The following is a 103,747-nucleotide window of genomic DNA, read 5'->3' on the forward strand; positions in this document are numbered from 1 at the left end:
TAATTTTCCCATGCTTGTGGAGGCAGGAAAAAGAAGGCACACATTATAATATTTCACGCGGGCGCATCGCGCGCGCATGACAATTACAATTACAGTTTCGGATAAGAAAACGGCGACTTCCCGTCCGGAAAGCAATGATTTGAAGAGGGGAAAACAACGTGCAAGAACTACAGAGAGAATGTGCACAAGAAAAAAGCAGGACACATACAAGGAAGAAAGAGAATATGCACACTCAATAACAAGGAAGAAGTTACAAACAAAATTGCTTTTCCAACAAGCCGCAACCACCTATTACAATTACAATTACAGTTGAATGAAAAAATCCGGCTTTTCTTGTTTCTGAACAAAAGAAGAATTAATTTTGCGCCCGTTTTCTAAGACCTTATACTAAATTGAAGAAGAAAATGAACGCAAAACTTAAACTTCCATCCAAACAAGCGGCTATCCATGAAGCCAAAGATTACCTCATGATAGCCTTGGGCATGATTATGTACGGCATCGGATGGACCGTATTCCTGCTGCCCAACGACATCACCACGGGAGGCGTCCCCGGCATTGCATCCATTGTTTATTTCGCCATCGGGCTTCCTGTACAGTACGTCTATTTCTCCATCAACTTCATCCTGCTGCTCCTGGCCATCCGCATTTTGGGATGGAAGTTCAGCATCAAGACTATCTTTGCCGTATTTACCCTGACCTTCTTTCTGTCGGTCATCCAACGAGTAACCCAAGGCATCACGCTGCTTCACGACCAGCCGTTCATGGCCTGCGTCATTGGCGCCTCATTCTGCGGAAGCGGCATTGGCATCGCCTTCTCGTCGAACGGCAGCACAGGTGGCACGGATATCATTGCAGCCATCATCAACAAATATCGGGACATCACGCTGGGCAAGGTTATGCTGATCTGCGACCTCATCATTATTTCGTCCAGTTATTTCGTTCTGAAAGATTGGGAAAAAGTTGTATACGGATACGTTACCTTGTACATCTGCAGCTTTGTCCTCGACCAGGTGGTGAACAGTGCGCGCCAGTCGGTACAGTTCTTCATCATCAGCGACAAATACGAAGAGATAGGCAAGCACATCAACGTCTATCCGCATCGCGGCGTGACGGTCATCAATGCCTCGGGTTTCTATACAGGCAAGGAAATCAAGATGTTGTTCATCCTGGCCAAGAAACGCGAGTCGGGCATCATCTTCCACCTGATCAAAGAGATTGACCCGCACGCGTTCGTGTCACAAAGCGCCGTCATCGGTGTCTACGGCGAAGGCTTCGACCGCATCAAAGGGAAGTGACGGGCACGAAACGTCCTTCCCTCCACACATATTTCAGCACGGGGCGAATGAAAGGTTTCAACACTTCATTCGCCTCTTTGTCTATATAGCGGGGTGTCGTGAAGGTGAACGTCAGCGTATCGTCCTTGGCAGAGAGATCGGCCATGACCAGCGTCATGTCCACCTGGCTCAAGGCCTGCCGTACGCCATTGTCGGCCACCGAATCGGAGACAGAAAGGAAGTCCTCCAGCACAGGCTGCCGGAGGAAAGAAGAGGCAGGAAGCTCCTTCCAACCCGTAGTATAGAAACGGATGTCGCTATCGGGTACAGGACCGTTGACGGTAGAAACCGTACACACGACACGCGTCGAGTCGTTCACGTCCAGCACCTTCATCTGCCAAAAGCTGCGGCTGGTCATCTGCATGCGGATATAGTCGGGGGTCAGTTCTGTCATTTCGGACTTCTGCCCCAAGCGGTTGGTCACTTCCGCCCGCATCTTGCTTTCCAGAAAATCGATGAAATCAGCTTTGTTGACAGCCGTCAGCAAGGGGGTCAGGCTATCGGGCATAGCCTTGAAACAGTCCTTGGCAGTCTGCCCGAACAAGGGAGCTACCCCCAAAAGGACCGCATATATAAAAGTATACAGCTTTTTCATTTCCATCAGTCTTTATTTGTCAGCATTGTGGCGGAGCAGACGGCACACCTCCTGCAAGAAGCGGACATCCACCTCGTCGAACGTATTGAGTTCACTACTGTCTATATCGAGCACACCCCATACCTCGCCCGCACCGCCGGTCAACGGTACGACGATTTCCGAACGCGAAAGCGAGCTGCAGGCTATATGGCCGGGGAAAGCATCAACATCGGGCACCACCAGCGTACGGGCTTCCTGCCAGGCCGTACCACAGACGCCCCGCCCCTTGCGGATGCGCGTACAGGCCACAGGCCCTTGAAAGGGTCCCAGCACCAGTTCCTCGCCCGACACCCGATAGAAACCTACCCAAAAGAAACCGAACGTTTCCTTCAAGGCAGCCGCCACATTGGCCAGATTGGCCACTTCATCGGTTTCACCCGACAGAAGTCCCTGAAGCTGCGGAAGCAGGGCCTCGTAGCGTTCTTCCTTCGTGCCGCCACTGATATACAAATCTTCTGCCATAACATGAATTGAGTTTAAATCCGGTTGCAAATATGAGAATTAACGCCGAAAGATACAAGACCGGCCGACGTTAATTCTCCTTTATCGCCCCGTCAACGGCTGCCCAGATAGAGGAAGAACATGCCGATGAGCACCAGGATGAGGTCGACCGCCTTGCTCTTGAGGTTCTTCTCGTGGAAGAACAGGGCACCGAAGAGGAAGGAAACCACCACACTGCCACGACGCACCATCGAAACGATGGAAATCATGGAGTCTTCGTAGCTGAGGGCGTAGAAGTAGGCGAAATCGGCCGCACAAAGAAACAGGGAAATACCGACAATGGTCCACTTCCAATGGAAAGGAGTACTGGTCTTGCGCTGGGGGTACCACAACAGCAGAATGATGGGACACATGATGAACACCTGATAGACATTGTACCACGACTGTACCAGCATGGGATGGAGGCGCGTCATCAGATACTTGTCGTACAGGCCACTGACGGCCCCTGTCACTGCCGCCAGTACGATGAACAGAATCCACTTGTTGTGCTGGAAGTCGATGCCTTCCTTCTTGCCCGAACGGCTCAGCATAAAGAAGGATAGCACGGCCAGCAACACGCCGGCCCACTGATACAGATTCAGCCGTTCGCCAAAGAAGAGCAAGGCTCCTACCAGCACCATGACAGGGCGGGTGGCATTAATCGGCCCCACGATGGTGAGCGGCAGGTGCTTCATGCCGAAATAACCGAAAATCCATGATGAAAGCACGATGAACGACTTGAGCAGGATGTACTTGTGTTCCTCCCATCCCGCCACCGGCATGTCGAACATTGTCCCACGGAGTACGTCGGGAGCCCAGAAGGACAAGAGGATGAAAGGCAGAAACACCAGACTGGAAAAAATTGTGTTCAGAAAGAGGACAGGCAGCACGGCATTGTCGCGCAACGACTCCTTCTTGAAGGCATCATAAAATCCCAGCAACGCGGCCGAGAGAAAAGCAAGCAATAACCACATGGGAGAGAAATATCAAATATAAAATATCAAATATCAAACAAGGAATCGGGATAGGTGACGTCTACCAGAAAAAGGGCATTGCCCGGCACGGACGTACCCGCCCTGCAACGGTCCTTCTGCTCGATGACGCGACGGAACCCAGCCACGTCCATCTTGCCACGCCCCACCTCGAGCAGCGTACCTACCACCGCCCGCACCATGTTGCGCAAGAAGCGGTCGGCACGGATAGTGAACACCCACGTCACCTCGTCCACCTGCGTCCAGGCAGCTTCCATGATGCGGCAGTTGTTGGTCTTCACATCCGTGTGCAGCTTGCTGAAGCTGGTAAAGTCGGTATAGTCAAACAAAGCCCGGGCGGCCTCGTTCATACGGTCAAAGTCAGGCCGCTGGAAGAGGCGGCAACGATACTGACGGTCGAAGGGACGCTTGGCCGTCGTGACGTAATACCGGTACATGCGCGACGTGGCGTCGAAACGGGCGTGTGCTTCGGGCTTCACGGCCCGCAGGCGGTAGACCGAGATATCGGGCGGCAACAGACGGTTCAGCTTGTCTGTCATGAAAGCCTCATCGAGCAGACCGTCGGCATCAAAATGGGCCACCATGAGCGACGCATGCACACCCGCATCCGTCCGCCCGGCCCCCACCACACCGACCTCACGGCGCAGCAATGTGGACAAGGCTTTCTCCAGACACTCCTGCACACTCGCCCCGTTGGGTTGTACCTGCCAGCCGTGATAGGCCGTACCGTCGTAAGCTAAATCAATGAAATATCGTTGCATCAGATATCTTTTTAGGACGCAAAGGTACGGATAATTTTATATCTTTGCACGCGGTTTCCCAAAAACCACAAAGTAAAACGACTTAAAACAAGTAATGAAAATGAAACTGACCCAACGGGCCTCGCGCCTCCTCCCCTGCCTGCTGCTGGCAGCAGGCCTTGCCTCCGCCTTTACGGGATGTAAAAAGAAAGACATGTCGATGAAGATGAACGAGCCACGCAACATCCACGGCGTAGCCAACTTCGGCCGGACCTTCGGCGACCTGAACCAGAAACAGCTCAACGTGGCCCAAGCCATCGGCATCACCCCCATTGCCTCGCGTGAAGATGCGGAAGAGATGACCGACCAGCTGACCTTCATCGAGTCCAACGACCGCTATGCCGTCGACTCACTCACCCACTCCATCCCCTACCTGATACCAGGCGCCGCTGCCCTGCTGGATACCATCGGACAGAATTTCCTCGACTCGCTCGCTTCCAAGGGGCTCAACCCCAACCGTATCATCGTCACTTCCGTCCTACGCACGGAGAAAGACGTGAAGCGCCTGCGACGCCGCAACTCCAATGCCTCCAGCAACTCCACCCATGCCTACGGCACAACATTCGACGTCAGCTGGAAGCGCTTCCAAAAAGTGGAGGACGAGGACGGACGCCCCATGCAGGATGTCGGTGCCGACACACTGAAGCTGGTGCTCGCCGAAGTATTGCGCGACTTGAAACAGGCCGACCGCTGCTATGTGAAGTATGAAATCAAGCAGGCCTGCTTCCACATCACTTCACGGAAATAACGTTTGCAATGCAATATTCATCAGACATGGATGAAGCGGATCGCGTCTCAAAGGTGAAGCAGCGCCAATCCGCTCCATCCATGCCTGTATCCATTCCATGCCTTAAGTTCACTCGTCCTTATCTTCCAGCAGCTTCCATGCCAGGGGCAGGCAGGTAGCAATGTCGCCCGCCGTCATTCCCGTACGCCCCTGCTTGCGGGCAGCAATGTCGCCGGCCAGGCCGTGTACATAGACACCCAGCCGGGCAGCCGTCCCTGCATCATAGCCCTGTGCCAGCAAAGCCAGCAACACGCCCGTCAGCACATCGCCGCTTCCCCCTGTCGCCATGCCGGGATTGCCTGTGGTATTGAACCAGCAATGCCCTGAAGGCGCTATGACAGCCGTATAGGCACCCTTCAGCACGATGTACACACCCACGTTTTGTGCCAGCTCGCGCGCCTTCATCAGCCGTTCGTAGGAGTTCTGGCACTTGCCTACCAACCGCTCCAGTTCCTTGGGATGGGGCGTCAGAATGCTGCCGGCCGGCAGATGGTTCAGTCCTGAACGGTGTTCGCCCAGCGCATAGAGGGCATCGGCATCAATGACCATCGGCGTCTGGCAGGCACGAATCTGCTCCACAACCGCCTCCACCGTCTGAGGTTCCCGTCCCAGCCCCGGACCGATGCCCACAGCCTGATAATCGTCCGTATCGGTCGGCTCGGAGAAACGTGTCTCGTTGTAGTCCAGCTCGGTCATGGCTTCGGGTACGGATGATTGTACCATAAAGTTGTTGCAGAAGGGAACATGCACGGTCAGCAACCCCACGCCCGAACGCAGACAGCCCCGTGCCGACAGGATGGAAGCCCCCGCCATGCCCTGCGAACCGGCAATGAGCAGCGCGCGGCCGAAGTTGCCTTTGTGAGCGAAACGTCCGCGCGGACGGAGCAGGGAGGGCAGCTCGTCGTCATCGGCCAGTTCGAAATCGGTTTCCGTTTCTTCGATGGCTTCCTCGCTCAGGCCGATGTCCAGCAGACGCCATTCACCGACATAAGTTTCGTTCTCGGCAAAAAGGAAAGCCAGCTTGGGCAGTTGCAGGCTCAGGGTCAGGTCGGCCCGTACAATATGGGCTGCTATATTATAGGTATTGTCCTCGCCCATCAGACCCGAAGGTACGTCGATGGCCACCACATGGGCGGGCGAGGCGTTGATATACTTCACCACAGCGGCAAACCCTCCGCCCAACGGTTTATTCAGCCCGCTGCCGAAGAGGCCGTCCACCACCACGTGGTCTGCCGTCAGTGTGGGAGGGGCAAACTGGGTGGAGATTTCATGGAAAGTGATGCCTTCCACCTGCAGAAGGCGTTCACGGTTCACGGCACAGTCTTCGGAGAGTTTCCCCTGCGGGTTGAAGAGGAAGACTTCCAGCCGATAGCCCTGTTCGGCCATCAGTCGTGCCACGGCCAAAGCGTCGCCCCCATTGTTGCCGGGACCTGCAAATACAGTGAAAGGAGTGTCGGTATCGGGCCACTGCTCCATGATGGCGTCAGCCAACGCCCGTGCGGCCCGCTCCATCAGGTCGATGGAGGCAATGGGCTCGTGCTCGATGGTATAGGCATCCAGCTGACGGATGCCTGAAGTCGGAAATATTTTCATAATGCCTTGCTTACAGTTTTCCACAAAAGTAGGCATTCCGATTCTATTTCGCAAATGAAAACACGTTTCATGCCACCTTTCTGAAAAATGTAAAAGGCAAAAAGGAATGCATTCGCCCAATAATTCGTAACTTCGCGCCGCAAAAACAAATACCACTCATGAATACGACCAACAAACATCCCAAAGGCCTCTACCTGATTTTCGCCACCAGTACGGCCGAGCGCTTCAGCTATTACGGTATGCGCGCCATCTTCATTCTGTTTCTCACCCAAGCCCTGTTGCTCGACACCGAGACGGCTGCCTCCATCTACGGCAGCTACACGGGCCTCGTCTATCTGACTCCACTTATCGGCGGCTACGTGGCCGACAAGTATTGGGGTATCCGTCGCTCCGTCTTTTGGGGAGCCGTGCTGATGGCCGTCGGACAGTTTCTGATGTTCTTCAGTGCCTCCATGCTCGATGCACAGGAATTGTCGAGGGGACTGATGTACGGCGGACTGACCTTCCTTATATTGGGCAACGGCTTCTTCAAGCCCACGGTATCGTCGCTCGTCGGGCAGCTGTACGAACCCGGTGACCGTCGGCTCGACTCGGCCTATACCATCTTCTATATGGGCGTCAACGTGGGGTCGTTCCTCGCTCCACTTGTCTGCGGCTACTTCGGCGAGACGGGCAATCCGCAGGACTTCAAATGGGGCTTCCTGATTGCCGCCATCGTCACGGTATTTACAGTCGTAATCTTCGAAACGCAGAAGAACCGCTACCTCATCGGCCCCGACGGCCAACAGCTGGGCATCGTGCCCGATGCACGCAAAGAAACAGAAAGCACCTCCGTAAAGGTCCAGACGCCCGAGGAGGCCAGGCGCAAACGCCGCAACCTGTGGATATGCTGTGCGATGGCCGTCGTCCTGGCCCTGTTCTTCTACGGATGCTTCGGCAACGACTGGATCAGCATCGGCATCTTTACGGCCTGCATCGTCTTCCCGGCCAGCATCCTGATGGACGGCTCGCTCACCAAGATTGAACGCGACCGCATCCTGGTTATCTATATCATCGCCTTCTTCGTCATCTTCTTCTGGGCGGCCTACGAGCAGGCAGGCGCTTCGCTCACGCTGTTTGCCTCGGAGCAGACCGACCGCGTCATCTTCGGCTGGGAAATGCCTGCCTCGTGGATCCAGTCGTTCAACCCCTTATTCGTCGTCATCCTGGCTGCTGTCATGCCGGGCGTATGGGGAGCGTTGGCACGCCGGCACATGGAGCCTTCTTCGCCCACCAAGCAGGCCATCGGCCTGTTGCTCCTGTCGCTGGGCTATCTGGTCATCTGCATCGGTGTGAAAGACGTGCAGCCCGGCGTCAAGGTAAGCCTCATCTGGCTGACCGGCCTGTACTTCATCCACACGATGGGCGAGATTGCCCTTTCGCCCATCGGCCTGTCCATGGTGAACAAGCTGACACCCGTCCGCTTCGCCTCGCTGATGATGGGCATCTGGTACCTGTCCACGGCCACGGCCAACAAGTTTGCCGGCATGCTGTCGGGGCTCTATCCCGAGGCAGGAAAGGTGAAGACGCTGCTGGGTTACCGCATCGAGACGATGTTCGACTTCTTCCTGGTGTTCGTCGTCATGTCGGCTGCCGCGTCGCTCATCCTCTTCCTGCTGTCGAAGAAATTGCAGAAGATGATGCATGGAGTGGAATAAATTCGCTACCTTTGCAGCAATTTAATATTCACAAGTTCCATGGATTGCATACAGATTAAAGACAAGAAGTTCACCGTCTCCATCAAGGAGGAGGACATATTGAAAGAAGTGAGCCGCGTGGCCGACGAAATCAACCGTGACCTGGCCGGCAAGAACCCGCTCTTCCTGAGCGTGCTGAACGGTTCGTTCATGTTCACCGCCGACCTGATGAAACGCATCACCATCCCCTGCGAGATATCGTTCGTCAAACTGGCCTCCTACCAGGGCGTGTCGTCAACGGGGGCCGTCAAGGAAGTCATCGGCATCAACGAAGACCTGAGCGGACGCACCATAGTCATCGTGGAAGACATCGTGGATACGGGCCTCACCATGCAACGCCTGCTCGAAACGCTGGGTACCCGCGGACCGAAGGAGATACACATCGCCACCCTGCTCGTCAAGCCCGAGAAACTGAAGGTGGACCTCAACATCGAGTATGCCGCCATGCACATCCCCAACGACTTCATCGTGGGTTACGGACTGGACTACGACGGCTTCGGACGGAACTATAAGGACATTTATACCGTTGTAAACGAATAAAGCAGCGGTAAGCGGTGAACGGTTAGTGATGAGCCTTCATCCCTGACCGCTAATCGCTTACCACTAACCACTAACCACTAAATAAAGATATGTTGAACATTGTAATTTTCGGTGCCCCCGGTTCCGGCAAGGGCACACAAAGCGAGAGAATTGTAGCAAAGTATGGCATCAACCACATCTCCACAGGTGACGTGCTGCGTGCCGAAATAAAGAACGGAACCGAGCTGGGCAAGACAGCCAAAGGTTACATCGACCAGGGCCAGCTCCTCCCCGACAACCTGATTATTGACATCCTGGCTTCCACACTGGACAGCTTCAAGGACTCGAAAGGCGTCATCTTCGACGGCTTCCCCCGCACCATCGCACAGGCCGAGGCTCTGAAGAAGATGCTGGCCGAACGCGGACAGCAGGTGAGCGTGATGCTCGACCTCGACGTGCCCGAAGACGAACTGATGAAGCGCCTCATCCTGCGCGGACAGCAGTCGGGCCGTGCCGACGACAACGAGGAGACCATCAAGAAGCGTCTCACCGTTTATCACAGCCAAACCGCTCCGCTCATCGACTGGTACAAGCAGGAAGGCCTCTACGCGCATATCAACGGACTGGGCGAGCTGGAGACCATCACTGCCGACATCTGCAAGGCGATTGACGCAGTGAAGTAAACCGCTTCGCGCTACAAGCAAACACTCACCACAGATTACACGGATTCGCACAGATTGTTTTCAATCGTCTGTAACGGTCTGCGTAATCTGTGTTTTTTATATCCGCACGGAGCCTTCCGCTCACTTTGCCAGCTCCAGTTCCACCCACTCCACCTTGTCGGGCACCAGCGTACGGCTCGTCACCTTGCCGTTCTGTGCCCGTCGGTATTCGGGGATGAAACGCACGCGTACCTCGGTAAACTGCTGGGCCGACACCTCCTCGGGCGTATCCACGCCCTGCCCGTTGGCCTTTCCCGCCAGGTAAAATGTGCCCAATCCGTCCAACTTGACCGAATAACCGGCCTCCATGATGCCGCCCAGCACCTCGCCCAGTCCCAAGAGCACGGCATACGTGTCGCCCTTGCTCACCGTTGAAATCTGTGATAACCGCTCGGCCACTTCCATCGTATCCACCGCCCGCAATGTCAGCGAACGCGGATACCATTTTCCTTTCTGCTTCTGTTTCTTGAAATAAGCCATATCTTCTCTTCTGTTAAAGTGTTACTTCATACCTGATCCCTCAGGGAGTAAGGGGGGCATCCTATATAGGTTTCCCTACAATCATGTTACTTGATTCCATAAATCAACCTACTTGATTCATACAATCCAGTTACTTGATTCCCCCCTCAGCTACAAAGATAACATACCCGAAGCATATATGCAAGCCTGACAAGGCAGTATCTTCACATCATAAAATTACAGACTTGCAGCACGAAAAAATTTTATTTACATTTGTCGCTGTTAAACAATGATTTTTTACTGAACTTATGTTTTACTTAATCACTCATTTACACATGAAACACTGTATCATCACCATCTGCCTTCTGGCATCCTTCGTTGGGGGCATCCAGGCACAGACCACTCCAAGATATTCCATCGAATCGGCCGTCCGATTCATCGAACTGGCACGGGCTGCCGAACAGGGGAAGCAACCTTCCGAAGCCGATTGGGAAGCATTGTTTGCGACCAAAGGCTATCAGTCGTTCTTCAGTATCCGCACCGATTGGAAAGAATGGCAGCAGAATATCCGCAAGGCATTCACCACAGTCTTCGACCCTGCCTGCCGGGCCATGGCCGACAGCATCGCCCTGCAACCGATGGCAACGGACGCGCCTTTTGAAAATTACTTTATCGTAAACTTCTATCAGATCCGCCAGCGGATGGATTCGCTGGAACATTTCTTGCACCATTCTGATTTTGAACAACTCATGAAACAGGCATACAGCCGGGTGAAAGAGTTCCTGCCGGCTGATGCGAAAGATTTGCCCCTGGCCGACCTGCCGATGTTCTATCTGGCTTTCGACCCGGAGTCGCGCGCCATGGGCGGAGCCGTATTCTTCGACATCAACCAGGTGTATGAGGACGGCAAGGAAGGGTTCATCAACACAGCTGCCCACGAACTGCACCATCACTACATGGATGCGCTCTGGGACTTGCGCTATCCGAAGGACTCGGACGACCCGGCACTGACGGCTCTCGTATACAACCAAATGGAAGGCACGGCCGACCTCATCAGCAAACCTGAAATGCCCGTCACCAAACTGGGACTATACGGGCCGGAGATTGTCAAGATGTACAACGACGACTATGCCGCAACCCCCGAAGTACTGAAACAACTTGACAACCTGACGTGCGACTATGCAGCCGGAAAAATTACAGCCGAGCAATTTGAAGAGGCCGCCGGCTGCGCCCACTTTGGAGGACATACCACCGGCGACTACATGGTATTTCTCATCCGTGACCAATTGGGGCTTCAGACTGCCATCGACTGTTTTTGCGACATACCGGCCTTCGTCCGCCGCTACAACGAAGCAGCCGCCAAAGCCGACACTTATGTCTTTTCCGATGCATTTGTGCAATATATAGACAAGGTGTGCCAAGAAATGAAAGGCGAATAGCTTCCTATATCCTAATGTATGCGAAATTATTCGTATCTTTGCCAACGCATCTATAATATTATAGCATTATGGCAGAATCGAACTTTGTAGACTATGTAAAGATATACTGCCGCTCGGGCAAGGGCGGCCGAGGTTCCACACACATGCGCCGCGCCAAATACGTGCCCAACGGAGGGCCTGACGGTGGCGACGGCGGACGCGGGGGGCACGTCATCCTGCGCGGCAACCGCAACTATTGGACCCTGCTCCACCTGCGCTACGACCGCCACATCATGGCCGGTCACGGCGAATCGGGTTCCAAGAACCGCAGCTTCGGCAAAGACGGCGAGGACAAGGTCATCGAGGTGCCCTGCGGCACGGTGGTCTACAACGCCGAGACGGGCGAGTACATCTGCGACGTCACCGAACACGGACAGGAAGTGATCCTGCTGAAGGGAGGACGCGGCGGACTGGGCAACTGGCACTTCAAGACGGCTACCCGTCAGGCTCCGCGCTTCGCACAACCCGGCGAACCGATGCAGGAGATGACCGTCATCATGGAGCTGAAGCTGCTGGCCGACGTCGGACTGGTGGGCTTCCCCAATGCCGGCAAGTCAACTCTGCTATCGGCCGTATCGTCAGCCAAGCCGAAGATAGCCAACTATCCGTTCACCACGATGGAGCCCAACCTGGGCATCGTGTCCTACCGTGAAGGCAAGTCGTTCGTCATGGCCGACATCCCCGGCATCATCGAAGGAGCCAGTGAAGGCCGCGGACTGGGTCTGCGCTTCCTGCGCCACATCGAACGCAACTCGCTGTTGCTCTTCATGGTACCCGCCGACAGCGACGACATCACCAAGGAATACAACATCCTGCTGAACGAGTTGAAGAACTTCAACCCCGAAATGCTGGACAAGCAGCGCGTACTGGCCATCACCAAGTGCGACATGCTGGACCAGGAACTGATGGACGAGATAGAGCCTACCCTGCCCCAGGACGTGCCCCACGTGTTCATCTCCGCCATCTCGGGCCTCGGCATCAACGTACTGAAGGATATCCTGTGGGAGGAACTAAACAAGGAGAGCAACAAGATTGAGGGCAAGATAGAAAGCATCGCCCACCGCCCCAAGGACATGAGCCACCTGAAGGAGGAGCTGGCCGACGAAGGCGAAGACGAGGACCTCAGCATCGAGTATGTGGACGAGGACGACATCGAAGACCTCGAGGACTTCGAATACGAGGAAGAGGACTGGGAGGACGACAAGCAATGAGCCGCCTCAGCCCCGACAAACGAATGTTGGAGTATGCATTAAACGATGCATGCTCCGACATTTTTGCTTTCAGCACCACCCGCCACGGCGGCGTCAGCACAAGCACCTACGCCTCGCTGAACTGCACACCCTACACAGACGACTCGGCCGAGAACGTCCTCCGCAACCAGGAACTACTCCTGCAAGCCCTGCCGCAACGCCCCCAGGAGCTCGTCATCCCCTGGCAGACACACGGCACGGCCTCCCTCGTCATCGACACCGACTACCTGCAGGCCGACCCGCAGACACGCCACGAACGCCTGCAAAGCATCGACGCCCTTATCACCTGCGAGCCGGGCATCTGCCTCTGCATCTCGACGGCCGACTGCATTCCTATTCTATTGTATGACCAAAGGCACCGCGCCATCGCCGCCGTCCATGCCGGCTGGCGGGGAACGGTGAACCGCATCGTTCGGCACACGCTGGAGCGGATGCAAACGCTCTACGGCACGGAGGGCAAAGACGTGCAGGCTGTTATCGGCCCCGGCATCTCGCTTGCCGCCTTCGAGGTGGGCGAAGAGGTGTACGAAGCCTTCCGCACCGCCGACTTCCCCATGCCCTACATCGCCGAATGGCACAACGACACCCACAAGCACCACATCGACCTGTGGGCCGCCAACCAGCTGCAACTGCTGGACTTCGGCTTGCCCGACACGCAGATAGAAACCGCCGGCATCTGTACCTACACCCGCCACGAAGACTTCTTCTCCGCCCGCCGGCTGGGAATCAAGTCGGGCAGGATGCTGTCGGGAATCATGATGAAGAGCTATGAGTGACGAGCTACGAGCTACAAGTGACAAGTAATTGCGCAGCCCACTCGTCACTCGTAGCTTGTAGCTCGTAGCTAATTACAAACTAAAAACTTAAGTACTATGTACAACCTCACCGTATCCGAAGAACTGAAATCGCGCTGCCCCGAATACCGCGGAGCAGCCGTCTATGCCGAAGTGACCAATACGCTCCACAGCGAAGGCCTTTGGCAGGAAATAAACGCCTTTACCGACGAACTGCGTGCCGCCGACACGACCGAAGGCATCAAGCACCAACCCGCCATTGCCGCCACCCGCGAAGCCTACAAACGTTGCGGCAAGGACCCCAGCCGCTACCGTCCCTCCGCCGAAGCCCTGCGTCGGCGTCTGCTCCGCGGGCTGGAGCTGTACCAAATTGATACGCTGGTAGATCTCATCAACCTCGTCTCGCTGCGTACGGGATACAGCATCGGCGGCTTCGATGCCGACAAGATTCAAGGCACCAACCTCTGCCTGGGCATCGGACGGGCCGAAGAACCGTTCGAGGGCATCGGCCGCGGCGTGCTCAACATTGAAGGCCTGCCCGTCTTCCGCGATGCCGCAGGAGGTATCGGCACCCCTACCAGCGACAACGAACGCACCAAGATGGACGTCGGTACCCGCCACATACTGGCCGTCATCAACGGTTACGACGGCGACACGACCCGCCTACAACAGGCAGCCGAAATGACACAGGAACTTTTAAGAAAATACGCTTCGTCCGACGGTGGAAGCATCCATTACTTCGAATGAAAACATCGCTCATCATCCTCATCGGCTTTCTGCTGACCCTACCAGTGCATGCCCAGCAGAAGGCAGGCGCCTTCTCCAACATGGAGGTGAACCACATCCGCGTGGCTACGCCGGGACTATTCGACAAGACCAAAACCATCCTGCTGCACCTCGACAGCCTGGAGCAGAAGGACTATTGCTTCCCCCTGCCCGGCGGCAAGGTCATCTCGCCCTACGGACGGGGAGGCGGACGGCACACGGGCGTAGACATCAAGACCCGGGCCAACGACACCATCCGCAGTGCCTTCGGCGGCGTGGTACGCATGTCGAAGCCCTACAGCGCCTATGGCAACGTCATCGTGGTGCGCCACCCCTCCGGCCTGGAGACCGTCTACAGCCACAACTCCAGGAACCTGGTACACAGCGGCGACACCGTCAAGGCCGGCCAGGCCATTGCCCTGACAGGACGCACGGGGCGCGCCACTACCGAGCACCTGCACTTCGAGACACGCATAAACGGCCAGCACTTCAACCCCAACATTCTCTTCAACATGAAAGAAGAAAGCCTGCGGCACGAATGCATCCGCTGTACCAAGAACGCGAACGGCATCGTCGTCAGGCCGGTGTTGAAAAATAACGGTGCGAAGTGATAGGGTTTTCGAAACGATTCACTAACTTTGCAAGGCATTTCAATGAACATTAAACCATATCAATGATAGAAAAACTGATTGTCCTCGAAGATATCGACCCCGTCATCTTTTACGGCGTAAACAACGCCAACATGCAGCTGATAAAAGCCCTTTACCCCAAACTGCGCATTGTGGCGCGCGGCAATGTCATCAAGGTGCTGGGCGACGAGGAGGAAATGTGTGCCTTCGAAGAGAATATCGTCAAGCTGGAGAAGCATTGCGCCGAATACAACTCGCTGAAAGAGGAAGCCATTATCGACATCATCAAGGGCAATGCGCCTCAGGCGGAGAAGAGCGGCAACGTCATCGTGTTCAGCGTGACGGGCAAACCCATCATCCCCCGGAGCGAGAACCAGCAGAAACTGGTGGATGCCTTCCACAAGAATGATATGGTGTTTGCCATCGGCCCGGCCGGATCGGGCAAGACCTACACCGCCATCGCCCTGGCCGTGCGTGCCCTGAAGAACAAGGAAATTAAGAAAATCATCCTCAGCCGCCCCGCCGTGGAGGCAGGCGAGAAGCTCGGCTTCCTGCCCGGCGACATGAAGGACAAGATAGACCCGTACCTGCAACCGCTCTACGACGCCCTGCAGGACATGATACCCGCCGCCAAACTGAAGGAATACATGGAGCTGAACATCATCCAGATAGCTCCGCTGGCCTTCATGCGCGGACGTACGCTGAACGACGCCGTCGTTATCCTCGACGAGGCACAGAACACCACTACCGCCCAAATCAAGATGTTCCTCACCCGCATGGGCATGAACACCAAGATGATCGTGACGGGCGACATGACACAGATTGACCTTCCCTCCTCGCAAACCTCCGGCCTCGTACAGGCTCTGAAGATATTGAAAGGAGTAAAGGGCATCAGCTTCATCGAGCTGAACAAAAAGGATATCGTCCGTCACAAACTGGTGACACAGATTGTGGAGGCGTACGAGAAGTTTGAAAAAGAGCAGAAAGCGGAACGCGAACGTCAAAAAGAAGAAAAGAAAAGCCAAGCAACCAATACTAATCAAAATACATAATAGTTATGAAACAAGCATTAACTAAAACGGACTATCATTTTCCTGGCCAGAAGAGTGTGTATCACGGAAAAGTACGTGACGTGTACAACATCAACGACGAAAAGCTCGTCATGGTAGCAACCGACCGTATCTCGGCCTTCGACGTCATCCTGCCGAAAGGCATCCCCTTCAAGGGCCAAATGCTGAATCAGATTGCCGCCAAGTTCCTGGATGCCACAACAGACATCTGCCCCAACTGGAAGCTGGCTACACCCGATCCGATGGTAACCGTCGGCGTGCTGTGCCAAGGTTTCCCTGTGGAAATGATTGTACGCGGCTACCTCTGTGGTTCGGCCTGGCGTGCCTACAAGAGCGGTGTACGCGAAATCTGCGGTGTACGTCTGCCCGAAGGCATGAAGGAAAACCAGAAGTTCCCCGAACCCATCATCACTCCGACAACCAAAGCTGAAATCGGCGAACACGATGCCGACATCTCCAAGGAAGAAATCCTGGCACGCGGCCTGGCCACTCCTGAAGAATATGCCCTGCTGGAGAAGTACACACTGGCCCTCTTCCAGCGCGGTACGGAAATCGCAGCCGCACGCGGCCTCATCCTGGTAGACACCAAATACGAGTTCGGCAAGCACAACGGTCAGATTTATCTGATGGACGAAATCCATACGCCCGACTCCAGCCGCTACTTCTACAGCGAAGGCTACGAAGAGCGCTTTGCCAAAGGCGAACCGCAGAAACAGCTCTCCAAGGAGTTTGTACGCGAATGGCTGATGGACAACGGTTTCCAGGGAAAGGCCGGACAACAGGTGCCCGAGATGACCGACGAGATCGTCACTTCGATCAGCGAACGCTACATCGAGCTGTACGAGCACATCACCGGCGAGAAGTTCGTCCGTGAGACAAGCGAAGACATCGCTGCCCGCATCGAAAAGAACGTAACGGAATATCTGAGCAAGTAACGCAAGCTAAGAAGAAGCGCACCAGCTTCGGACATACATACAATGACGCGGATTACGCGGAATCAGAGGGATTTCTTCATCCCAAGTTCCACGCAATCCGCGTCTGTTTTTACCAAGTCCGTCCACCAGCCTGTCAGCGCAGCATCACCACACGGCGTAAGATAAGTCTCTTGTACTGCCGCTTCAAGTCGTCGGGCAGGAAAGAGCTGTCTATCAGTTCGAACCACTTGGGCAAGGCCCGACTGAAACGACGGGAAAGGTTTTCGATGACCTTCTCGTCCACCCCCGAAGCGGTGATGGCTTTATGGAAATCGGCCTTGCGCAGCCGGTTCTTCTTCCCGTTGAGCGTCAAGGCCAGCTCCTCGGTATCTTCAGGCATCACCAACGTCGTGGACAGCATGTCGTAAGCCGGAGTCAGCGTATATCCTCCCATCAGATTGTAAAGAGAAAAATTCTTGAGGTGCATATCCGCATTGCCCGTTATCCAACAGAACACCACCACCTCCCAGAAGTTGATGACATCCAGCTGGGGCGTAGAGGAGTAACGCCGGATCAGCTTGGCTATCTGTTCATAAGAACCTTTGTACTTGTATTCGGTAAGTCGCTCGGACAGCTGGCACATATCCTCCATGGCTACCTTGCGCCCGTCGGGCAGACGGTCGATGCGGCGGGTAATGTAACACAATTCACCGTCGCTGAAACGTATCAGGCTGTGAGGCACCACACTGATTTTAACAGCTTCGGCCAGATGCATGGTGACATCTTCCAATTCGGGCAAGGCGCGGTAGGACTGCGTCTGCGGCTTCAGAATAAAACGTCCCCACAGACCTACGATGGTGAAACGGTCGGGCTCATTGCGCCCACCCCGGTTGATGTCGAGTGAAAGCTTGGCCTGCACACCGGTTAGGGTCGTCTGGCTGCGCACCACCTTGCGTGCCAGGTCGCCCAACTGGCCCCGCACATAAGGCAGTTCGGGTGCCGTGCGGACACCGAAAAACTTGCGGGCACAGGCCGGATGAAAATCCGTCATCCCCTCACCCAATTCCTTGTAGCAATACAGACATCGGCTCATGGCTTCTCCTCCTCTCTTGTTTCGTCATCGGGTATCACACTGACGGCTCCTATACAGTCTTTGCAGCAGGCCAACAAGAGTGACATGCGGTCGCGCTGATTGATCTTCCAGCTCCGTTCGGCAATGTCCAGCAGCCAGCCTTCGGGTATCAGTCCGTCGAAGAACGGGAAAAGCACCGTATCATGGTAGGGCTTCTCGCCCAGCGGCAGCGTCAGACTGACCGCAGCCGCATCGGGCAAGGCCAGATAATCAGTGTCATACGTAAACGTAAACCCGTTCTCATCTTCTACCAGCCGGCCTGCCAACCGGTCGTGCAGATATACTTTGGCACGCTTCATGACCTATCCTCCCTTTTCTTTACGTTCATCTCCACCGGTCCCACCTGACGGCCGAACAGGCTGAGCACCTGGTTCACCTTATCCATCCGCAAGGTCTGCTTGCCCTGCTCTAGGTCGCGTACAAAGCGCAAACCCACTCCCGACTTGTCGGCCAAATCCACTTGCGTCAACCCAAACTGCTTGCGCATCTCCTTTACAAAGTCTGCTATTACCGTATATTCCATACTTTATACCCTTTCGGGTACAAATATAATAATATATTCCACTGATTATACCTTTTAGGGTATAATTCATTTATACAAACAGACTTTTATACCCAGTCGGGTATAGTAGCAACCGAAATCATCCCGACGGTTATCCATCCATTCAAAGACTGAGAATAACAGACGAAAGGGAAAATCGGCCACAAACTATCAATTCAATCACTTTTTTTTTAACTTTGCGCACAAATAGACTACAATATCATGGACTACCCGCAAGAAAAAGTCATGCCCTACGGCAAGGAAGGGAAAAAGAGCGAGCAGGTAGAACAAATGTTCGACCACATCGCCCCCACCTACGACCAGCTCAACCATACCCTCTCACTGGGGATTGACCGCAGCTGGCGCAGGAAAGCCATCCACACGCTCCGTCCCTTCCGTCCGCAACGGATGCTGGACGTGGCTACCGGTACCGGCGATTTTGCCATCCTGGCCTGCCGCGAACTGCACCCCCAGTCGCTCATCGGCATAGACATTTCGGAGGGGATGATGAACGTAGGCCGTGAAAAGGTACGTCAGGCCGGACTGGCAGACCGCATCGCCTTCGCGCGCGAAGATTGCACCGCCCTCACCTTTGCCGACGCCACTTTCGACGCGGTGACGGTTGCCTTCGGCATCCGCAACTTCGAGAAACTCGATCTCGGACTGAGTGAAATGTGCCGTGTGCTCCGTCCGGGAGGCCACCTGGTCATCCTCGAACTTTCCACACCCGACCGCTTCCCCATGAAGCAGTTGTTTTTCCTCTATTCCAAGGTAGTGATGCCCCTTATCGGCAAGCTGGTGTCGAAAGACAACAGCGCCTACACCTACCTGCCCGAAAGCATCCGGGCTTTCCCTCAAGGTGAAGTCATGCAACAGGCCCTCCGCCATGCCGGTTTCAGCCAAGTCCGTTTCCGGCGGTTGACGTTCGGCACCTGCACGCTATATTTTGCAACGAAATAATTAAATCAGACGATTATGGACAAATACGGTTTAATAGGCTATCCGCTGAAGCATTCATTCTCCATCAGCTATTTCAATGAGAAATTTCAATCGGAAAACATTGACGCCGAATACGTGAACTTCGAGATACCACGTATTGAGGACTTTATGGAAGTGGTCGAAGAGAATCCCAATCTCCGTGGCCTCAACGTCACCATCCCTTACAAGGAACAGGTTATCCCCTATCTGGACGAGCTGGACAAAGATACGGCCAAGATCGGCGCGGTCAACGTCATCAAGATTATCCCGCAGGGCAAGGGAGACGTCAAGCTTGTGGGTTACAATTCAGACATCATCGGCTTTACACGTTCCATCGAACCGCTGCTGCAATCCCATCATGTAAAAGCGCTCATTCTCGGCACAGGCGGTGCCTCCAAGGCTGTCTTCCACGGACTGGCCAATCTGGGTATCGAAGCCACTTTCGTATCGCGCACCAAGAAAAGCAACGACATACTGACCTATCAGGAACTGACCCCTGAAATCATGCAGGAGCATACGGTCATCGTCAACACCACCCCGCTCGGCATGTATCCCAATGTAGACGCCTGCCCCGACATCCCCTATGACCAGCTGACCCCCAACCATCTGCTGTACGACCTGCTGTACAATCCGCACGAAACCCTCTTCATGAAGAAAGGCATGGAACGGGGAGCCACCGTGAAGAACGGACTCGAGATGCTGTTGCTACAGGCATTCGTATCCTGGGAGATCTGGAACAAATAACGCCATCCGAATGAAGAAAGCACTCCGATACACACTGGTCGTCCTCGTCGTACTGGCCGCTGTACTGACAGGAGCCGGCTACTACATGGTGGACTATGCCCTGAAGCCCGAAGGCCTAGTGACCCGCAGCCGCGACATCCCGAGTTCTCTGGAATACATGCACCAGACGTATCCCGAAGTGGGAAACTGGATAGATAGTTTACAGAGCGTCCAGGCCCTCCGCGACCTTTACATCGAAAACGAAGAAGGTACGAAGCTCCACGCGCTCTATGTTCCTGCCGCCGACTCCACCGGCCGAACGGCTGTCATCGTACACGGCTATACAGACAATGCCGTCCGCATGCTGATGATAGGCTACCTCTACAGCCGCCGGCTGGGCTACAACATCCTGCTGCCCGACCTGTACGGACACGGGATGAGCGAAGGCACCGAAGTACAGATGGGCTGGAAAGACCGCCTCGACGTGCTGCGCTGGACGGAAGAAGCCAACCGGCTCTTCGGGAACCACACACAGATGGTGGTACACGGCATCTCGATGGGAGCCGCCACCACCATGTGCGTCGCAGGCGAAGTGCAGCACGGCCTGCACCGGCAGCCTTTCGTGAAGTGCTTCGTCGAAGACTGCGGATACACCAGTGCCTGGGACGAATTCAAGGGAGAACTGAAGAACCAGTTCGGCCTCCCCGCCTTCCCGCTGCTCCACGTGGCCAGTGCCCTCTGCGACATGAAGTATGGCTGGAGCTTTCAGGAAGCGTCACCGCTGGAACAGGTCGGGAAATGCACCCTGCCCATGCTCTTCATCCACGGCGACGCCGACACCTTCGTACCGACCTGGATGGTCTATCCGCTGTACGAAGCCAAGCCTGCCCCGAAGGAGCTCTGGATTGTACCCGGCGCCGAACATGCCGTGGCCTACAAGGAAAATGCCGAAGCCTATACCCGCAAGGTCGGCGACTTTGTCAGCAAATACATCCATTAACATAAGTAACAGATATCCATGAAACGAACGATAACATTCATCCTGCTTTTCTGCCTGTGGGGAATAACGGCCTGGGCACAGACCGTCTATACCCCCGACAACCTGCCCAAGGTGCATCTGCAGGACAAAACCCGCTATGCCGTCGACCCTGACGGCATCCTCACTCCCGCCGCACGCGACAGCATCGACCGCATGCTCTACCGGCTGGAACAGCAGACAGGCATCCAGACCGTTGTGGCCGTAGTGCCCAGCATCGGGGATGCAGACTGCTTCGACTTCTGCCACCAGCTGCTCAACTCGTGGGGCGTGGGACAGAAGGGGAGAGACAACGGCTTCGTCATCCTGCTCGTCACCGACCAGCGCTGCATCCAGTTCTACACCGGCTACGGCCTCGAAGGCCCCCTGCCCGACGCTATCTGCAAGCGCATCCAGACCCGCGACATGATTCCCTATCTGAAGGACGGACGCTGGAGTGAAGGCATGGTGGCCGGCGTACGTGCCACCTGTGCCCGCCTGGACGGCTCGATGGACAACGATGCGGCCGACGACGGAGCAGACGACGGCGTGGGCAGCGTATTCTTGGTGCTGCTCGGCATCGTCGCAGTGGGTGTGTTTCTTGCCGTACTGGCCATGCACGCAGCCTCCAGGTGTCCCAACTGTGGCAAGCACAAGCTGCAGCGCAGTTCGAGCCGTCTGGTATCCCGTCGCAACGGCGTGCGGACTGAAGACGTGACCTACACCTGCCGCAACTGCGGCCATCAGGTGGTGCGCCGCCAGCAGTCCTACGACGAGAACTACCGCGGACGGGGTGGAAGTGGCGGAGGTCCTTTCATCTTCGGAGGCGGAGGCGGCTTCGGTGGAGGCGGAGGCTTCGGCGGAGGCAGCTTCGGCGGAGGAATGGGCGGCGGAGGTGGAGCCGGTTCCCGGTTCTGACCCGTCCAACGTTTTATCACCCTATGATTCATTCATTAAAATACCGAACAATATGAAAAAAGTAACAATCATCATCCTTGTGGCCGTAGTGGCCATCATCGCTTTCTGGGCCATCAGCGGCTACAACAGCCTCGTCAGCATGGACGAGAACGTCAGCAACCAGTGGGCCAACGTCGAGACGCAGTACCAACGTCGTGCCGACCTCATCCCCAACCTGGTGAACACCGTCAAGGGCTATGCAGCCCACGAGAAAGAAACGCTGGAGGGTGTCATCGCCGCCCGCAGCCAAGCCACCCAAATCAAGGTAGACCCCACGGACCTGACACCCGAGAAGCTCGCCGAATACCAGAAGGCACAGGGCCAACTGGCCACCGCCCTGGGCAAATTGCTGGCCATCACCGAAAACTACCCCGACCTGAAGGCCAACCAGAACTTCCTGGAACTGCAGGCCCAGCTCGAAGGCACGGAGAACCGCATCAACGTGGCCCGCAAGAACTTCAACGATGCGGCCAAGGCCTACAACACCGACATCCGCCGCTTCCCCAAGAACATTCTCGCCGGCATGTTCGGCTTCGACAAGCGCGCCTACTTCGAGGCAGCCGAGGGTGCCGAGCAGGCGCCGCAGGTGCAGTTCTAAGAAACAAAAGAGAAGGCTGTCTCAAAATAAAAACAGAAGTTACATATCAGTACTTCCTCATTTTGAGACAGCCTTCTCTTCTTTATTTTTATTCTACCGTTTCAGAAAACAGGACTATCGACCACGACATCCAGTCTGTCAAATCATCCACATCATACAGCACTTCCCTGAAAAGCTTCATCTCCTGCTGTTCTTCCTCGGTCAGGCCAGCCATTCCCTTGCCTTGCATAAACCGGTCGAGCGCATCATACCGGCTGGGATTACTGATGGTCCAAGTAAAGGCATCGCCTCCCCAGAACATAAGTTCCAATTCATAAAAATCTCCATTAGGAGTATTCACCTTACGGAATGGTGAAGCCGGTCCTTCTGAAGACCCGAACCATTGTTCCGAGAACTTTTCATATTGCTCCGGAGTCAAAATCCAGTACATATTTTGATAATCTACCCAATAATAAGCCTTCATCCACTCTTCGTAATCAGACTGTCCGAACCGTTTCAGCCAGGTAGTGAAAGTTCCGTCTGCATGAAATACCAATTTCATGCCACTGAACTCCTGAGCGATACGAAGACGTATCTTGTCCAGAACGGACTGTACAAAATCCCAACTGTCCCACGTCTCGCCCTGCCATTGCACCGTACCTCCTCCAGGACCGGCGGAAACACTCAGGCAATCTTCATTAAAATTATATTCATACGGTTGCTCCACTATCACATCGTGACTGAAAGAGTGGGTACACTCTATTTTCAGGCTCTTGCCCCCTTCCGCATCGGAACTCTGATAAAGGCCACTCACTTCAACATAATGACCTGTAAGAGGAAGGCCTTCATTGGTTCCCTTCAAAACAATCTGCCCGTTATCGGGAGCAATCTGCACCAAAGCCTGTACCGCATGCAAAGGTACAATCTTGTCAATGGTCATCAGCAGGAGGGTGCTATCCCCTTCAACCGGTTCAAAAGTAACCTGACAATCATCTACTTCATATCCATTTATCTTCAACGACAAGGCATCATCTGCAAATGACAATCCTTCCGCATATAGCTCAGCCGGATCGGTCAACTGTACCGGCTCTTCATTGGAACAAGACTGCATGCCCATTATCAGACACATTCCAATAACGCCCATCCAGCTTTTCCTTGCAAAAAAACTTGTTTTCATGGTTTATTTTATTTTTGTGATTTCTGCAAATGTAATCATTTCATGCCATTCAAGCAAGTAAACAAATAGATTTCTTGTATCGAAGAATCTACAGATTGGCAGCAAATACCTGATTGAACAGTAGGCTGCTACAAGAATATTCCCTATCTTTGCACAACCGATTAAGAACCCAAAAACATTTATACATATCATGAGCAGTAACCAACGATACATGATGCGCGGCGTAAGCGCATCGAAGGAGGACGTTCACAACGCCATCAAGAACATCGACAAGGGTATTTTCCCGCAGGCCTTCTGCAAGATTATCCCCGACATACTGGGCGGCGACCCGGAGTATTGCAACATCATGCACGCCGACGGCGCAGGCACCAAGTCCTCGCTCGCCTACCTGTACTGGAAGGAGACGGGCGACCTCTCGGTGTGGAAAGGCATCGCGCAGGACGCGCTCATCATGAACATCGACGACCTGCTCTGCGTGGGCGCCGTGGACAACATCCTCGTCTCCTCCACCATCGGACGCAACAAGCTGCTGGTGCCGGGCGAAGTCATCTCCGCCATCATCAACGGCACGGACGAACTGCTGGCCGAGCTGCGTGAAATGGGCGTAGGCGTCTATGCCACGGGCGGCGAGACGGCCGACGTGGGCGACCTGGTGCGCACCATCATCGTGGACTCTACCGTGACCTGCCGCATGAAGCGCGCCGACGTCATCAACAACGCCAACATCCGTCCGGGCGACGTCATCGTGGGCCTCGCCAGCTACGGACAGGCTACTTACGAGAAGGAATACAACGGCGGCATGGGCAGCAACGGCCTGACCTCGGCCCGCCATGATGTCTTTGCCAAGTATCTGGCAGAGAAATATCCGGAGAGCTACGACAAGGCCGTGCCCGACGAACTGGTGTACAGCGGCCAGCTGAAGCTGACCGACAAGGTAGAAGGCAGTCCGCTGGATGCAGGCAAGCTCGTCCTCTCGCCCACCCGTACCTATGCGCCGGTTGTCAAGAAGCTGCTCGACGCCCTGCGCCCCCAGATTCACGGTATGGTACACTGCTCGGGCGGCGCACAGACCAAGGTGCTGCACTTCGTGGGCGACAACTGCCGCGTCATCAAGGACAACCTCTTCCCCGTACCTCCCCTGTTCCGCACCATCAAGGAGCAGAGCGATACCGACTGGGCCGAGATGTACAAGGTATTCAACATGGGACACCGTCTGGAAGTTTACCTCTCGCCCGAGCATGCCGAGGAAGTCATCGCCATCTCGAAGTCGTTCAACATCGACGCACAGGTCATCGGCCGCATCGAGGAGAGCGACAAGAAGGAGCTGATTATCCGTTCGGAGTTCGGTGAGTTCAGGTATTAATGAAAGATATTGAGCGCTATGGGCTATGTAGTCATTGTTCTGATTGTGGTGTGTGTATTGGCTTGGGGGCAATATTACCGGAGCAATACCCGCCGCAAGAGGAAATAAAGACACGGTAAAAGAGATAAACAATACTCCAAGGTCATGAAGAAAACTCTTGGAAAGCTCATTTTGTATGTCATACTGTGGGTAGTAGCAGGTGCCGTATTGAGCGTTGTAGCCACACGCATCAGTTCAGATTATCTGCACAGCCTGGCTGTCATAGGTCCGCCCATGGTGGTAGGTTACCTGTCCAGTCTCGAAGACGGAGAGAAGAAGGGCTGCCGGTTGCGGTGGTGGCGGTTGGTACTGCTGATAGGCATAGTCACCACAGCGTTTTGGCTACTTGATAAATGTATGTAACAAGAACAACTCTTCAAGATAAGAATTATGGAACGAGAACACCAAGGTTGCCTGATAGGCATTAGCATGGTAGCCGTCTGTGGAGCTATCCTCTTTGTGGCTTACAAGTGGGATATTCCATTCCTGAAGTGCGTCTGCTACCTGTTGCCGGCTCTCATCGGATCCTACATAGGCAGCCAATATTTCAGCAACGAGAAGCAGCGGGTGAAGAACCGCTTCTCGCGCCGGACATGGAGTTGGCTTGTTGTCGGCTTTTTCCTGCTGGCTGCATTACTGGCGTGGCTGTTTGAGGGAAGATTGTGGTAAAACAATAAATAGACAAAGATATGAAACACTTGCTCAAAGTCATTCTCGTGGCCATTGTCATCCTTACCTTCTGCTTCGGACTTTACGTCCTCAGCGACCAGTGGGATGCGCCTGTTCTCCGATTCCTGAACTACACCATCATCGGTGTAGCCACTGGAATCTACTCAGGTCCCCGTCTTGCTCCCGAAGCCGATAAGGCGAAGTATCGCATGACTCCCAGGAAATGGATACTGAGCATCGCAGGCGTAGTCGTGTTTGCGGCAGTGCTGGCGTGGCTGGTTGAGGGGAGGTTGTGGTAATAATAGAATAATACGAAATAAATGGCAGAAAACAACACCATACTGGAAAAGCTCGACGGCCTCGTGGCCCGCTTCGAGGAAGTATCGACACTGATTACCGACCCGGCAGTCATTGCCGACCAGAAGCGGTACGTCAAGCTGACGAAAGAATACAAGGAACTGGGCGACCTGATGGACGCCCGCAAGGAATACATGCAGGTATTGAACGGCATCGACGAGGCCAAGGACATCATCGCCAACGAAACCGATGCCGAGATGCGCGACATGGCCCGCGAGGAACTTGATGCCTGCCAGACGCGCCTGCCCGAACTGGAAGAGCACATCAAGCTGCTACTCGTTCCGGCCGACCCGCAGGACAGCCGTAACGCCATCCTCGAAATACGTGGCGGTACGGGTGGCGACGAAGCGGCCATCTTTGCAGGCGACCTCTTCCGCATGTACTCCAAGTACTGCGACATCAAGGGCTGGAAGCTCGAAGTGTCCAGCGCCAACGAAGGGGCTGCCGGCGGCTTCAAAGAAATCATCTGCTCCGTCACGGGCGAGAATGTCTACGGCACACTGAAGTATGAGTCGGGCGTGCACCGCGTACAGCGCGTGCCGGCCACGGAGACACAGGGCCGCGTGCATACCTCGGCCGCCTCGGTAGCCGTGCTGCCCGAAGCGGAGCCCTTCGATGTGGAAATCAACGAAGGCGAAATCAAGTGGGACACCTTCCGAAGCGGCGGTGCAGGCGGTCAGAACGTGAACAAGGTAGAATCGGGCGTGCGTCTGCGCTACAACTGGAAGAACCCCAACACGGGTGTCGTAGAGGAGATTCTCATCGAGTGTACCGAGACGCGCGACCAGCCCAAGAACAAGGAGCGCGCCCTCTCGCGCCTGCGCACCTTCATCTACGACAAGGAGCACCAGAAGTACATCGACGACATCGCCTCCAAGCGCAAGACGATGGTCAGCACAGGCGACCGCTCGGCTAAGATACGCACTTACAACTATCCGCAGGGACGCATCACCGACCACCGCATCAACTACACCATCTACAACCTGGCCGCCTTCATGGACGGTGACATACAGGACTGCATCGACCACCTCATCGTGGCCGAGAATGCGGAACGGCTGAAGGAAAGTGAATTGTAAAAAAAACAACTATTCATATGCAAACAAACCATATACATATCAACGGAGATAGCAGACAAATGAATCTGATACCGGACAAGTCTGTTCATCTCATCATTACTTCTCCCCCTTATTGGCAACTAAAAGACTATGGGACAGAAGATCAAATCGGTTTTCATGATAGTTATGAAACCTATATCAACAATTTAAATCTTGTATGGAAGGAGTGTTATCGTATCTTACATGATGGTTGCCGTATGTGTATTAATATCGGCGATCAGTTTGCACGATCAGTTTACTACGGACGCTATAAAGTCATTCCTATTCGAACAGAAATTATTAAATTCTGTGAAACATTGGGTATGGATTATATGGGGGCTGTCATCTGGCAAAAGCAAACAACTATGAATACGACAGGAGGGGGTGCCATCATGGGTAGTTTCCCATATCCACGCAATGGCATTCTTAAAATGGATTATGAATTTATCCTGATATTTAAAAAATTAGGCAACGCCCCCAAACCAACTTTCGAGCAAAAACAACTATCTGCAATGACTAAAGCAGAATGGAACACATACTTTTCTTCACATTGGACATTTGGAGGAGCCCGGCAAGACGGACACATTGCAGTATTTCCCGAAGAATTGCCAACCAGATTGATTAAGATGTTTTCTTTCGTAGGAGAAACGGTATTCGATCCGTTCATGGGAAGCGGAACAACAGCATTAGCCGCCCGTAATTTGGGAAGGAACTCTATTGGATATGAAATCAATCCTGAATTCATATCATATTATAAAGAGAAACTACAAACAGTACAAAAAGATATCAACCAAACGACATATCTCTTCAAACAGGATAAATTAAAAGGTAATATCAACCAGTTTATCGACCAATTGCCCTACATCTTCCATGACCCGCATAAGATGGACAAGAAAATTGATATAAAAAAAATTTCATTTGGTTCTACAATATCCAAAGATGACAGCCATAAAAGAGAGGAGTATTATTCTGTAAAAGATGTAATAAGTGCAAGTACTCTGATATTGAACAATGGTTTAAAGGTTCATCTGCTAGGCATTAAAGAAAAAGAAGATATAAAAGAACAAGCTGTCGAATTTATCCGAAAAAAAGTAAAAGGGCGAAAAGTCTTTATGAAATACGATACGACCAAGTTTGATGATAATGATTGCCTGCTTTGTTATCTTTATCTTGATAATAAAACATTCATAAATGCTCATATTTTAAAAGCTGGATTAGCCAACGTAGATGAAAGTATCAATTTTAAATACAAAAATAAATTTTTAGACATAATTTATGGAAAAAGTCTGGACTAACGGAGCTGAAGGACATAATTCTAAATATAAAAGAGAAACCTTGCTCAATTATGGAATGAATCGCTGGGGACTTAACAAAGCCAGTAGCGTAGGAGCAACCTCTGAACTTATCCGAGAATGTGCACCTTCTTCTTATGAAGATTGGGTAGAATTTTATTTTAATGAAGCTGTTCAAAAGAAGAAGAGAGGGATTAAGATCACCCAAGAATACCTTCGGACTCTTGGAGAAGAATTGTATATGAGACTTTCTGAAAATGTACAAAGTGAATTGGCCAGCATTACAGAAGAAGAATGCGTTGACTATGTTTACAATCTGGTCATCAATCGTACTTACGAGGGCTACGTTACAGAAATCGAAACCATATACGGACAATTAACCAAGATATTGGGATATCCTATTGAATCTGCTCCAGATCAATGGGACCGCACATTCGGTGTAGATTTCTATATTTCAATCCAAGATTATTATATCGGCATACAAATCAAACCGGTTTCAACCCGAATGTCCATCAACCAATATCAATGGATAGAGCAAAACAGAAACAACCACCATCGTTTTACGGAAAAATACAAAGGAAAAGTATTCTTTGTATTCTCCAAAAAGAACTCAGCTGGCAAAAAACAAATCGACAATATTGAGGTTATAGAAGAAATTAAAGCAGAAATAGAACGTTTAAAGCATTTATAAGACATGAACAAGCAACAACTCTTTGAAAACATCAAGAAGAAACAGTCGTTCCTCTGCGTGGGGCTCGACACGGACATCAAGAAGATTCCCGAACATCTGCTGAAGGAAGAAGACCCCATCTTCGCCTTCAACAAGGCCATCATCGACGCAACGCAGGACCTCTGCATCGCCTACAAGCCCAACCTGGCTTTCTACGAGAGCATGGGCGTGAAGGGATGGATGGCCTTCGAGAAGACCGTGAACTACATCAAGCAGAACTATCCCGACCAGTTCATCATCGCCGACGCCAAGCGCGGCGACATCGGCAACACGTCGGCCATGTATGCCCGCACCTTCTTCGAGGAGCTGGACATCGACTCCGTGACCGTGGCTCCCTACATGGGCGAGGACAGTGTGACGCCGTTCCTGACGTACAAAGGCAAGTGGGTCATCCTGCTGGCACTGACCAGCAACAAGGGTTCGCACGACTTCCAGCTGACGATGGACGTGGACGGTGAACGCCTCTTCGAGAAAGTGCTCCGCAAAAGCCAGCAGTGGGCCAACGACGAGAACATGATGTACGTGGTAGGCGCCACGCAGGGACGCATGTTCGAGGACATCCGCAAGATTGTGCCCCACCACTTCCTACTCGTGCCGGGCGTAGGTGCCCAGGGCGGTTCGCTGGAAGAAGTCTGCAAGTATGGCATGACGAAGGAGTGCGGCCTCATCGTCAACTCCAGCCGCGGCATCATCTATGTGGACAAGACGGAGAACTTCGCCGCCGCCAGCCGCAAGGCCGCACAGGAAGTGCAGGCTCAGATGGCCGAGCAGCTGAAGGCTATTCTCTGATTTTGCAGGAAGCTCCATTATATAACAGGGGTGCTGTTCATACATGAGATGAACGGCACCCCTGTTTCGTTGAAGGAGTACGCCTTACAACCTTACTTTTCAGATACTCCCTGAAGAAGCTCTCAATCCGGTCGAACGGAATCACCTTCAGATTGTCGTACAGGTCGGTGTGGTTGGCGCCGGGGATGAGGAGCAGCTCCTTGTTGTCGCCCGTCAGCTTCTGGAAGGCATCCCGGCTGAAGTAGCACGAATGGGCCTTGTCGCCGTGAATCATCAGGACGGCGCTGCGTATCTCGTTGCTGTAGGTCAGGATGGTCATGTTGAGGAACGACAGGGCAGAGGTCTTGTTCCATCCGTCGTTCGAGTTGAGCGAACGCTTGTGGTAGCCGCGCGGCGTCTTGTAGTAGGCGTAGTAGTCCTTCACGAACTGGGGCGCGTCGGCAGGCAGCGGGTCCACCACACCGCCGGCACGTTCGTAGGAGCCGTTGCGGTAGTCAGCCGTACGCTGGGCGTTGAGCTGGCGGCGGAGTTCGTAACGCTGGTCGGCGTCCATCGAGTCGAAGTAACCGTTGGCCGTGACGCGGCTCATGTCGTACATGGTCGAGGTGACCGTCGCCTTGATGCGTGTATCAATGGCGGCGGCGTTCAAGGCCATGCCTCCCCAACCGCAGATGCCGAGGATGCCAATGCGCTCGGGGTCCACATCGTCGCGGGTAGACAGATAGTCCACCGCCGCGCAGAAGTCTTCCGTATTGATGTCGGGCGAAGCTACATAGCGTGGCTGGCCGCCGCTCTCGCCCGTAAACGAGGGGTCGAAGGCAAGGGTCAGAAAGCCGCGCTCGGCCAGCATCTGTGCATAGAGGCCGGACGACTGCTCCTTGACGGCTCCGAACGGTCCGCTCACAGCAATGGCTGCCAGCTTGCCCACGGCCTGCTTCGGCACGTAGAGGTCGGCCGCAAGCGTAATGCCGTAGCGGTTGTGGAAGGTCACTTTACTATGATTCACTTTGTCGCTCTGCGGGAACACCTTGTCCCACTCGCTGGTCAATTCCAATTTTTCCATATTCTGTTGGTTTGAAGAGTTACACTCGTCCGTAACGTTTGCCGCACCGGCGGCGGTGAGGCCTGTCAGCAGGAGGGCCGCCAGCAGGCAGGGGAGGGATTTCTTTCTGTTCATGTCTTACACCTATTTATATTGCAAAGATACGGCGGAGGACGCCCCGCCGTGTATACGGATTACGGAAGAAATGACGGAGATTACGGATAGATGTACGGATTTCTGCCGAATTCTCTCCGCCTCCCCCTTGTTTATCTCCCTGAAATCTCCTACCTTTGGGCGTAAACAAATAAGGACATCCAATTATGAATCACGAAAACACCACCGTCACCTCTTCAGGAAAGACGAACAACATACCCAAAGACTACATCTACTGCCCTGCCGCCGACGGGGCCTGTCCCCGCACTCCGCAATGCCTGCGTGCCATCGCCTACCGCCAGCTGACGGCAACGGAGACTCCGGCCAAGCCCGGCCCTATCCGCATCGTGCATCCTGCCTGTGTCGCAAACGCGACAGACGGATGCGAATACTACCGCGACAGCACGCCCGTCCGCTTCGCACAGGGCATGACGAAGCTGTTCGACGAAATCCCCCACCGGCTGGAGGCGGACATCAGACGCCGCATCATGGCCTGCTTCTCCTGCCGGAGCTATTACTTCCAAAGCCGGAAGGGCGAACGCCTCATCACGCCCAAGGAGCAACAGAATATAGCCAACGTCTTCCGTCGGGCGGGACTGAAAGCCGAACCAGAGTTTGATAACTACGTCGAGGAAACTTATTGGTAATCAGCCGCCAAGCAGTTTATTTCAGTTTACTAAAAATAAACTGCCAGTTTAACCGTAATAAACTGATAGTTTAAAAGCATTAAACTGACAGTTTAAACGGAGTAAACTGACGGTTTAAAGGCTTTGAACCGGGAGTACACTGACGGTAAACGGAGACCATCTGCTTATCGTCCTATCCTATCCTCACACTAAAAACAGAAAACATGAGCTACGAACGCAAAATCATCAACGACCCCGTCTTCGGGTTCATCAACATACCGAAAGGGCTGCTCTACGACCTCGTGTGCCATCCGCTGCTGCAACGCCTCACGCGCATCCGCCAGCTGGGCCTGTCGTCCGTGGTCTATCCCGGTGCCCAGCATACGCGCTTCCAGCACTCGCTCGGCGCCTTCTACCTGATGACCGAGGCCATCCAGCACCTGACGGCCAAGGGCAACTTCATCTTCGACAGCGAGGCCGAAGCCGTCAAGGCCGCCATCCTGATGCACGACATCGGCCACGGGCCCTTCTCGCACGTGCTGGAAGACACCATCGTGCGCGGCGTCTCCCACGAAGACATCTCCCTGCTGCTGATGGAGCGCATCAACCGCGAGATGAACGGACAGCTCACGCTGGCCATCCAGATATTCAAGGACGAGTATCCCAAGCGCTTCCTCCACCAGCTGGTCAGCGGCCAGCTGGACATGGACCGCCTGGACTACCTGCGCCGCGACAGCTTCTACACAGGCGTCACCGAGGGAAACATCGGCTCGGCGCGCATCATCAAGATGCTCGACGTCAAGGACGACCACCTTGTCGTCGAGGAGAAAGGCATCTACTCCATCGAAAACTTCCTCATGGCCCGCCGCCTGATGTACTGGCAGGTGTATCTGCACAAGGCCTCCGTGGCCTACGAGCGGATGCTCATCGCCGCCCTGCTCCGCGCCAAGGAGCTGGCCGCCAAGGGTGAAGACCTCTTCGCCTCGCCCGCCCTGCGCTTCTTCCTCTACAACGACGTAGACCGCACGCGCTTCTACGACGACCCGGCCTGCCTGGAGAACTTCATCCGCCTGGACGACAACGACATCTGGACCTCGCTCAAGGTGTGGTGCGGACACCCCGACAAAGTACTCTCCACACTGAGCAAGGGCATGGTAGAACGCCGCCTGTTCAAGGTGGAAATCTCCTCCGAACCCGCCACCGAGGAGCGCAAGCAGGAACTGACGGCACAGATAGCCGCCGCGCTGGACCTGACGCCCGCCGAAGCCGCCTGGTTCGTCTCCATCCCCAGCATCGAGAAGAACATGTACAACCCCGCCGACGACAGCATCGACATCCTCTACAAGGACGGCACCACGAAGAACATCGCCGAGGCATCGGACATGCTCAACATCCAGCTGCTCTCGAAGAAGGTAAAAAAATACTACCTTTGCTACCTGCGTCTGCATAGATAAGTATAAAATATTCACCCGAGGACAAGGAAATATAAAAAAAAAGTCCGTTATTTGTGTTTTGAAAACCATTTAGCAAGAAACAGACATGGAATTTTCAGCCAAACAAATAGCTGCCTATATACAGGGAGAAATCGTGGGAGACGAGAACGCCACCGTGCATACCTTCGCCAAAATCGAGGAAGGCATCCCCGGCGCCATCTCTTTTCTGTCCAACCCGAAGTACACTCCCTACATCTACGAGTCGGAGGCCAGCATCATCCTGGTGAACAAGGACTTCGAGCCCGAGCATGAAGTGAAAGCCACCCTCATCAAGGTGGACAACGCCTACGAAAGCCTGGCCAAGCTGCTCACACTCTATGAGCAGAGCAAGCCGCGGCTGACGGGCATCGACCCGCTGGCCTTCGTAGCCCCCACGGCCAAGGTGGGAGCAAACGTCTACATCGGCCCCTTTGCCTACGTGGGCGACCATGTGGAGATAGGCGACAACACCGCCCTGCATCCGCGCGCCACCGTCTGTGCCGGAGCCCGCGTGGGCAGCGACTGCATCCTCTATCCGGGCGTGACGGTCTATCACGACTGCCGGGTGGGCAACCGCTGCATCCTGCATGCCGGATGCGTCATCGGCGCCGACGGCTTCGGATTTGCCCCCACGCCCGAAGGTTACGAAAAAATACCACAAATCGGCATCACCATCCTCGAGGACGACGTGGAGATAGGCGCCAACACGTGCGTGGACCGCGCCACGATGGGAGCCACCATCGTACACCGCGGCGTGAAGCTGGACAATCTTGTCCAGATAGCCCACAACGACGAGATTGGTTCGCACACGGTAATGGCCGCCCAGGTAGGCGTGGCCGGTTCGACCAAGGTGGGCGAATGGTGCATGTTCGGCGGCCAGGTGGGCATCGCGGGACATATCCACATCGGCGACAAGGTCGTGTTCGGCGCCCAGTCGGGCGTACCCAGCAGCACCAAGGGCAACCAGCGCCTGATAGGCACACCGCCCATGGAAGAGAAGCCCTACTTCAAGTCGCAGGCCATCTTCCGCAAGCTGCCCGACATGTACTTCGAGCTGAACGCGCTCCGCAAAGAACTGAATGAACTCAAAGAACAATTAAAGAAATAACCCATGTTGAAACAAAGGACTCTGAAAGAAAGCTTTTCGCTCAGCGGCAAAGGTCTTCACACGGGCCTCAACCTGACCGTAACCTTCAACCCGGCTCTCGAGAACCACGGATACAAAATCCAGCGGACCGACCTGGAAGGACAGCCCGTCATCGACGCCGTAGCCGAGAACGTGGTCGAGACGACACGCGGCACCGTGCTGGCCAAGAACAACGTGAAGGTCAGCACCGTGGAACATGGCATGGCAGCCCTCTATGCCCTGGGCATAGACAACTGCCTGATACAGGTGGACGGCCCCGAATTCCCCATCCTGGACGGAAGCGCCCAATATTACGTCAACGAAATAGAACGCGTAGGCACGGAGGAGCAGAACGCGGTGAAAGACTTCTACATCATCAAGTCGAAGACGGAGTTCCGCGACGAGAAGACCGGTTCGTCCATCATCCTGCTGCCCGACGAGAGCTTCAGCCTGAACGTGCTCATCTCCTACGACTCGAGCATCCTTCCCAACCAGTTTGCCACGCTGGAAGATATGGGCAAGTTCAAGGACGAAGTGGCCGCCAGCCGTACCTTCGTCTTTGTACGCGAAATAGAGCCGCTGCTCCAGGCGGGCCTCATCAAGGGAGGCGACCTGGACAACGCCATCGTCATCTACGAACGCGAGATGACGCAGGAGAACTTCGACAAGCTGGCCGACGTGATGGGCGTGCCCCACATGGACGCCAAGCACCTGGGCTACATCAACCACAAGCCGCTGGTATGGCCCAACGAATGTGCCCGCCACAAGCTGCTCGACGTCATCGGCGACATGGCCCTGATAGGCAAGCCCATCAAGGGACGCATCATCGCCACCCGTCCGGGCCACACCATCAACAACAAGTTCGCCCGCCAGATGCGCAAGGAAATTCGCCTGCACGAGATACAGGCCCCGACCTACGACTGCAACCGTCCACCCCTGATGGACGTGAACCGCATCCGCGAACTCCTGCCCCACCGCTACCCCATGCAACTGGTGGACAAGGTCATCGAAATGGGCGCCAACTACATCGTGGGCGTAAAGAACGTCACCTCCAACGAACCCTTCTTCCAGGGCCACTTCCCGCAGGAACCGGTCATGCCGGGCGTGCTGCAGATAGAGGCCATGGCACAGACGGGCGGCCTGCTGGTACTGAACTCCGTAGACGAACCCGAACGCTACTCCACCTACTTCCTGAAGATAGACGGCGTGAAGTTCCGCCAGAAGGTAGTGCCCGGCGACACGCTGATATTCCGCGTGGAACTGGAAGCCCCCATCCGCCGCGGCATCTCCACCATGAAAGGCTACGTCTTTGTAGGCGAGAAGGTGGTGTGCGAAGCCGAGTTCATGGCACAGATAGTAAAGAACAAATAAAATTAATAATGAAGAATGAAGAATGAAGAATTTCCTTGGAACACGCCTCATCGTGCAGCCTGAATTCTTCATTCTTCATTCTTAATTCTTCATTTAATTATATGATCAGTCCCTTAGCATACATCCATCCCGAAGCGAAGATAGGCGAAAACGTGGAAATCGCGCCTTTCGTCTTCATCGACAAGAATGTGGTCATCGGCGACAACAACAAGATTATGGCCCATGCCAGCATCCTGTACGGCAGCCGCATCGGCAACGGCAACACCATCTTTCCCGGTGCCGTCATCGGTGCCATCCCGCAGGACTTGAAGTTCAGGGGCGAGGATACGACCGCCGAGATTGGCGACAACAACCTCATCCGTGAGAACGTGACCGTGAACCGCGGCACAGCTGCCAAAGGACGCACCATCGTGGGCAACAACAACCTGCTGATGGAAAGCGTACACGTGGCCCACGATGCCCTGATAGGCAACGGCTGCATCATCGGCAACTCCACCAAGATGGCCGGCGAGATTGTCATCGACGACAACTCCATCATCAGTGCCAACGTGCTGATGCACCAGTTCTGCCGCGTGGGCGGATATGGCATGATCCAGGGCGGATGCCGCTTCAGCAAGGACATCCCGCCCTATATCATCGCCGGACGCGAGCCCATCTGCTACGCCGGACTGAACATCGTGGGCCTGCGCCGCCGCGGCTTCTCCAACGAGACCATTGAGGCCATCCACAATGCCTACCGCCTCATCTACCAGAGCGGCCTGAACACAACCGATGCCCTCAACAAGATTGAGGCCGAAATGGAAATGACTCCCGAGATACGCTACATCGTCGACTTCATCCGAAGCTCGAGCCGCGGCATCATCCCGGGAAAATGATACAGACAACCCGATTAGCAACCAAGAACCAACAAACTGAAACGATGATTTATAGATTTACAATCATTTCTGACGAGGTGGACGACTTTGTCAGAGAAATACAGATTGACCCCGAAGCCACTTTCTATGACTTCCACGAGGCTATCCTCAAGTCGGTGGGCTACACCAACGACCAGATGACTTCCTTCTTCATCTGCGACGAAGACTGGGAAAAGGAGAAGGAAGTGACCCTGGAGGAAATGGACGACAACTCTGAAATGGACAGCTGGGTGATGAAGGATACCCGCATCGACGAACTGGTGGAGGACGAAAAGCAGAAACTGCTCTACGTGTTCGACTACATGACCGAACGTTGCTTCTTCATCGAACTGAGCGAAATCATCACCGGCAAGAACATGAAAGGTGCCAAGTGTACCAAGAAGCAGGGAGAAGCTCCCAAGCAGACGGTGGATTTCGAAGAATTTGAAGCCAAGAACAATGCAGCCCTCGACCTCGACGAGAACTTCTACGGCGACGAGGATTTCGACATGGACGACTTCGACAAAGACGGCTTCGAAGGCTTCGACGAAGGCAGCGGCGGCAATCCTTACGACGAAGACAGATACTAAATGCAATGAAGAATGAAGAATTTCCGCTTTGCGGATGAATGAAGAATTCATCCCATTGCCCCTAATTCTTCATTCTTCATTTTTCATTCTTCATTTTCCCTTGACTCTCCTCGTACTCATAGGCCCCACCGGCGTAGGCAAGACGGAACTGAGCTTGCGGCTGGCAGAAGCGTTCGACACGTGCATCGTGTCGGCCGACTCGCGCCAACTATATGCCGACCTGAAGATAGGTACCGCCGCTCCGACCGAAGAACAGCTCCGGCGGGTGAAGCACTACATGGTAGGCACGCTGGGCCTTACCGACTACTACAGCGCCGCCCAATACGAGGCTGAAGTGCTGAAACTCCTGGAACAGCTCTTTCAGGAAAAAGAGATTGTCGTACTGACCGGCGGCTCCATGATGTACGTGGACGCTGTGTGCAAGGGCATCGACGACATCCCCACCGTAGACAACGAGACGCGCTCGCTGATGCTCCGCCGCTATGAGGAGGAAGGGCTCGAACGCCTCTGCGCCGAACTCCGCCTGCTCGACCCCGAATACTACCAGATTGTCGACCTGAAGAATCCCAAGCGCGTCATCCACGCCCTCGAAATTTGCTACATGACGGGCAAGACCTATACTTCCTTCCGTACCCGACAAACCAAACCGCGCCCCTTCCGCATCGTCAAGGTGGGACTGACCCGCGACCGCGAAGAACTCTACGACCGCATCAACCGCCGCGTGGACCAGATGATGGCCGACGGACTGCTGGACGAAGCCCGCCGCGTCTATCCGCACAAGGACTACAACTCACTGAACACCGTGGGCTACAAGGAACTCTTCAAATACCTGGACGGTGAATGGACGCTGGACTTCGCCGTAGAGAAAATCAAGCAGAACTCCCGCATCTACTCCCGCAAGCAGATGACCTGGTTCAAGCGCGACACCGACATCCGCTGGTTCCACCCCGAACAAGAAACGGAGATACTGGCGTACCTCCGTTCACAAATCTGATTTTACCTGTTCAATTCTTTTCAAGGCAACGCCCGCACCGTCTGCTTCAGACGGATGTCCTGGCTCGATGCACCGACCATGAACTCAAACTCGCCCGGCTCCACCGTCCACCGCATGTTGCGGTCCAGCAGTTGCAGGTCTTCGGGTGTGAGGCGGAAGGTGACTTCCTTCGTTTCACCCGGTTGCAGGGAGACGCGTTCGAAACCACGGAGCTGCGAATCGTAGGTGATGACGCTGCTCACCTTGTCGCGCACGTAGAGCTGCACCACTTCGTCGCCTGCCCGCTTGCCAGTGTTGGTCACCTTCAGACGAACGGTATAGTCGCCCTGGGTAGACTGCTCGAGCGGCGTCACTTCGAGGTCGGAATAGGCAAAGGTAGTATAGCTCAAGCCATAGCCGAAGGGATAAAGCTCACCCAACACACGGGTAGAGCCCGAACCGTTGGGACCAGACTGGGGCTGACTGCCATGAGAGCCCGGCTTGAAGGGGAAGTTCAGTTCAATCTGTCCCACACTCTTGGGGAAGGTCACCGTGAGCTTGCCGCCCGGATTGTGTTCGCCGAAAAGGGTCTCGGCAATCACCGTTCCGCCCTGACAGCTGGGGAACCAAGTCTCCAGAATGGCAGGGATGCGCTTGTCCGCCCAGTTGATGGTGAGCGGCTGGCCGTTGATGAGCACCAGCACGACGGGCTTGCCTGTAGCATAGAGGGCTTCGAGCAATTGCTGCTGGCGACCCGGCAAGTCGAGCGAGGTGCGCGAACGGCTTTCGCCCGTGCGGTATTCGTCCTCGCCCAGCACGGCGACGATGACATCACAATCGGCAGCCTTCTGAACAGCCTCGGCCATGCAGGACTTCTCTTCATCGGTCAACGGAGTGGGAAGAATCTCAGTGGCAGGCCAGCCCTTGTCCACGATGTCGCATCCCTTGGCATAGACCACTTCGGCACTGCCTCTCAGATAGGTGCGGAGGCCGTCGAGCACGGTCACCTTCTCCAGGCGGTTGGGGCCGTAGCGGCTCTCCATAAAGTTGCTCTCGTCGGCCAGCGGACCGGTGACAAGCACTTTGCGCACCTGCTGACGGTCCAGCGGAAGCAGACCACCGTCGTTCTTCAGCAGGACAAGCGACTGTTGCTGTATCTGCTTGACGAAGTCCATGTTGCGGTCCACGCCGCCCACCCGGTCCGAAGCCTTTGTGTCTTCCACGTACGGATGGTCGAACAGGCCCAGGCGGAACTTGACACGCAGCACTTCGGCCACACGCTTGTCGATGGTGGCCATCGAAATCTTCTTCTGCTCCAGCAGACAACGGATGGGCAGGATGAAGTCGGCCGGCGGTGTGAAGTGGGTACGCACGTTCAGACCCGCTTCGAGCACCTGTCGCACGGCCTCGTCGTAGGTATCGGCCACGCGATGCTTGGTCTGGACATACTCCACAGCCTCGCTGTCGCTCACCACATAGCCGTCGAAGCCATACTCCTCGCGCAGCAGTTCGGTGAGGAAATAGTAGCTGGCCGTCACGGGCACGCCGTCCCAGTCGTTATAACTGCTCATGACGCCCATCGGATGGGCCTCCTGAATGACTTTCTTGAAAGGATAGAGATAGAGCTGGTGCAGTTCGCGCGGCGCCACATGCGGATCGGTACGGCAATTACCGTCACGTCCGCCTTTGGGCACGCTGTAGACAGCATAATGCTTCAGCGTCGAGGCCACGCCCTGCGACTGGATGCCCTTCACCATCTCCGAGCCCAGCGAAGCAATCAGATAGGGGTCTTCGCCGTAGCACTCCAGCGTGCGTCCCCAGCGGGGGTCGCGCACTACGTCGAGGATAGGGGCATAGACATTGGTATAGCCCAAGGCCCGCGCTTCCTGCCCGGCGATGTTACCTGCCTGGTGTACCAGCTCGCGGTTCCACGTGCTGCCGATGGCTATCGGCGCCGGCAGAGGCGTTGCCTTGGTGTGGTTCAGGCCGTGGATGCCTTCGTTGCTGAAGTCCACAGGGATGCCCAGCCTCGTCTCCTCCACGAACCATCGCTGCACACGGTTGATAGCTTCGGCATGGTTGCTGAAGGGATAGAGCATCTGCTCCACGCGGCCCGATTTGCCGCCCACGCCGTTGAGCATCTCGTCGATGTTGGCGATGCCGTCTTTCCACACCTCCGTCTTCCACCGCTCTGTGGGGAGGGAGTCCTGCAATACACGGCCGTAGCCGTAGAGGGTGGCCAGCTGGCAGGTTTTCTCGTTGATGTTCATCTGGCGGAGCAGGTCGTCCACCCGCTTGTCCACCGGCTGCGTGGGGTCTTCGTAGACGTCCTTCACGCCGTTCTTGTTGAAATCGATCCATCCCTTGTGGTAGATGGACTTGTTCTGTGCCTGCTGGGGCAGGGCCACACAAAGGCCCAGCAATGCCACCAGCATTGTCCGTTTGTTCTTCATGCTATTTTCTCCTGATTTATTCTTCTAACCATTCCTTGTATTGCTTCCACAGACTGGAATTGTCCAGCCGCCGGTAGAGGGCCTTCATCTCTTGCCTGTCTACCCTGTTCTGCCGCCGCCAGCTTTCCAAGGCGCGTTCTGCCTGCTCAAAGTTTTCCGCTTCGTAGGGGGCCAGCTGCTGCATGTAGCCGCTGCCCTGTGCATTGTAAAGCAAGGACCAGTGCAGGTAGCGGTCGCTACCCATGCCCCACTTCAGGGAGAACACCCGATCCTTCAGGGACAACGAGCCGTAGGACAACGGAGAAGTTCCCAGCCCATCGTCCATGCAGACCATGCGAGGCAATTCCGAATCGACCCAAAGCGGAACGGCCACTCCCGTAGGCGCATAGCCCAACACCGTCCACATGGTGGTCAGTGTGGCCGACTCGCCCTTCTTCACCCCCTGCACCACAACCGAACACGAGCTACTGCTGCGGGGAATGAAGTCCTGGTCGACAAACCAGCCCGACGCATCGGCGTCCGTAAAGGGGGCTTCCTTCAGGTCAATGCCCAGCACACAGTTGTGGAAGGAGCGCGACAGGTCATCGAAAATGTGTCGGGGTGTAACGGCCTGCGCATGTGCCAAGGGGTCGAGCACCCGCACAGCCTCCTGGTAGCGCACCACACCCGCCCCCGGTCCATACTGTCCCGACTGGGAAAAGTTGGTGCGGGCCACGTAGCCGTCGGGCGCCGTTGCAGGGTCGTTGGCATCGTATATCTTATAAGTATAGTAATCCACCTCGAACATCATGGCTCCGCCCTGCGCGTCTATCGCGCCAAAGTTGGCTTCTATCAGGCTGGGCTTGGCGATGGTGTCGAGGAAGTGGCGGAAGTCGTCGACCGTGGCACAGACTTCGAGCGCCCGATAGATGACGCGTCCATTGGCAGCGCCGCGCTCCTCGTCGTCCTTCACGTCCACGAGGTTGTAGCTCTGCGTGTTCATCAGCGCGAAGCCCGCCGAGTTGGTGCCTATCCATGCCTCGCGCTTCTGGCGGAAGTCGGCACTGTTGACCACGGCGATGAAGTCGTACTTCTCGCCGCGGACGTACTCCACATGGTTTTGGAGAAAGTCCGTATCACGATGTTTCCACAATAGGGGACGGCCGTCGGGTGTCGCCCGTCCGGACACTACGGCCGAAGTACAAGCCAGCGCGGGCGTCAGCCAGGCGGCCAGCAGAGCAGTCAAAAGCAGGATATTTTTCATTTCAAAGCCTCGTTTACGTTCACGGAGGGCAAAGATACTATTTTAAACGGAAAAACCATATCTTTACGGACAAGGATAACAAAAAGAAAGCAAATTCGCCATTTTGCTGACACAGCCATTCTCCCGACAAGTGCCAACGGGAAGGGGAAAAAAGAGAAACGGGCAATGAATATGGGAAAAGGCAGGCTTTCCGACAACAAAACGTCTACTTCCTGTCGATAAAATATCGGTTTTCTGCCGACAGAAAGCAGCTTTCACGACAAAAGAAAGCAGCTTTCACGACAAAAGAAAGCCGCTTTTCAGGCAAAAGCGGGCATGTTTGGAGGCCGAACAACGCCTGTTTTCCATGAAAAAGCCGCCGAAAGAGGAGAAAGACCTCGTTTCGGCAGCTTCAAAGGGCGGCTTTTTCCGCTATTTCAAATGTAAAGTTTTCGCTATCTCCCTGGCAATAAGAGAGAAAAGAGGTTGCCGCTCCGTTCTTTTCCACGACACCTGCCTTGCGTCCGAAATACGCGATTCTCACGGGCTTGGGAAATCAAAGTGTCACTTTGACAAGTATTATCATTCTTCCTCCAACTTCACAACCAGAATAGGCGAGGCCTTGAGACGGGCCTCCTTCATGCCAACATAGCCCACCTTGAGCATGGCGTCGTTGGGAGCCGTAAGCGTAAATTTGCCATCCACGTCGGTCACAGTACCGTTGGTCGTACCTTCAATTGTGATATAGGCTCCGATAACGGGCTCGCCCTGCGGGTCCACCACCCGCCCGCTGACCTTCAGTTCGCCGTCCTTCGCGCTGGCAGCGGACTTGGTACGGACAACAATGACGCCGTTCTTGCCTGCCCCGCCATAGAAAATATTGGCTTCCTCGGGCTTCAAAATGTTAATAGACTCAATCTGGTCGGGTGACAAGGACTTAAACTTGGCCTCATCCACCATTACATCGTCAATTACCACCTGTTCCTTCGAGGCGTTGTCCGACACGCGGATGGTGGACACTATACCTGCCAAGGGTTTCGATTCCTCCTTCTTCAGCGTGACCTGCATCACGGCTTTCTTGCTCTTGTCTGTCGTGTACTTCGCCACATCGACCGGTTCCTTCAGAATGGAAACTGACTGAATACGGTCAGGATTGAGGGCGCGAAGGATTTCAGGAGTCACCTCCCGACCGTTCACCTGTATCGATATATCCGCATAGCCCGTTTGAGCCCCTTCCACGATAATCAGATGGTCTTTTTTGTCCGAAGCCTCCGCTTCCACATCCTTCAGTCTGAACGGCACAGGCAAGGTGTACTTCACCGTCACCGCCTTCCCCTTCTGCATACCCGGCTTCCACTTGGGCATGGAGCGGACAAGGCGGACAGCCTCGGCATCGAGCAGGCGGTCAACGCTGCGCAGCACACTCACATCGCTGATGGCACCGTTCTCGTTGATCAGGAACTGGACAACCACGCGCCCCTGCGTGCCTGCCTTCTTAGCCTCGGCGGGATAGCGCAGGTTCTGCTTGATATACTCCGTCAGCCCCGTCACGCCCCCGTTGGGAAACTCGGGCATCTGCTCCACGACCTCGAAGACGGGTTCGTCAGGTGTCAGGGTATCTTTCACTGCGACGGAGGCAGTTTCCGGCTGATTTGTTTTCATACTTGCCACCAAATCATTAACTTTGGCGCTTGAAAGCTCGTCGGCCACGGCCGACACTTCGGGACGGGCAAAGGCCGACACGGCCAGTGCCGCCAGCGGGAGCACGTAGAGGTACTTCACCCGCGCCCACGGATTGGACTTTTCTTTTAACATCATAGTGATACGTTTTTTAAGTGAACTGTGATTAAAGCTGTTGGCCATAGAGTAGAGCCTTGTGCCGACAGCTTTTTTTATTAACAACATCTGATATTTCTTCGCGTCCACGCCCTCGCGCAGCACGGTCTCGTCGGCCTCGTACTCGTGGAGGGTCTGCAACTCCTGCTTCAGGAGCCATGCGGCAGGATTGAACCACTGCACGAAGATGCAGAGGTCGGCCAGCAGCAGGTCCCACGAGTGATGGTTGCGGATGTGCGCCAGCTCGTGGATGAGTATCTCGCGACCGTTCTCCTCGAGGTCCTTGCGCGAGAGGACAATGTAGCGCATCCAGCTGAAGGGAGCGATAGCCTGGTCGTGTACCACCAGTCTTACCTTTTCTCCCCTGCCCGGCAGGTAATCCGACACGCGTTCTACCCGCCCCCGACGAAGCAAGACAGCCAGCCGCCCCAGCGACCACAGGTTACGCACGGCAAAGAAGACAATGCCCGCCAGATAGACCAGCAGAGCCACGCGCACCCACAGGGCCGTAGTGGGTTGGGATACGACCTCGCCTTCCGCCTGCACATCGGCCAGCAGGAGAAGCTGCTCCAGCGTAAGCATCGTCTCGTGGACAGGAGCGGGACGGTTCACGCTGACCTCCACCAGCGGCAGCACGGACGAGAGCACCAGCAGCCCCAGCAGGGCAAAGCGGTTGAAGCGATGAAACGTGTCGCGACTCATCAGCAACTTATAGAACAGGTAGAACACCGCCAGGCAGGCGGCCGACTTGAGTATGTAGACTAAAAAGGTTCCCATATCCATTTGTTCACTTAAAACGTTTCCAATGCTTTCTCCAATTCCTGCTTCATGACCTCCGTGCCAGGGAAGCCCACATGCTGGTACACCACGCGGCCTTCCTTGTCCAATATCAAGTAGGCGGGGATGCCTGTGAACTGATATTTCTTCAGCAGGTCGGCATTCTGTGCGTTGGTCAGGTAATAATGCTCGCCATGAATGTCGGGAATCATCTTCTTCCATAACACCTGCGGAGAGGTTTCGTCGGTCACGAACACAAAATCCACCTCCTTGCCCTTCAGTTCCTCCTTCATCGGCTCCATGCTCTTCATGGCCTGACGGCACGGGCCGCACCACGTGGCCCAGAAGTCTATCAGTACCACACGTCCCTTGTGACGGGCAGTAATGGCCGACAACAGGCTGTCGCCCCTGACGGAAGCGTCCAGCGTAGCGATGGTATAGCCGTCGCCTTCATTGGCAGACTTTTTCAGAGCCTCTGCGTATTCGTGGTGTTTGGTCAGGACATATTCGCGGATGGCAGGCGTCTGCAGGCTGTCCACCTTGGCCAGCAACGTATCGGGCAGCTGAGCCATACGTCCCAGGTAGCGGCGCGCCATCTCGTTCAAGGCCGTGCTTTCCATATCCTTGCACCAGGGGTGGTCTGCGGCAGGGTCGTGAGCCTTACTCAAGGCCGACACAATGCTCGAATAGCGCGTAGTCATCATCATGGCCGGTGAGCGGAGGGAGTCAAGTGCCATGATTTCGTCGCGGAAGCCAGGCCCTTCTACCAAGTTGCCCCGCTTCTGCCCTTTAGCCCGTGGAGCATAACCTATGATGTACTTGGCAGAGGAAACGTTGCTGAATGTAAGAGCCTGCAATTCCAAGTGCAACAATCTCTTCACAGGCTCACTGAGCGAAGCATCGTTCTCCAGCCACTGATTCACCCGGTCATAATAAGCCAATACCTTCTCTTTCAGTTCGTCCACCGACAAGGTACCGATATCATCCAGTTCGTCGGTCGCATCCAGGCTATAAGGGCCGTTGGCCAAGGCAGTGTTCAGTCCGTCGTAATCGCCTTCGAACCACACCTTCTGCACATTCTTGTATTCTTCGCCGAAGAGATGCGTACCGGCCATCTGCATGGCATAATAGTTAATGGTCATCGTCACCTCACTGCCCGGCACCACGAAGACCGAGAACTTCCGCCTGCCCACGTAGAATGACTTCAACCCCGGATGGGTCAGGTAGTCGTCTATCACACAAACGCCGTCCTTCTCTTCGATTGTAACAGGCAGGAACGATTGTGCCCCCCATTCGCTCAAACCATAACGGATGCTGCCCGGCGACACCTGGCCCAGGAAACGGACAGTGATGTGGAACTTTCCAAAGGCAGGCTCGGCCGCCGGCAGAGGGCGGTCGTAGTCTGGCCGATGACTGATCAAAGGTTCGGGCACAACGATTTCGGGCTTTTTGCCGTCCAAATGTATCTGATTCAGCTTCCAACCCCGATCCACATTTTCCTGAAAGTCAAACGTGGCGACATCGAGTGGAAGTGGCTCGAATGTCCACTGCATGCTGACTTTCCCGTTAGGGGCTACCTCCAAATCCTCCGTGGTCGAAATGCCTTCAGCCTTCTTCAAGGCATATTGCTTGCCTCCGGCCGACAAAGTGGCCGAAGGGGACAACCTGATTGCATCTCCCATGGCTCCGGCATAATAGTCCACGTCGATCACCGTACGGTCATCATAGAGAGATACACGGCTCACCTCCAGCCTTGTCTCCCCGCCCAGGAAGTAAGGTTTCTCCACCACCTTCAGTTGTGCGTACCCGCTTAACCAGCACAGCACGGACAACATTACCAATGCAATCTTTTTCATACGGATTCCATATTAAATTATCCAACTGATCATTGTTTCTCACCCGACACCTGCCGGATAGCCTCCAGCAGCTCGTCGCGTTTCTGCTGGCTGGTGCCTATCACGAGTTTGCGCACCACGCCCTGCTTGTCGAGCACTACGGTGGTGGGCGTCTGCTGCACGCCGAACATCTTCCACAACACAGAGTCGCCTGCCACCTGATGGAAGCGGAAACCACGACGCTCCACAATCTTCTGTATCTGTTCGGGCGTATTCCAGGTGACGGCCAGGTAGTTCACGTCGGGGCAGGTGTCCATCCACCCGTTCAGCTCGGGCATCTCGCGGATGCAAGGGCCGCAACCTGTGTACCAGAAGTTCAACACCAGCGGACGCCCCTGTGTGTTACTGTCGGTCCAGCGGGTGCCGTCCGTGGCCTGCACGCTGAAGGGCTTGATGCGCTCGCCCTCCTTCAAGGCCAACTTGGGAGTGCGATCTTTGATGGACAGGAACTGCTTGTTTTCCTTCGCCTTCTCCAGCCAATAGTCGGCATCCTTCACTTCGGACAGGGGAATGGCATATTCTTTCGACTTCTCGCTCAGCTTGATGCCTGTCACCAGCAACAGCATCCGCCCGTCGTCGCTCTTCAGGAAGGACATCCGATAGGAAGCTCCCTGCAACTCCGAAGGCATTTCCGCAAAGAAGCAGCTGTCCACCAGCAGCTTCGGTTCCTTTTTTCCGTCCGACTGCCCCCAAGAAAACATAGCTATGCCACAAAGCAGCCACACAAACATCAACATACGCCGTCTCATAACCGTCCCTCCTCTACTTTCTGTATCAGCTCCTTGAGTTCCTTCAGCGAAATGTCTTCCTCCTTCACCAACGACGAGACGGCGCCCAGGTAGGAGTTGTTGAAATACTTGCTGATGACGCTCCGCAGGGTGCGGCGGCTGAAGTCGTCGCGGCTCACGGTAGCATAATACTGATAGGTGTTGCCATAGGCCTTGTGCGACAGGTAGCCTTTCTCCTCCAGCCCGCGCACAATGGTGGACAGGGTATTGAAATGCGGCTTCGGCTCGTCGTAGAAAGCCAGCATCTCCTTCACGAACAACGGGCCCTTCTCCCAGAAAAAGCCCATGATTTCTTCTTCTTTTGCGGTCAGTCCTTTCATATCTTTTCAGTTTTTAGCTACGAGCTACGAGCTACGAGTTATAGGAATTATATATAAAAAACAGTTATCCATTCATACTTGTAGCTTGTAGCTCGTAACTCGTAACTTGTAGCTCATAGCTCTTCCATCCGCAAATAACGAAAGAATTTAGTTCATAAACTAATTTTTCTCGTTAATAAGAACTAAAAGATTTAGTTTGCATGAAAGAAGGGAAGGAGGATGACTCTGTGTCCTCTGTGGTGCCCCACTCTACGAAATACCTACAAATGGGGATTGCGCCGTCCACCAAAAAATCGTTAATTTGCGGCCGAGAAAAGAACAACCGCTGCCCTAAGGCAGTTATAACAGTAACAAGCATTTACGCCCATGAACGAACCGCATAAATACCGCGCCACGGACAAGATGAGCGACCTCATCTGCGACAATTACTCCCTACTGATGGTGATGAGCCGCTTCGGCCTGTCGCTGGGCTTCGGCGACCGCTCGGTGAAGGATGTCTGCCAGGCACAGGGGGTGGACTACAAGACCTTTCTGGCCGTAGCCAACTTCATCAGCCACGAACCCTACACGTACAGCGGCGAGGAGGACGACTTCTCGCTCACCGCCCTGATGGACTACCTGAAGCGGGCGCACACGTACTTCCTCGACTTCAACCTGCCAGCCATCCGACGCAAGCTCATCGAGGCCATCGACTGCTCGGGCACCAACGACGTGGCCTTCCTCATCCTGAAGTTCTTCGACGAATATGCCAAGGAGGTGCGCCGCCACATGGAGTACGAGAACCAGGCCGTCTTCACCTACGTGGACGGGCTGTTGCAAGGCCGCCTGTCCGCCACCTATGATATCGCCACCTTCGCCAGCCACCACAACCAGATAGACCGCAAGCTGACGGAGCTGAAGAACATCATCATCAAGTATTACCCCGAAAAGGAGAACAACAACCTGCTGAACGCCGTCCTGTTCGACATCTTCAATTGTGAGCAGGACCTGGCGTCGCACTGCCAGGTGGAGGACTACATGTTTGTGCCTGCCGTGGCGCAGATGGAAAGGAGACTGAAAGATGAACAGCAATAACCGGTCGTTGAAAATAGTTGTGGCCGAGACGTCCGTCATCATCCGCAGCGGCGTATTGGCCGTATTGAAACGCATCCCCAACCTCGACATCCATCCCATCGAGGTGAACTCCGCCGAAGCGCTGAGCCACTACGCCCACCTGCACCAGCCGGACATGGTCGTCATCAACCCCTCGTTCGAGGGCTGGTTCAACCTGCCCGCCTTCAAGGCCGAACATCCCCGCTTGGCAGGCGTGAAGTACATCGCCCTCCTCTCGTCCGTTACCCACGACAACGTACTGAAGGACTACGACGAGCGCTTCTCCATCTGCGACGACCTCGACCTCATCGCCGCCAAGCTGAACGGCCTGCTCCACAACGACGAGGAGGAAGAGGAGGAGAAGGACAACGAATCGGACACGCTGAGCCAGCGCGAGAAAGAAATCGTGACCTGTGTCGTGAAAGGCATGACGAACAAGGCCATTGCCGAAAAGCTCTTCCTGAGTATTCACACCGTCATCACCCACCGCCGCAACATCGCGCGCAAGCTGCAGATACACTCGCCCGCCGGCCTCACCATCTATGCCATCGTCAACAAGCTGGTGGAGCTGAGCGATATCAAGGAGAAGCTGTAAAGCACATTTTTTTACCACAGATTACGCAGATTGGCACAGATTTCAGAGATATTTCTTTTTAGAAGTCTGTGTCAATCTGCGTAATCTGTGGTGGGCATACAAGGAAATTCCCGCCCCACGATGTCGCATCGGAAGGCGGGAATCTTTTTACCTTACTTGTGGTTACGTAATTATGACTAACTAATTCATTCAAATCTGATGCTGCAAAGGTAGCGCATCGGCACGGAAGCCACAATCGCCTGAAATAGGTATTTTCGGGTACGAAACATCAGGCAGTAGGTATCAAGAGAAATAATTCTCCCTTCATCAAGCATAGCTGTGCATGCCTCCCAGCAGGAAGTTGACGCCGAAATAGGTAACCAGCACGCAGAGGAAGGCCACCACACTGAACACGTGGAAGAACAACGGACGGCGGAAGCAGGGCAACGAAGCAGGATGGAGCGCCAAAGCATAGACAAGCATCGTGACCAGCGCCCACACCTCCTTAGGGTCCCATCCCCAGTAGCGGCCCCACGACACATTGGCCCACACGGCTCCGATGAAGATGCCTGCCGCCAGCAGGAAGACGGCCGGATAGAGCAGCAGGCTGCTCACCACCTGAAGGCGCTCCACCTGAGCTTCACACTCCCTATGCGAAGCAAGCAAGACCAGCGCCGCCACCCCATTGAGCATGACGAAGGCCAGCAGGGCGTAGGCCACCATGATGACCGCCACATGCACACTGAGCAGGGGCGAGGCAAGGACAGGCATCAGTTGGCCCACCTGCGGATTGCGCTCGCCCAGCATGGACACCACCAACGCCAACCCACATACCAGAAAGCCCAAAGGAAGCGCCAGGGGCAGACGGCGATGGAAGACGAGGGTGAGCAGGGCGGCACAAAGGGCCAGCAGGTGCATCGTCTCGTGCCCGTTGGACATGGGCAGGTGGCCGCTCACCAGGCCACGAAGCACCATCAGGCCTGCCAGCCAACAGGCCATCAGAGCCAATGCGACCAGCAGTACACGACTTACCACTCGCCTCTCCTGCCGACAAAGCATCAGGCAGCGGACAGAATAAATAAAGGAGAACAACCCCAGCACGACAGAGGCCACGGCCAGCGGAAAGCTGTCGTTCACCTGGTTATAGACCCGCTCGGCACGAAAGCGAAGGTCAGAGGGCAACAACGCCCCACCCTCGCGCTGCTGGTAACGGCGTATTTTGTCCACCAGCCGCTCCACCTCGGCAAAATCCTTGCGCGCCACCTGCTCGGCCACGTAGTTCATCGCCCCGCGCACAAAGGTGCCTTCTTCGAGGGGCATGTCGCGCGGCAGGCGGTCGGCCAGGGAGAGCCACTCCAGGCGGGAGGCATCGGCCGACGACGGGGGCGTATAGGGAAAGATGCGCCAAGCCGCCCCTGTTGCCACGCTGCTCACCAGGCTGAACTTCTCGTTGGCCTCGCCCACGGCCTTCGCATCGGCCATGGAAGCGTCGGCCAAGGCTTCGGCATCGAGTCGGTAGCCCTCAGGGCCGAAGAAGTCCTGCAACGAGGCATAGCGTCCACCAATCCCCAGCAGGCGGCGCACGTCGGCACTCTTCACGCGGATGCACGGCTCGCGCTTCCAATCGTCGTAGTAGAAGAACCAACCCGTCAGCACCTGCTCGGCTGTGAGGCCCCGATACGTGGGCTTGCCACAGAGCTTCATGGTGAAGTCCTTGGCCAGCGTCTGCAGGGGGCAGACGCGGTCGTTGTAGTAGACATAGAGCCGACCGAAGCAAGCAGCCGTCTCGCGCGGCAAGGTGCGCGGCAGGTCTTCGGCCGCCCGCACGAAGGGCGCGGCCAGNGACGCCCTGCCCGTCGGAGTCGTAGCCCGACTGATAGAAGCGGTAGCCCTCATGGCGGAAGATGCGGTTCATGGACACCTCGCCCTGATGCACTTCATCGCCTGCGGCCAGCGTGAAGCGGCTCACGAAGTCTTTCGGTGCCGATGTGCCTGCATAATGCTCCACCTTGAACTCCTCCAGCGAGAGGCGGAAGGGGAAGGCCGCCGTCTGCCCCTCGGATGTGGCAAAGGCCTCCACCTCCTCGCCCTGCCGCAGGTGCACGCGCCCCTGTACACCCCACACGTGGGTGACCAGCGCACCCAACAAAATCCACACTAAAGAGAGATGGAACAAAAAAGTCGCCCGACGCTTCTGCACCCGACGACACCACAGATAACCGATACCCGCAACGGCCATCAGCGCCCAGCAGGCCACGAACCAGGGCGAGCCATAGACGTGGCGCACGACCAAGGGAGTGCCCCACACCTTCTCCACACACGTGGCGGCCATCAATACACAGACAAGCAGGCCCAACAGGCCGAAGGAAAGATTTCTCAGAATTTTCATACCAGAAAAGAGTTTATAGGGAAAAGCAGTGCTTTACACCACAAAAAGCACTGCTTTACACATACGAACTCTATGTTTTAAAAAGTTCTGTGCAAAGCAATGCTATCTGTAGTGTTCTTACATCTTTTTATCGGCAAGCCATCAGATGGAGTCGATGAACTTCACCACCGCCTCGCGGTCCTCTTTCGAAAGCTCGCGGAACTTCTGGACGGTGTAGTAGGCATCGCTCTGCTCGCTGGTGCCGTGCCACATGATGGCCTCCATCGTGGTGCGCGCACGGCAGTCGTGCAGGCGGTCGGCATACTCGGCCCCTGTGCAACGCTGATGCAGGCCGCGCCCCCAGAGCGGCGTGGTGCGGCACCAACCAGTGCGGATGTCGTTCACCATGTGAAGTTTGTGCTGCACCATGTCGGTGTAGGGCCAAATCTTCTGATGCGGATAGCGGGGCAGTTGCTTGGCCTTGTCGCCTGTGAAGAAGCGGGCAGGGTCGCGTATCTCGTCATCGCCCGTCGTCCATGTGGGCTTGTGGCAGTAGGCGCAACCTATCTCCGAGAAGAGTTCCTTGCCGCGAAGCACGTCCTCGTCGTCCACATTGCGGGCGGCGGGTACGGCCAGGCCCCGATGCCACACCATGAGGTCGATGTAGTCCTGGTCGCTCACCTCGACGGGCAGCGTCTTCGAGGTCAGGTAGTTGTAGATGTTGTCCGCCACGTTGTCCGTGAACCATTCAGGGTGTTCCTCGGGTGTGGACACCTTGGCGATGTAGCTGGGAAAGCCCGCCTGAATGTCAGGGTCCTGCGAAGCATATTGGGCGTAGGAGCCTGCCGCGTCGAGGTAATGGAAGCGGCGGTCGCTGCGCGTGGCGTTGGTGATGTTCCAGAAGGCATTGGCACCCGCCGCGTCCTGCAAGGGGCCACGGCTCAGGGCGTAGGTATAGCGGTAGGGATACTTCGTACCGTCGCCACCCTGAGCGGTGTTGGCATACTGCCCCGTCCAGTCGCCGTTGGCGAAGATGTTTGGGTTCAGGCCATTGGGCAGGTAGCCGTCCTGCTCCTGCTTGGCGTACTCGGCTTTGAGGTCCTCGTCGCTGATGGCATCGAGCAGGCCCGTGCCATAAATGCCGATGGTGGACTCCAGACGCACCTCGTATTCGCCCACGTCGTAGCCACGGTTGGCCACGTAGATGGCACTCCTGGGGATGTCCACTTCGGGGTAGCGCAGCTGGTAGGTCTCGCCGTCGGGGAACTTGTTGCCGAAGGCGTCGGTATATTCATGCCAGGTGATGGTTATCTGCGACTCGTCGAGCGGCGCCTTGAAGGGGGCCACGGCATGAGTTTGCGGCATGCCTGCCAGCCAGGGCACATAGGCCTCGGTCTCGGGGTTGTAAACCACCAGCAGATAGCCGTTTCCTATCTCGTTGGTGTTGAACGTGCCGCTGTTCTGGCTCTTGCCATGCCCGTAGCCAGGATGACAATGGATGCACGAAGAGCGGATGTAGAGCGGTCCCAGGCCATGGCGCATGCCGTCGAAGTTGGCCGTGAAAGGTTTCTCGAAGAACTGCTCGCCACGGTTGAAGGCGGCATTCATGGTAGCGTCGGCCTCGACCACGGCCGTAGGGTCTTCGAAGGCCGTCGAGGTAGAGTTGGAGGTAGTGCCCAGTTCGCCGCCCGTGTAGTACCAGTCGGGCAGCTCAGCGGGCGTATCGGGCGAAGGATTGTCGCCCTTCACGTCGTCGTCGCTACAGGCCGTCAGGCTCAGAGCGGCTCCAAGAATAACATAAAAACAGGTCTTTTTCATCATTGACTTTTCTTTTTTTCTGTTCTATCATTAGTGTCCACTAAAAAATCATAGAAGTTCTTTGAAATTATTGAAATTCAATTTGTTATAGGTAATTTTAGATTCCCGAGACTTGAATTTAACTTTGCGGTCAAAATCAGACCGTTATGTTTAAAGACGAGTACGTTTTCTCTCAATTAGTTAAATTCCTTGATTACGAGAAATTCAAATACATTGTGAAGAAATACAATGGCAACAAGTATATCAAAAGCTATACCTGTTGGAATCAGTTGCTTACGATGATGTTCGGTCAGCTATCCAATCGAGAGAGCCTCCGAGATCTGGTTGTGGCTATGGAAGCACATGCTGGGAAACTCTACCATCTCGGAATCGGGAAATCTGTAACACGAAGCAATCTCAGTAAGGCTAATGAGCAACGTGATTACCATATTTTCGAGGAGTATGCAACATTCATGATTGCCGAGGCCCGCAAGCGTAGAATCAATAAAATATTCGAACTTGACGGTCATGTTTACGCATTTGACTCTACAACGGTTGATTTGTGCCTGTCGGTGTTTGAATGGGCCAAATTTCGCAAACATAAAGGCGGAATAAAGTTGCATACGCTCTATGATGTTGAAGCGGAAGTACCTGCATTTGTGCATATTACACCTGCCAACATTCACGATTCAAAGGCTATGCCTGAGATACCATACGAATCTGGAGCGCACTACATATTCGACCGCGGATATAACGACTTCAGCAATCTTAATACGATAAATCGTATAGGTGCTTTCTTCGTTGTACGAGCCAAAACAAACGTACGGATCAAGCCTAAAACCTGGAAACGAAGATTGCCGGAAGGTGTAGTTTCGGATGCAATCGGGTGCTTTACGGTTTATAAAAGTTCTAAGGATTATCCTGAGGAACTTAGAAAACTCATCGTTGAAAATCCTGAAGACGGTACACGATATATCTTCCTGACAAACAATCTTGACGCATCTGCGGAGTTGATATCATCGCTTTATCGAAACAGATGGAGTGTTGAACTGTTCTTCAAATGGATAAAACAACACCTCAGGATTAAGAAGTTTTGGGGAACATCGGAAAACGCAGTACGCATACAAATCTATTGTGCGATAATTACTTACTGTTTGGTAGCAATAATTCAACACGATATGAAATTAGAACGCAGCGTCTATGAGGTTCTTCAAATCCTCGGAATCTCTCTGACCGACAAAACACATCTCAGTGACTTGTTCGACAAATCGAATTTCAAAAATGTCAAAGACCGATATGATTCAAGTGAACCGAATTTATTTAATTTTTAACCTTGTCCATTTTTAGTGGACAGTAGTGCTGTTCTATCTTTAATGGTTGGCCTGCAACAACGTCTTCACCTCGTCGAAGATATCGTTCATCACATTGCAGGCATCGATGGCATCCTGATTGACTTTATCGTACTCGGCCGCACCACAGGTGTAGGCAAAGGGTTCGCCCATCAGGCTTATCTTGTCGTAGGCGTCTTGGATGGCGGCCTTCACGCGGCTGTCCAAATCGGCATTGAGCGTGGCGACGTAGGTGCTCAGCGTGTGTGTTGCCACCTGAATGGTACCGTCCACCGAGGGCGAGCCCTGATAGGCATTGCGGATGCTGATGACATTGCCCAGGAAGTCGCGGATGGAGTTCAGGCTGTAGGGCGACTCGATGTAGCTGGGGTCGTACTCCATGCCGCCCGAGGGAAGTCCCTTGCCCGTAGGGTTACCAATCTTGATGTTGCCCACCTCGTTGGCAATGTTCTGTATGCCGGCCGTTATCATGTCGTACACCACGTCGAGGTAGTTCTTGTACTCACTGCCTGCCGCGCCTGCATTCTTGATGTTATCGCCGAAGTTCTTGCCCTTGTCCAGTTCGGTGTCGGTCAGAATCTGCTGCTTCTCGGCCGATACATTCTCAGTTCCTGCCCAGCAGGCCTCCAGCAGGATGCACTGGTTGCGCAGGTCGCCTGCCAGCCCCACGAGGTAGTTCAGCTCTTCGGTAGTGTAGTTCAGGTTGTGGGCCACGCTGGTAGAATTGGCCGTAGCGTTACCGCTGGCATTGGTGTTGGTCAGCTCGAAGAGCAGGTACTCGATGGCATGGAAGCCTTGCAGGGCATAGCCCAGGTAGTTGCCCACATAGTTGCCTTCGTCGTCCATCTGCGCCATCTGGGCGGGGTTGTTCAGCAGAGCGTCCATACCCGTCTTGTCCAGCGGCCAGGAGTCGATGTGGGGGTCTACGTTGTAGTCGCCTGCAGGGCCAAACAGCCATGCCTCACTCTTCTCCCAATAGTCGCGCGCCAGCTTCCAGGCCTCGCAGGCGGCCTCTACGTCGGCGGTGGTCAGCGTACCAGCCTGCTTCTTCGTGCGGATGTCGATACACAAGCTGTGAAGGCTCATGGCGGCGTCGGCCATGCCCTGATACGAAGGAATCACGGTCTTGTCGGCAAAGTCGGCCACCACTTCCTTCAAGGCCTTCTCCTGAGCCGAAAGCTCGGTTCCGTCGGTAGGGTCATCGTTGTCACTACAAGATGTCATACTCATGCCCATCATGGCTCCCAGAGCCAGACAGAGCGGAAATTTCAGAAACGTTTTCATTGTGTCTTATGTTTTTTGGTTATTATGGAATGTATTCAAGTAAAATCAGATCTTCACCACAGATTACACGGATTATCACAGATTCATCGACCTGACAATCTGAAAATCAAGAAAGGTCTGTGTCAATCTGCGCCATCTGTGGTGAGCTATTACAAGTTGAAGAAGCCCGCATAGGCAACGCCTACCGACACGGCAGGCTCGTTGTTGAACTTGCTTTTGAGGAGGCCGATGGAATATTCGCCCTTGAGCACGACTTCCTTCAGCGGATAGTAGTTGACGCCCACGGCCAGACGCTGGCGGCCATACTCCTCGTAGTGGGTCACGGCCTTGGCAGTCTTGTACATGGAGTCGTAGTACTCGTAGCGGCCGAAGAGGTAGAGGCGCTGCTCCTTGTCGGTACGTCTGGGGTTGAGGGAAAGGAAGTCGTAACCCACCTCCACACCTGTGGCAATGGCACTCGAGGCCACGGGCTGCTTGGGCGAGGGAGAGTCCTTGGAAAAACTCTGGTTGTAACGGGTGATGAGGTCGGCGTCGGACAGGTGACCATAGTCGAACGAGCCGCGCGCCACCCAGTTGTGGGCGTCGTAGCAGAAGTCGAACGCGCCGATGAGTACCGTTCCCTTCACATCGTCGTAAACGGCGTTGGTGGCCTTCTTCAGGGTGTTGCTGAAGGAATTGCCCGCATAGCCGCTGAGCGAGAGGCGCAGGCCTTTCACCGAATAGTTGTCCACGCGGAAGGCACCTGCCATGGCATTGGCTATCTTGAATTCGTAGGGGCTGCCCGCTCCACCTTTCACCCATTCCTTGCTGCCGAAGCGGTCGGAGTCGAGACCTGCCAGAAGCATGGCTTCGTAGCGCCACTGGCCGGCACGGCCCCAAAGGCTGACGCCCGTCTCGTGCCACGTGCAGGGCAGGATGGTGTTCTCGCCCTCGGGTCGATAGACACCGAAGAACTCGGTGGGCAGGTGGTGGGCATTGGTCATGCCGACGGGCACTACCATGTGGCCCAGCTTGATGTTGAACTGGGGACAGAAGGACTTCTGAATCCAAAATTGCTCGAGGGCCACTTCACCGCCACGCTCCACTTCGCTTTCGTACTCGCCGCCTTCGTGTTCCTCAATCTCGACGGCACTCTCCGTGCCGCCATGTTCGAACTCGATTTCGGTACCCATGGTCCAACCCTTGCCGAAGTCGTAACCCAGCATGATGACTACGTGAGGCAGGTCGAAGCGACCGTGCGTGTCGTCCTTGTAGTTCTGCGGGCTGTCGTAGCGCAGGTAGTTGTCACTATAAAAATTGTAGCTGTAGACGGCTTCCCCATAGCCGCCGATGGTGAATCGCAGTTTGCGCGGAGCGGCTTCGGCGTCGGTTTTCTGTACGGCTTCGATACTTGCCAGCTTGGCCCGTCCGTCGGACTCCTGCCGTTGAGAGGTTGTTCCCTCGTCGGCGTAAAGTGCTCCTGTACAGAGCATCAGGCCCAATGAAAGGCCCCATACCTTTTGTTTCATTTCCCTTATTTTTTATAATTTTTTGTTGGTGCAAAGGTACGGGGGCACTCAAAGGGGGGCAATACCCAAAAGTGGGTATTGCAGGGAGGAAAATAGGTAGTTTTAGGTATTATTACTTCAGCCGCAGGGCCGCAATGTAATAGACGGCCAGAAAGAGGACCATCAGCACCAGCGCGACCAGGCAGACGATGCGTGCCCACAGATGGTGGTCGGTCCAAGGGCCGACGGCAAAGAGCAGGCTGATGCAGACGTTGAACGCCCGCAGGAGGCGCACCACGCACACGTATTGCTGCCCTACGTTGCGGGCATTCACGCGCACAGGGAAGCGGATGAAGCGCACGGGCAGGCGGGCACCCGTCACCATCAGCGCGAACACGAGCGTCGACAGGAGGGCCGATACCCACATATTACCATCCGCCTGTCCGCCTTGTGTGGTATACTGCCAAAGCACGCCCACCCAGCCCAGCACAACCAGAAGCAGGGCCACGCCTTCCATCACCCAATCCACGACGGCGGGGCGGAAATGTACATCGGGACAATCGTGGGCCGAGAAAGGACCCAGGTTCACGCCAAACAGATGGAAAGACTTGATTCGTATCATAATCGTCATTGTTTTTTAATCCACTCATAGACAGGGTCCACTCCCTGCCGATAATCGTCGAAAGTCATCGGGATGTGCACGTCGGGCACCAGCGTATCGACCTCTTCGTCCACGTTCTTGAAATACTTGGTGGAGTATTGCACCTGCAGGCCCGAAGCGGGCAGGGTGAAGCTGCACACTTCGCCCAGATGGTTGGGCTTGCCGGAGGTTTCCTCTCCCACCCAGCAGGCACCCAACAGGCGCTTGAAGTCCAGCGCATTCAGAATGGCGGACGAGAAGGTGGCCGCCCCCAGCACCACATAGACGCGGGGCGGATTGTCCACCCGATGCATGAAGTCGGCCAGCTTTTCAGCCAGACGGGTGCCCGGCTGCGAATTGCCGCCCCCATTGAAGCGGACATCCCACACCAGCCTGCTGACGGGCCGATGGCGGAGCGTGGCGAACACACTGTCCTCCAGCGCGGCAAACGAAGGCAGGCGGGAGGCTACCGACTTGTTGCCATTGGCTTCTTCCAGCTCCCTGCTCCAACACTTGTTGTACTGGATGTAGAGGAGGCTGTCCGCCGCCTCGTAGTGCAGGGTAAAAAGGGTACGGGCATTCCGATAGCAGAGGGGCAAGCCGCTCGGACGGAATGTAGCCAGCTGCCTGGGGTCTATGGGGCCGGACGTCAGCTCGTGTTCCTGCAGGCTGCCATCGGCTGAAGCCAGCTTGAGCGTGACGCGACCGTCCGACACGAATCCGAAGTGTTCCAGCAGTTGGACGAAGCACAGGTAATTGGGCACCATCGTCTTGCGCACCGCCTCGTTGTCGGCCGAGAAGAGGGTGCCCAGGCTGTCGGCCACCACTTCGGCAGCAGTACCGTTCAGCTCCACCAACCGACAACCCAACATGGCTTCCTGCCCCACGGGAGCGGTAACGACGTACAAGCCATCGGCCATCCACTTCAGGCCCAGGGGCAGCAGGCGGTTGCGGTCGAGCAGAGGGGTGAAGTTCAGGTTGGTGTGCAGGTCGCCGAAGGTGGCAATCCACTGCTGCAGCCCCAAGGCCATCTGCAGGTCGGACAACCCGTTGCGGCTCCGGCGTTTCCAGGCCTCAATACCTCGGTCGAAATCGGCCCGACTGCGGACGGTAAAGAAGTCGTAGTGCCGCTGGGGCAGCCATCGGGCCAGGGAGTCCAGGTCTCGTGACCAGTCTGTGCGGGCCACCGGCTGGGCTTCCACACCCAGCACCAGGCAGAGCATCGCCATCCATAATATCATCTGTCTTTTCATCATTTCCATCGTCTTATTCTTTTTCGGGAGTCTTGCCTTCCGCTTCGTCCGCGGGGTCCTCATCGGCCGGACGCTTCTTCGCCTCCTTCAGCCGCCCGCTCTTGCGCAGGGCCTCGTTGATGATCCACTGGAGCTGGCCGTTGGTGCTGCGGAACTCGTCGGCCGCCCACTTCTCGATGGCATCCATCGTGGCGGCGTCCACGCGCAGGACAAAACTCTTGGTTGTATTTTCTTTCTTCGTTGCCACTTTCTCTATACGTATTTTTACCAGACAAACAACAATCAACGCACATCCCTGCCGCGGATGAAGCCGGCCACGTCGTCGGCCACGCAGGAGGGCACGGGGCGCGCCTCGTTATACTCCAGCGGGGTGGACTTGCCCTTGCCTTCCTGTAACAGGTGGTTCAGCGCGGGATAGGACTTGAGCTGCGCCTTGGGACGGGTGAGCAGGCCCATGAGCCACAGGCCGTAGTCCTGCATGGTGACCTGATAGTCGCGCTCGCCCTGAAGCACCAGCACGGGGCAGGTCAGCGCCGAGGCCACAGGCACGGCCTGGTAGGTTTGCAGAAATTCCCAATACCCTTTGGGCAGGCCCAAGGGCAGGGCGATGGTGTCGCTGAAGGCGGGCGTGCCCAGGCGCTTCACGTTGGCCACCTGCCGCTTCAGCTCGTCCAGCCGGGTGCGCGTCTGTTTGCTGGGCGTGGTCAGCGAGGCGAGGTATTCCGACTGCTCCACCAGCAGATCCTCGAAGAGACGGGCAGGTCCGGCCACGATGATGATGCCTGCCACCTGCGGCGAACGTTGGGCGATGCGCGGAGCCATCATGCCGCCCTGACTGTGGCCGAGGACAAAGACACTGTCGGCCGCCACCTGAGGCAGGCCGGCTGCCAGACGGACGGCCGAGAGGGCATCGTCCACCGTCTCCACATCCATGTCCAGCCGGCGGCCCTGCGGCACGCAATCGGCGCCATAGACCTTCGTGCGCTTGTCGTAGCGCAGGGTGGCAATGCCGCGGTAGGCCAGCAGCCAGGCCAGGTCGCGGAAGGGCTTGTTGGGGCCTATGGTCTCGTCGCGGTCGTTGGAACCCGAACCGTGTACCAGCACTACGCAGGGCACGCGCCGGCCCTCCTCCTTCAGGCGGGGCAGGGTCAGCGTGGCAGGCAGGCGGTAGCCGTCGGTCACCACCACGGTGTCGCGCTCTTCCATCAGCGTGCGGTCGAAGGCCACGGCAGGCGCTCCGGCAGGTTCGGGGGCAGGCACCACGCGAATGGTGTTCAGCCGCCCGTCGGCGTCGAAACCCACGAGCAGGCGCAGGCGGTAGCGTTCGAAGGTCAGGTCGCGGCGGCACAGCTCCACGCCCTGCACGGCTTCCTGCGTCCAGGCTCCGGCCGACTGCAACGCGCCGAACTGACCCGTCAGCTGGCGCCAGGTGTCGGCAAACACGGCGGGCGAGAGCTGTCGCTGCGCCTCGTCGTTGAGGGCGGCATAGATGCTGTCGCCACGGCCTTCGACGAGGTGTTCATAGATGCGCTCCGCACGCGCCCGACGGTCGTCCTGCGCCCATCCCTTCAGGGCGTTTCCGCCCAACAGGAAGAGCAAAGCCCATATCGTAATCTTCCAATTATCCATTGTCCATTATCAATTATCCGTTGTTCTTCAGCCAACGGCTGTAATAGTAATAATCCAGGTAATACTTCAGCGCGCCGCCCACAAAGGCCAGCGCCACAATCATCAGGTTGCGCAGACGGAAGCGGTCGGCCCATACGGCAACATCGAAGCCTTCCACCGCCCACTCTATCAGGTCGAAGACGAGCGTCACCCCTACCACCACCAGCGCATACACGCCGCCGGTGAAGAGCACGAAGAGGGGCTTGTTGCGCAGGTAGAGGCGGTGCGTCAGGTTGCCCACCACGATGTGCCTCGTCTCCACACGCGGACGGCAATAGAGGTAAACACCCCGCAGGGCGATGAGCACGCCCACCAGCATGAAGACGGCAATCATCCAAAGGTTGCCCTTGTCCATCAGCAGCCAGTCGCGGCCGAGTATCCAGGCAAACACCAGCGCGATGAACACCCCCACTCCGATGCCGGAGCCGGCCGTCAGGCGGGTGCTGCACTGATAGATTACTTCACTGCCACTATTAAATCCTATCATATATATCCTGTTTTTTGACAGAAGAACAAAAAAGACAAAATATTTGTGCTTATGTTCTTGTGTCTGAATCCGTTCGCCTGTCCGAGCACACCATTAATGGTTCAGCGTCCCCGTATTCACCACCGGCTGGGCAGCCTCGTCGGCACAGAGCACCACGAGCAGGTTGCTCACCATGGCCGCCTTCTTCTCTTCGTCCAGCTCCACGATTTCGTCCTTCGAGAGCTTGTCCAGCGCCATGTGGACCATCGACACGGCCCCTTCGACAATCTTCTCGCGGGCACTGATGATGGCCGACGCCTGCTGGCGGCGCAGCATCACGGCCGCAATCTCGGGCGCATAGGCCAGGTAGTTGATGCGGGCTTCCAGCACCTCGATGCCCGCCATGGCCAGGCGCTCGTTGAGCTTCTGCTCCAGCTGGTCGTTGATTTCCTCACCGCCCGAGCGGAGGGTCAGTTCGCCGTCGGCGCCCTCGTTGTCGTCGTAGGCATACTGCCCGGCCACCTGGCGCAGGGCGGCGTCGCTCTGAATCTTCACGAAGTTCTCGAAGGCGTTCATGCGGTTGGCCACGGCGTTGCCCATGTTCACCGCCTTGCCGTCGCTCGACGTGGTACCCGCGCTGGCCATGGTCTGCGAGTCGATTTCGAACATCGCCTTGTACGTGTCCTTCAGCCGCCACACCAGCACGAGGCCTATCAGCACGGGGTTACCTATCTTGTCGTTCACCTTGATGGGCTCCACATCGAGGTTGCGTGCACGCAGCGACAGCTTCTTGGCCTCCATGAAGGGGTTCACCCAGAAGAAGCCCGTCTCGCGGAACGTCCCCTTATACCGACCGAAGAACACCATGGCCCGCGCCTCGTTGGGCTCCAGCATCATGTAGCCGCAGTTCAGGATAATCCACAGCACGGACATCACCGCTCCCAGCACATAGAGCAGCACGCCGCCCGCCACGAAGCACCACACCGTGGCACCCGCCCACACAAACAGGAAGAGGAACAGGGCCAGGAAGCCGTTCATCTTAAAACCTTTGAAATTCATTTCTTTTGTTTCCATACGCATTGTTTTAAAGTGATATCATTTTAATATCGCAAAGATATGTATTTATTTTGAATTATGCAAGAGCTTCCGCCCCGTTTTTTCATCGGCCGTCCACGTGTCTGCTGAATTCAGGAAAGACACCCCGTCCATGACAGATGACAGATGACAGTTTCCGAATTTCAATTTTCGAGAGCGCGCTTACAACTTTTATATTATATATATAAATATATATATATAATATAAACTATAATTAACACATTCTCCCGCAAATCGATTTTCATAAACTGTCATCTGTCATCTGTCATTACGATATTTCCGTAAACATGAAAACGGATTGATTATCAGCTGATTGCATTTTTCACTTGCAAAATCAACTGTCACAGCAGCCATCCGCGGGAAGCAGAAAACTGCCGTCCCCTCCGCAGTTTTTTGCCTGAAAAGAGAAAATTCCGCCCGGCATCGAAGCACAACGAGCCAGCCCGCAGACAGGCCGACCGCACCCGCCGGCCCGAACAAAAACGGGAAAACACCGCCGCGGCTATCGGAAAGCACCGCTTTCCGCCCTGCAAATCAGTGCGTTAGTTTTATTAACAGTAAATTCCCGTTTTGTTAACAGATTTTCACAAGAAATCGATACCCCATTTTTGGCCGTACGCCACCGAAGCCGTACCTTTGCTACACAGGCACGGGGAAAAGCCGCATCGCCACCACGGAAGGGGATTCAAAAAAAGACCAGCACCCTACCCTTTCCGTCCGCCCAGCACCAGATGCAGCCATCCCCAGAGGCCGAGGACGATGACGAGCAGCGTCTGGATGCCATGGACCAGGAGGGCAAAGAGAGACGCATCGGCCGACGAAACGCCGTAGAGCATCATCATGGTGATGACGGCGAAGTGCCACGGGCCGGCACCGTTGGGCGTGGGCACAATGACGGCGAACGTGCCCGCCACGAACATCACCAGCCCCGCCTGCACACCCAGGCCCTCGCTGAAGGGGAAGCAGTAGAACGTGAGGTAGAAATGGAGGAAGTAACAGAGCCACATCAGCACCGTGTGGAGCAGGAAGAGGGGGACGTTCCGCACCCGGCGCAGCGACATGACGCCCTGCCACACGTCGAGCACCACGCCACGCACCCGCTCGAAGAACGACAGCACGCGCACCAGCCACACGGCCAGCACCAGCACGCCCACCACGCAGAACAGGGCCACGTAGAACCAGGGCGACGTGAGCAGATGGACCAGCGACGGTATCTTGGTGCCCGTCTGGCGGAAGAAGGTGAGGAACACGGGCAGCTCGAGCACCAGCGTGACGCCCGCCAGGAACAGCATGCAGAGGGTGTCGACCAGCCGCTCGGTGACCACCGTGCCCAGCGACTTGGAGAAAGGCACGCCCTCGTAGCGCGAGAGCACGCCGCAACGCGACACCTCGCCCACACGGGGGATGACGAGGCTCGTGGCATAGGACAGGTAGATGGCATCCACCAGACGCGACGCGCGCGGACGGTAGCCCAGCGGCTCCAGCGTCTGGCGCCAGCGCATGGCCCGCTCCACATGGCTCCACACGCCGAAGAAGAGCGACAGCGCCATCCAGTCCCAGCGGATGCCGTGGCGCAGCACACGGGCCGCCTGCGCGAAGTCGAAGTCGCGGTACACCCAGTAGAGGATGAAGCCGCCCAGCAGCAGGGGCAGCGCCACCTTGAGCAGGTTCCTGAACCACGAACGGAGGCCGAAGAGAGAGGGACGGGCATCCTCCGAAGGCGTCACGCCACGCTCCGCCCCGCCCTGCGGGTTTCCGCAAAGCTCTTCCTTCTTCACTTTTCGCGCTCCATTCATTAAATTCTTCATTCTTCCTTCTTCATTCTTCATTAAAAAGAACTACCTTTGTGGGGCACAAAAGTAACAATAAACTTGCAATATGAGATTGGTAAAGCCTAAAAAGTTTCTGGGCCAGCACTTCCTGAAAGACCTGAAGGTGGCGCGGGACATCGCCGACACGGTGGATGCCTGCCCCGACCTGCCCATCCTCGAAGTGGGCCCCGGCATGGGCGTGCTCACCCAGTTCCTCCTGCCCAAGGGCCGCGAGCTGAAGGTGGTGGAGGTGGACTACGAGTCGGTGGCCTACCTGCGCGAAGCCTACCCCCAGCTGGAGGAACACATCATCGAGGACGACTTCCTGAAGATGAACCTGACGCGGCTTTTCGGCGGAAGGCCCTTCGTGCTGACAGGCAACTATCCCTACAACATATCGAGCCAGATCTTCTTCAAGATGCTGGACAACAAGGACCTGATACCCTGCTGCACGGGCATGATACAGAAGGAGGTGGCCGAACGCATGGCCGCAGGGCCGGGCAGCAAGACGTATGGCATCCTGAGCGTGCTCGTCCAGGCGTGGTACCGCGTGGAATACCTCTTCACCGTCCACGAGAACGTGTTCAACCCGCCGCCCAAGGTGAAGAGCGCCGTCATCCGCATGACGCGCAACGACACCCGCGACCTGGGGTGCGACGAACAGCTCTTCAAGCAGGTGGTGAAGACCACCTTCAACCAGCGGCGCAAGACGCTGCGCAACTCCATCAAGCCCCTCGTGGGCAAGGACTGCCCCCTGACGCAGGACGCCCTCTTCGACCGGCGGCCCGAACAGCTGTCCGTGCAGGAGTTCGTGGAGCTGACAAACTTAGTAAATGGAAATTTGAAAATGGAAAATTGAGAATTATCCATTATCCACTTTCAATTATCAATTTTCAATTCTCAATTAAAAAATGGAAATAGACGAAGAATACATAGAGAAGGTCAAAGGCCTCATCGAGCAGAAGGACACGGAGAACGTGAAAGCCCTGCTGGCCGACCTGCACCCGGCTGACATCGCCGAGCTGTGCAACGACCTCGACCCCGAGGACGCCCGCTTCGTCTACCGCCTCCTGGACAACGAGACGGCAGCCGACGTACTGGTGGAGATGGACGAGGACGTGCGCAAGGAACTCCTCGAACAACTCCCCTCGGAAACCATCGCCAAGAAGTTCGTGGACTACATGGACACCGACGATGCCGTAGACCTGATGCGCGACCTCGACGAAGACAAGCAGGAGGAAGTCCTCTCGCACATCGAAGACATCGAACAGGCCGGCGACATCGTGGACCTGCTGAAGTATGACGAAGACACCGCCGGCGGACTCATGGGCACGGAAATGGTGACCGTGAACGAAAACTGGAGTATGCCCGAGTGCCTCAAGGAAATGCGCATGCAGGCCGAGCAGCTGGACGAAATCTACTACGTCTACGTCATCGACGACGACGAACGCCTGCAAGGCGTCTTCCCGCTGAAGAAGATGATCACCTCGCCCTCGGTGTCGAAGGTGAAGCACGTGATGAAGAAAGACCCCATCTCGGTACACGTGGACACACCCATCGACGAGGTGGTGCAGATCATCGAGAAATACGACCTCGTGGCCGTGCCGGTCATCGACAGCATCGGGCGGCTCGTGGGACAGATTACCGTCGACGACGTCATGGACGAGGTGCGCGAGCAGTCCGAACGCGACTACCAGCTGGCCTCGGGTCTGTCGCAGGACGTCGAGACAGACGACAACCTGGTGCGCCAGACCAGCGCCCGCCTGCCCTGGCTGCTCATCGGCATGCTGGGCGGCATCGGCAACTCCATGATACTGGGCAACTTCGACGCCACCTTCGCCGCCCACCCCGAAATGGCGCTCTACATCCCCCTCATCGGCGGAACGGGCGGAAACGTCGGCACCCAGTCGTCGGCCATCATCGTGCAGGGCCTGGCCAACAGCTCGCTCGACGCCAAGGACACCCTCAAGCAGGTGGGCAAGGAAGCCGTCGTGGCCAGCATCAACGCCACCATCATCTCGCTGCTGGTCTACATCTACAACTTCATCCGCTTCGGCAGCGCCGCCACCGTCACCTACTCGGTGTCCATCAGCCTGTTTGCCGTCGTGATGTTCGCCTCCATCTTCGGCACCCTGGTGCCCATGACGCTGGAGAAACTCAAGGTAGACCCCGCCATCGCCACCGGCCCCTTCATCTCCATCACCAACGACATCATCGGCATGATGCTCTACATGGGCATCACCGTCCTGCTGGCCTGAAGCGCCGAAAAGCAACTTTTTCGGTAAAAAAAACGAGAAAAACTTATGAAGTAATCGTTTTATTTCATTAATTTGCAACCTGACGTAACCCAAACGGGGCAACCCGTTTCTAAAAATACATACAATGACGGACACCCATGACACTAATCTCCCCGAAATGCAGGCGGAATTAGAAGAAGAAAAACAAGCGGCAGAGGTTTCTGAAACGGCAACGGCAGAAACTCCGGCTGAAGAAACATCAACGGAAAGCACAACGGAAACCACCGTACAACGGCTGACAAAGGCAGAAGTCATCGAACGCCTGAAGGCGATCGCCGACGACGTGGAAAACGTCCCCAAGACGGAAATAGACAGCCTGAAGCAGACCTTCTACAAGCTGCACAACGCCGAGCAGGAAGCGGCACGCAAGAAGTTTGTCGACGACGGAGGCGCACCCGAAGACTACGTGCCCACGCCCGACCCGCAGGAAGAGGAAATGAAAAACATCATGTCCGTCATCAGAAGCAAGCGCAGCGAGCTGGCCGCCGAAGTGGAGAAGCAGAAGGAAATGAACCTGCAGGTGAAGCTATCCATCATCGAAGAGCTGAAAGACCTGCTCGAGTCGCCCGAAGACGCCAACAAGAACTACACCGAGTTCAAGCGCCTCCAGCAGCAGTGGAACGAAGTGAAGCTCGTGCCCCAGGCCAGCGTCAACGAGCTGTGGAAGAACTACCAGCTCTACGTGGAGAAGTTCTACGACCTGCTGAAGCTCAACAACGAGTTCCGCGAATACGACTTCAAGAAAAACCTCGAGATAAAGACCCACCTGTGCGAAGCCGCCGAGAAGCTGGCCGAAGAACCCGACGTGGTGTCGGCCTTCCACCAGCTGCAGAAGCTCCACCAGGAATACCGCGAGACAGGCCCCGTGGCCAAGGAACTGCGCGAAGAGATCTGGGCACGCTTCAAGGCCGCCTCGACCGCCGTCAACCGCCGCCACCAGCAGCACTTCGACGCCCTCAAGGAAGCCGAACAGCAGAACCTCGACCAGAAGACGGTGATCTGCGAAATCATCGAAGGCATCGACTACAACGAGCTGACCAACTTCGCCGCCTGGGACAACAAGACACAGGAAATCATCGCCCTGCAGAACAAGTGGAAAACCATCGGCTACGCCCCGCAGAAGATGAATGTCAAGATCTTCGAACGCTTCCGCGCCGCCTGCGACACCTTCTTCAACAAGAAGGCCGAGTTCTTCAAGGCCGTCAAGGAGAGCATGAGCGAAAACCTCGAAAAGAAACGCGCCCTCTGCGAGAAGGCCGAAGCCCTCAAGGACAGCACCGACTGGAAAGCCACCGCCGACGTGCTGGTGAAGCTGCAGAAGGAATGGAAGACCATCGGCCCCGTGGCCAAGAAGCACTCCGACGCCATCTGGAAACGCTTCATCGCCGCCTGCGACTACTTCTTCGAACAGAAGAACAAGGCCGGCGCCTCACAACGCACCGAAGAGCAGGCCAACCTTGAAAAGAAGCGCGACATCATCGCCCGCCTCGAAGCCATCGGCGAAGATACCGACGCCGACACCGCCATCGACCAGGTGCGCAACCTGATGAAGGAATGGAACGCCGTGGGCTTCGTGCCGTTCAAGGAAAAGGACAAGGTCTACAAGCAATACCACGCGCTGGTAGACAAGCTCTTCGAACGCTACAACCTCAGCCAGTCCAGCAAGAAGCTGAGCAACTTCAAGAGCACCCTGAGCAACATTCAGGAAGGAGGCGCGCAGACGCTGTACCGCGAACGCGAGAAGCTGGCACGTGCCTACGAGAACATGAAGAGCGAACTGCAAACCTACGAGAACAACCTGGGCTTCCTGAACGCCTCCTCGAAGAAGGGCAACAGCCTCCTGACCGAGCTCAACCGCAAGGTAGAGAAGCTCAAGGCCGACATCGACCTGGTGAAGGAGAAAATCAAGGCGGTAGACGAAAGCATCCGCAAGGAAGCCTGAGAGGCACACACGAGGGGAAAGGCCGCCTGCACATCAAGGCAAGCCATGCCCATAAGAAAACAGCAGCCACATTCTGTCAATTCCAAACCAACAGGGGAAGGATGACGGGGTGTGGCTGCTTCATATCCTGATGCCCGCCCCTCCCTTTGGACAGAGGGCGTTGATCCCAGAGGGCACTAAAAAAGGACAATAAAAAAAGACGCTCCATCAACTGAAGCGTCCTCTTTTCTGTTGGGCTACCTGGATTCGAACCAGGAATGACAGGACCAGAATCTGTAGTGTTACCATTACACCATAGCCCAATGCTTGGCTTTATTTCCGTTTTGCGGTTGCAAAGGTACGAAGTTTTTTGGAAACACAAACGATTCGGGTGATTTTTTTTGCAGAAAAATGATAAAACGGCTTTTTACAAGCGGTTATATCACTAAAAAAAAACTAAAATGAAAATACTTTTCGCGATTTGCGTGTTACATACAAGAAATCGGCGTATATTTGTCGACTGTTTTTAATATAATAATGTATAAATGGACCAAACAAAGAAACTGATAGAACAAATTACCGAAGGTATCCAAGATAAAAAAGGAAAGAAAATCGTAGTGGCCGACCTCACCCGCATAGACGACACCATCTGCAACTACTTCATCATCTGCCAGGGAAACTCGCCCAGCCAGGTGACTGCCATCGTAGAGTCTGTCAAGGAATTTGCACGCAAGGGCGCCAACGTCAAGCCCTTCGCCATCGACGGCCTGCGCAACGCCCAGTGGGTGGCCATGGACTATGCCGACGTGCTGGTGCACGTCTTCCTGCCCGAAACGCGCAGCTACTACAACCTCGAAAACCTCTGGGCCGACGCCCAACTAACCCAAATACCCGATATCGATTAATACAGATTTATGGACAACAACATCAATAAGAAAAACGCTGGAAACAACAAGGTCAACATGCCCAAGTTCAACCTGAACTGGCTCTACATGATCATCCTCATGATGCTCGTGGGCCTGTGGCTGACCAACGAAAACAGTGCTTCCACCAAGGACGTCTCCTACGACGAATTCCAACGCTACGTGCAGCAGGGATACATCAGCCGCGTGGTGGGCTACGACGACAACTCCGTGGAAGCCTACATCAAGGCCCAGCACGTGGGAAATGTGTTCGGCAACGACTCGAGCCGCGTGGGCCGCAACCCGATGATCACCACCGAAGCCCCCTCGCGCGAAAGCCTGGGCGACTTCCTCCAGAAAGAAAAGGATGAAGCCCACTTCGACGGCTCCATCACCTACGAAAAGAGAACCAACTACATGAGCCTCATCCTGTGGAACGTGGTGCCCATCCTCTTCATTGTCGGCTTCTGGATGTTCCTGATGCGACGCATGAACGGCGGAGGAGGTGTAGGCGGCGGAGGAGGCATCTTCAACGTCGGCAAGTCGAAGGCTCAGCTCTTCGAGAAAGGCACGGGCACCAAGGTGACGTTCAAGGACGTGGCCGGACTGGCCGAAGCCAAGCAGGAAGTGGAAGAAATCGTGGAGTTCCTCAAGGAACCGCAGAAATATACCGACCTGGGCGGCAAGATACCCAAAGGCGCCCTGCTGGTAGGCCCTCCGGGCACAGGAAAGACCCTGCTGGCCAAGGCCGTGGCAGGCGAAGCCAACGTGCCCTTCTTCTCGCTGGCAGGTTCGGACTTCGTGGAGATGTTCGTCGGCGTAGGCGCCTCGCGTGTACGCGACCTCTTCCGCCAGGCCAAGGAGAAGGCTCCCTGCATCGTCTTCATCGACGAGATTGACGCCGTGGGACGCGCCCGCTCCAAAGCGGCCGCCATGGGTGGCAACGACGAGCGCGAGAACACGCTCAACCAGCTGCTCACCGAGATGGACGGCTTCGGCTCGAACAGCGGCATCATCATCCTGGCCGCCACCAACCGCGTGGACGTGCTCGACAAGGCCCTGCTGCGTGCAGGCCGCTTCGACCGCCAGATCCATGTGGACCTGCCCGACCTGAACGAACGCAAGGAAGTGTTTGGCGTACACCTGCGCCCCATCAAGATAGACGATACGGTAGACGTTGACCTGCTGGCCCGTCAGACGCCTGGCTTCTCGGGCGCGGACATCGCCAACGTGTGCAACGAAGCCGCCCTGATAGCTGCCCGCCACGGCAAGAAATTCGTGGGCAAGCAGGACTTCCTCGATGCCGTAGACCGCATCGTGGGCGGATTGGAGAAGAAGACCAAGATCACCACCGAAGAGGAACGCCGCTCCATCGCCATCCACGAGGCAGGACACGCCAGCATCTCCTGGCTGCTGCAATATGCCAACCCGCTCATCAAGGTGACCATCGTGCCGCGCGGACGGGCCTTGGGTGCCGCCTGGTACCTGCCCGAAGAACGGCAGATCACAACCAAGGAGCAGATGCTCGACGAAATGTGCGCCACCTTGGGCGGACGTGCTGCCGAAGACCTCTTCCTGGGCCGTATCTCGACAGGCGCCATGAACGACCTGGAGCGCGTCACCAAGCAGGCCTATGGCATGATAGCCTACCTGGGCATGAGCGAGAAGCTGCCCAACCTGTGCTACTACAACAACGAAGAATACTCCTTCAACCGCCCCTATAGCGAAAAGACCGCCGAGCTCATCGACGAGGAAGTGAAGCGCATGGTGAACGAGCAATACGAACGCGCCAAGCAGATTTTGTCTGAACACAAGGAAGGACACAACCAGCTGGCCCAACAGCTCATCGAGAAGGAAGTCATCTTTGCCGAGGACGTGGAACACATCTTCGGCAAGCGCCCCTGGGCTTCACGTTCGGAAGAAATCATCACCGCCAACCAGACCTCCAAGGAGCTGAAGGAAGCTGCCGAGGAAGAAAGCAAGAAGGCCGAAGAGGCCGTCAAGGAGGTGAAGGAACAGCAGAAGGCCAACCAGTCGTCCGACGCTCCGAAGGAAGCCGACGGCCAGAAGGAGGACAAGAAAGAAAACAACGAAAATCAGGAACCCACTCAAGCATAAAGGAGAAGGAGAACCATGAAAAGCAATTTCTTGAAACGTGCCCTGACAGGCATTCTGTTTGTCTGCATACTGGTGGGCTGCATGCTCTACAGCCCCCTGTCGTTCGGTCTGCTGTTCACCCTCATCGCCGCCCTGAGCGTGCACGAATTCGCGCACCTCGTCAATGCCGGCGGTGAAGTGAAAATCAACGCTACCATCACCTCGCTGGGCGGTGCCTACCTCTGCCTGGCCCTGATGGGCTTCTGCACGCAGGCCGCCGACGCGCGCATCTTCCTGCCCTACCTGGCCCTGCTCCTCTATCTGATGATTACGGAGCTGTACCTCAAGCGCAGCAACCCGCTGGGCAACTGGGCCTTCTCCATGCTGAGCCAGCTCTACGTGGCCCTGCCCTTTGCCCTGCTCAACGTGCTGGCCTTCCACAACGACCCCGTCAGCAGCAGCGTGGCCTACAACCCCATCCTGCCGCTGTCCATCTTCGTCTTCATCTGGCTGAGCGACACGGGCGCCTATTGCGTCGGTTCGCTGATAGGAAAGCACCGCCTCTTCGAGCGCATCTCGCCCAAAAAGTCTTGGGAAGGCAGCATCGGAGGAGCCGTCTTCTCCATCGCCTCCTCGTTCGTCTTCGCCCACTACTACGATTTCCTGTCCGTAAGCCAATGGGCCGGACTGGCTGCGGTGGTAGTTGTCTTCGGCACCTGGGGCGACCTGACCGAATCGCTCATGAAGCGCCAGCTGGGCATCAAGGACTCGGGCAACATCCTGCCCGGCCATGGAGGCATGCTCGACCGCTTCGACAGCGCACTGATGGCCATTCCCGCAGCCGTCTTCTATCTGTACGTGCTGACACTCATCTGACACATTAACGAGAATCGACAGACAGCCCTATCGATAAGTGAGGCCCCGAATGGCAGGACATTGCGTCCGCCTTCGGGGCCTCCAATTTACATACCAATTTAAAAAGACATTATTTCAACTGTACCTGCGAGAGGTCGATGTTCTGCTTCAGCTTGCTCGAAGCAAGGTCGCTGCTGTCCGACGAAGCAAAGTCGAACGCCACTTCCACCTCGCCGTTGACCGACGAATTGAGCTTCAGCTTGATGCCCTTCGTGGCGTCTGTGATGTTCAGGCTGCTCAGGTTGTAGGACACGATGCCCCACGCGCCATAGCCCGTCACGTCGTCATAGTCGTTGTAGCGCAGCTCCAGGTGGACGTAGCCGTCGTCACCATACAGCTCGGCATCGTCCTGTGGACGCACCAGGCTGATGCGATGTTTCTCTTTGGCGGGCAGGTTCTGCACGAAGATGATGTTCATGTAGCCGCCACTGATGGTAATGTCGCCCTGATAGATGGTGACAGGGTCGTTGCCGAAGTCTTCGTCCGTCTCGGGCGTCAGGGTTTCCACCTGCTTGGTCAGCACGTTCTGGATACCCAAAATCTTGACCGCATGGTCGTAGCCCTCAAAGTCATCCCACAGGGGGTTGAAGTAAGTGATGACCCGCTGGCCGTCGACAGGCTTATACCAACCCAGGTCGGTATTGACGGGCCAAAGCGTGCCCCACACATCACAATCCAGATAAAAAGCTCCTCCACCCACGCGGACTGTCGCCCACAGGGGAGGCGTGAAATCGCCTATTGAATAGCTGTTGTCATCGTCGCACGACTGAAGGACGGGCGACAAGGCCAGACACATCAACAGGACCAACCAATGTACTCTTTTCATAATCCTCACAATTTAATCTTCTTGATTTTCTGTACAAAAAACGGGCAGGCCGCACATCTACTGCATCGACCTGCCCGCTTTTAACATATTATTCGAAAAGCTCAGATTGGTTCACACATCACGCTTCTTCAGTAGCCCGCAGATGAGCCGTGCGGCCTTGGCAGGCGCGCCAGGCTCGCCCAGTCGGGCAGCCACGTCCGCATATCCCTCCAACATTTCCCTGCGCCAGCGTTCGTCGGTCAGGATGCGTCCCAGCTCCGTCCTGATCTGCGCGACCGTCATCGTGTCGGCCACCAGCTCGCGCACCACCTCGCGCCCCGCTATCAGATTGACGAGCGAGATGTACTTCACCTTCAGCACATGCTGCTTCAGGAAGGCTATGAGGCGACCGACGGGCGTGTGATAGCACACCACCTGCGGCACGCGGAAGAGGGCCGTCTCGAGGGTGGCCGTACCCGAAGTGACCAGCGCCGCATCGGCATGGCTCAGCAGTTCGTAAGTCTGGCCGAAGACAACCTTCACCTCCGCCCCGCCCATATAGGCCCGATAGTAGTCGGCATCAATGCCGGGCGCACCTGCCAGCACCAGCTGATAGCCGCCGAAGGAGGAAGCCGCCCGTATCATGTCGGGCAGGTTGTCCTTGATTTCCTGCTTGCGGCTGCCTGCCAGCAAGGCGATGACGGGCTTGGCTTGCAGGCCGTTGCGTTCGAAGAAGGCCTGTCGAGTCTCCTTGTAGGCAGCGCGGAAGGCCGCCACCTCGTCCAGTGTCGGATTGCCCACGTAGTGGATGGGGTAACGATGCTTCCCCTCGAAGAAGTCGACCTCGAACGGCAGGATGGAGAAGAGCTCGTCCACGTCGCGCTTGATGTTCTTGATGCGATACTCCTTCCACGCCCATATCTTGGGGGCGATGTAGTAGTAGACGGGGATGCGCGTGCGGGCATGGATGTATTTCGCGATGCTGAGGTTGAAGCCGGGGTAGTCCACCAGAATCAAGGCGTCGGGCTGCCACTCCACAATGTCGCGCTTGCAGAAGGCCATGTTGGCAAAGATGGTGCGCAGGTGGAGCAGGACGGGAACGAAGCCCATGTAGGCCAGGTCGCGATAATGCTTCACAGGCGCGTAGCCGCCCACGGCAGCCATCAGGTCGCCCCCAAAGAAGCGGAACTCCGCCTGCGGGTCTTCGCGACGCAAGGCCGCCATCAGGTGCGACGCATGGAGGTCGCCCGAGGCTTCGCCTACAATCAGGTAATATTTCATAAAATGAAGAATGAAGAACGAAGAATGAAGGATGAAGCATTGCTTCCCCTCCATTCTTACGCTAAGATATTAGAACCAAGTCTTGAGCTCGTCCATCAGTCCGTAGGCCGTGACATCGACCGTGGTGGGGGTAATGGCCACATAGCCGTTGGCCAGCGCCCAGTGGTCGGTATCCTCCTGGTCGGCATCCTCATCCACAAGCTCGCCCGTCAGCCAATAATAGTGGCTGTCTCCGCGATGGGCAAAGTTCTCCCATTCGTTGGTCCACTGGCCTTTCGTCTGGCGGCACACTCTGACGCCCTTCAGCTCCTGCGTGTCGGGGAAGTTCACATTGAGGCAGGTCAGTGCGGGCAGTCCCTTCTCGAGCACCAGGCGGGCAATGTCGCGGACGTAAGGTCCGGCAGCCGTGAAGTTGGCGTCGGGCTCGTGGCTGCACAAGGAGAAGCCGATGGAAGGTACTCCCTTGAGACATCCTTCGATGACGACTCCCATTGTGCCCGAGTAGTGAACGTTCGTAGCCGAGTTGTCACCGTGGTTGATGCCGCCCACCACGAGGTCGGGCTTGCGGTCGAGCACCGTCTCAAAAGCCAGCTTCACACAGTCGGCAGGATTGCCCGAGCATTTATAAACCGTCAGGCCCACATCCTTGCGCACAAGGCTATAGTGGATGGGCTCGCCTGTGGTCAGCGCACAACCCGTACCCGAACGGGCCTTGTCGGGGGCCATCACCACAATCTCGCCCAGCGGACGGAGAAATTTCACCAACTCACTGATTCCTTTCGCAACGATGCCGTCATCGTTCGATACCAATATCAAAGGTCTTTGATTTTCCATACTTTCACAAACGTTTTTGTTAACTCCCGGCAAAGGTAGCAACTTTAAGGGGGAAATAAAAAAAAGAACCGCCAAACTTCTATAACGGTAAAATTTGACAATTCGGCCAGTAACGCTTATTTTTGCGGAAAACTCTTTCGGATATGGACATTTTGTTGATTATACTGGGCATCCTCTGCCTGCTGGCAGGTCTGGCGGGCTGCATTCTCCCCGCCCTGCCCGGCCCTCCGCTGGCCTATGGCGGCATGCTGTTGCTGCACTTTACCGACCGCGTACAGTTCGGCACCACGCAACTCGTGGTGTGGCTTGTGTTGGTTGTCGTGGTGCAGGTGCTCGACTACTTCGTGCCCCTGCTGGGCGCCAAGTACAGCGGTGGCAGCCGATGGGGCGAGCGAGGTTGCCTGGCAGGCACAATCGCCGGCCTGTTCTTCATGCCCTGGGGCATCATTCTCGGTCCCTTTCTGGGCGCCTTCATCGGCGAGCTGCTGGGCGGACGCGAAGCGAAAGACGCCCTCCGCTCGGGCCTCGGCTCCCTGTTAGGATTCCTGCTGGGCACGGTGGTGAAATGTGCCCTGTGCGGATACTTCATCTGGAAGTTTGTGGAGGCGGTGTGGTGAAACGCCCCAATCCGTCAAGGAAAGCAATGCTTTCTCTGTGGCAAAACATTGCTTTATATCAGAGAAAGCATTGCTTTGCTCCAAACGTAAAAACACGCACAGCCTCCCCGCACATTTCGTCCTCATTACCAGCGCCAAAGAGTTCAAACGGGAAAATAAATCTTAATCTTCCCCAAGGTCCGCCCTCCAAACCCTCCAATTTCCAATATAAATATGTATATTTGCCGACGGTGGCAGAAAAGGCGAGAAAGCAGAAAGGGGGACAGGGCCGAAAGCGGGACGAAATCCTGCGACGACGCCCGCAAGTTATTAACAAAAAGGGTGACTTATCAACCGTTTTTGCAATCTCCCCCCTTTTTTTGAAGGCACTATCAGAAATAATCGCTTATTTCGCCGCCGATAAATGATAGAGAATATGGGAAAAATTATTGCAATGGCAAATCAAAAGGGAGGCGTGGGCAAGACTACCACCACCATCAACCTGGCGGCTTCGCTGGCCACCCTTGAAAAGAAAGTGCTCGTTGTAGACGCCGACCCGCAAGCCAACGCCTCTTCGGGACTGGGTGTGGACATCAAGCAAGCCGAATGCACTATCTACGAGTGCATTATAGACCATGCCAACGTGCGTGAAGCAATCCACGATACCGAGATTGACACGCTGAAGGTAATCTCTTCTCACATCAACCTCGTCGGCGCCGAAATCGAAATGCTCAACCTGAAGAACCGCGAACGGATCCTCAAGGAAGTGCTCGCGCCGCTGAAAGACGAGTTTGACTATATTTTGATAGACTGTTCGCCGTCGTTGGGGCTCATCACCGTCAACGCGCTTACCGCCGCCGACTCGGTCATCATCCCCGTACAGGCCGAATACTTCGCCCTCGAAGGCATCAGCAAGCTGCTGAACACCATCAAGATCATCAAGTCGAAGCTCAACCCGGGCCTGGAAATCGAAGGCTTCCTGCTGACGATGTACGACTCGCGCCTGAGACAGGCCAACCAAATCTACGACGAAGTGAAACGCCACTTCCAGGAACTGGTGTTCAAGACCGTCATCCAGCGCAACGTGAAACTGAGCGAAGCGCCCAGCTACGGCCTGCCCACCATCCTCTACGATGCAGACTCTACCGGCGCCAAGAACCACATGGCACTGGCCAGGGAGCTGATAGAAAGAGAAAAATAAAGAAAAAGGAAACTGACAGATATGGCACAAAAAAGAAATGCATTAGGACGCGGCCTGGACGCACTGCTCTCCATGGACGACGTGCAGACCGAAGGTTCCTCTTCCATCAACGAAGTGGAGCTCTCGAAAATCAGCGTCAACCCCAACCAGCCGCGACGCGAGTTCGACCCCACCGCCCTGCAGGAACTGGCCGACTCCATCGCCGAGATAGGCATCATACAGCCCATCACGCTGCGCAAGCTCTCGGACGACGAGTACCAGATCATTGCCGGCGAGCGTCGCTTCCGTGCCTCGCAGATGGCAGGCCTCACCAGCATACCCGCCTACATCCGTACTGCCGACGACGAGAACGTCATGGAAATGGCCCTCATCGAGAACATCCAGCGTGAAGACCTCAACTCGGTGGAAATAGCCCTGGCCTACCAGCACCTGCTGGAGCAGTATGGCCTGACGCAGGAACGCCTGAGCGAACGCGTGGGCAAGAAACGCACCACCATCGCCAACTACCTGCGCCTGCTGAAGCTGCCTGCCCCCGTGCAGATGGGCCTGCAGAACAAGCAGATAGACATGGGGCACGCCCGTGCACTGGTGACGCTGGACAACCCCAAGCTGCAAGTAAAGATATACGAAGAAATATTGGAACACGGCTACTCCGTCCGCAAAGTGGAAGAGCTCGTCAAGTCGCTGAGCGAAGGCGAAGCCGTGAAAAGCGGAGGACGCAAGATTGCCCCCAAGCGGGCCAAGCTGCCCGAAGAGTTCAACCTGCTGAAACAGCAGCTCTCGAACTTCTTCAGCACCAAGGTCCAGCTGACCTGCTCCGAAAAAGGAAAAGGTAAAATCAGCATCCCCTTCAACAACGAAGAGGAGCTGGAGCGCATCATCGGCATCCTCGACACGCTGAAAGACAAATGACAGGAAAAAGACTTAAATATCAGATACTGACGGCCCTGCTGCTCTGCTTCGTACAGGTGGCAGGGATTGTCGTGTATGGCCAGAACCGTCCGCGGGCCGCCGGCCGCCGCTCGCACACGCTGAAGGCCGACACCACCCATCGGGCCATGACCCCCATCCGCCCCGACACCGCCAGCTTCCGGCTGACAACCGACACCTTGGGTGCCGACAGGCAGGCCGTGGCCGACAGCATCGCCGACGCCAACCGGCAGCAGCTGCTCGAGCTGACAGCCACCCCTGAGCTGAAAGGGAAAAAGGTGAACACCGACAGCCTGAGCCGCGAACTGAAACGCAAGCAATGGATGCCCAACCCCACCAAGGCCACCTGGCTGGCACTGGTCATCCCCGGCGGCGGACAAATCTACAACCGCAAATACTGGAAACTGCCCATCGTCTACGGAGGCTTTGCCGGCTGCGCCTATGCCCTGACGTGGAACGGCAAGATGTACAAGGACTACCAGTCGGCCTACGTCGATGCCGTCAACGAGAACTGGAATTCGAGCAGCATCACCGACCTGCTTCCGCCCGGCTACATGGACCGCGTGTCGCACTCACAGCTCACCGAGACCCTGCGCAAGCGCAAGGACACCTACCGCCGCTGGCGCGACCTGAGCATCTTCGCCTTCATCGGCGTCTACCTGCTGTCCGTGGTCGACGCCTACGTCGATGCCGAGCTGTCCAACTTCGACATCGGCCCCGACCTGAGCATGAAGGTCGAACCCACGATCTTCAACAACCAGGTGGGAGGCAGCTACACCCCCACCACGCTGAAGGACAAGTCCGTGGGTGTGCAGTGCAGCTTCCGTTTCTGACAAAATGAATACTCACTACCAAACTGATATAGAGAAAAAGATATGAAGAAACTGATCATACGTTCCGCCCTGTTGCTCGCCACCTTCCTGGCCGCTCCGCTCTGCGCCCAGGAGAGTGTCAACGTAGTCATCAACGACAACGGAACCCAACGCGAAGAGACCATCGACCTGCCCCGAAGCATGACCTACCCGCTGGACAGCCTGCTGAACGACTGGAAGGCCAAGACCTATATCGACCTGGGCAAGGACTGCAGCACCTCGCACGAGAATCCGCTGTTCAGCGACTCGGTGTACATCGACCGCCTGTCGCGCATGCCGGTCATCATGGAGATGCCCTACAACGAAATCGTGCGCAAGTTCATCGACATGTATGCCACCCGCCTGCGCAACCAGGTTTCCTTCATGCTCAGTGCCTGCAACTTCTACATGCCCATCTTCGAGAAAGCCCTCGACGCCTACGGCCTGCCCCTCGAATTGAAGTACCTGCCCATCATCGAGTCGGCCCTCAACCCCTCGGCCGTATCGCGTGCAGGAGCCGCCGGCCTCTGGCAGTTCATGCTCCAGACGGGTAAGATCTACGGACTGGAAAGCAACAGCCTGGTGGACGAACGCCGTGACCCCATCAAGGCCACTTGGGCCGCCGCCCGCTATCTGAAGGACCTCTACGGCATCTACAACGACTGGAACCTGGTCATCGCCGCCTACAACTGCGGGCCGGGCACCATCAACAAGGCCATCCGCCGGGCGGGAGGAAAGACCGACTACTGGGACATCTACAACTACCTGCCCCGCGAGACACGCGGCTACGTGCCTGCCTTCATTGCGGCCAACTACATCATGTCCTACTACTGCAAGCACAACATCTGCCCGATGGAAACCAACATCCCCGCAGCGACCGACACCGTTCAAGTGAGCCGCAACCTCCACTTCGAGCAGGTGGCGGATATCTGCCACGTGCCGATGGACGAGCTCAAGAGCCTCAACCCGCAGTACAAGCGCAACATCATCCCCGGCAACAGCAAGCCGCAGACCCTGCGCCTGCCTATGAATGCCATCAGCACCTTCATCGACAACCAGGACACCATCTACAATCACCGCCAGGCCGAACTGTTCAAGAACCGCCGCACGGTGGCCGTCGGCAACGGACGTACTACCACCTCCAAAGCCGTGGCCGGCACTGGCAAGCCCACCTATTACAAGATAAAAAAAGGCGACACGCTGGGAGGCATCGCCCTGCGCTATGGTGTGAGCGTCAGCAAGCTGCGCAGCTGGAACGGACTGAGAGGCAACAACATTCGTGCAGGAAAAACGCTGAAGATATACAAGTGACGCAACACAACAAGCCTTTCCCACGAAATAATTCAGGCATCACTGCTGTTTTAAGCGACAAAATGCTTGTCTGATGTCAAAATTTGCTTATTTTTGCAGAAAGTGAAGAAAATTGGATACGGATATGGAAGAGAACCTTGATCTGAAAGAGAAAGAGAAAGCGGAAGAAGCGATGATACAAGCAGCTTTCCAGGACCTGCTGAACTGCTACCTGGCCACCAAGCACCGCAAGCGTGTGGAAATCATCACCAAGGCATTCAACTTTGCCAACCAGGCGCACAAAGGCATCAAGCGGCGTTCGGGTGAACCTTACATACTGCACCCCATCGCCGTAGCCAAGATTGTGTGTACTGAAATCGGACTGGGTTCCACCTCCATCTGCGCCGCCCTGCTGCACGACGTGGTGGAAGACACCGACTACACCGTCGAGGACATCGAGAACATCTTCGGCCCCAAGATAGCCCAGATTGTGGACGGACTGACCAAGATATCGGGCGGTATCTTCGGCGACAAGGCTTCCGCACAGGCCGAAAACTTCAAGAAGCTGCTGCTCACCATGAGCGACGACATCCGCGTCATCCTTATCAAGATTGCCGACCGCCTCCACAACATGCGCACCCTTGGCTCCATGCTCCCCAGCAAGCAGTACAAGATAGCCGGCGAAACGATGTACATTTACGCCCCGCTGGCCAACCGCCTGGGCCTGTACAAGATCAAGACCGAACTCGAGAACCTCAGCTTCAAGTACGAACATCCCGAGGAATATGCCACGATCGCCCAGAAGCTGGAAGCTACCGCCACCGAGCGCGACAAGGTATTCAAGGAATTCACCGCCCCCATCCGCGAGCAGCTGGACAAGATGGGCATGAAATATTACATCCTGGCCCGCGTCAAGTCCATCTATTCCATCTGGAACAAGATGCAGACCAAGCACGTGCCTTTCGAGGAAATCTACGACATCCTGGCCGTCCGCATCATCTTCACCCCCAAGAATCTGGACGAAGAGCTGAACGACTGCTTCGACATCTACGTGGCCATCTCCAAGATATACAAGCCCCACCCCGACCGCCTGCGCGACTGGGTGAGCCACCCCAAAGCCAACGGCTACCAGGCCCTGCATGTCACCCTGATGGGCAACAACGGCCAGTGGATTGAGGTACAGATCCGCAGCGAACGCATGAACGACGTGGCCGAACAGGGCTTCGCCGCCCACTGGAAGTACAAGGAAGGCGGCGGCAGCGAGGACGAAGGCGAACTGGAGAAATGGCTGAAGACCATCAAGGAAATCCTGGACGACCCGCAACCCGACGCCATCGACTTCCTCGACACCATCAAGCTCAACCTCTTCGCGTCGGAAATCTTCGTGTTCACCCCCAAAGGCGACCTGAAAACCATGCCGCAGAACTGCACGGCCCTGGACTTCGCCTTCTCCCTCCACACCGACATCGGCAGCCACTGCATCGGCGCCCAGGTGAACCACAAGCTGGTGCCCCTGAGCCATAAGCTGCAGAGCGGCGACCAGGTGGAAATCCTGACCTCCAAATCGCAGCACGTGCAACCCGAATGGATGAACTACGCCACCACGGCCCGCGCACGGGCCAAGATAGCCTCCATCCTCCGCAAGGAAGCCAAGGTCAACCAGAAGGAAGGCGAAACGATACTGGCCGACTTCCTCAAGGCCGAAGGCATCCGCATGGACGACTCGGCACTCGACAAGCTGACACGCCTGCACAACTTCCATACCCACGACGAGCTCCTGGTAGCCATCGGCAGCAAGAAGCTCACCCTGGGCGACACCGACCGCAACGCCTTCAAGGAAAAGCCTGAAAAGAGCTGGAAGAAGCTGCTGTCTTTCTCCTTCGGCACCAACAACAAAGAGGAAAAGGAAGAAGAGGAAAAGGCACCGCAGGTAAAGGCGACGCCGGACAAGATTGATACCAAGAAAATCCTGAAACTCACCGAGGAGGCCATCTCCAAGGAATACATCATGGCCGACTGCTGCCACCCCATTCCGGGCGACGACGTACTGGGCTACATCAACGAGAACAACCAGGTCATTATCCACAAGCGCCAGTGCCCCGTGGCCGCCCGTCTGAAAAGCAGCTACGGCAACCGCATCATCGCCACCCAGTGGGACACGCACAAGGACCTGTCCTTTCTGGTCACCATCTACGTCAAGGGCATCGACTGCATGGGACTGCTGAACGAAGTGACACAAGTCATCTCCCGCCAGCTGAACGTCAACATCCGCAAGCTCACCATGGAAACCAACGACGGCATCTTCGAAGGGAGAATCCAGCTGTATGTACACGACGTGGACGACGTGCGCACCATCTGCAACAACCTGAAGCAGATACAGAACATCAAGCAGGTGTCACGCATTGAGGACTAATGGTCTGACGACTGCAGGTTTCCAATGTTTTCCTTCAATGCCTCCACATCGTTGTAGGTGAAGGCATCGAGGGCATCGCGCATGGATACCAGTTCTTCCCGGATGTTCTTCAGGCGGTCTACCAGTTCATAGTTGCGCAAGGTAGCCTCGCGGTTGTCCTTCAGGCGCTGGCGGGCGCCGGGCAACGTCATGCCCCGTTCCTTCACCAGGTGATAGATCAGTTTCGCCGTCTCCACATCCTCCTTGCGGTACTGCCGCACTCCCCTGCCGGCTTTCTTGGGGCAAAGCTGCGGGAACTCCTTCTCCCAATAGCGGAGCAGCGACTCGTTGACGCCGAGCATGTCGGCCACCTCGCTGATGGAGTAATACAATTTCAGATTCTTGTCCTGATTCGGTACCATAGTCATGATTTAACGGTCTGTTATTCTCTTACACATTCTCGACAGCCGTCAATCCAGCACCTTTCCCTGGTTGGCGGCAATCTGTATCATGCGGTCGTAATCCTCGGCGCTCAGGTCCATGAAGTAGTAGTTCACGGGGTTGACCACCTGCCCCTTGACGTGCACCTCGTAGTGCAGGTGCGGGCCGGTACTCTTTCCCGTACTGCCCACGCCGCCTATCACCTCGCCGCGCACCACCTTCTTGCCCAGCTTCGTACGGAAGTCCTGCAAGTGTGCATACCACGTCTGATAGCCAAAGCCGTGGTCGATGATGATGGTATTGCCATAGCCCGTCTGCCACCCCATCTTCACCACCGTGCCGTCGCCCGTGGCATAGACATCGGTACCCGGATGGGCGGAGAAGTCCATGCCCGAGTGGAATTTGGTCGTACCGTAGACAGGGTCGATGCGCGTACCGTAGCCCGAAGCCGTCTGCTTCAGGTCCTTGTTGGAGATGGGCTGGATGGCCGGTATGCAGCGCAGCATCTCGTCGTGCTGCTTACACATGCGCACCACGTCGTCGAACGAGCGCGACTGGATGTACAGTTGCTTGGTCAGCATGTCCATCTTCTGCGTCGTGTTCAACACCAGTTCCGAGTTGGCCATTTTCATCAGATGCTCATAGCGGTTGGTACCGCCGAAGCCGCCCTGGCGGATGGCGGCCGGCACGGGGTCGGCCATGAAGATGACCCGATAGAGGTTGTCGTCGCGCTGCTGGATGTCCTGCAGCACGCCCATCGCTTCGTCCATCCGATGCTGAAGTACGTTATACTGGGCCTGCAGCTGGCTGTTCTCCTTCCTCAATTCCTTCTCCGAAGGCGAACCGAATATCAGCAGCAATACGATGAAACTGCCGGCACCCAATCCCATCCCGATGAACAGACGGCGTGCATAGCTCATCATCCGTTGGCGGAAAGTAGGGTAAATGCGGTCGTAAGTCTGGGTCTGCGGATTATATATATAGTATACTTTACGCATCTTTTTGGAAATATTTCGGTTGTCTATGCGGCAAAAGTAATAAAAACGAGCTATCTTTGCACAGTTTTTTGAGTTTTTAAGTTATTGAGTTTTCGAAGGTTCCGCTGCCGGACCCATCCGGACGACCCAGACTTTCCCGCTCAGAAAAAGACTTACTATGCTGAAATCTAAAAACTTACATAGAATATGTTGACTGCAAACGAAATCAGAGACTCGTTCAAGAGTTTCTTCGAGAGCAAGGGTCACCACATCGTGCCCTCCGCTCCCATGGTAATCAAGGACGACCCCACATTGATGTTTACCAATGCGGGAATGAACCAGTTCAAGGACATCATTCTGGGCAACCACCCGGCGAAATACAAACGGGTGGCCGACTCGCAGAAGTGCCTGCGCGTCAGCGGCAAGCACAACGACCTGGAGGAGGTAGGACACGACACCTACCACCACACCATGTTCGAGATGCTGGGCAACTGGTCGTTCGGCGACTACTTCAAGAAGGAAGCCATTTCCTGGGCCTGGGAATACCTGGTGGACGTGCTGAAAATCAATCCGGAGAACCTGTATGCCACCGTCTTCGAAGGAAGTCCCGAAGAAGGCCTCGAACGCGACAACGAAGCCGCCTCCTACTGGGAACAGTTCCTGCCGAAAGACCACATCCTGAACGGCAACAAGCATGACAATTTCTGGGAAATGGGCGATACGGGTCCCTGCGGTCCCTGCTCGGAGATCCACATCGACTCGCGCTCGGAAGAAGAGAAAGCCCAGGTGCCCGGACGCGAACTGGTGAACAAGGACCACCCGCAAGTCATCGAAATCTGGAACCTCGTGTTCATGCAATACAACCGCAAGGCCGACGGCAGCCTCGAACCGCTTCCGGCCAGAGTCATCGACACCGGCATGGGCTTCGAACGACTGGTGCGTACCCTGCAGGGGAAAACGTCCAACTATGACACCGACATCTTCCAGCCCATCCTGAAGGTGATAGGCGACATGTCCGGAAAGACTTACGGAACCGATGAGAAAGCGGACGTTGCCATGCGTGTCGTGGCCGACCACATCCGCACCATCGCCTTCTCCATCACCGACGGACAGCTGCCCAGCAACGCCAAGGCCGGCTACGTCATCCGCCGCATCCTGCGCCGCGCCGTCCGCTACGGCTATACGTTCCTCGGACAGAAGCAGGCCTTCATGTACAAGCTCATCCCCGTGCTGATAGAGAACATGGGAGAAGCCTATCCCGAACTGAAGGCCCAGAAGGAACTGATTGTCAAAGTCATCAAGGAGGAAGAAGAAGCCTTCCTGCGCACGCTCGAAACGGGTATCCGTCTGCTGGAGAAGACCATGGCCGACACCAAGGCTGCCGGCAAGACCGAAATCAGCGGAAAGGATGCCTTCACGCTGTACGACACTTTCGGCTTCCCGCTCGACCTGACCGAACTGATCCTGCGCGAGAACGGCATGACGGCTGATCTCAAGGAGTTCGACGCCGAGATGCAGCAGCAGAAGCAGCGCGCCCGCAACGCCGCTTCCGTAGAAACAGGCGACTGGATTACACTGAAGGAAGGTACCACCGAATTTGTAGGTTACGACTATACGGAATACGAAACCAGTATCCTGCGCTACCGCCAGATAAAGCAGAAAAGCCAGACGCTCTACCAGATTGTGCTGGACAAGACGCCGTTCTACGCCGAAAGCGGCGGTCAGGTAGGCGACACGGGCGTCCTGGTCAGTGAGTTCGAGACCATCGACATCATCGACACCAAGAAGGAGAACAACCTGCCCATCCATATCGCCAAGAAGCTGCCCGAACACCTCGACGCACCGATGATGGCCTGCGTAGACACCGACAAGCGCGCCGCCTGCGCCGCCAACCACTCGTGTACGCACCTGCTGGACGAGGCCCTGCGCACCGTGCTGGGCGACCACGTGGAGCAGAAGGGTTCGCTGGTTACGCCGGACTCGCTGCGCTTCGACTTCTCGCACTTCCAGAAGGTGACCGACGAACAGCTGCGCCAGGTAGAACGCCTGGTCAACGCCAAGATCCGTGCCAACATACCTCTGAAGGAATACCGTAACATCCCCATCGAGAAAGCCAAGGAACTGGGTGCCATCGCCCTCTTCGGCGAAAAGTACGGCGACCACGTCCGCGTCATCCAGTTCGGCTCGTCCATCGAGTTCTGCGGCGGTACGCACGTAGCCGCTACCGGCAACATCGGCATGGTGAAGATTCTGTCTGAAAGCTCCGTGGCAGCCGGCGTACGCCGTATCGAGGCCGTGACCGGTGCCAAGGTGGAAGAGATGCTGGACAGCCTGCAGGACTCCATCCGCGACCTGAAAGCGCTCTTCAACAACGCCCCCGACCTGGCCGGAACCATCCGCAAGTACATCGAGGAGAATGCCGGACTGAAGAAGCAGGTAGAAGAGTTCATGAAGGAAAAGGAAGCCCAGCTGAAAGAGAAACTGCTGAAGAGCGTCAAGGAGGTGAACGGCGTGAAACTCATCAAGTTCTGCGCTCCCCTGCCCGCCGACACGGTGAAGAACATCGCCTTCCAGCTGCGCGGCCAGATTACGGAGAACCTGTTCTTCGTGGCCGGCACCGAGTTCGAAGGCAAGCCGATGCTCACCGTCATGCTGAGCGACAACCTGGTGGCCGGCGGCCTGAAGGCCGGTGCGCTGGTGAAGGAAGCTGCCAAGCTGATCCAAGGCGGTGGCGGCGGCCAGCCCCACTTCGCTACGGCCGGCGGCAAGAACCCCGACGGACTGACGGCAGCTGTCGACAAGATTGTCGAACTGGCCGGACTCTGATCCGCGACATAGCAACCCAGCCATAAAAAAGGGGCTGTTCCGACACAGAAGTATCTTCAACGGAACAGCCCCTTTTCTTTTTCCCCACGCGGTGCGACATCGATTTCCGCCCGTCTCCCCATCCGCTTTTGAAAATAAATAGGTATCTTTGTCTCACCAACGAAATAAAACAGAAAAGTTATGATAAAGATAGGAGACAAAGTTCGCTTTCTGAACGAAGTGGGTGGCGGAAAGGTCACCGGATTCCAGGGAAAAGACATCGTGCTGGTGGAAGATGCCGACGGGTTCGACATCCCGATGCACATCAGTGAAGTGGTGGTGATAGAGACGGACGACTACAACGTACCGACTCCCGCCTCGAAGGCCGCCAAGGCCGAACAGAAGAAGGCGGAAGAACAACCCGCCCGCCCGGCCGCACCGCAACCGGCCGAACAGCCGCTGCACCGCGTGGAGAAGCCGCAGGTATCGGTCTACCGCCAGCCGGAGATAAAGGGCGGCGACGTGCTCAACGTCCACCTGGCCTTCGTGCCCACCGACATCAAGGCAGTGAGCACCACGTCCTTCGAAAGCTACCTGGTGAACGACAGCAACTATTACCTCTACTACACCTACCTGGGAGCCGAGGGCAAGGCATGGACGGTGCGTTCGCACGGCCTGATAGAGCCCAACACGAAGCTGCTGCTCGAAGAGTTCGAGAAGGCTTCGCTCAACGACCTGGAGCGCGTGGCCGTGCAGCTGGTGGCCTTCAAGGACCGCCGTTCCTTCCAGCTGAAGCCGGCCGTCAGCGTGGAGCTGCGCATCGACGTGGTGAAGTTCTACAAGCTGCACACCTTCCAGCCGACCGACTTCTTCGAGACGCCGGCCCTGCTCTACGACGTGGTCAAGAACGACCAGCCAGCCAAGCAGGTATATGTGTCGGCCGAAGAGCTCCAGGAGGCCCTGATGCAGAAGCGCAAGGCCGACGACGCGCCCCGCAAGCCGCAGACCATCGCCAAGCGCGGCGGCAAGAACGACATCATCGAGGTAGACCTGCACATCGGCGAACTGCTGGACGACACCCGCGGCATGAGCAACGGTGAGATGCTGAACTACCAGCTGGACAAGTTCCGCGAGGTGATGGAGCAGTACAAGAACAAGCGTGAGCAGCGCATCGTCTTCATCCACGGCAAAGGCGACGGCGTGCTGCGCCGCGCGCTGCTGGACGAGCTGAAGCGCAAGTACCCGGCCTGCAAGGCGCAGGACGCTTCCTTCCAGGAATACGGGTTCGGCGCCACGATGGTCACCATCAGGCAGTAAACAGCAGGTGGGTGTCCGTGCTCCGACTTTCGTCGAGCGCGAAGCCCTCCCATTGGAAACCACGCAACTCTTCGGGGCGGGTGAGGCGGTTCTTCAGGAAGAAGCGCGTCATCTCGCCCCGACACATTTTGGCATAGACGACCACCGTCGCCAGCCGGTCGCCCTTCCACACCTGGAACTCGGGCGTCACGACCTGCACCTCGCGCTCCACGCGCCGCCAGTCGAAGAGGTTCTTCATCTCGCCGCTGGCCAGGTTGAGCAGCACGCCACCCTGCTGCCTGACGGCTTCGATGAACACGTCCGTCAGCAGCGGTTTCCAGTAGTCAAACATCGACAGCCCGCCCCGTTCGGGCAGGCAGACGTCGCCCTCCAGCCGGTAGGGCCGGATGCCGTCCAGCGGGCGCAGCAGGCCGTAGAGGAAGGAGGTGATGAGCAGGTGGTCCTGCGCGAAGGCAAAGTCGTCGGCCGTGAAGTCACGCGGCGCGATGCGTTTGAACACCGCCCCCGTATAGGCTCCGATGGCGGGCATCGGGCGATTCTCTTCCGAGCAGAAGTCGTGGTAGCGGAGGCGGTTTTCGGCGGCTATCTTCGCGTTGACCCGCAGCAGGGTCTCCAGCTCGGCGGCGGAGTATTGCGACAGGCTGAGGACGTTCTGCAACGCCTCGGCTTCAAAGCGGGGTGTAGTCAGCTGCGGCACGCGCAGGGTGCAGCGGGCAGCCATGGTCTTGGCACAGGAGATGAAGGCAAGCATAAGTCAATATAAAAAATCCTCAATTGAGGATGTGTCAAAATGAAGTGAGGCAATTTTAACTCCCCTCCTTCTGGAAGGAGGGGTGCCCAAAGGGCGGGGTGGTAGGTTTTCGCGAAGGGTTATCAATCAACGCGTTATGTATTCACCTACCACCTCCCCCTATCGGGTACTCCTCCTTCCAGAAGGAGGAGAGTCTCAGATACCTCTATTTTGACACACCCTCATTCAATAACATTGTAACCTTGCAAATTTGCGAACAGAACAATAAGACTGAGGTTGATTCAGCATTTTCATATTCTTTCTCTAAAACATTATTTTGAATACAAGCTTTTAACTCAAAACATATTTCATTCCAAATTTCATTCATTTTGCCTCTTTTTAAAAACAAAGGTAATAAAAATCAAGTACTCCCGCTTCATTTTGCGAAAGTAAATTATCGCACCAACCAATTTTCTGCTAAAATACAGGTATTTAATAAAATAGCCAAAAGCACTTCGTGTTTTTGTGGCATTTCACTTCGCGTTTTTGCGGTAATCTGTCTCAAAGTGTGTTCACCCTGTTTCCTTACCCCGTCTGACGAAGTGCTGCGTGAGGACCTGACGCAGTGCTTCATGAGGGTGTCACACAGTGCTTCCTGAGGGGCTGACAAAGCACGGCGTCAGAGAGTGAGGAAGCACGGTGTCAAGGAACGAAAAGACCCTTTTTTAAATACCGCCACAGATGCCACAGAGGATTACATTAAAATTATTGAACCCATTAAATAAATAGGCTGCCTTTAAAGGCAGACCATTTATTTAATTTCACGCGTAATGTTTACACAAGTATCTGTGGCATCTGTGGCGACATTGAAAATCAAGCACTTGTGCAGCAAGATAAAAAAGCATGACCGCTCGCCAACTCCCGGCACACGGTTCATAATATCATCAAGCATACGGAAAACCGCATTTTTCTCCTCTATAATTTTGTTTATAAAGCGGCAATATGTATTTTTGTTACGAACCTTTTCAGAGGCTGAATTCTAAAATTTATCTGCCATGAAAACAATCCATACCACTTCCATTGCCCTGTTCATAAGTCTGCTGTTCAGCTGCGGCCATTCCCCTCAAGAACCGGCTTCACCACTGACCTGCGACATCGACAGCATCTCCCGTGCGGCAGAAGCACCTGTCGACTCCATCCGCTATCTACCGTTAGAGCTGACGGACAGTTCACTGATAGGAAGCATTGACAAAATCATCTGCTTGAATGACAAATTCTATATCTATGACCAGTCCTTCCACACAAAGGCGTCCTGACATTCGACAAAAACGGTCGTTTTCTCCAAGTCCTGCATCCACTGGGACAAGGGCCGGGGGAATATCTCTATCCCGTGGATTTCGATGTAGACAGCGAGGGAAACATCTACATAGCCGACAACGAACGGCAACGTATCCTGAAATATGAAAAAGGGAATCCCAAGGCATACGAAGAAATTGCAACCGGACGATATTTCCTGGATTTCGCTCTGACGGAAGAGGGGAACTTCGTCCTGGGAGACGTCTACGAACAGGGGCGGCTTGCAGACAAACTGGCCGTCTACAACCCGCGTACCCAGACGTACGAAACGCTACTCCAGCCCGCCCTGCCCGAAGTGAACGAGATGAAGATACTGAAAACGGTTTCGCACTACCTGTTCAAATCCGGCAGAAAGACATACTATTACCACCGGTTCACCCCGCACGTCTATCAGCCTGAGCGGAAAGAACCGTTCGCCACGTTCCTGTCTTCCAGATATTATACAGCCGAAAGCCTGAAAGAGCTGGAAAGCAAGTCCGCAGCCTTCCTTACGGACACCAAGCACATCAAGGACATCAACGGCTTCTACGAAATCAGTCAGGGCTATGTATGCTCCATCCTTTCCTCCTACCTGCCGGACTTCTACTACATCCCCCGAAAGGGTAACGGCATCCAGCGCTTCGGATTAGAAAGGGAAAAACGCCTGCTTGGAAACGTCATGCTCAAGGGGGTTACTGACCGCGCGCTCATCTTTACGGCCAGCTATACGGATGCCAACGCACAAAAAGCAGCCGGACTGACCGGACTATCCGCCGACGAACGGAAAATCTTCAGCCAATGGAACGCAGACAGCAACCCTATACTTATCCTGGTCTATCTAAAACCATAAGGGAGTGAAAGGCACATTCATCTCCCCACGATACCCACCTGGTTTACAACCACCTACAGCAAATGCGGAAGATGCGGAGGGTAATCTGCAAACATTACGCGCGAAAAATAATTAAATGAGCTGCCTTTAAAGGCAGCCTATTTATTTATCATTTCCTGAAAAAGTTGTCAAACCATCCTCCGCATCTTCCGCATTTGCTGTATAGGACTGTAAATCAGCAGGCTATCGTGGGAACTTTTTACACAGCCCCCTCCGGTCTCCCCACAGGCCTTCCAACCGTTTCCGCCCTTCCATTTCCGTCCGTTAAGAAAGATTTCATGTACTTTTCGCCCTTCTTTCAAGACTTTTTGCTACCTTTACGACTTGTTGGGGAAAAGGCACTCCGCGCCCGCCCCGACACCCGAGACTGGAAAAAGAAAAAACAATATATAAAATGACTCACAAATGGAATTATCAACCCATAACACCCGAACAGGCAGAAGCAAGCCGGCAACTGGCCAAGGAGCTGGGCATTAGCCCCATACTGGGGCAACTGCTCATCGAACGCGGCATCAAGACCGCTGCCGCCGCACGGAAATTCTTCCGCCCGCAACTGCCCGACCTGTACGACCCGTTCCTGATGAAGGATATGGACGTGGCCGTGGCACGCCTGAACCAGGCTATGGGAAAGAAAGAACGGATTCTGATTTACGGAGACTATGATGTGGACGGTACCACTGCCGTGGCACTGGTCTACAAGTTTATCCAACAGTTCTATTCGAACATCGACTATTACATCCCCGACCGCTACAACGAAGGCTACGGGGTGTCTTACAAAGGAGTGGACTACGCCGTGGAAACGGGCGTGAAGCTCATCATCGTGCTGGACTGCGGCATCAAGGCCGTGGACGAGATTGCCTATGCCCGCGAGAAGGGCATCGACTTCATCATCTGCGACCACCACGTGCCCGACGAGGTGCTGCCACCCGCCGTGGCCATCCTGAACGCCAAGCGCGAGGACAACACGTACCCCTACGAGCATCTGTCGGGCTGCGGCGTGGGCTTCAAGTTCATGCAGGCCTTCACGCTGAGCAACGGCATCGAGTTCCACCACCTCATCCCCCTGCTCGACCTGGTGGCCGTGAGCATCGCCTCGGACATCGTGCCCATCATGGGCGAGAACCGCATCCTGGCCTACCACGGCCTGAAGCAGCTCAACAGCAACCCCAGTATCGGGCTGAAGGCCATCATCGACGTCTGCGGACTGTCGGACCGGGAAATCAACATTAGCGACATCGTCTTCAAGATAGGGCCGCGCATCAACGCTTCGGGACGCATCCAGAACGGCAAGGAGGCCGTGGACCTGCTGACGGAGAAGGACTTCTCCACCGCCCGGGCAAAGGCCTTCCAGATCAACCAGTACAACGAGACGCGCAAGGACCTGGACAAGAGCATGACCGAAGAGGCCAACCGCATTGTGGCAGGACTGGAGGGGCTGGCCGACCGCCGCTCCATCGTGCTCTACAACGAGGCCTGGCACAAGGGCGTCATCGGCATCGTGGCCTCGCGCCTGACGGAAATCTACTACCGCCCCGCCGTGGTGCTGACCCGCACCAACGACATGGCCACCGGCTCGGCCCGCTCCGTGTCGGGCTTCGACGTGTACAAGGCCATCGAATACTGCCGCGATCTGCTCGAGAACTTCGGCGGGCACACCTATGCCGCCGGCCTGTCGATGAAGGTGGAGAACGTGCCCGCCTTTGCCGAACGGTTCGAGGAATTCGTGTCGCAGCACATCCTGCCGGAACAGACCAGCGCCGTGATCGACATCGACGCCGAGATAGACTTCAAGGACATCACACCCAAGTTCTTCAGCGACCTGAAGAAGTTCAACCCCTTCGGGCCGGAGAACACGAAGCCCGTGTTCTGCACCCACAACGTCTACGACTACGGCACGAGCAAGGTGGTGGGCCGCGACCAGGAACACATCAAGCTGGAGCTGGTGGACAACAAGTCGAACAACGTGATGAACGGCATCGCCTTCGGACAAAGCTCGCACGTGCGCTACATCAAGACGAAACGCTCGTTCGACATCTGCTACACCATCGAGGAGAACACCCACAAGCGGGGCGAGGTGCAGCTCCAGATAGAGGACATCAAGCCGAACTGAGGCTTTTTTCGGACAGAAGAACAAAAGTACAAAGGGATATTGCCTTGCAGATTGTTTTGTCTTTTTGTTCTTCTGTTCTTTTGTCTTAAAAAAGCATGGGAAAATCAGGACAAGGAGCAGTCATGGACTATCAAGCAATCTTAAAGCAATACTGGGGCTACGACTCCTTCCGCGGCATCCAGGAAGACATCATCCGCAGCATCGGCCAGGGACGCGACACGCTGGGCCTGATGCCGACGGGCGGCGGAAAGTCCGTCACCTTCCAGGTACCCGCCCTGGCCCAGGAAGGCATGTGCCTGGTCATCACTCCGCTCATCGCCCTGATGAAGGACCAGGTGCAGAACCTGAAGCGGCGGGGCATCAAGGCCCTGGCCGTCTACTCGGGCATGAGCCGGCAGGACATCATCGCGACGCTGGAGAACGCCATCTTCGGCAACTACAAGTTCCTCTACATCTCGCCCGAGCGGCTGGACACGGATATCTTCCGCATCAAGCTGGCCAAGATGAAAATCAGCCTGATTACGGTGGACGAGAGCCACTGCATCTCGCAATGGGGCTACGACTTCCGCCCGGCCTACCTGAAGATAGCCGAGGTGCGCCGCCTGCTGCCGGGCGTACCCGTACTGGCCCTGACCGCCACCGCCACGCCCGAGGTGGTGAAGGACATCCAACAGCGGCTGGAGTTCCGCGAGGAGAACGTGTTCCGCATGAGCTTCGAGCGCACCAACCTGGCCTACGTGGTGCGCCGCACGGAGAACAAGGCCGCCGAACTACTGCACATCCTGCAACGCATGCCGGGCAGTGCCATCCTCTACGTGCGCAACCGCCGCCGCACCAAGGAGGTGACCGAATGGCTGCAACAGCAGGGCATCACCGCCGACGTCTACCACGCCGGGCTGGACGACGCCGTGAAAGACATCCGCCAGCAGCGGTGGCAGAAAGGCGAAAGCCGCGTGATGGTCGCCACCAACGCTTTCGGCATGGGCATCGACAAGCCCGACGTGCGGCTGGTCATCCACCTGGACCTGCCCGACTCCATCGAGGCCTACTTCCAGGAAGCGGGCCGTGCGGGCCGCGACGGACAGAAGGCCTACGCCATCATCCTCCACTCCAAGGCCGACAGCACGACGCTGCGCAAGCGCATCCCCGACAACTTTCCGGAGAAGGACTACATCCGCGACGTCTACGAACACCTGCAATACTATTACGAAATGGCCATGGGCGACGGACGGGGCTGCGTGCGCGAGTTCGACATCGAGGACTTCTGCCGCAAGTTCAAGTACTTCCCCGTCCCCGTGGACAGCGCGCTGAAGATACTGACACAGGCGGGCTACCTGGAGTACACCGACGAACGGGACAACGCCTCGCGCCTGCTCTTCACCGTGAGGCGCGAGGAGCTGTACAGGCTGCGCGAGCTGGGCGACGACACGGACCGCCTCATCCAGGCGGCCTTGCGCTCGTACACCGGCCTGTTCACCGACTATGCCTTCATCAGCGAAGACACGCTGGCCGTGCGCGCCGGACTCACGCACCGACAGGTGTACGAACTGCTGAAGGAGCTTTCCCGGCGGCGCATCGTCAGCTACATCCCCCACAAGAAGACGCCCTACATCATCTATACCCGCGAACGGGTGGAAAGCGAGCGGCTGAACATCCCGCCCGCTGTCTACGAAGAGCGCAAGGCCCGCTACGAACAGCGCATCAGGGCCATGCTCGACTACGTGACCAACGACACGGCCTGCCGCAGCCGCATGCTGCTACACTACTTCGGCGAACAGAACGAGCACGACTGCGGGCAGTGTGACACCTGCATCGAACTCCGCAAGCAGACGGAGGCCCGGACGGCCGGCCTGTCCGAAAGAATCAGACAATGCCTGGACAGCCAACCGCTCACGCCCGCCGACTTGGCGGCCCAGATTCCGGTAGAAAAAGACCTGCTGACAGACACCTTACACCAAATGATGGACAACAAACAAATATTTACCCACAACGGGATGCTGCAAATCAGAAAATAATTCACTACTTTTGTCCCGCAATCGGCAAGAAGGAAGAGGCCGACCACTTCCTGACGTCCGTTGCAGCTACAATTAAACAGAAACGGATATGGGATTTTTCAAGTCATTCTTCTCCGGAAAGCCTTCCAGCCCGGAAGAAGAGCAACAGAAAAACAAACAAAAGAACTTCGAGATATTCAAGTATGACGGCATGCGCGCCCAGCGCATGGGACGCACGGACTACGCCGTCAAATGCTTCCAGGAGGCACTGGCCCTGCAGGAAGACTTCGAGACGATGGGCTACCTGGTACAGGTCTACATCCAGACCAACCGGCTGGACGAAGCCCGCCGCCTGCTGGAACGCATGACGCAGATGGAACCGAACCATGCCAACACCTTCCTGAACCTGGCCAACGTCTGCTTCGCCCAGGAAGACTATCCCGCCATGGCCGAAGCGGCCAAAAAAGCCATCGCCATCGAAGAAGGCAACGCCATGGCCCACTACCTGCTGGGCAAGGCGACGGACGGCGAGGGCAACAGCATCATGAGCATCGCCCACCTGACCAAAGCCATCCTGCTGAAGGACGACTTCACGGAAGCCCGCCTGATGCGTGCCGAAGCCCTGATGAAGATGCAGCAGTACAAGGAAGCCGCCGAGGACATCGAAGCCATCCTGTCACAGACTCCCGACGAAGAGAACGCCCTGCTGCTGCGCGGACGCATCGAAGAGTCCACCGGAAAGGCTGAAGAAGCCGAAGCCGACTTCCGCAAGGTGACGGAAGAAAATCCGTTCAACGAGCAGGCCTATCTGTACCTGGGACAGCTGTACATCGGCCAGAACAAACTGACGGAAGCCATCGCCCTCTTTGACGAGGCCATCGAACTGAACCCCAACTTCATCCAGGCCTACCACGAACGCGGACGGGCCAAGATGCTGAACGGCGACAAGGACGGCGCCACAGAAGACCTGAAGAAGGAACTGGAGCTGAACCCCAAGGAAAGCGAAGCCTTCAACGGCGAATACAACAACCTGCCCGGAGGAAACAGGCAGACTGACATCTTAGGACTATAATCCCCCTATCGCAACACACAACAAACCCAAGCACTATGAGCCAAGAACGAAATAATGTAGCCATCCTGGGCACCGGACATATCGCCGCCAAGATGGCCGCTACCCTGCAACAGATGAAAGACGTGAACTGCTACGCCGTAGCCTCACGCGAACAGATCCGTGCCGAAGCCTTCGCCAAGGAGTGGGGCTTCAAGAAAGCCTGCGGATCGTATGAAGAACTGGCCGCCGACCCTCACGTCGACCTGGTCTACATCGCCACGCCCCACTCCCACCACTACGAGCATGCCCGCCTGTGCATCCTCAACGGGAAGGCCGTGCTCTGCGAAAAGGCCTTCACGGCCAACGCCCGCCAGGCCGAAGCACTGCTGCAGCTGGCCAAGGAACGCAACGTGTTCATCACCGAAGCCATCTGGACACGCTACATGCCCTTCTCCCACACCATCCGCGAACTGGTGTTCAACGGCTCCATCGGCCGCCCGCACATGCTGACGGCCAACCTGGGCTATCCCATCGCCTACAAGGAACGCATCGCCAAGCCCGAACTGTGCGGAGGCGCCCTGCTCGACATCGGCGTCTATCCCATCAACTTTGCCCGCATGATATTCGGCACCGACATCGACGACATCCAGTCGCACTGCGTGAAGAACAACTACGGCGTGGACATCCAGGAGAGCATCTCCTTCCGCTACGCCAACGGCAACATGGCCGTGATGCAGCTCACTGCCAGCTGTGCCAACGACCGTCAGGGCATCATCTCGGGCGAGAAAGGCTACATCGTGGTGGACAACATCAACAACCCGCAGCAGGCCGCCATCTATGACAGCGACCACCAGCTGGTGAAGATTTACGACTGCCCGTCACAGATCAGCGGCTACGAATACGAGGTGCAGGCCTCCATCGACGCCCTGCGCCGGGGACAACTGGAGACGGCTGCCATGCCCCACGCCGAGACACTGGAAATCATGCACCTGCTCGACCGGCTCCGCCAGCAATGGGGAGTGGTCTATCCGGCCGACACCGAGGACATCGGCGAACAGGAAAAGTAAAATTGATACCTTTTTCAAAAAAAACATGGAATATTGTTTGCATTTCAAAGAAAAGCATTACATTTGCCGACGAATTAACAAGAAAGACAAGATATGAACCTGTTTGCTTACGCATATTACTTCTTCTTTTACTTTTACTTTAGCAACAAAGTAGAGCGGGAGTTTGTATGTGTCAAGTGACAGTGACGCTTAAGAACTGAAGAAAGAACTTAAAAATAAAGATATGGATCCCGCTCCCATGACTGGAAGCGGGATTTTTGTTAATACAACGATATGAAAAGAATAGCCATTCAGGGAACCTTGGGTTCCTTCCACGACATTGCAGCCCACCGATACTTCGAAGGCGAAGACATCGAACTGATCTGCTGCGCTACGTTTGAGGATGTATTCAAGTCCATCCACCAGGACAGCCAGGTCATCGGCATGCTGGCCATCGAGAATACCATTGCGGGCAGCCTGCTCTACAACAACGAACTGCTGCGCCAGAGCGGCACACAGATTGTCGGCGAACACAAGCTGCGCATCTCGCACAGCTTCGTCTGCCTGCCCGAAGAAGACTGGGACGACATCACCGAAGTCAACTCGCACCCCATCGCCCTGATGCAATGCCGCGAGTTCCTGAGCCAGCATCCCAACATCAAGGTCGTGGAAGGTGAGGACACCGCCTTCAGTGCCGAAATCATCAAAAAGGAGCATCTAAAAGGACATGCCGCCATCTGCTCGAAGGCGGCTGCCGAGCTCTACGGCATGAAGGTGCTGCAAGAGGGCATCGAGACGAACAAGCACAACTTCACCCGCTTCCTGGTAGTGGCCGACCCCTGGCAGGTGGACGAACTGAACCGCCACCGCAACCGCGAGCCCAACAAGGCCAGCCTGGTGTTCACCCTGCCCCATACCGAGGGAAGCCTCTCGCAGGTGCTGTCCATCCTCTCGTTCTACCGCATCAACCTGACCAAAATCCAGTCGCTGCCCATCATCGGGCGGGAATGGGAATACCAGTTCTACGTAGACGTGATGTTCGACCAGATGCTGAGGTACAAGCAGGCCCTCGCCGCCATCAGTCCATTGACCAAAGAATTAAAGATATTAGGAGAATACGAAGATGGAAAATCAACACTGTGATAAAGCTACAAGTGACAAGCTACGAGCTACGAGTGACGAGCTACAGGCTACGAGTTACCGGCCGGCCGACCGCCTGGCTTCGGTCAGCGAATACTACTTCTCGCGCAAGCTGAAGGAAGTGGCACAAATGAACGCGCAGGGGATGGACGTCATCAGCCTGGGCATCGGAAGCCCCGACATGCCGCCCTCGGCCAAGACCATCGAGACCTTATGCCAGGCTGCACAGAACCCCGACGGACACGGCTACATGCCCTACGTGGGCATCCCCGAACTGCGCAAGGCCTTTGCCGACTGGTACAAGCGGTGGTACGGCGTAGACCTCGACCCGCAGACCGAGATACAGCCGCTCATCGGCTCGAAGGAAGGCATCCTGCACGTCACGCTGGCCTTCGTCAACCCCGGCGAGCAGGTACTGGTGCCCAATCCGGGCTACCCCACCTATACCTCGCTGAGCAAGATACTGGGGGCCGAGGTGGTGAACTACAACCTGAAGGAGGAAGACGGCTGGATGCCCGACTGGGAACAGCTGGAGGCGCTGGACACGAGCCGCGTCAAGCTGATGTGGACCAACTATCCCAACATGCCGACCGGCGCACCCGCCACGCCCGAGCTCTATGAACAGCTGGTGGACTTTGCCCGCAGGAAAGGCATCATCATCGTGAACGACAACCCCTACAGCTTCATCCTGAACGACCACCCGCTGAGCATCCTGGCCGTGCCGGGTGCCAAGGAATGCTGCATCGAGTTCAACTCCATGAGCAAGAGCCACAACATGCCGGGCTGGCGCATCGGCATGCTGGCCTCGAACCCGCAGTTCGTGCAATGGGTGCTGAAGGTGAAGAGTAACATCGACAGCGGCATGTTCCGCGCCATGCAGCTGGCCGCCGCCACTGCTCTGGAGGCCGACGCCGACTGGTACGAAGGCAACAACCGCAACTACCGCAACCGCCGCCGCCTGGCCGGAGAAATCATGCACACGCTGGGCTGCACCTACGACGAACGACAGGTGGGCATGTTCCTCTGGGGACGCATCCCCGACTCGTGCAAGGACGTGGAGGAGCTGACCGAACGCGTGCTCCACGAAGCCCGCGTCTTCATCACCCCGGGCTTCATCTTCGGCTCGAACGGCGCACGCTACATTCGCATCTCGCTCTGCTGCAAGGACGCGAAGCTGGAGGAGGCGCTGGAGAGAATTAGGAAAATGAAGAATGAAGAATGAGGAACGAAGAATTTCCGACTGCTTCATTCGTGAACCACAGAAACAATTAACAGACATAAGAACATACAATGATGACCCCGAAAGAACGAAGGGGACGCCGCAGGCCAATTCTTCATTCTTCATTCATCATTCTAAATTCAATCGTTATGGAACTCGAATTAGAGAAAATCACACTCCCGGGCGTGGACGACAAACGCCCCCTGGTGATTGCAGGCCCCTGCAGCGCCGAAACTGAAGAACAAGTGATGGAAACCGCCCGCCAGCTGGCAGGCCGCGGCATCAAGATATTCCGTGCCGGTATCTGGAAACCCCGCACCAAACCCGGAGGCTTCGAGGGCGTAGGCGTAGAAGGCCTGCCCTGGCTCAAGGAAGTGAAACAGGAAACGGGCATGTACGTGGCTACCGAAGTGGCCACTGCCAAGCACGTGTTCGAGGCCCTGAAGGCCGGCATCGACATCCTGTGGATCGGCGCCCGCACCACGGCCAACCCCTTCGCCATGCAGGAGATAGCCGACGCACTGAAGGGCGTGGACATCCCCGTTTTGGTGAAGAACCCCGTGAACCCGGACCTGGAATTGTGGATCGGTGCGCTGGAGCGCATCAACCAGGCCGGACTGAAACGGCTGGCCGCCATCCACCGCGGCTTCTCGTCGTACGACAAGAAGATATACCGCAACCTGCCCCAGTGGCACATCCCCATCGAGCTGCGCCGCCGCATCCCCAACCTGCCCATCCTCTGCGACCCCAGCCACATCGGCGGCAAGCGCGAGCTTGTGGCCCCGCTGTGCCAGCAGGCCATGGATCTGGGCTTCGACGGCCTCATCGTGGAGAGCCACTGCAACCCCGACAAGGCCTGGAGCGACGCGGCCCAGCAGGTGACGCCGGACATTCTGGACTACATCCTGAACCTGCTCGTCATCCGCGAAACCAACCAGAGCACGGAGAACCTGAACGAACTGCGCAAGCAGATTGACGAATGCGACGACGAGCTCATCCAGATTCTGGGCAAGCGCATGCGCGTGGCCCGCGAAATAGGTACCTACAAGAAGGAACACGACATGACCATCCTTCAGACAGGCCGTTACAACGAGATTCTGGAGAAGCGCGGTTCGCAGGGTGCCCTCTGCGGCATGGATGCCGACTTCATCAAGAAAGTGTTCGAAGCCATACACGAAGAAAGTGTAAGGCAGCAGATGGAAATCATTAATAAATGAAGAACGAAAAACGAAGAATGAAGAATTCGGGCTGCGCATTGCGACAGTCTTACCTGTCCCAGCCACCCCTTCTTCATTCCTCATTCTTAATTCTTCATTCTTAATTCTTCATTTTATCATGAGAATATTGATCCTCGGAGCCGGAAAGATGGGCTCCTTCTTCAACGATGTACTGAGTTTCCAGCACGAGACGGCCGTGTACGACGTCAACCCGCACCAGCTGCGCTTCGTCTACAACACCTACCGCTTCACCACGCTGGACGAGATAAAAGATTTTGAACCCGAACTGGTAATCAACGCCGCCACGGTGAAGTACACCCTCGACGCTTTCCGCCAGGTGCTGCCCGTGCTGCCCAAGGACTGCATCCTGAGCGACATCGCTTCGGTGAAGACCGGACTGAAGGCCTTCTACAAGGAAAGCGGCTTCCGCTACGTGTCCACGCACCCCATGTTCGGACCGACATTCGCCAGCCTCAACAACCTGAGCGAGGAAAATGCCATCATCATCACCGAAGGCGACCACCTGGGCCGCATCTTCTTCAAGGACCTCTACCAGACGCTGAAGCTGAACATCTTCGAATATACCTTCGACGAACACGACGAGACGGTAGCCTACTCGCTGTCCATCCCCTTCGTGTCGACCTTTGTCTTCGCCGCGGTGATGAAACACCAGGATGCGCCGGGCACCACCTTCAAGAAGCACATGGCCATTGCCCGCGGCCTGCTGAACGAAGACGACTACCTGCTGCAGGAAATCCTCTTCAACCCCCGCACGCCCGCCCAGGTGGCCAACATCCGCACGGAGCTGAAAAACCTGCTCGAAATCATCGAGAAGAAGGACGCCGACGGCATGAAGCAGTATCTCACCAAGATTCGCGAGAACATCAAATAGGGATGCACAAGGCTGGGCGACGGACGTAAAGTGCCACTTTATGCTCCCCCAGTGACACATTATCCGAAAATAACCCGTAACTTTGTCCTCCGCAATGATAGACCAAGCCACCATAGACCGGATTATGGACGCGGCGCAGATTTACGACGTCGTGTCGGACTTCGTGACCCTGCGCAAGCGCGGCGTCAACTACGTGGGCCTCTGTCCCTTCCACGACGACAAGACGCCCTCGTTCTACGTCTCGCCCGCCAAGGGGCTCTGCAAATGCTTCGCCTGCGGCAAAGGGGGCAACGCTGTCCATTTCATCATGGAGCACGAACAGCTCACCTATCCCGAGGCCCTGCGCTTCCTGGCCAAGAAATACGGCATCGAAATCAAGGAACGCGAACTGACGGGCGAAGAAAAGGCCGCACAGAGCGAGCGCGAGAGCCTGTTCGTGGTCAACCAGTGGGCCAACGACTACTTCCGCCGCACCCTGCGGCAGACCGAGGAAGGACGCAACATCGGCATGGCCTACTTCCGGAGCCGCGGCTTCCGCGACGACATCATCGAGAAGTTCCAGCTGGGCTACTGCACCGAGAGCCACGACGCCATGGCCCGCGAGGCACTCAGCAAGGGTTACAAGAAGGAATACCTGGTGAAGACCGGCCTCTGCTACGAGACGGACGACCACCGCCTGCGCGACCGTTTCTGGGGACGCGTCATCTTTCCCGTCCACACGCTTAGCGGCAAGGTGGTAGCCTTCGGCGGACGCGTACTGGCCGCCGCTACCAAGGGTGTGAAGGTGAAGTACGTCAACTCGCCCGAATCGGAAATCTACCACAAGAGCAACGAACTCTACGGCATGTACCAGGCCAAGCAGGCCATCGTCAAGCAGGACCGCTGCTACCTGGTGGAAGGCTACACGGACGTCATCTCCATGCACCAGAGCGGAGTGGAGAACGTGGTGGCCTCATCGGGCACGGCACTCACCACGCAGCAGATCAAGATGATACACCGCTTCACCAACAACCTGACGGTGCTCTACGACGGCGATGCGGCGGGCATCAAGGCCTCTCTGCGCGGCATCGACATGCTGCTCGAAGAGGGAATGAACATCAAGGTATGCCTCCTGCCCGACGGCGACGACCCCGACTCCTATGCCCGCAAGCACAACTCTACCGAGTTCCAGGACTTCATCAAGGAGCACGAGACGGACTTCATCCGCTTCAAGACCAACCTGCTGATGGAGGATGCCGGCCAGGACCCCATCCGCCGGGCCGAGCTCATCAGCAACATCGTGCAAAGCATCTCGGTCATCCCCGAAGCCATCGTGCGCGACGTCTACATCAAGGAATGTGCCCAACTGCTACACGTGGAAGACCGCCTGCTCGTGTCTGAAGTGGCCAAACGCCGTGAGAAAGAAGCCGAACGCAAGGCCGAACAGCGCGAACGCGAGCGCCGCCGGACGACGGCCGACGCC

Annotated in this window: 91 protein-coding genes, 1 tRNA gene and 4 pseudogenes; 60 read left to right on the forward strand and 36 right to left on the reverse strand. The window is 55.9% G+C overall.

The features are described 5' to 3' along the window. Positions 1-404 precede the first annotated feature (404 nt). On the forward strand, positions 405-1,295 hold the full coding sequence (locus tag BQ7483_RS00600; protein WP_072544465.1) for a YitT family protein: 891 nt from the start codon (positions 405-407) through the stop codon (positions 1,293-1,295). Here BQ7483_RS00600 and BQ7483_RS00605 read toward each other — a convergent pair. From BQ7483_RS00605 to truA, 4 genes are all read right to left on the reverse strand, one after another. After that, positions 1,282-1,929, reverse strand: coding sequence for a DUF3256 family protein (locus BQ7483_RS00605; RefSeq protein ID WP_072544551.1), 648 nt, complete (start codon positions 1,927-1,929; stop codon positions 1,282-1,284). The genes BQ7483_RS00600 and BQ7483_RS00605 overlap by 14 nt on opposite strands. Before the next feature lie 12 nt (positions 1,930-1,941). Then, positions 1,942-2,430 carry a GAF domain-containing protein gene (locus BQ7483_RS00610; protein WP_022021061.1) on the reverse strand — a complete coding sequence of 163 codons (489 nt, stop codon included), beginning with the start codon at positions 2,428-2,430 and terminating at the stop codon, positions 1,942-1,944. A 92-nt stretch (positions 2,431-2,522) separates the two neighbouring features. After that, the gene (locus tag BQ7483_RS00615; protein WP_022021062.1) at positions 2,523-3,422 is read right to left on the reverse strand and encodes a DMT family transporter; all 900 of its coding nucleotides are present in this window, start codon (positions 3,420-3,422) and stop codon (positions 2,523-2,525) included. A gap of 26 nt (positions 3,423-3,448) precedes the next feature. Further along, positions 3,449-4,201, reverse strand: coding sequence for a tRNA pseudouridine(38-40) synthase TruA (truA, locus tag BQ7483_RS00620; protein ID WP_072544466.1), 753 nt, complete (start codon positions 4,199-4,201; stop codon positions 3,449-3,451). Positions 4,202-4,301: 100 nt separating this feature from the next. Here truA and BQ7483_RS00625 point away from each other — a divergent pair, with 100 nt between their 5' ends. After that, entirely contained in the window at positions 4,302-4,988 is a 687-nt protein-coding gene (locus BQ7483_RS00625; protein ID WP_022021064.1) for a DUF5715 family protein, read from the forward strand. Between the two features lie 108 nt (positions 4,989-5,096). Here BQ7483_RS00625 and BQ7483_RS00630 read toward each other — a convergent pair whose 3' ends face one another. Continuing rightward, complete coding sequence (locus BQ7483_RS00630) at positions 5,097-6,620, reverse strand: bifunctional ADP-dependent NAD(P)H-hydrate dehydratase/NAD(P)H-hydrate epimerase (RefSeq protein WP_072544467.1); 1,524 nt, start codon at positions 6,618-6,620, stop codon at positions 5,097-5,099. A 158-nt stretch (positions 6,621-6,778) separates the two neighbouring features. Between BQ7483_RS00630 and BQ7483_RS00635 the strand changes: the two genes are divergently transcribed. From BQ7483_RS00635 to BQ7483_RS00645, 3 genes are all read left to right on the forward strand, one after another. Beyond that, complete coding sequence (locus BQ7483_RS00635) at positions 6,779-8,317, forward strand: peptide MFS transporter (protein ID WP_072544468.1); 1,539 nt, start codon at positions 6,779-6,781, stop codon at positions 8,315-8,317. Between the two features lie 39 nt (positions 8,318-8,356). Continuing rightward, positions 8,357-8,896, forward strand: a complete 540-nt coding sequence (hpt, locus tag BQ7483_RS00640) for a hypoxanthine phosphoribosyltransferase (RefSeq protein ID WP_072544469.1) — start codon at positions 8,357-8,359, stop codon at positions 8,894-8,896. Positions 8,897-8,985: 89 nt separating this feature from the next. Next, positions 8,986-9,558, forward strand: coding sequence for an adenylate kinase (locus tag BQ7483_RS00645; protein WP_022021068.1), 573 nt, complete (start codon positions 8,986-8,988; stop codon positions 9,556-9,558). A 120-nt stretch (positions 9,559-9,678) separates the two neighbouring features. Here the strand turns inward: BQ7483_RS00645 and BQ7483_RS00650 are convergent. Beyond that, positions 9,679-10,083: pseudogene (locus BQ7483_RS00650) on the reverse strand (HU family DNA-binding protein); the annotation flags it as partial. 308 nt (positions 10,084-10,391) lie between these two features. Between BQ7483_RS00650 and BQ7483_RS00655 the strand changes: the two are divergent. The 7 genes from BQ7483_RS00655 (at position 10,392) to BQ7483_RS00685 (ending at position 16,977) form a co-directional block, all read left to right on the forward strand. Then, on the forward strand, positions 10,392-11,495 hold the full coding sequence (locus tag BQ7483_RS00655; RefSeq protein ID WP_072544471.1) for a DUF5700 domain-containing putative Zn-dependent protease: 1,104 nt from the start codon (positions 10,392-10,394) through the stop codon (positions 11,493-11,495). A gap of 68 nt (positions 11,496-11,563) precedes the next feature. Further along, entirely contained in the window at positions 11,564-12,745 is a 1,182-nt protein-coding gene (gene obgE / locus BQ7483_RS00660) for a GTPase ObgE (protein ID WP_072544472.1), read from the forward strand. After that, complete coding sequence (gene pgeF, locus BQ7483_RS00665; RefSeq protein ID WP_072544473.1) at positions 12,742-13,560, forward strand: peptidoglycan editing factor PgeF; 819 nt, start codon at positions 12,742-12,744, stop codon at positions 13,558-13,560. The genes obgE and pgeF overlap by 4 nt, the downstream gene beginning before the upstream one ends. Before the next feature lie 96 nt (positions 13,561-13,656). After that, on the forward strand, positions 13,657-14,325 hold the full coding sequence (locus tag BQ7483_RS00670; protein ID WP_072544474.1) for a B3/B4 domain-containing protein: 669 nt from the start codon (positions 13,657-13,659) through the stop codon (positions 14,323-14,325). Further along, positions 14,322-14,954 carry a M23 family metallopeptidase gene (locus BQ7483_RS00675; protein WP_072544475.1) on the forward strand — a complete coding sequence of 211 codons (633 nt, stop codon included), beginning with the start codon at positions 14,322-14,324 and terminating at the stop codon, positions 14,952-14,954. Before BQ7483_RS00670 ends, BQ7483_RS00675 begins: the two co-directional genes overlap by 4 nt. Before the next feature lie 62 nt (positions 14,955-15,016). Continuing rightward, positions 15,017-16,024 (forward strand): PhoH family protein, encoded by a 1,008-nt coding sequence (locus BQ7483_RS00680; RefSeq protein WP_022021075.1) that lies wholly within the window; start codon positions 15,017-15,019, stop codon positions 16,022-16,024. A 5-nt stretch (positions 16,025-16,029) separates the two neighbouring features. Then, positions 16,030-16,977, forward strand: a complete 948-nt coding sequence (locus BQ7483_RS00685; RefSeq protein WP_022021076.1) for a phosphoribosylaminoimidazolesuccinocarboxamide synthase — start codon at positions 16,030-16,032, stop codon at positions 16,975-16,977. A 133-nt stretch (positions 16,978-17,110) separates the two neighbouring features. Here BQ7483_RS00685 and BQ7483_RS00690 read toward each other — a convergent pair whose 3' ends face one another. From BQ7483_RS00690 to BQ7483_RS00700, 3 genes are read right to left on the reverse strand one after another with little or no spacing between them, the layout of a single operon-like run. Further along, positions 17,111-18,049 (reverse strand): HipA domain-containing protein, encoded by a 939-nt coding sequence (locus BQ7483_RS00690; RefSeq protein ID WP_072544476.1) that lies wholly within the window; start codon positions 18,047-18,049, stop codon positions 17,111-17,113. Beyond that, entirely contained in the window at positions 18,046-18,387 is a 342-nt protein-coding gene (locus BQ7483_RS00695; RefSeq protein WP_072544477.1) for a HipA N-terminal domain-containing protein, read from the reverse strand. The genes BQ7483_RS00690 and BQ7483_RS00695 overlap by 4 nt, the downstream gene beginning before the upstream one ends. Further along, positions 18,384-18,611 carry a helix-turn-helix transcriptional regulator gene (locus BQ7483_RS00700; protein WP_022021079.1) on the reverse strand — a complete coding sequence of 76 codons (228 nt, stop codon included), beginning with the start codon at positions 18,609-18,611 and terminating at the stop codon, positions 18,384-18,386. The genes BQ7483_RS00695 and BQ7483_RS00700 overlap by 4 nt, the downstream gene beginning before the upstream one ends. Positions 18,612-18,851: 240 nt before the next feature. Here BQ7483_RS00700 and ubiE point away from each other — a divergent pair, with 240 nt between their 5' ends. Genes ubiE through BQ7483_RS00725 form a run of 5 tightly spaced genes read left to right on the forward strand, consistent with a single transcriptional unit; the run spans position 18,852 to position 22,900 of the window. Further along, entirely contained in the window at positions 18,852-19,589 is a 738-nt protein-coding gene (gene ubiE / locus BQ7483_RS00705) for a bifunctional demethylmenaquinone methyltransferase/2-methoxy-6-polyprenyl-1,4-benzoquinol methylase UbiE (RefSeq protein ID WP_022021080.1), read from the forward strand. Between the two features lie 15 nt (positions 19,590-19,604). Next, the gene (locus BQ7483_RS00710) at positions 19,605-20,351 is read left to right on the forward strand and encodes a shikimate dehydrogenase family protein (protein ID WP_072544478.1); all 747 of its coding nucleotides are present in this window, start codon (positions 19,605-19,607) and stop codon (positions 20,349-20,351) included. 10 nt (positions 20,352-20,361) lie between these two features. Further along, positions 20,362-21,330 carry an alpha/beta hydrolase gene (locus tag BQ7483_RS00715; protein ID WP_072544479.1) on the forward strand — a complete coding sequence of 323 codons (969 nt, stop codon included), beginning with the start codon at positions 20,362-20,364 and terminating at the stop codon, positions 21,328-21,330. Between the two features lie 18 nt (positions 21,331-21,348). After that, on the forward strand, positions 21,349-22,263 hold the full coding sequence (locus BQ7483_RS00720) for a TPM domain-containing protein (protein WP_022021083.1): 915 nt from the start codon (positions 21,349-21,351) through the stop codon (positions 22,261-22,263). Positions 22,264-22,315: 52 nt separating this feature from the next. Beyond that, a complete protein-coding gene (locus tag BQ7483_RS00725; RefSeq protein WP_072544480.1) occupies positions 22,316-22,900 on the forward strand; it encodes a LemA family protein in 585 nt (194 codons plus the stop codon). An 88-nt stretch (positions 22,901-22,988) separates the two neighbouring features. Here BQ7483_RS00725 and BQ7483_RS00730 read toward each other — a convergent pair whose 3' ends face one another. Continuing rightward, the gene (locus BQ7483_RS00730) at positions 22,989-24,056 is read right to left on the reverse strand and encodes a hypothetical protein (RefSeq protein WP_022021085.1); all 1,068 of its coding nucleotides are present in this window, start codon (positions 24,054-24,056) and stop codon (positions 22,989-22,991) included. A 211-nt stretch (positions 24,057-24,267) separates the two neighbouring features. On the opposite strand from BQ7483_RS00730, the gene BQ7483_RS00735 reads away from it, so the two are divergent. From BQ7483_RS00735 to pyrF, 8 genes are all read left to right on the forward strand, one after another. Next, on the forward strand, positions 24,268-25,419 hold the full coding sequence (locus BQ7483_RS00735; protein WP_072544482.1) for an AIR synthase-related protein: 1,152 nt from the start codon (positions 24,268-24,270) through the stop codon (positions 25,417-25,419). Between the two features lie 144 nt (positions 25,420-25,563). Then, positions 25,564-25,821 (forward strand): hypothetical protein, encoded by a 258-nt coding sequence (locus BQ7483_RS00740; RefSeq protein WP_072544483.1) that lies wholly within the window; start codon positions 25,564-25,566, stop codon positions 25,819-25,821. Between the two features lie 27 nt (positions 25,822-25,848). Beyond that, a complete protein-coding gene (locus BQ7483_RS00745; RefSeq protein WP_072544484.1) occupies positions 25,849-26,127 on the forward strand; it encodes a hypothetical protein in 279 nt (92 codons plus the stop codon). Positions 26,128-26,147: 20 nt separating this feature from the next. Beyond that, positions 26,148-26,426 carry a hypothetical protein gene (locus tag BQ7483_RS00750; protein WP_072544485.1) on the forward strand — a complete coding sequence of 93 codons (279 nt, stop codon included), beginning with the start codon at positions 26,148-26,150 and terminating at the stop codon, positions 26,424-26,426. Between the two features lie 21 nt (positions 26,427-26,447). Then, positions 26,448-27,560: a peptide chain release factor 1 gene (prfA, locus tag BQ7483_RS00755; protein WP_022021092.1), complete on the forward strand. Its 1,113-nt coding sequence runs from the start codon at positions 26,448-26,450 to the stop codon at positions 27,558-27,560. 17 nt (positions 27,561-27,577) lie between these two features. Further along, the gene (locus BQ7483_RS00760) at positions 27,578-28,873 is read left to right on the forward strand and encodes a DNA methyltransferase (RefSeq protein WP_235847278.1); all 1,296 of its coding nucleotides are present in this window, start codon (positions 27,578-27,580) and stop codon (positions 28,871-28,873) included. After that, the gene (locus BQ7483_RS00765) at positions 28,854-29,561 is read left to right on the forward strand and encodes an MjaI family restriction endonuclease (protein ID WP_072544487.1); all 708 of its coding nucleotides are present in this window, start codon (positions 28,854-28,856) and stop codon (positions 29,559-29,561) included. The genes BQ7483_RS00760 and BQ7483_RS00765 overlap by 20 nt, the downstream gene beginning before the upstream one ends. Positions 29,562-29,564: 3 nt before the next feature. Next, on the forward strand, positions 29,565-30,389 hold the full coding sequence (pyrF, locus tag BQ7483_RS00770; RefSeq protein WP_072544488.1) for an orotidine-5'-phosphate decarboxylase: 825 nt from the start codon (positions 29,565-29,567) through the stop codon (positions 30,387-30,389). A gap of 97 nt (positions 30,390-30,486) precedes the next feature. On the opposite strand, the pseudogene BQ7483_RS00775 reads toward pyrF, so the two are convergent. Further along, positions 30,487-31,566, reverse strand: a pseudogene (locus BQ7483_RS00775) (alpha/beta hydrolase); the annotation flags it as partial. 185 nt (positions 31,567-31,751) lie between these two features. On the opposite strand from BQ7483_RS00775, the gene BQ7483_RS00780 reads away from it, so the two are divergent. The 7 genes from BQ7483_RS00780 (at position 31,752) to miaA (ending at position 38,656) form a co-directional block, all read left to right on the forward strand. Further along, a complete protein-coding gene (locus BQ7483_RS00780) occupies positions 31,752-32,231 on the forward strand; it encodes a DUF6078 family protein (RefSeq protein ID WP_072544490.1) in 480 nt (159 codons plus the stop codon). A gap of 203 nt (positions 32,232-32,434) precedes the next feature. Continuing rightward, positions 32,435-33,664 carry an HD domain-containing protein gene (locus BQ7483_RS00785; protein WP_072544491.1) on the forward strand — a complete coding sequence of 410 codons (1,230 nt, stop codon included), beginning with the start codon at positions 32,435-32,437 and terminating at the stop codon, positions 33,662-33,664. 85 nt (positions 33,665-33,749) lie between these two features. Then, entirely contained in the window at positions 33,750-34,790 is a 1,041-nt protein-coding gene (gene lpxD / locus BQ7483_RS00790) for a UDP-3-O-(3-hydroxymyristoyl)glucosamine N-acyltransferase (protein WP_022020689.1), read from the forward strand. 3 nt (positions 34,791-34,793) lie between these two features. Continuing rightward, a complete protein-coding gene (locus BQ7483_RS00795; protein WP_072544492.1) occupies positions 34,794-36,179 on the forward strand; it encodes a bifunctional UDP-3-O-[3-hydroxymyristoyl] N-acetylglucosamine deacetylase/3-hydroxyacyl-ACP dehydratase in 1,386 nt (461 codons plus the stop codon). 101 nt (positions 36,180-36,280) lie between these two features. After that, positions 36,281-37,054: an acyl-ACP--UDP-N-acetylglucosamine O-acyltransferase gene (gene lpxA / locus BQ7483_RS00800; RefSeq protein WP_072544552.1), complete on the forward strand. Its 774-nt coding sequence runs from the start codon at positions 36,281-36,283 to the stop codon at positions 37,052-37,054. Positions 37,055-37,098: 44 nt separating this feature from the next. Next, positions 37,099-37,662: an IS1096 element passenger TnpR family protein gene (locus BQ7483_RS00805; RefSeq protein WP_072544493.1), complete on the forward strand. Its 564-nt coding sequence runs from the start codon at positions 37,099-37,101 to the stop codon at positions 37,660-37,662. 100 nt (positions 37,663-37,762) lie between these two features. Then, the gene (miaA, locus tag BQ7483_RS00810; RefSeq protein WP_022020693.1) at positions 37,763-38,656 is read left to right on the forward strand and encodes a tRNA (adenosine(37)-N6)-dimethylallyltransferase MiaA; all 894 of its coding nucleotides are present in this window, start codon (positions 37,763-37,765) and stop codon (positions 38,654-38,656) included. 20 nt (positions 38,657-38,676) lie between these two features. Here the strand turns inward: miaA and BQ7483_RS00815 are convergent, their stop codons facing one another. The 6 genes from BQ7483_RS00815 to BQ7483_RS00845 form a co-directional block, all read right to left on the reverse strand. Then, complete coding sequence (locus BQ7483_RS00815; protein ID WP_072544494.1) at positions 38,677-41,088, reverse strand: glycoside hydrolase family 3 N-terminal domain-containing protein; 2,412 nt, start codon at positions 41,086-41,088, stop codon at positions 38,677-38,679. A gap of 16 nt (positions 41,089-41,104) precedes the next feature. Then, positions 41,105-42,331, reverse strand: coding sequence for a hypothetical protein (locus BQ7483_RS00820; protein WP_072544495.1), 1,227 nt, complete (start codon positions 42,329-42,331; stop codon positions 41,105-41,107). Positions 42,332-42,892: 561 nt separating this feature from the next. Next, entirely contained in the window at positions 42,893-44,923 is a 2,031-nt protein-coding gene (locus tag BQ7483_RS00830; RefSeq protein ID WP_072544497.1) for a M56 family metallopeptidase, read from the reverse strand. A 14-nt stretch (positions 44,924-44,937) separates the two neighbouring features. Continuing rightward, entirely contained in the window at positions 44,938-46,779 is a 1,842-nt protein-coding gene (locus BQ7483_RS00835; RefSeq protein ID WP_083535610.1) for a TlpA family protein disulfide reductase, read from the reverse strand. A 29-nt stretch (positions 46,780-46,808) separates the two neighbouring features. Next, positions 46,809-47,567 (reverse strand): TlpA family protein disulfide reductase, encoded by a 759-nt coding sequence (locus BQ7483_RS00840; protein ID WP_083535611.1) that lies wholly within the window; start codon positions 47,565-47,567, stop codon positions 46,809-46,811. Further along, positions 47,564-47,926 (reverse strand): BlaI/MecI/CopY family transcriptional regulator, encoded by a 363-nt coding sequence (locus BQ7483_RS00845; protein ID WP_072544500.1) that lies wholly within the window; start codon positions 47,924-47,926, stop codon positions 47,564-47,566. Before BQ7483_RS00845 ends, BQ7483_RS00840 begins: the two co-directional genes overlap by 4 nt. A 366-nt stretch (positions 47,927-48,292) precedes the next feature. Between BQ7483_RS00845 and BQ7483_RS00850 the strand changes: the two genes are divergently transcribed. Both BQ7483_RS00850 and BQ7483_RS00855 read left to right on the forward strand, forming a co-directional pair. Next, positions 48,293-49,000 carry a hemerythrin domain-containing protein gene (locus BQ7483_RS00850; RefSeq protein ID WP_072544501.1) on the forward strand — a complete coding sequence of 236 codons (708 nt, stop codon included), beginning with the start codon at positions 48,293-48,295 and terminating at the stop codon, positions 48,998-49,000. Further along, the gene (locus BQ7483_RS00855; RefSeq protein ID WP_072544502.1) at positions 48,987-49,613 is read left to right on the forward strand and encodes a response regulator transcription factor; all 627 of its coding nucleotides are present in this window, start codon (positions 48,987-48,989) and stop codon (positions 49,611-49,613) included. The genes BQ7483_RS00850 and BQ7483_RS00855 overlap by 14 nt, the downstream gene beginning before the upstream one ends. A 306-nt stretch (positions 49,614-49,919) precedes the next feature. Here the strand turns inward: BQ7483_RS00855 and BQ7483_RS18225 are convergent, their stop codons facing one another. The 3 genes and pseudogenes from BQ7483_RS18225 to BQ7483_RS00865 all read right to left on the reverse strand — a co-directional run bounded on the left by BQ7483_RS18225 (position 49,920) and on the right by BQ7483_RS00865 (position 53,778). Further along, positions 49,920-51,419, reverse strand: a complete 1,500-nt coding sequence (locus tag BQ7483_RS18225) for a cytochrome c biogenesis protein (RefSeq protein ID WP_317041257.1) — start codon at positions 51,417-51,419, stop codon at positions 49,920-49,922. Positions 51,420-51,501: 82 nt separating this feature from the next. Next, positions 51,502-51,981, reverse strand: a pseudogene (locus tag BQ7483_RS18230) (cytochrome c biogenesis protein ResB); the annotation flags it as partial. A gap of 141 nt (positions 51,982-52,122) precedes the next feature. Then, the gene (locus BQ7483_RS00865; protein ID WP_139247493.1) at positions 52,123-53,778 is read right to left on the reverse strand and encodes a di-heme oxidoredictase family protein; all 1,656 of its coding nucleotides are present in this window, start codon (positions 53,776-53,778) and stop codon (positions 52,123-52,125) included. 146 nt (positions 53,779-53,924) lie between these two features. Between BQ7483_RS00865 and BQ7483_RS00870 the strand changes: the two genes are divergently transcribed. Next, positions 53,925-55,088 carry an IS4 family transposase gene (locus tag BQ7483_RS00870; protein WP_072544385.1) on the forward strand — a complete coding sequence of 388 codons (1,164 nt, stop codon included), beginning with the start codon at positions 53,925-53,927 and terminating at the stop codon, positions 55,086-55,088. Between the two features lie 39 nt (positions 55,089-55,127). Here BQ7483_RS00870 and BQ7483_RS00875 read toward each other — a convergent pair whose 3' ends face one another. The 9 genes from BQ7483_RS00875 to BQ7483_RS00915 form a co-directional block, all read right to left on the reverse strand. After that, positions 55,128-56,390 (reverse strand): imelysin family protein, encoded by a 1,263-nt coding sequence (locus BQ7483_RS00875; RefSeq protein ID WP_072544504.1) that lies wholly within the window; start codon positions 56,388-56,390, stop codon positions 55,128-55,130. Positions 56,391-56,539: 149 nt separating this feature from the next. After that, entirely contained in the window at positions 56,540-57,898 is a 1,359-nt protein-coding gene (locus tag BQ7483_RS00880; protein WP_072544505.1) for a hypothetical protein, read from the reverse strand. Between the two features lie 112 nt (positions 57,899-58,010). Next, positions 58,011-58,499, reverse strand: coding sequence for a hypothetical protein (locus BQ7483_RS00885; protein WP_072544554.1), 489 nt, complete (start codon positions 58,497-58,499; stop codon positions 58,011-58,013). Positions 58,500-58,504: 5 nt separating this feature from the next. Next, the gene (locus BQ7483_RS00890; protein ID WP_072544506.1) at positions 58,505-59,779 is read right to left on the reverse strand and encodes a S41 family peptidase; all 1,275 of its coding nucleotides are present in this window, start codon (positions 59,777-59,779) and stop codon (positions 58,505-58,507) included. A 4-nt stretch (positions 59,780-59,783) separates the two neighbouring features. Continuing rightward, the gene (locus tag BQ7483_RS00895) at positions 59,784-59,957 is read right to left on the reverse strand and encodes a type II toxin-antitoxin system antitoxin (protein WP_072544555.1); all 174 of its coding nucleotides are present in this window, start codon (positions 59,955-59,957) and stop codon (positions 59,784-59,786) included. Positions 59,958-60,052: 95 nt separating this feature from the next. Next, positions 60,053-61,399 (reverse strand): alpha/beta hydrolase, encoded by a 1,347-nt coding sequence (locus tag BQ7483_RS00900; RefSeq protein WP_072544507.1) that lies wholly within the window; start codon positions 61,397-61,399, stop codon positions 60,053-60,055. 13 nt (positions 61,400-61,412) lie between these two features. Beyond that, positions 61,413-61,925: a hypothetical protein gene (locus BQ7483_RS00905; protein WP_072544508.1), complete on the reverse strand. Its 513-nt coding sequence runs from the start codon at positions 61,923-61,925 to the stop codon at positions 61,413-61,415. Between the two features lie 93 nt (positions 61,926-62,018). Beyond that, the gene (locus BQ7483_RS00910; protein ID WP_022020711.1) at positions 62,019-62,978 is read right to left on the reverse strand and encodes an SPFH domain-containing protein; all 960 of its coding nucleotides are present in this window, start codon (positions 62,976-62,978) and stop codon (positions 62,019-62,021) included. A 725-nt stretch (positions 62,979-63,703) separates the two neighbouring features. Beyond that, positions 63,704-64,807 carry a lysylphosphatidylglycerol synthase transmembrane domain-containing protein gene (locus BQ7483_RS00915; RefSeq protein ID WP_235847280.1) on the reverse strand — a complete coding sequence of 368 codons (1,104 nt, stop codon included), beginning with the start codon at positions 64,805-64,807 and terminating at the stop codon, positions 63,704-63,706. Between the two features lie 70 nt (positions 64,808-64,877). Between BQ7483_RS00915 and rsmA the strand changes: the two genes are divergently transcribed. From rsmA to BQ7483_RS00930, 3 genes are all read left to right on the forward strand, one after another. Continuing rightward, positions 64,878-65,669 (forward strand): 16S rRNA (adenine(1518)-N(6)/adenine(1519)-N(6))-dimethyltransferase RsmA, encoded by a 792-nt coding sequence (gene rsmA, locus BQ7483_RS00920; RefSeq protein WP_022020714.1) that lies wholly within the window; start codon positions 64,878-64,880, stop codon positions 65,667-65,669. Positions 65,670-65,721: 52 nt separating this feature from the next. After that, positions 65,722-67,068: a magnesium transporter gene (gene mgtE / locus BQ7483_RS00925; protein ID WP_072544509.1), complete on the forward strand. Its 1,347-nt coding sequence runs from the start codon at positions 65,722-65,724 to the stop codon at positions 67,066-67,068. A 124-nt stretch (positions 67,069-67,192) separates the two neighbouring features. Next, the gene (locus BQ7483_RS00930; protein WP_072544510.1) at positions 67,193-69,049 is read left to right on the forward strand and encodes a DUF349 domain-containing protein; all 1,857 of its coding nucleotides are present in this window, start codon (positions 67,193-67,195) and stop codon (positions 69,047-69,049) included. A 231-nt stretch (positions 69,050-69,280) separates the two neighbouring features. Here BQ7483_RS00930 and BQ7483_RS00935 read toward each other — a convergent pair. Beyond that, positions 69,281-69,351 (reverse strand) — tRNA-Gln (locus BQ7483_RS00935). A 222-nt stretch (positions 69,352-69,573) separates the two neighbouring features. Here BQ7483_RS00935 and rsfS point away from each other — a divergent pair. The 3 genes and pseudogenes from rsfS to BQ7483_RS00950 all read left to right on the forward strand — a co-directional run bounded on the left by rsfS (position 69,574) and on the right by BQ7483_RS00950 (position 72,903). Further along, positions 69,574-69,933 (forward strand): ribosome silencing factor, encoded by a 360-nt coding sequence (gene rsfS / locus BQ7483_RS00940; RefSeq protein ID WP_022020717.1) that lies wholly within the window; start codon positions 69,574-69,576, stop codon positions 69,931-69,933. 9 nt (positions 69,934-69,942) lie between these two features. Then, positions 69,943-71,947 (forward strand): annotated as a pseudogene (gene ftsH / locus BQ7483_RS00945) (ATP-dependent zinc metalloprotease FtsH); the annotation flags it as partial. 116 nt (positions 71,948-72,063) lie between these two features. Continuing rightward, on the forward strand, positions 72,064-72,903 hold the full coding sequence (locus BQ7483_RS00950; protein WP_072544512.1) for a phosphatidate cytidylyltransferase: 840 nt from the start codon (positions 72,064-72,066) through the stop codon (positions 72,901-72,903). A gap of 109 nt (positions 72,904-73,012) precedes the next feature. Here the strand turns inward: BQ7483_RS00950 and BQ7483_RS00955 are convergent, their stop codons facing one another. The 3 genes from BQ7483_RS00955 to surE all read right to left on the reverse strand — a co-directional run bounded on the left by BQ7483_RS00955 (position 73,013) and on the right by surE (position 75,862). Beyond that, entirely contained in the window at positions 73,013-73,768 is a 756-nt protein-coding gene (locus tag BQ7483_RS00955) for a NigD1/NigD2 family lipoprotein (protein ID WP_072544513.1), read from the reverse strand. Between the two features lie 111 nt (positions 73,769-73,879). Next, positions 73,880-75,028 carry a lipid-A-disaccharide synthase gene (lpxB, locus tag BQ7483_RS00960; protein WP_072544557.1) on the reverse strand — a complete coding sequence of 383 codons (1,149 nt, stop codon included), beginning with the start codon at positions 75,026-75,028 and terminating at the stop codon, positions 73,880-73,882. Positions 75,029-75,097: 69 nt separating this feature from the next. Next, entirely contained in the window at positions 75,098-75,862 is a 765-nt protein-coding gene (gene surE, locus BQ7483_RS00965) for a 5'/3'-nucleotidase SurE (protein WP_072544514.1), read from the reverse strand. A 143-nt stretch (positions 75,863-76,005) separates the two neighbouring features. On the opposite strand from surE, the gene BQ7483_RS00970 reads away from it, so the two are divergent. The 6 genes from BQ7483_RS00970 to BQ7483_RS01000 all read left to right on the forward strand — a co-directional run bounded on the left by BQ7483_RS00970 (position 76,006) and on the right by BQ7483_RS01000 (position 83,143). Continuing rightward, complete coding sequence (locus BQ7483_RS00970) at positions 76,006-76,479, forward strand: DUF456 domain-containing protein (protein WP_072544515.1); 474 nt, start codon at positions 76,006-76,008, stop codon at positions 76,477-76,479. Between the two features lie 415 nt (positions 76,480-76,894). Continuing rightward, entirely contained in the window at positions 76,895-77,659 is a 765-nt protein-coding gene (locus BQ7483_RS00980; protein ID WP_072544558.1) for a ParA family protein, read from the forward strand. 21 nt (positions 77,660-77,680) lie between these two features. Next, a complete protein-coding gene (locus tag BQ7483_RS00985) occupies positions 77,681-78,571 on the forward strand; it encodes a ParB/RepB/Spo0J family partition protein (RefSeq protein WP_072544517.1) in 891 nt (296 codons plus the stop codon). After that, entirely contained in the window at positions 78,568-79,422 is an 855-nt protein-coding gene (locus BQ7483_RS00990; RefSeq protein WP_072544518.1) for a DUF5683 domain-containing protein, read from the forward strand. The genes BQ7483_RS00985 and BQ7483_RS00990 overlap by 4 nt, the downstream gene beginning before the upstream one ends. 42 nt (positions 79,423-79,464) lie before the next feature. Further along, positions 79,465-80,751 carry a lytic transglycosylase domain-containing protein gene (locus tag BQ7483_RS00995; RefSeq protein WP_022020729.1) on the forward strand — a complete coding sequence of 429 codons (1,287 nt, stop codon included), beginning with the start codon at positions 79,465-79,467 and terminating at the stop codon, positions 80,749-80,751. A gap of 124 nt (positions 80,752-80,875) precedes the next feature. Then, positions 80,876-83,143, forward strand: coding sequence for a RelA/SpoT family protein (locus tag BQ7483_RS01000; RefSeq protein WP_072544519.1), 2,268 nt, complete (start codon positions 80,876-80,878; stop codon positions 83,141-83,143). Here the strand turns inward: BQ7483_RS01000 and BQ7483_RS01005 are convergent. Continuing rightward, positions 83,140-83,544: a MerR family transcriptional regulator gene (locus tag BQ7483_RS01005; protein ID WP_072544520.1), complete on the reverse strand. Its 405-nt coding sequence runs from the start codon at positions 83,542-83,544 to the stop codon at positions 83,140-83,142. The two genes, BQ7483_RS01000 and BQ7483_RS01005, sit on opposite strands and share 4 nt — an antisense overlap. A 48-nt stretch (positions 83,545-83,592) precedes the next feature. Then, a complete protein-coding gene (locus BQ7483_RS01010) occupies positions 83,593-84,561 on the reverse strand; it encodes a M23 family metallopeptidase (RefSeq protein WP_022020732.1) in 969 nt (322 codons plus the stop codon). Between the two features lie 186 nt (positions 84,562-84,747). Between BQ7483_RS01010 and alaS the strand changes: the two genes are divergently transcribed. Further along, on the forward strand, positions 84,748-87,366 hold the full coding sequence (alaS, locus tag BQ7483_RS01015) for an alanine--tRNA ligase (protein ID WP_072544521.1): 2,619 nt from the start codon (positions 84,748-84,750) through the stop codon (positions 87,364-87,366). Positions 87,367-87,549: 183 nt separating this feature from the next. Next, positions 87,550-88,662: a DUF2027 domain-containing protein gene (locus tag BQ7483_RS01020; RefSeq protein ID WP_072544559.1), complete on the forward strand. Its 1,113-nt coding sequence runs from the start codon at positions 87,550-87,552 to the stop codon at positions 88,660-88,662. Here the strand turns inward: BQ7483_RS01020 and BQ7483_RS01025 are convergent. Continuing rightward, complete coding sequence (locus tag BQ7483_RS01025; RefSeq protein ID WP_072544522.1) at positions 88,652-89,413, reverse strand: YaaA family protein; 762 nt, start codon at positions 89,411-89,413, stop codon at positions 88,652-88,654. The genes BQ7483_RS01020 and BQ7483_RS01025 overlap by 11 nt on opposite strands. Before the next feature lie 1,034 nt (positions 89,414-90,447). On the opposite strand from BQ7483_RS01025, the gene BQ7483_RS18125 reads away from it, so the two are divergent. The 11 genes from BQ7483_RS18125 to dnaG form a co-directional block, all read left to right on the forward strand. Further along, positions 90,448-90,708 (forward strand): 6-bladed beta-propeller, encoded by a 261-nt coding sequence (locus BQ7483_RS18125; protein WP_072544523.1) that lies wholly within the window; start codon positions 90,448-90,450, stop codon positions 90,706-90,708. A 41-nt stretch (positions 90,709-90,749) separates the two neighbouring features. Beyond that, positions 90,750-91,577: a 6-bladed beta-propeller gene (locus BQ7483_RS01035; RefSeq protein WP_262493906.1), complete on the forward strand. Its 828-nt coding sequence runs from the start codon at positions 90,750-90,752 to the stop codon at positions 91,575-91,577. A gap of 433 nt (positions 91,578-92,010) precedes the next feature. Further along, positions 92,011-93,726: a single-stranded-DNA-specific exonuclease RecJ gene (gene recJ, locus BQ7483_RS01045; protein WP_072544525.1), complete on the forward strand. Its 1,716-nt coding sequence runs from the start codon at positions 92,011-92,013 to the stop codon at positions 93,724-93,726. 95 nt (positions 93,727-93,821) lie between these two features. Then, on the forward strand, positions 93,822-95,741 hold the full coding sequence (locus BQ7483_RS01050) for a RecQ family ATP-dependent DNA helicase (protein WP_072544526.1): 1,920 nt from the start codon (positions 93,822-93,824) through the stop codon (positions 95,739-95,741). A gap of 88 nt (positions 95,742-95,829) precedes the next feature. Beyond that, positions 95,830-96,792 (forward strand): tetratricopeptide repeat protein, encoded by a 963-nt coding sequence (locus BQ7483_RS01055; protein WP_072544527.1) that lies wholly within the window; start codon positions 95,830-95,832, stop codon positions 96,790-96,792. A gap of 35 nt (positions 96,793-96,827) precedes the next feature. After that, complete coding sequence (locus BQ7483_RS01060) at positions 96,828-97,838, forward strand: Gfo/Idh/MocA family protein (protein ID WP_072544528.1); 1,011 nt, start codon at positions 96,828-96,830, stop codon at positions 97,836-97,838. A 273-nt stretch (positions 97,839-98,111) separates the two neighbouring features. Beyond that, complete coding sequence (locus tag BQ7483_RS01065; RefSeq protein WP_072544529.1) at positions 98,112-98,960, forward strand: prephenate dehydratase; 849 nt, start codon at positions 98,112-98,114, stop codon at positions 98,958-98,960. After that, entirely contained in the window at positions 98,941-100,179 is a 1,239-nt protein-coding gene (locus BQ7483_RS01070; protein ID WP_022020746.1) for a pyridoxal phosphate-dependent aminotransferase, read from the forward strand. The genes BQ7483_RS01065 and BQ7483_RS01070 overlap by 20 nt, the downstream gene beginning before the upstream one ends. Positions 100,180-100,325: 146 nt before the next feature. Then, entirely contained in the window at positions 100,326-101,393 is a 1,068-nt protein-coding gene (locus BQ7483_RS01075) for a bifunctional 3-deoxy-7-phosphoheptulonate synthase/chorismate mutase type II (protein WP_022020747.1), read from the forward strand. A 118-nt stretch (positions 101,394-101,511) separates the two neighbouring features. Then, a complete protein-coding gene (locus BQ7483_RS01080) occupies positions 101,512-102,285 on the forward strand; it encodes a prephenate dehydrogenase/arogenate dehydrogenase family protein (RefSeq protein WP_022020748.1) in 774 nt (257 codons plus the stop codon). Positions 102,286-102,379: 94 nt separating this feature from the next. After that, a partial coding sequence (dnaG, locus tag BQ7483_RS01085; protein ID WP_072544530.1) for a DNA primase occupies positions 102,380-103,747 on the forward strand: 1,368 nt, incomplete at its 3' end.

This window comes from Mediterranea massiliensis, from assembly GCF_900128475.1.
In the GTDB taxonomy this organism is placed as follows: Bacteria; Bacteroidota; Bacteroidia; order Bacteroidales; family Bacteroidaceae; genus Bacteroides; species Bacteroides massiliensis_E.

Bases quoted from the DNA above. Each gene is read 5' to 3' on its own strand.
- BQ7483_RS00840 (WP_083535611.1), bottom strand. From the start codon at position 47,567: ATGAGACGGCGTATGTTGATGTTTGTGTGGCTGCTTTGTGGCATAGCT.
- BQ7483_RS01070 (WP_022020746.1), top strand. From the start codon at position 98,941: ATGGAAAATCAACACTGTGATAAAGCTACAAGTGACAAGCTACGAGCT.
- BQ7483_RS00785 (WP_072544491.1), top strand. From the start codon at position 32,435: ATGAGCTACGAACGCAAAATCATCAACGACCCCGTCTTCGGGTTCATC.
- BQ7483_RS01055 (WP_072544527.1), top strand. From the start codon at position 95,830: ATGGGATTTTTCAAGTCATTCTTCTCCGGAAAGCCTTCCAGCCCGGAA.
- BQ7483_RS00625 (WP_022021064.1), top strand. From the start codon at position 4,302: ATGAAACTGACCCAACGGGCCTCGCGCCTCCTCCCCTGCCTGCTGCTG.
- BQ7483_RS00870 (WP_072544385.1), top strand. From the start codon at position 53,925: ATGTTTAAAGACGAGTACGTTTTCTCTCAATTAGTTAAATTCCTTGAT.
- BQ7483_RS00890 (WP_072544506.1), bottom strand. From the start codon at position 59,779: ATGGAAATGATGAAAAGACAGATGATATTATGGATGGCGATGCTCTGC.
- BQ7483_RS00915 (WP_235847280.1), bottom strand. From the start codon at position 64,807: ATGAAGAATTTAATGAATGGAGCGCGAAAAGTGAAGAAGGAAGAGCTT.
- BQ7483_RS00745 (WP_072544484.1), top strand. From the start codon at position 25,849: ATGGAACGAGAACACCAAGGTTGCCTGATAGGCATTAGCATGGTAGCC.
- BQ7483_RS00950 (WP_072544512.1), top strand. From the start codon at position 72,064: ATGAAAAGCAATTTCTTGAAACGTGCCCTGACAGGCATTCTGTTTGTC.
- BQ7483_RS01080 (WP_022020748.1), top strand. From the start codon at position 101,512: ATGAGAATATTGATCCTCGGAGCCGGAAAGATGGGCTCCTTCTTCAAC.
- BQ7483_RS00655 (WP_072544471.1), top strand. From the start codon at position 10,392: ATGAAACACTGTATCATCACCATCTGCCTTCTGGCATCCTTCGTTGGG.
- BQ7483_RS00865 (WP_139247493.1), bottom strand. From the start codon at position 53,778: ATGAAAAAGACCTGTTTTTATGTTATTCTTGGAGCCGCTCTGAGCCTG.
- BQ7483_RS00725 (WP_072544480.1), top strand. From the start codon at position 22,316: ATGAAAAAAGTAACAATCATCATCCTTGTGGCCGTAGTGGCCATCATC.
- BQ7483_RS00820 (WP_072544495.1), bottom strand. From the start codon at position 42,331: ATGAAAAATATCCTGCTTTTGACTGCTCTGCTGGCCGCCTGGCTGACG.
- BQ7483_RS00630 (WP_072544467.1), bottom strand. From the start codon at position 6,620: ATGAAAATATTTCCGACTTCAGGCATCCGTCAGCTGGATGCCTATACC.
- BQ7483_RS00830 (WP_072544497.1), bottom strand. From the start codon at position 44,923: ATGGGAACCTTTTTAGTCTACATACTCAAGTCGGCCGCCTGCCTGGCG.
- BQ7483_RS00855 (WP_072544502.1), top strand. From the start codon at position 48,987: ATGAACAGCAATAACCGGTCGTTGAAAATAGTTGTGGCCGAGACGTCC.
- obgE (WP_072544472.1), top strand. From the start codon at position 11,564: ATGGCAGAATCGAACTTTGTAGACTATGTAAAGATATACTGCCGCTCG.
- pgeF (WP_072544473.1), top strand. From the start codon at position 12,742: ATGAGCCGCCTCAGCCCCGACAAACGAATGTTGGAGTATGCATTAAAC.
- truA (WP_072544466.1), bottom strand. From the start codon at position 4,201: ATGCAACGATATTTCATTGATTTAGCTTACGACGGTACGGCCTATCAC.
- BQ7483_RS00885 (WP_072544554.1), bottom strand. From the start codon at position 58,499: ATGATACGAATCAAGTCTTTCCATCTGTTTGGCGTGAACCTGGGTCCT.
- BQ7483_RS00610 (WP_022021061.1), bottom strand. From the start codon at position 2,430: ATGGCAGAAGATTTGTATATCAGTGGCGGCACGAAGGAAGAACGCTAC.
- BQ7483_RS00955 (WP_072544513.1), bottom strand. From the start codon at position 73,768: ATGAAAAGAGTACATTGGTTGGTCCTGTTGATGTGTCTGGCCTTGTCG.
- BQ7483_RS00900 (WP_072544507.1), bottom strand. From the start codon at position 61,399: ATGGATAATTGGAAGATTACGATATGGGCTTTGCTCTTCCTGTTGGGC.
- BQ7483_RS00805 (WP_072544493.1), top strand. From the start codon at position 37,099: ATGATTTATAGATTTACAATCATTTCTGACGAGGTGGACGACTTTGTC.
- BQ7483_RS00700 (WP_022021079.1), bottom strand. From the start codon at position 18,611: ATGGAATATACGGTAATAGCAGACTTTGTAAAGGAGATGCGCAAGCAG.
- BQ7483_RS00875 (WP_072544504.1), bottom strand. From the start codon at position 56,390: ATGAAAACGTTTCTGAAATTTCCGCTCTGTCTGGCTCTGGGAGCCATG.
- BQ7483_RS00930 (WP_072544510.1), top strand. From the start codon at position 67,193: ATGACGGACACCCATGACACTAATCTCCCCGAAATGCAGGCGGAATTA.
- BQ7483_RS00735 (WP_072544482.1), top strand. From the start codon at position 24,268: ATGATGCGCGGCGTAAGCGCATCGAAGGAGGACGTTCACAACGCCATC.
- BQ7483_RS00670 (WP_072544474.1), top strand. From the start codon at position 13,657: ATGTACAACCTCACCGTATCCGAAGAACTGAAATCGCGCTGCCCCGAA.
- ubiE (WP_022021080.1), top strand. From the start codon at position 18,852: ATGGACTACCCGCAAGAAAAAGTCATGCCCTACGGCAAGGAAGGGAAA.
- BQ7483_RS01065 (WP_072544529.1), top strand. From the start codon at position 98,112: ATGAAAAGAATAGCCATTCAGGGAACCTTGGGTTCCTTCCACGACATT.
- BQ7483_RS01025 (WP_072544522.1), bottom strand. From the start codon at position 89,413: ATGCTTGCCTTCATCTCCTGTGCCAAGACCATGGCTGCCCGCTGCACC.
- hpt (WP_072544469.1), top strand. From the start codon at position 8,357: ATGGATTGCATACAGATTAAAGACAAGAAGTTCACCGTCTCCATCAAG.
- BQ7483_RS00685 (WP_022021076.1), top strand. From the start codon at position 16,030: ATGAAACAAGCATTAACTAAAACGGACTATCATTTTCCTGGCCAGAAG.
- surE (WP_072544514.1), bottom strand. From the start codon at position 75,862: ATGGAAAATCAAAGACCTTTGATATTGGTATCGAACGATGACGGCATC.
- BQ7483_RS00845 (WP_072544500.1), bottom strand. From the start codon at position 47,926: ATGAAAGGACTGACCGCAAAAGAAGAAGAAATCATGGGCTTTTTCTGG.
- BQ7483_RS00765 (WP_072544487.1), top strand. From the start codon at position 28,854: ATGGAAAAAGTCTGGACTAACGGAGCTGAAGGACATAATTCTAAATAT.
- BQ7483_RS00795 (WP_072544492.1), top strand. From the start codon at position 34,794: ATGTTGAAACAAAGGACTCTGAAAGAAAGCTTTTCGCTCAGCGGCAAA.
- BQ7483_RS01005 (WP_072544520.1), bottom strand. From the start codon at position 83,544: ATGGTACCGAATCAGGACAAGAATCTGAAATTGTATTACTCCATCAGC.
- BQ7483_RS00905 (WP_072544508.1), bottom strand. From the start codon at position 61,925: ATGATAGGATTTAATAGTGGCAGTGAAGTAATCTATCAGTGCAGCACC.
- lpxD (WP_022020689.1), top strand. From the start codon at position 33,750: ATGGAATTTTCAGCCAAACAAATAGCTGCCTATATACAGGGAGAAATC.
- BQ7483_RS00985 (WP_072544517.1), top strand. From the start codon at position 77,681: ATGGCACAAAAAAGAAATGCATTAGGACGCGGCCTGGACGCACTGCTC.
- BQ7483_RS00980 (WP_072544558.1), top strand. From the start codon at position 76,895: ATGGGAAAAATTATTGCAATGGCAAATCAAAAGGGAGGCGTGGGCAAG.
- BQ7483_RS01010 (WP_022020732.1), bottom strand. From the start codon at position 84,561: ATGCGTAAAGTATACTATATATATAATCCGCAGACCCAGACTTACGAC.
- BQ7483_RS00850 (WP_072544501.1), top strand. From the start codon at position 48,293: ATGAACGAACCGCATAAATACCGCGCCACGGACAAGATGAGCGACCTC.
- BQ7483_RS00690 (WP_072544476.1), bottom strand. From the start codon at position 18,049: ATGAGCCGATGTCTGTATTGCTACAAGGAATTGGGTGAGGGGATGACG.
- BQ7483_RS00680 (WP_022021075.1), top strand. From the start codon at position 15,017: ATGATAGAAAAACTGATTGTCCTCGAAGATATCGACCCCGTCATCTTT.
- pyrF (WP_072544488.1), top strand. From the start codon at position 29,565: ATGAACAAGCAACAACTCTTTGAAAACATCAAGAAGAAACAGTCGTTC.
- BQ7483_RS01050 (WP_072544526.1), top strand. From the start codon at position 93,822: ATGGGAAAATCAGGACAAGGAGCAGTCATGGACTATCAAGCAATCTTA.
- BQ7483_RS00910 (WP_022020711.1), bottom strand. From the start codon at position 62,978: ATGGAAACAAAAGAAATGAATTTCAAAGGTTTTAAGATGAACGGCTTC.
- BQ7483_RS00815 (WP_072544494.1), bottom strand. From the start codon at position 41,088: ATGAAGAACAAACGGACAATGCTGGTGGCATTGCTGGGCCTTTGTGTG.
- BQ7483_RS00730 (WP_022021085.1), bottom strand. From the start codon at position 24,056: ATGAAAACAAGTTTTTTTGCAAGGAAAAGCTGGATGGGCGTTATTGGA.
- BQ7483_RS00835 (WP_083535610.1), bottom strand. From the start codon at position 46,779: ATGAAAAAGATTGCATTGGTAATGTTGTCCGTGCTGTGCTGGTTAAGC.
- BQ7483_RS00750 (WP_072544485.1), top strand. From the start codon at position 26,148: ATGAAACACTTGCTCAAAGTCATTCTCGTGGCCATTGTCATCCTTACC.
- BQ7483_RS00720 (WP_022021083.1), top strand. From the start codon at position 21,349: ATGAAACGAACGATAACATTCATCCTGCTTTTCTGCCTGTGGGGAATA.
- alaS (WP_072544521.1), top strand. From the start codon at position 84,748: ATGTTGACTGCAAACGAAATCAGAGACTCGTTCAAGAGTTTCTTCGAG.
- BQ7483_RS00760 (WP_235847278.1), top strand. From the start codon at position 27,578: ATGCAAACAAACCATATACATATCAACGGAGATAGCAGACAAATGAAT.
- BQ7483_RS00645 (WP_022021068.1), top strand. From the start codon at position 8,986: ATGTTGAACATTGTAATTTTCGGTGCCCCCGGTTCCGGCAAGGGCACA.
- BQ7483_RS00970 (WP_072544515.1), top strand. From the start codon at position 76,006: ATGGACATTTTGTTGATTATACTGGGCATCCTCTGCCTGCTGGCAGGT.
- rsmA (WP_022020714.1), top strand. From the start codon at position 64,878: ATGAGATTGGTAAAGCCTAAAAAGTTTCTGGGCCAGCACTTCCTGAAA.
- mgtE (WP_072544509.1), top strand. From the start codon at position 65,722: ATGGAAATAGACGAAGAATACATAGAGAAGGTCAAAGGCCTCATCGAG.
- recJ (WP_072544525.1), top strand. From the start codon at position 92,011: ATGACTCACAAATGGAATTATCAACCCATAACACCCGAACAGGCAGAA.
- lpxB (WP_072544557.1), bottom strand. From the start codon at position 75,028: ATGAAATATTACCTGATTGTAGGCGAAGCCTCGGGCGACCTCCATGCG.
- BQ7483_RS18125 (WP_072544523.1), top strand. From the start codon at position 90,448: ATGAAAACAATCCATACCACTTCCATTGCCCTGTTCATAAGTCTGCTG.
- BQ7483_RS00605 (WP_072544551.1), bottom strand. From the start codon at position 1,929: ATGAAAAAGCTGTATACTTTTATATATGCGGTCCTTTTGGGGGTAGCT.
- BQ7483_RS00780 (WP_072544490.1), top strand. From the start codon at position 31,752: ATGAATCACGAAAACACCACCGTCACCTCTTCAGGAAAGACGAACAAC.
- BQ7483_RS00995 (WP_022020729.1), top strand. From the start codon at position 79,465: ATGAAGAAACTGATCATACGTTCCGCCCTGTTGCTCGCCACCTTCCTG.
- BQ7483_RS01000 (WP_072544519.1), top strand. From the start codon at position 80,876: ATGGAAGAGAACCTTGATCTGAAAGAGAAAGAGAAAGCGGAAGAAGCG.
- BQ7483_RS00740 (WP_072544483.1), top strand. From the start codon at position 25,564: ATGAAGAAAACTCTTGGAAAGCTCATTTTGTATGTCATACTGTGGGTA.
- prfA (WP_022021092.1), top strand. From the start codon at position 26,448: ATGGCAGAAAACAACACCATACTGGAAAAGCTCGACGGCCTCGTGGCC.
- BQ7483_RS00635 (WP_072544468.1), top strand. From the start codon at position 6,779: ATGAATACGACCAACAAACATCCCAAAGGCCTCTACCTGATTTTCGCC.
- BQ7483_RS00895 (WP_072544555.1), bottom strand. From the start codon at position 59,957: ATGGATGCCATCGAGAAGTGGGCGGCCGACGAGTTCCGCAGCACCAAC.
- lpxA (WP_072544552.1), top strand. From the start codon at position 36,281: ATGATCAGTCCCTTAGCATACATCCATCCCGAAGCGAAGATAGGCGAA.
- BQ7483_RS00880 (WP_072544505.1), bottom strand. From the start codon at position 57,898: ATGAAACAAAAGGTATGGGGCCTTTCATTGGGCCTGATGCTCTGTACA.
- BQ7483_RS00600 (WP_072544465.1), top strand. From the start codon at position 405: ATGAACGCAAAACTTAAACTTCCATCCAAACAAGCGGCTATCCATGAA.
- BQ7483_RS01060 (WP_072544528.1), top strand. From the start codon at position 96,828: ATGAGCCAAGAACGAAATAATGTAGCCATCCTGGGCACCGGACATATC.
- BQ7483_RS00615 (WP_022021062.1), bottom strand. From the start codon at position 3,422: ATGTGGTTATTGCTTGCTTTTCTCTCGGCCGCGTTGCTGGGATTTTAT.
- BQ7483_RS00990 (WP_072544518.1), top strand. From the start codon at position 78,568: ATGACAGGAAAAAGACTTAAATATCAGATACTGACGGCCCTGCTGCTC.
- BQ7483_RS01075 (WP_022020747.1), top strand. From the start codon at position 100,326: ATGGAACTCGAATTAGAGAAAATCACACTCCCGGGCGTGGACGACAAA.
- BQ7483_RS00715 (WP_072544479.1), top strand. From the start codon at position 20,362: ATGAAGAAAGCACTCCGATACACACTGGTCGTCCTCGTCGTACTGGCC.
- BQ7483_RS00675 (WP_072544475.1), top strand. From the start codon at position 14,322: ATGAAAACATCGCTCATCATCCTCATCGGCTTTCTGCTGACCCTACCA.
- rsfS (WP_022020717.1), top strand. From the start codon at position 69,574: ATGGACCAAACAAAGAAACTGATAGAACAAATTACCGAAGGTATCCAA.
- BQ7483_RS00695 (WP_072544477.1), bottom strand. From the start codon at position 18,387: ATGAAGCGTGCCAAAGTATATCTGCACGACCGGTTGGCAGGCCGGCTG.
- BQ7483_RS00710 (WP_072544478.1), top strand. From the start codon at position 19,605: ATGGACAAATACGGTTTAATAGGCTATCCGCTGAAGCATTCATTCTCC.